At 66.0% G+C, this 112,293-nt stretch carries 105 protein-coding genes, 1 tRNA gene and 1 riboswitch (1 of these 107 only partly in view); of the genes, 62 read left to right on the top strand and 44 right to left on the bottom strand.

Features of this window, described 5'->3' with window-relative positions; genetic code table 11:
• Positions 1-306, top strand: the end of a protein-coding gene (locus tag D4Q52_RS11585) for an FAD-dependent oxidoreductase (protein WP_119856710.1). Its footprint begins 1,395 nt before the window's first position; only the last 306 of its 1,701 coding nucleotides appear in the window; its start codon lies beyond the left edge, outside the window; the stop codon is at positions 304-306.
• Positions 307-630: 324 nt separating this feature from the next.
• Complete coding sequence (locus D4Q52_RS11580; protein ID WP_119856793.1) at positions 631-1,134, top strand: hypothetical protein; 504 nt, start codon at positions 631-633, stop codon at positions 1,132-1,134.
• 58 nt (positions 1,135-1,192) lie between these two features.
• Here the strand turns inward: D4Q52_RS11580 and D4Q52_RS11575 are convergent, their stop codons facing one another.
• Positions 1,193-1,480, bottom strand: coding sequence for a hypothetical protein (locus D4Q52_RS11575; RefSeq protein WP_119856709.1), 288 nt, complete (start codon positions 1,478-1,480; stop codon positions 1,193-1,195).
• 222 nt (positions 1,481-1,702) lie between these two features.
• Here D4Q52_RS11575 and D4Q52_RS11570 point away from each other — a divergent pair, with 222 nt between their 5' ends.
• From D4Q52_RS11570 to D4Q52_RS11500, 15 genes are all read left to right on the top strand, one after another.
• The gene (locus tag D4Q52_RS11570; RefSeq protein ID WP_425328475.1) at positions 1,703-1,996 is read left to right on the top strand and encodes a DUF3551 domain-containing protein; all 294 of its coding nucleotides are present in this window, start codon (positions 1,703-1,705) and stop codon (positions 1,994-1,996) included.
• A gap of 168 nt (positions 1,997-2,164) precedes the next feature.
• Complete coding sequence (murA, locus tag D4Q52_RS11565) at positions 2,165-3,454, top strand: UDP-N-acetylglucosamine 1-carboxyvinyltransferase (protein WP_119856708.1); 1,290 nt, start codon at positions 2,165-2,167, stop codon at positions 3,452-3,454.
• 20 nt (positions 3,455-3,474) lie between these two features.
• Positions 3,475-3,930, top strand: a complete 456-nt coding sequence (locus D4Q52_RS11560) for a DUF2948 family protein (protein WP_119856707.1) — start codon at positions 3,475-3,477, stop codon at positions 3,928-3,930.
• Positions 3,931-4,059: 129 nt separating this feature from the next.
• Entirely contained in the window at positions 4,060-5,355 is a 1,296-nt protein-coding gene (gene hisD, locus D4Q52_RS11555) for a histidinol dehydrogenase (RefSeq protein WP_119856791.1), read from the top strand.
• Positions 5,352-5,843 carry a UPF0262 family protein gene (locus D4Q52_RS11550; protein ID WP_119856706.1) on the top strand — a complete coding sequence of 164 codons (492 nt, stop codon included), beginning with the start codon at positions 5,352-5,354 and terminating at the stop codon, positions 5,841-5,843. The genes hisD and D4Q52_RS11550 overlap by 4 nt, the downstream gene beginning before the upstream one ends.
• A gap of 162 nt (positions 5,844-6,005) precedes the next feature.
• A complete protein-coding gene (locus D4Q52_RS11545) occupies positions 6,006-6,461 on the top strand; it encodes a low molecular weight phosphatase family protein (RefSeq protein WP_119856705.1) in 456 nt (151 codons plus the stop codon).
• Positions 6,462-6,800: 339 nt separating this feature from the next.
• On the top strand, positions 6,801-7,958 hold the full coding sequence (locus tag D4Q52_RS11540; protein ID WP_119856704.1) for an AAA family ATPase: 1,158 nt from the start codon (positions 6,801-6,803) through the stop codon (positions 7,956-7,958).
• 101 nt (positions 7,959-8,059) lie between these two features.
• Positions 8,060-8,683, top strand: a complete 624-nt coding sequence (locus D4Q52_RS11535; protein WP_119856703.1) for a Maf-like protein — start codon at positions 8,060-8,062, stop codon at positions 8,681-8,683.
• Positions 8,673-8,861 carry a DNA gyrase inhibitor YacG gene (gene yacG, locus D4Q52_RS11530; protein WP_119856702.1) on the top strand — a complete coding sequence of 63 codons (189 nt, stop codon included), beginning with the start codon at positions 8,673-8,675 and terminating at the stop codon, positions 8,859-8,861. The genes D4Q52_RS11535 and yacG overlap by 11 nt, the downstream gene beginning before the upstream one ends.
• Positions 8,862-9,004: 143 nt before the next feature.
• Positions 9,005-9,080, top strand: a tRNA-Phe gene (locus D4Q52_RS11525).
• A 200-nt stretch (positions 9,081-9,280) separates the two neighbouring features.
• Complete coding sequence (locus D4Q52_RS11520; RefSeq protein WP_119856701.1) at positions 9,281-9,505, top strand: hypothetical protein; 225 nt, start codon at positions 9,281-9,283, stop codon at positions 9,503-9,505.
• A gap of 123 nt (positions 9,506-9,628) precedes the next feature.
• Entirely contained in the window at positions 9,629-10,138 is a 510-nt protein-coding gene (locus tag D4Q52_RS11515; RefSeq protein ID WP_119856700.1) for an Lrp/AsnC family transcriptional regulator, read from the top strand.
• A 319-nt stretch (positions 10,139-10,457) separates the two neighbouring features.
• Positions 10,458-12,149: a circadian clock protein KaiC gene (kaiC, locus tag D4Q52_RS11510; protein WP_119856699.1), complete on the top strand. Its 1,692-nt coding sequence runs from the start codon at positions 10,458-10,460 to the stop codon at positions 12,147-12,149.
• A gap of 9 nt (positions 12,150-12,158) precedes the next feature.
• Positions 12,159-12,437 carry a circadian clock KaiB family protein gene (locus D4Q52_RS11505; RefSeq protein ID WP_119856698.1) on the top strand — a complete coding sequence of 93 codons (279 nt, stop codon included), beginning with the start codon at positions 12,159-12,161 and terminating at the stop codon, positions 12,435-12,437.
• Between the two features lies 1 nt (position 12,438).
• The gene (locus tag D4Q52_RS11500; RefSeq protein WP_119856697.1) at positions 12,439-13,893 is read left to right on the top strand and encodes a sensor histidine kinase; all 1,455 of its coding nucleotides are present in this window, start codon (positions 12,439-12,441) and stop codon (positions 13,891-13,893) included.
• Here D4Q52_RS11500 and D4Q52_RS26900 read toward each other — a convergent pair.
• The 5 genes from D4Q52_RS26900 to D4Q52_RS11480 all read right to left on the bottom strand — a co-directional run bounded on the left by D4Q52_RS26900 (position 13,890) and on the right by D4Q52_RS11480 (position 19,303).
• Positions 13,890-14,015 (bottom strand): hypothetical protein, encoded by a 126-nt coding sequence (locus tag D4Q52_RS26900; protein ID WP_283805663.1) that lies wholly within the window; start codon positions 14,013-14,015, stop codon positions 13,890-13,892. The genes D4Q52_RS11500 and D4Q52_RS26900 overlap by 4 nt on opposite strands.
• A 26-nt stretch (positions 14,016-14,041) precedes the next feature.
• Positions 14,042-16,303 (bottom strand): aldehyde oxidoreductase molybdenum-binding subunit PaoC, encoded by a 2,262-nt coding sequence (gene paoC, locus D4Q52_RS11495; protein WP_119856696.1) that lies wholly within the window; start codon positions 16,301-16,303, stop codon positions 14,042-14,044.
• 4 nt (positions 16,304-16,307) lie between these two features.
• Positions 16,308-17,258, bottom strand: coding sequence for an FAD binding domain-containing protein (locus D4Q52_RS11490; RefSeq protein WP_119856695.1), 951 nt, complete (start codon positions 17,256-17,258; stop codon positions 16,308-16,310).
• Positions 17,255-17,914 carry an aldehyde dehydrogenase iron-sulfur subunit PaoA gene (gene paoA, locus D4Q52_RS11485; RefSeq protein ID WP_119856694.1) on the bottom strand — a complete coding sequence of 220 codons (660 nt, stop codon included), beginning with the start codon at positions 17,912-17,914 and terminating at the stop codon, positions 17,255-17,257. The genes D4Q52_RS11490 and paoA overlap by 4 nt, the downstream gene beginning before the upstream one ends.
• Positions 17,915-18,076: 162 nt before the next feature.
• A complete protein-coding gene (locus D4Q52_RS11480) occupies positions 18,077-19,303 on the bottom strand; it encodes an ABC transporter substrate-binding protein (protein WP_119856693.1) in 1,227 nt (408 codons plus the stop codon).
• 181 nt (positions 19,304-19,484) lie between these two features.
• Between D4Q52_RS11480 and D4Q52_RS11475 the strand changes: the two genes are divergently transcribed.
• Positions 19,485-20,177, top strand: a complete 693-nt coding sequence (locus D4Q52_RS11475) for a TetR/AcrR family transcriptional regulator (RefSeq protein WP_119856692.1) — start codon at positions 19,485-19,487, stop codon at positions 20,175-20,177.
• Between the two features lie 12 nt (positions 20,178-20,189).
• Here D4Q52_RS11475 and D4Q52_RS11470 read toward each other — a convergent pair whose 3' ends face one another.
• Entirely contained in the window at positions 20,190-20,669 is a 480-nt protein-coding gene (locus D4Q52_RS11470) for an Lrp/AsnC family transcriptional regulator (protein WP_119856691.1), read from the bottom strand.
• A gap of 119 nt (positions 20,670-20,788) precedes the next feature.
• Between D4Q52_RS11470 and hppD the strand changes: the two genes are divergently transcribed.
• Positions 20,789-21,907, top strand: coding sequence for a 4-hydroxyphenylpyruvate dioxygenase (gene hppD, locus D4Q52_RS11465; protein WP_119856690.1), 1,119 nt, complete (start codon positions 20,789-20,791; stop codon positions 21,905-21,907).
• Positions 21,908-21,914: 7 nt separating this feature from the next.
• Here hppD and D4Q52_RS11460 read toward each other — a convergent pair whose 3' ends face one another.
• From D4Q52_RS11460 to rpsT, 8 genes are all read right to left on the bottom strand, one after another.
• Positions 21,915-22,385 carry a hypothetical protein gene (locus D4Q52_RS11460; RefSeq protein ID WP_147407782.1) on the bottom strand — a complete coding sequence of 157 codons (471 nt, stop codon included), beginning with the start codon at positions 22,383-22,385 and terminating at the stop codon, positions 21,915-21,917.
• 9 nt (positions 22,386-22,394) lie between these two features.
• Positions 22,395-22,637 carry a hypothetical protein gene (locus D4Q52_RS11455; protein WP_119856688.1) on the bottom strand — a complete coding sequence of 81 codons (243 nt, stop codon included), beginning with the start codon at positions 22,635-22,637 and terminating at the stop codon, positions 22,395-22,397.
• A gap of 112 nt (positions 22,638-22,749) precedes the next feature.
• A complete protein-coding gene (gyrB, locus tag D4Q52_RS11450; protein WP_119856687.1) occupies positions 22,750-25,191 on the bottom strand; it encodes a DNA topoisomerase (ATP-hydrolyzing) subunit B in 2,442 nt (813 codons plus the stop codon).
• A gap of 226 nt (positions 25,192-25,417) precedes the next feature.
• Entirely contained in the window at positions 25,418-26,557 is a 1,140-nt protein-coding gene (gene recF / locus D4Q52_RS11445) for a DNA replication/repair protein RecF (protein WP_119856790.1), read from the bottom strand.
• A gap of 65 nt (positions 26,558-26,622) precedes the next feature.
• Positions 26,623-26,910, bottom strand: coding sequence for a GIY-YIG nuclease family protein (locus D4Q52_RS11440; RefSeq protein WP_119856686.1), 288 nt, complete (start codon positions 26,908-26,910; stop codon positions 26,623-26,625).
• A gap of 96 nt (positions 26,911-27,006) precedes the next feature.
• Complete coding sequence (gene dnaN / locus D4Q52_RS11435; protein ID WP_119856685.1) at positions 27,007-28,125, bottom strand: DNA polymerase III subunit beta; 1,119 nt, start codon at positions 28,123-28,125, stop codon at positions 27,007-27,009.
• Between the two features lie 255 nt (positions 28,126-28,380).
• On the bottom strand, positions 28,381-29,805 hold the full coding sequence (gene dnaA / locus D4Q52_RS11430) for a chromosomal replication initiator protein DnaA (protein WP_119856684.1): 1,425 nt from the start codon (positions 29,803-29,805) through the stop codon (positions 28,381-28,383).
• Between the two features lie 1,414 nt (positions 29,806-31,219).
• On the bottom strand, positions 31,220-31,486 hold the full coding sequence (gene rpsT / locus D4Q52_RS11425; protein ID WP_119856683.1) for a 30S ribosomal protein S20: 267 nt from the start codon (positions 31,484-31,486) through the stop codon (positions 31,220-31,222).
• Between the two features lie 371 nt (positions 31,487-31,857).
• On the opposite strand from rpsT, the gene D4Q52_RS11420 reads away from it, so the two are divergent.
• The 3 genes from D4Q52_RS11420 to D4Q52_RS11410 all read left to right on the top strand — a co-directional run bounded on the left by D4Q52_RS11420 (position 31,858) and on the right by D4Q52_RS11410 (position 33,814).
• Positions 31,858-32,172 carry a hypothetical protein gene (locus D4Q52_RS11420; RefSeq protein ID WP_119856682.1) on the top strand — a complete coding sequence of 105 codons (315 nt, stop codon included), beginning with the start codon at positions 31,858-31,860 and terminating at the stop codon, positions 32,170-32,172.
• A 143-nt stretch (positions 32,173-32,315) separates the two neighbouring features.
• A complete protein-coding gene (gene msrA / locus D4Q52_RS11415) occupies positions 32,316-32,972 on the top strand; it encodes a peptide-methionine (S)-S-oxide reductase MsrA (RefSeq protein ID WP_119856789.1) in 657 nt (218 codons plus the stop codon).
• Positions 32,973-33,145: 173 nt separating this feature from the next.
• A complete protein-coding gene (locus tag D4Q52_RS11410; RefSeq protein WP_425328474.1) occupies positions 33,146-33,814 on the top strand; it encodes a polysaccharide biosynthesis/export family protein in 669 nt (222 codons plus the stop codon).
• A 173-nt stretch (positions 33,815-33,987) separates the two neighbouring features.
• Here the strand turns inward: D4Q52_RS11410 and D4Q52_RS11405 are convergent, their stop codons facing one another.
• The gene (locus D4Q52_RS11405; protein ID WP_119856788.1) at positions 33,988-34,659 is read right to left on the bottom strand and encodes a dienelactone hydrolase family protein; all 672 of its coding nucleotides are present in this window, start codon (positions 34,657-34,659) and stop codon (positions 33,988-33,990) included.
• A 60-nt stretch (positions 34,660-34,719) separates the two neighbouring features.
• Positions 34,720-35,139 (bottom strand): hypothetical protein, encoded by a 420-nt coding sequence (locus D4Q52_RS11400; RefSeq protein WP_425328473.1) that lies wholly within the window; start codon positions 35,137-35,139, stop codon positions 34,720-34,722.
• A gap of 193 nt (positions 35,140-35,332) precedes the next feature.
• Between D4Q52_RS11400 and D4Q52_RS11395 the strand changes: the two genes are divergently transcribed.
• A complete protein-coding gene (locus tag D4Q52_RS11395; protein ID WP_119856680.1) occupies positions 35,333-36,439 on the top strand; it encodes an HD-GYP domain-containing protein in 1,107 nt (368 codons plus the stop codon).
• 141 nt (positions 36,440-36,580) lie between these two features.
• Here D4Q52_RS11395 and D4Q52_RS11390 read toward each other — a convergent pair whose 3' ends face one another.
• Complete coding sequence (locus tag D4Q52_RS11390) at positions 36,581-38,167, bottom strand: AMP-binding protein (protein WP_119856679.1); 1,587 nt, start codon at positions 38,165-38,167, stop codon at positions 36,581-36,583.
• Between the two features lie 315 nt (positions 38,168-38,482).
• Here D4Q52_RS11390 and D4Q52_RS11385 point away from each other — a divergent pair, with 315 nt between their 5' ends.
• Both D4Q52_RS11385 and D4Q52_RS11380 read left to right on the top strand, forming a co-directional pair.
• Positions 38,483-39,460: a Bug family tripartite tricarboxylate transporter substrate binding protein gene (locus D4Q52_RS11385; RefSeq protein ID WP_119856678.1), complete on the top strand. Its 978-nt coding sequence runs from the start codon at positions 38,483-38,485 to the stop codon at positions 39,458-39,460.
• Positions 39,461-39,617: 157 nt separating this feature from the next.
• On the top strand, positions 39,618-39,908 hold the full coding sequence (locus D4Q52_RS11380; RefSeq protein ID WP_119856677.1) for a DUF3551 domain-containing protein: 291 nt from the start codon (positions 39,618-39,620) through the stop codon (positions 39,906-39,908).
• A gap of 21 nt (positions 39,909-39,929) precedes the next feature.
• On the opposite strand, the gene D4Q52_RS11375 is transcribed toward D4Q52_RS11380, so the two are convergent.
• The 4 genes from D4Q52_RS11375 to D4Q52_RS11360 all read right to left on the bottom strand — a co-directional run bounded on the left by D4Q52_RS11375 (position 39,930) and on the right by D4Q52_RS11360 (position 45,072).
• Positions 39,930-40,157 carry an FmdB family zinc ribbon protein gene (locus tag D4Q52_RS11375; protein ID WP_119856786.1) on the bottom strand — a complete coding sequence of 76 codons (228 nt, stop codon included), beginning with the start codon at positions 40,155-40,157 and terminating at the stop codon, positions 39,930-39,932.
• A gap of 65 nt (positions 40,158-40,222) precedes the next feature.
• Positions 40,223-42,079, bottom strand: a complete 1,857-nt coding sequence (gene recQ / locus D4Q52_RS11370) for a DNA helicase RecQ (RefSeq protein ID WP_119856676.1) — start codon at positions 42,077-42,079, stop codon at positions 40,223-40,225.
• Between the two features lie 140 nt (positions 42,080-42,219).
• Complete coding sequence (locus tag D4Q52_RS11365) at positions 42,220-43,770, bottom strand: AMP-binding protein (protein ID WP_119856675.1); 1,551 nt, start codon at positions 43,768-43,770, stop codon at positions 42,220-42,222.
• A gap of 159 nt (positions 43,771-43,929) precedes the next feature.
• Positions 43,930-45,072 (bottom strand): iron-containing alcohol dehydrogenase, encoded by a 1,143-nt coding sequence (locus tag D4Q52_RS11360; protein WP_119856674.1) that lies wholly within the window; start codon positions 45,070-45,072, stop codon positions 43,930-43,932.
• Positions 45,073-45,285: 213 nt separating this feature from the next.
• On the opposite strand from D4Q52_RS11360, the gene D4Q52_RS11355 reads away from it, so the two are divergent.
• The 9 genes from D4Q52_RS11355 (at position 45,286) to D4Q52_RS11315 (ending at position 55,606) form a co-directional block, all read left to right on the top strand.
• On the top strand, positions 45,286-46,161 hold the full coding sequence (locus D4Q52_RS11355; protein ID WP_119856673.1) for an S-methyl-5'-thioadenosine phosphorylase: 876 nt from the start codon (positions 45,286-45,288) through the stop codon (positions 46,159-46,161).
• A gap of 92 nt (positions 46,162-46,253) precedes the next feature.
• Positions 46,254-47,369, top strand: coding sequence for an S-methyl-5-thioribose-1-phosphate isomerase (mtnA, locus tag D4Q52_RS11350; RefSeq protein WP_119856672.1), 1,116 nt, complete (start codon positions 46,254-46,256; stop codon positions 47,367-47,369).
• Between the two features lie 288 nt (positions 47,370-47,657).
• Positions 47,658-47,963: a hypothetical protein gene (locus tag D4Q52_RS11345; RefSeq protein ID WP_119856785.1), complete on the top strand. Its 306-nt coding sequence runs from the start codon at positions 47,658-47,660 to the stop codon at positions 47,961-47,963.
• Positions 47,964-48,120: 157 nt separating this feature from the next.
• The gene (locus D4Q52_RS11340; RefSeq protein WP_119856784.1) at positions 48,121-48,411 is read left to right on the top strand and encodes a PepSY domain-containing protein; all 291 of its coding nucleotides are present in this window, start codon (positions 48,121-48,123) and stop codon (positions 48,409-48,411) included.
• Positions 48,411-49,076, top strand: a complete 666-nt coding sequence (locus D4Q52_RS11335; RefSeq protein WP_119856671.1) for a response regulator transcription factor — start codon at positions 48,411-48,413, stop codon at positions 49,074-49,076. Before D4Q52_RS11340 ends, D4Q52_RS11335 begins: the two co-directional genes overlap by 1 nt.
• On the top strand, positions 49,073-50,434 hold the full coding sequence (locus tag D4Q52_RS11330) for a sensor histidine kinase (protein ID WP_119856670.1): 1,362 nt from the start codon (positions 49,073-49,075) through the stop codon (positions 50,432-50,434). Before D4Q52_RS11335 ends, D4Q52_RS11330 begins: the two co-directional genes overlap by 4 nt.
• Positions 50,435-50,661: 227 nt before the next feature.
• Entirely contained in the window at positions 50,662-52,545 is a 1,884-nt protein-coding gene (gene htpG / locus D4Q52_RS11325) for a molecular chaperone HtpG (protein WP_119856669.1), read from the top strand.
• 85 nt (positions 52,546-52,630) lie between these two features.
• A complete protein-coding gene (locus D4Q52_RS11320; protein WP_119856668.1) occupies positions 52,631-54,307 on the top strand; it encodes an outer membrane beta-barrel protein in 1,677 nt (558 codons plus the stop codon).
• Between the two features lie 105 nt (positions 54,308-54,412).
• Positions 54,413-55,606, top strand: a complete 1,194-nt coding sequence (locus D4Q52_RS11315; RefSeq protein ID WP_119856667.1) for an ABC transporter substrate-binding protein — start codon at positions 54,413-54,415, stop codon at positions 55,604-55,606.
• Between the two features lie 233 nt (positions 55,607-55,839).
• On the opposite strand, the gene D4Q52_RS11305 is transcribed toward D4Q52_RS11315, so the two are convergent.
• The 4 genes from D4Q52_RS11305 to D4Q52_RS11290 form a co-directional block, all read right to left on the bottom strand.
• Positions 55,840-56,232, bottom strand: a complete 393-nt coding sequence (locus tag D4Q52_RS11305) for an MAPEG family protein (RefSeq protein ID WP_119856666.1) — start codon at positions 56,230-56,232, stop codon at positions 55,840-55,842.
• Between the two features lie 66 nt (positions 56,233-56,298).
• Complete coding sequence (locus D4Q52_RS11300) at positions 56,299-57,384, bottom strand: lipocalin-like domain-containing protein (protein WP_119856665.1); 1,086 nt, start codon at positions 57,382-57,384, stop codon at positions 56,299-56,301.
• The gene (locus D4Q52_RS11295; protein WP_119856664.1) at positions 57,374-59,839 is read right to left on the bottom strand and encodes an ABC transporter permease; all 2,466 of its coding nucleotides are present in this window, start codon (positions 59,837-59,839) and stop codon (positions 57,374-57,376) included. Before D4Q52_RS11295 ends, D4Q52_RS11300 begins: the two co-directional genes overlap by 11 nt.
• Positions 59,836-60,489 carry an ABC transporter ATP-binding protein gene (locus D4Q52_RS11290; RefSeq protein ID WP_119856663.1) on the bottom strand — a complete coding sequence of 218 codons (654 nt, stop codon included), beginning with the start codon at positions 60,487-60,489 and terminating at the stop codon, positions 59,836-59,838. The genes D4Q52_RS11295 and D4Q52_RS11290 overlap by 4 nt, the downstream gene beginning before the upstream one ends.
• A 314-nt stretch (positions 60,490-60,803) precedes the next feature.
• Between D4Q52_RS11290 and D4Q52_RS11285 the strand changes: the two genes are divergently transcribed.
• Positions 60,804-62,030, top strand: a complete 1,227-nt coding sequence (locus tag D4Q52_RS11285; protein ID WP_234831156.1) for an MFS transporter — start codon at positions 60,804-60,806, stop codon at positions 62,028-62,030.
• 236 nt (positions 62,031-62,266) lie between these two features.
• On the opposite strand, the gene D4Q52_RS11280 is transcribed toward D4Q52_RS11285, so the two are convergent.
• The 4 genes from D4Q52_RS11280 to D4Q52_RS11270 form a co-directional block, all read right to left on the bottom strand.
• Entirely contained in the window at positions 62,267-63,487 is a 1,221-nt protein-coding gene (locus D4Q52_RS11280; RefSeq protein ID WP_119856661.1) for an ABC transporter substrate-binding protein, read from the bottom strand.
• Between the two features lie 300 nt (positions 63,488-63,787).
• The gene (locus D4Q52_RS26475) at positions 63,788-63,961 is read right to left on the bottom strand and encodes a hypothetical protein (protein WP_182915294.1); all 174 of its coding nucleotides are present in this window, start codon (positions 63,959-63,961) and stop codon (positions 63,788-63,790) included.
• 178 nt (positions 63,962-64,139) lie between these two features.
• Positions 64,140-64,448, bottom strand: coding sequence for a hypothetical protein (locus tag D4Q52_RS11275; protein ID WP_119856660.1), 309 nt, complete (start codon positions 64,446-64,448; stop codon positions 64,140-64,142).
• A 128-nt stretch (positions 64,449-64,576) separates the two neighbouring features.
• Positions 64,577-66,673: a TonB-dependent receptor gene (locus tag D4Q52_RS11270; protein ID WP_119856659.1), complete on the bottom strand. Its 2,097-nt coding sequence runs from the start codon at positions 66,671-66,673 to the stop codon at positions 64,577-64,579.
• A gap of 108 nt (positions 66,674-66,781) precedes the next feature.
• A riboswitch (cobalamin riboswitch) is annotated at positions 66,782-66,979 on the bottom strand.
• 133 nt (positions 66,980-67,112) lie between these two features.
• Between D4Q52_RS11270 and D4Q52_RS11265 the strand changes: the two genes are divergently transcribed.
• The 3 genes from D4Q52_RS11265 (at position 67,113) to D4Q52_RS11255 (ending at position 70,450) form a co-directional block, all read left to right on the top strand.
• Positions 67,113-67,796 carry a DUF938 domain-containing protein gene (locus D4Q52_RS11265; RefSeq protein ID WP_119856783.1) on the top strand — a complete coding sequence of 228 codons (684 nt, stop codon included), beginning with the start codon at positions 67,113-67,115 and terminating at the stop codon, positions 67,794-67,796.
• Between the two features lie 117 nt (positions 67,797-67,913).
• Positions 67,914-69,155, top strand: a complete 1,242-nt coding sequence (locus tag D4Q52_RS11260) for an MFS transporter (RefSeq protein WP_119856658.1) — start codon at positions 67,914-67,916, stop codon at positions 69,153-69,155.
• Between the two features lie 89 nt (positions 69,156-69,244).
• Positions 69,245-70,450, top strand: a complete 1,206-nt coding sequence (locus D4Q52_RS11255) for an MFS transporter (protein ID WP_119856657.1) — start codon at positions 69,245-69,247, stop codon at positions 70,448-70,450.
• Between the two features lie 228 nt (positions 70,451-70,678).
• Here D4Q52_RS11255 and D4Q52_RS11250 read toward each other — a convergent pair whose 3' ends face one another.
• Together D4Q52_RS11250 and D4Q52_RS11245 are read right to left on the bottom strand one after the other, a co-directional pair.
• On the bottom strand, positions 70,679-71,179 hold the full coding sequence (locus D4Q52_RS11250) for a VOC family protein (RefSeq protein WP_119856656.1): 501 nt from the start codon (positions 71,177-71,179) through the stop codon (positions 70,679-70,681).
• A gap of 119 nt (positions 71,180-71,298) precedes the next feature.
• Positions 71,299-71,844 carry a carboxymuconolactone decarboxylase family protein gene (locus tag D4Q52_RS11245; protein ID WP_119856655.1) on the bottom strand — a complete coding sequence of 182 codons (546 nt, stop codon included), beginning with the start codon at positions 71,842-71,844 and terminating at the stop codon, positions 71,299-71,301.
• Between the two features lie 204 nt (positions 71,845-72,048).
• On the opposite strand from D4Q52_RS11245, the gene D4Q52_RS11240 reads away from it, so the two are divergent.
• Positions 72,049-73,242, top strand: coding sequence for an acyl-CoA dehydrogenase family protein (locus D4Q52_RS11240; RefSeq protein WP_119856782.1), 1,194 nt, complete (start codon positions 72,049-72,051; stop codon positions 73,240-73,242).
• Between the two features lie 165 nt (positions 73,243-73,407).
• Positions 73,408-74,547 (top strand): acyl-CoA dehydrogenase family protein, encoded by a 1,140-nt coding sequence (locus tag D4Q52_RS11235; RefSeq protein ID WP_119856654.1) that lies wholly within the window; start codon positions 73,408-73,410, stop codon positions 74,545-74,547.
• A gap of 332 nt (positions 74,548-74,879) precedes the next feature.
• On the opposite strand, the gene D4Q52_RS11230 is transcribed toward D4Q52_RS11235, so the two are convergent.
• From D4Q52_RS11230 to D4Q52_RS11210, 5 genes are read right to left on the bottom strand one after another with little or no spacing between them, the layout of a single operon-like run.
• Positions 74,880-75,914, bottom strand: coding sequence for an amino acid ABC transporter substrate-binding protein (locus tag D4Q52_RS11230; protein ID WP_119856653.1), 1,035 nt, complete (start codon positions 75,912-75,914; stop codon positions 74,880-74,882).
• Positions 75,915-75,942: 28 nt separating this feature from the next.
• Complete coding sequence (locus tag D4Q52_RS11225) at positions 75,943-76,536, bottom strand: L,D-transpeptidase (protein ID WP_119856652.1); 594 nt, start codon at positions 76,534-76,536, stop codon at positions 75,943-75,945.
• Positions 76,537-76,576: 40 nt separating this feature from the next.
• Positions 76,577-76,705 (bottom strand): DUF2474 domain-containing protein, encoded by a 129-nt coding sequence (locus D4Q52_RS11220; protein ID WP_119856651.1) that lies wholly within the window; start codon positions 76,703-76,705, stop codon positions 76,577-76,579.
• Positions 76,706-76,722: 17 nt separating this feature from the next.
• Positions 76,723-77,733, bottom strand: coding sequence for a cytochrome d ubiquinol oxidase subunit II (gene cydB, locus D4Q52_RS11215; RefSeq protein ID WP_182915291.1), 1,011 nt, complete (start codon positions 77,731-77,733; stop codon positions 76,723-76,725).
• Positions 77,733-79,139: a cytochrome ubiquinol oxidase subunit I gene (locus tag D4Q52_RS11210; protein WP_119856650.1), complete on the bottom strand. Its 1,407-nt coding sequence runs from the start codon at positions 79,137-79,139 to the stop codon at positions 77,733-77,735. Before D4Q52_RS11210 ends, cydB begins: the two co-directional genes overlap by 1 nt.
• A gap of 218 nt (positions 79,140-79,357) precedes the next feature.
• Here D4Q52_RS11210 and D4Q52_RS26470 point away from each other — a divergent pair, with 218 nt between their 5' ends.
• Positions 79,358-79,519: a hypothetical protein gene (locus D4Q52_RS26470; RefSeq protein WP_182915290.1), complete on the top strand. Its 162-nt coding sequence runs from the start codon at positions 79,358-79,360 to the stop codon at positions 79,517-79,519.
• A 151-nt stretch (positions 79,520-79,670) separates the two neighbouring features.
• Here the strand turns inward: D4Q52_RS26470 and D4Q52_RS11205 are convergent, their stop codons facing one another.
• The 4 genes from D4Q52_RS11205 to D4Q52_RS11185 form a co-directional block, all read right to left on the bottom strand.
• Complete coding sequence (locus tag D4Q52_RS11205; protein WP_119856649.1) at positions 79,671-80,282, bottom strand: sigma-70 family RNA polymerase sigma factor; 612 nt, start codon at positions 80,280-80,282, stop codon at positions 79,671-79,673.
• Positions 80,283-80,869: 587 nt separating this feature from the next.
• Positions 80,870-81,610, bottom strand: coding sequence for a response regulator (locus D4Q52_RS11195; RefSeq protein WP_119856647.1), 741 nt, complete (start codon positions 81,608-81,610; stop codon positions 80,870-80,872).
• The gene (locus tag D4Q52_RS11190) at positions 81,607-83,346 is read right to left on the bottom strand and encodes an ATP-binding response regulator (protein WP_119856646.1); all 1,740 of its coding nucleotides are present in this window, start codon (positions 83,344-83,346) and stop codon (positions 81,607-81,609) included. The genes D4Q52_RS11195 and D4Q52_RS11190 overlap by 4 nt, the downstream gene beginning before the upstream one ends.
• A complete protein-coding gene (locus D4Q52_RS11185) occupies positions 83,316-85,346 on the bottom strand; it encodes an ATP-binding protein (protein WP_425328478.1) in 2,031 nt (676 codons plus the stop codon). Before D4Q52_RS11185 ends, D4Q52_RS11190 begins: the two co-directional genes overlap by 31 nt.
• 309 nt (positions 85,347-85,655) lie before the next feature.
• On the opposite strand from D4Q52_RS11185, the gene ugpB reads away from it, so the two are divergent.
• From ugpB to D4Q52_RS11150, 7 genes are all read left to right on the top strand, one after another.
• Positions 85,656-86,939, top strand: coding sequence for a sn-glycerol-3-phosphate ABC transporter substrate-binding protein UgpB (ugpB, locus tag D4Q52_RS11180; protein ID WP_234831150.1), 1,284 nt, complete (start codon positions 85,656-85,658; stop codon positions 86,937-86,939).
• A gap of 83 nt (positions 86,940-87,022) precedes the next feature.
• The gene (locus D4Q52_RS11175) at positions 87,023-87,310 is read left to right on the top strand and encodes a PilZ domain-containing protein (protein WP_234831149.1); all 288 of its coding nucleotides are present in this window, start codon (positions 87,023-87,025) and stop codon (positions 87,308-87,310) included.
• A gap of 293 nt (positions 87,311-87,603) precedes the next feature.
• Positions 87,604-88,812, top strand: coding sequence for an ABC transporter substrate-binding protein (locus tag D4Q52_RS11170; protein WP_119856644.1), 1,209 nt, complete (start codon positions 87,604-87,606; stop codon positions 88,810-88,812).
• A gap of 227 nt (positions 88,813-89,039) precedes the next feature.
• Entirely contained in the window at positions 89,040-89,912 is an 873-nt protein-coding gene (locus tag D4Q52_RS11165; RefSeq protein ID WP_119856643.1) for a branched-chain amino acid ABC transporter permease, read from the top strand.
• Between the two features lie 183 nt (positions 89,913-90,095).
• On the top strand, positions 90,096-91,091 hold the full coding sequence (locus tag D4Q52_RS11160) for a branched-chain amino acid ABC transporter permease (protein WP_234831148.1): 996 nt from the start codon (positions 90,096-90,098) through the stop codon (positions 91,089-91,091).
• Positions 91,084-91,842: an ABC transporter ATP-binding protein gene (locus tag D4Q52_RS11155; RefSeq protein WP_119856641.1), complete on the top strand. Its 759-nt coding sequence runs from the start codon at positions 91,084-91,086 to the stop codon at positions 91,840-91,842. Before D4Q52_RS11160 ends, D4Q52_RS11155 begins: the two co-directional genes overlap by 8 nt.
• Positions 91,839-92,549, top strand: a complete 711-nt coding sequence (locus D4Q52_RS11150; RefSeq protein ID WP_119856640.1) for an ABC transporter ATP-binding protein — start codon at positions 91,839-91,841, stop codon at positions 92,547-92,549. Before D4Q52_RS11155 ends, D4Q52_RS11150 begins: the two co-directional genes overlap by 4 nt.
• 148 nt (positions 92,550-92,697) lie before the next feature.
• Here the strand turns inward: D4Q52_RS11150 and D4Q52_RS11145 are convergent, their stop codons facing one another.
• Positions 92,698-93,633, bottom strand: a complete 936-nt coding sequence (locus D4Q52_RS11145; protein ID WP_119856639.1) for a helix-turn-helix transcriptional regulator — start codon at positions 93,631-93,633, stop codon at positions 92,698-92,700.
• Positions 93,634-93,758: 125 nt separating this feature from the next.
• On the opposite strand from D4Q52_RS11145, the gene D4Q52_RS11140 reads away from it, so the two are divergent.
• The 4 genes from D4Q52_RS11140 (at position 93,759) to boxB (ending at position 99,736) form a co-directional block, all read left to right on the top strand.
• Positions 93,759-95,312 (top strand): benzoate-CoA ligase family protein, encoded by a 1,554-nt coding sequence (locus tag D4Q52_RS11140; RefSeq protein ID WP_182915288.1) that lies wholly within the window; start codon positions 93,759-93,761, stop codon positions 95,310-95,312.
• A gap of 230 nt (positions 95,313-95,542) precedes the next feature.
• A complete protein-coding gene (locus D4Q52_RS11135) occupies positions 95,543-96,364 on the top strand; it encodes an alpha/beta fold hydrolase (RefSeq protein ID WP_119856637.1) in 822 nt (273 codons plus the stop codon).
• Positions 96,365-96,463: 99 nt separating this feature from the next.
• Positions 96,464-98,152 carry a 2,3-epoxybenzoyl-CoA dihydrolase gene (gene boxC / locus D4Q52_RS11130; protein ID WP_119856636.1) on the top strand — a complete coding sequence of 563 codons (1,689 nt, stop codon included), beginning with the start codon at positions 96,464-96,466 and terminating at the stop codon, positions 98,150-98,152.
• Positions 98,153-98,284: 132 nt separating this feature from the next.
• Positions 98,285-99,736, top strand: a complete 1,452-nt coding sequence (gene boxB, locus D4Q52_RS11125) for a benzoyl-CoA 2,3-epoxidase subunit BoxB (RefSeq protein ID WP_119856635.1) — start codon at positions 98,285-98,287, stop codon at positions 99,734-99,736.
• Between the two features lie 254 nt (positions 99,737-99,990).
• On the opposite strand, the gene D4Q52_RS11120 is transcribed toward boxB, so the two are convergent.
• Positions 99,991-100,797 (bottom strand): SDR family oxidoreductase, encoded by an 807-nt coding sequence (locus D4Q52_RS11120; protein WP_119856634.1) that lies wholly within the window; start codon positions 100,795-100,797, stop codon positions 99,991-99,993.
• Between the two features lie 82 nt (positions 100,798-100,879).
• A complete protein-coding gene (locus D4Q52_RS11115; RefSeq protein WP_119856633.1) occupies positions 100,880-101,938 on the bottom strand; it encodes a polysaccharide deacetylase family protein in 1,059 nt (352 codons plus the stop codon).
• A gap of 157 nt (positions 101,939-102,095) precedes the next feature.
• On the opposite strand from D4Q52_RS11115, the gene D4Q52_RS11110 reads away from it, so the two are divergent.
• The 10 genes from D4Q52_RS11110 to phoB all read left to right on the top strand — a co-directional run bounded on the left by D4Q52_RS11110 (position 102,096) and on the right by phoB (position 111,992).
• Positions 102,096-103,490, top strand: coding sequence for an OmpA family protein (locus tag D4Q52_RS11110; RefSeq protein WP_119856632.1), 1,395 nt, complete (start codon positions 102,096-102,098; stop codon positions 103,488-103,490).
• 4 nt (positions 103,491-103,494) lie between these two features.
• The gene (locus D4Q52_RS11105) at positions 103,495-103,791 is read left to right on the top strand and encodes a hypothetical protein (RefSeq protein ID WP_119856631.1); all 297 of its coding nucleotides are present in this window, start codon (positions 103,495-103,497) and stop codon (positions 103,789-103,791) included.
• A 240-nt stretch (positions 103,792-104,031) separates the two neighbouring features.
• Positions 104,032-105,066: a lysylphosphatidylglycerol synthase domain-containing protein gene (locus D4Q52_RS11100; RefSeq protein ID WP_119856630.1), complete on the top strand. Its 1,035-nt coding sequence runs from the start codon at positions 104,032-104,034 to the stop codon at positions 105,064-105,066.
• Positions 105,067-105,068: 2 nt separating this feature from the next.
• Positions 105,069-106,406: an ATP-binding protein gene (locus D4Q52_RS11095; RefSeq protein ID WP_119856629.1), complete on the top strand. Its 1,338-nt coding sequence runs from the start codon at positions 105,069-105,071 to the stop codon at positions 106,404-106,406.
• Positions 106,407-106,560: 154 nt separating this feature from the next.
• Positions 106,561-107,571, top strand: a complete 1,011-nt coding sequence (gene pstS / locus D4Q52_RS11090; RefSeq protein ID WP_119856628.1) for a phosphate ABC transporter substrate-binding protein PstS — start codon at positions 106,561-106,563, stop codon at positions 107,569-107,571.
• Between the two features lie 226 nt (positions 107,572-107,797).
• Positions 107,798-108,799, top strand: a complete 1,002-nt coding sequence (pstC, locus tag D4Q52_RS11085; RefSeq protein WP_119856627.1) for a phosphate ABC transporter permease subunit PstC — start codon at positions 107,798-107,800, stop codon at positions 108,797-108,799.
• 2 nt (positions 108,800-108,801) lie between these two features.
• Positions 108,802-109,665 (top strand): phosphate ABC transporter permease PstA, encoded by an 864-nt coding sequence (gene pstA / locus D4Q52_RS11080; RefSeq protein WP_119856626.1) that lies wholly within the window; start codon positions 108,802-108,804, stop codon positions 109,663-109,665.
• Positions 109,662-110,486, top strand: a complete 825-nt coding sequence (gene pstB / locus D4Q52_RS11075) for a phosphate ABC transporter ATP-binding protein PstB (RefSeq protein WP_119856625.1) — start codon at positions 109,662-109,664, stop codon at positions 110,484-110,486. The genes pstA and pstB overlap by 4 nt, the downstream gene beginning before the upstream one ends.
• A gap of 25 nt (positions 110,487-110,511) precedes the next feature.
• Positions 110,512-111,228, top strand: a complete 717-nt coding sequence (phoU, locus tag D4Q52_RS11070; protein WP_119856624.1) for a phosphate signaling complex protein PhoU — start codon at positions 110,512-110,514, stop codon at positions 111,226-111,228.
• A gap of 53 nt (positions 111,229-111,281) precedes the next feature.
• Positions 111,282-111,992, top strand: coding sequence for a phosphate regulon transcriptional regulator PhoB (gene phoB, locus D4Q52_RS11065; RefSeq protein ID WP_119856623.1), 711 nt, complete (start codon positions 111,282-111,284; stop codon positions 111,990-111,992).
• Positions 111,993-112,293 lie beyond the last annotated feature (301 nt).

Raw genomic sequence — 112,293 nt, 5'->3', positions numbered from 1 at the left:
CTGTCGGGCGAAACCTGGCCAATGGAGGTGCGCAATCTGTTCCTGTTCGTCGGGGCCGATCCTGCGACCGGTTGGCTCGACGGCTGCGGCGTCAATCTCGACCGCGGCGGCTTCGTTGTCACCGGCGTCCCGGGCGACGGCGCCACCAATCAGCGGCCGACCGCACTGCTGGAGACCTCGGTTGCAGGCGTTTTCGCGGTCGGCGACGTGCGCTCCGGCTCGGTCAAGCGCGTCGGCGGCGCGATCGGCGAGGGCGCCCAGGTGGTCGCGGCGCTGCACGGCTACCTGGCGGATTCGCTGAACTGAGTGACTTGCCTCACAGGCTGCTGCCGGAAGTAACACAGCCCCAGAAGATTTCGGCCGCAAGCATTGGGCGCTGTCTCCCCTCCCCCTTGCGGGGGGGCGGGGGTGGGGGCCCCAGGCACTGGGCTCGCGTCGCCTCACACGTGGCACTGTGCCCGCGTCGCCCTCACCCCAGCCCTCTCCCGCAAGCGGGAGAGGGAGCGCGTACGCTGCGGCTGGCGGCTGCGCGATAAGCACGCGGTGCTGATCATTCCGGCGTGACAGGCGCCGGATCCTTCTGCATGATGTCCATCATATGATGGCCATTGACGGATGCAGGAGCGCACGATGGTTCTCGGATTGGATATGACGACTTTCACGCTGATCCATGTGGTGATCAGCCTGATCGGGATCGCGGCGGGACTGATTGCCATGATCGGCCTGCTGAGCTCGAAGCCACTGCCGGGCTGGACGGCGTTGTTTCTCGTCACCACGATTCTGACCAGCGCGACCGGCTTCCTGTTTCCGTTTTTCCAGCTGCTGCCGTCGCATATCGTCGGCATCATCTCGCTGGTGCTGCTCGCCGCCGCAGTGGTGGCGCTGTATGTCGGCCGACTCGCGGGATGGTGGCGGCCGGCCTACGTCGTGACCGCGCTGCTGTCGCTGTATCTCAACGTGTTCGTGCTGGTGGTGCAGCTGTTTCAGAAGGTCACCGTGCTGCGCGACCTCGCGCCGAACCAGAACGAGCCGCCGTTCCTGGCCGCGCAAGGCGTCACGCTGCTGTTCTTCGTGGTGATGATCATCGCAGCGTTGCGGCGCTATCATCCCGCGCCGAGCTACGCGCGCGCATAGCTCGCGCAAAAAAAGGCCTCGGCGGTGCCGAGGCCTTTGTCGCTCCGTCGGCTGATCGTTAGCGCGCCGGACCGGTGCGGGTGCCGTTGTTGTTGCCGCCCGGGCCGACATCGCCCTGAGTGGACGACGGCGTCGGGTGGTTGGCGCCGTTCATGCTGCCGGCCGCGCCTGTCGTGGTGCCGGGGGCCGGCGCCATGGTGCCGCGCTGCATGCTGCCGTTGCCGACATTCTGCGAGCCCATTGCGTTACCGCGGGTGTCGGTTTGGCCCTGCGCCGCAGCGGCGATCGTGGTGGCGAGCAAAGCGGCAGCGGCGGCGCCGGCGATCTTGGTCATTCGGGAGCTCATAGAACCTCCTTATATATCAATTGAAATGCGAGTTCGTCGTCTGCATCGTGCGGTTGCACTGGATGGAAAACGACCACAATGGCGTAGCGTTCCTCGCGATGTCGGGAGCCTGAGGCGACGCATTTGCATCGGAACACAAACGGCGTAGGAAGAGCCTACGTGCTTGTGACAGGAACGACGGCTGCCACAACCGGTTGTTTCGGCATCACGACGGAGACACCCATGAAACAAGTTTTGAGCCATTCGATGTCGCGCCGCATGTTGGCCGCCTTTGCGGCGGTGACCGCCGTTGCCGGGGCGAGCCTGGCTGCCGGCACGCCCGCCCAGGCACGAGACTATCCGTATTGCCTGACCTCGCCGGGGTATGGCTATCCGGGCGACTGCAACTACGCGTCCTACCGGCAATGTCGCGCGTCAGCATCGGGCCGTCTGGCCGATTGCATCCTCAACCCGCGCGCCGCTTTCCGTGAACCGCGCCACCGCGATTATCGGACCTACGGCGACACCCGCTGGTAAAACCCGCGGCGCCGCCGGCACGGTGAGGGGCGGCGCCGAATCACGCGATGCAGTGGCCACTCGCCAGCCTGGGTTCCCATAAACCCATGAAATAGCCGCAAATTCCACGCTTTTGCCACGCACGGCGGTTGTGCCGTATATGATCACGGCTCAACAGCGGGAATCGGCATGGATCGCATTCGAATTATCGGCGGCAACAAGCTGCACGGCACCATCCCGATTTCGGGCGCCAAGAACGCGGCGTTGCCGCTGATGATCGCCGCGCTGCTCACCGATGAGACCCTGATCCTGGACAATGTTCCGCGGCTCGCCGACGTCGCGCTGCTGCAGCGAATCCTCGGCAATCACGGCGTCGACATCATGGCGGCCGGCAAGCGGCCCGGTGACCATGAATACCAGGGCCAGACCCTGCACATCTCGGCCAAGAACATCATCGACACCACCGCGCCCTACGAGCTGGTGTCGAAGATGCGCGCCAGCTTCTGGGTGGTGGCACCGCTGCTCGCCCGGATGCACGAGGCCAAGGTGTCGCTGCCCGGCGGCTGCGCCATCGGCACCCGGCCGGTCGACCTGCTGATCATGGCGCTGGAGAAGCTCGGCGCCGAGATCTCGATCGACGGCGGCTACGTCATCGCCAAGGCGCCCGGCGGATTGAAGGGCGCGACCATCGAGTTTCCGAAAGTCACCGTCAGCGGCACCCATGTGGCGCTGATGGCCGCGACGCTCGCCAAGGGCAGCACGATCATCTCCAATGCCGCCTGCGAGCCGGAGATTACCGACGTTGCCGACTGCCTCAACAAGATGGGCGCCAGGATCACCGGCGCCGGCACCCCGCGGATCCTGATCGAGGGCGTCGACAAGCTGCACGGCGCGCGCCACACCGTGCTGCCGGACCGGATCGAGACCGGCACCTACGCGATGGCGGTTGCCATGACCGGGGGTGAAGTGCAGCTCTCAGGCGCGCGGCCCGAACTGCTGCAGGCGGCTCTCGACGTGCTCAGCCAAGCCGGCGTCTCCATCACGCCGAACAACGACGGCATCAAGGTCGCCCGCAACGGCGCCGGCATCAGCCCGGTGACGGTGACCACCGCGCCGTTCCCGGGCTTCCCGACCGATCTGCAGGCGCAGCTGATGGCGCTGATGACGCGCGCCAAGGGCGCCTCGCATATTACCGAGACGATCTTCGAGAACCGCTTCATGCACGTTCAGGAGCTGGCGCGGTTCGGCGCCAAGATCGCGCTGGATGGCGAGACCGCGACGATCGACGGCGTCGCCAAGCTGCGCGGTGCGCCGGTGATGGCGACCGATCTGCGCGCCTCGGTGTCGCTGGTGATCGCGGCGCTGGCCGCCGAAGGCGAGACCATGGTCAACCGGATCTATCATCTGGATCGTGGCTTCGAGCGGCTCGAAGAAAAGCTGTCGGCCTGCGGCGCCACGATCGAACGGATCAGCGGGTAAGCGCGGCTGAGGGGGTTGCCTTGGGTGAGTTGAAACTGATCGCACTCGACCCCGACGACCTCGCGGTGATCTCCGCCCATGTTCAGGACGCGCGGGTCGAGACCGGCGACATCGTCTGGCGTCAGGCGGAAAAACGGCTCGTGGTAGGACTGCACCGGCTGGACTGGGAGCAGACGCTGTCCGGCGAGCCGGTGCCGGGCCGGCTGATCGCGGCGCTGCGGTTCGACCGCGTGCTCGCCTGCAAGTCGCGCAACATCGATATCGAAGCGCCCGACACGGCGCTGGAACTGATCGGCATCGAATTCTACCCGGCAGAGCCGCCGGGCGGCAGCGTCGTGCTGATGTTCGTACGCGGCGGCATGCTACGGCTCGATGTCGAGTGCCTGGAATGCGCGCTGACCGATCTCGGCCCCGACCATCTCGGCACCGGGGACGCCGACCGCCAGGCACCCGAGGATCTCGGCGGCCTCGGCTGACGCCAGCGCCGCTCGCCCGGTCCGGCTACCGCAGCCAAAGCCGTCCGGCATAAGGGTTGACGGCGGTAAGGCGCCGCGCCATTGAGCATCAGGCCCGCTCGGGCCGAGATGCCTTCGGAAGCCTTTCAAATGCCCATTCGTCTCGATAGCGCCAGCACTGATTTCGCCTCGCAGTTCAAGACCTTCCTCGCCATGAAGCGGGAGGTTGCGGCGGACATCGAAGCCGCCACGCGGGCGATCGTCGACGACGTCGCGGCGCGCGGCGACGCGGCGCTGCTGGAAGCGACCGCCAAGTTCGACCGGCTGACGCTCACCACCGACGGTCTGCGCGTCACCGCCGCCGAGGTCGAAGCGGCCGTGAAGGCCTGCGATCCGGCTACCATCGACGCGCTGAAATTCGCGCGCGACCGCATTGAATTCTTTCATCGCCGGCAACTGCCGAAGGACGACCGCTTCACCGACGCGCTCGGTGTCGAGCTGGGCTGGCGCTGGAGTGCCGTCGAGGCGGTCGGCCTGTATGTGCCGGGCGGCACCGCGGCCTATCCATCCTCGGTGCTGATGAACGCCATCCCCGCCAAGGTTGCGGGCGTCGAACGCGTGGTGATGGTGGTGCCGTCGCCGGACGGCAAGCTCAATCCGCTGGTGCTGGCGGCGGCGTCGCTCGGCGGCGTCACCGAGATCTACCGCGTCGGCGGCGCGCAGGCGGTGGCGGCCCTGGCCTACGGCACCGCGACGATCGCGCCGGTGTCGAAGATCGTCGGCCCCGGCAACGCCTATGTGGCGGCCGCCAAGCGCCTGGTGTTCGGCCGCGTCGGCATCGACATGATCGCCGGCCCCTCCGAAGTCGTGGTGGTGGCCGATCAGACCGGCAACCCGGACTGGATCGCCGCGGATCTCTTGGCGCAGGCTGAGCACGACGCCAACGCGCAGTCGATCCTGATCACCGACGATGCGGAATTGGCCGCGCAGGTCGAGCGCGCCGTCGAGGCGCAGCTCACCACGCTGCCGCGCGAGAAGATTGCGCGCGCGTCGTGGAGCGAGTTCGGCGCGATCATCAAGGTCGGCACGCTCGAGGAAGCGGCACCGCTGGCGGACGCCATCGCCGCCGAGCATCTCGAGATCATCACCGCCGACCCCGAAGCCTTCGCGGCGAAGATCCGCAACGCCGGAGCGATCTTCCTCGGCGCGCATACGCCGGAAGCGATCGGCGACTATGTCGGCGGCTCCAACCACGTGCTGCCGACCGCGCGCTCGGCGCGGTTCTCGTCCGGGCTCGGCGTGCTCGACTTCATGAAGCGCACCTCGATCCTGAAATGCGGGCCGGAGCAGCTCGCGGCGCTGGGGCCCGCGGCGATGACGCTCGGCGACGCCGAGGGGCTGGACGCGCATGCGCGCTCGGTGGGACTGCGTCTGAACCGGCGATGAGTAGTCCCGAACCAGACGATTCCAACAATCGCATCGTCGCGGTGACGCTCGACGAGGAATCGATCGGGCGGTCCGGTCCGGACATCGAGCACGAGCGCGCGATCGCGATCTACGATCTGGTCGAGAAGAATCTGTTCGCGCCGGAGAACGGCACGGAAGGTCCGTTCACGCTGCATATCGGCATCACCGGCAACCGGCTGATGTTCGATATCAGGCGCGAGGACGGCACGCCGGTGATCACCCATCTGCTGTCGCTGTCGCCGTTCAGGCGCATCGTGAAGGACTACTTCATGATCTGCGACAGTTATTATCAGGCGATCCGCACCGCGACGCCCGACAAGATCGAAGCCATCGACATGGGTCGCCGCGGCATTCACGACGAAGGCTCGCGCACCCTGCAGGAACGCCTCGCCGGCAAGGTCCGCATCGACTTCGAAACCGCACGCCGGCTGTTCACGCTGATTTCGGTGCTGCATTGGAAGGGGTGAGGCGAAAGTGCCGACCGTACCCTTCCCTCATTGCGAGCCAACGTGTCGGCGCACAGCGCCGCCCGATGACAGGCTGCGCGAAGCCATCCAGCTCCGTGCATGGCGCTGGATGGCTTCGTCGCATTCCTCTTCGCAATGACGTCGTGATGCGAGCCTGACCGGATGGCAGGACGTATGCCGCAAGCGGTGTTGTTCGCCTGCGGCATGAACAGCGTGCGTTCGCCGATGGCCGAGGGCCTGCTGCGCAGCATCGCGCCGCGCACGATGTACATCCGATCGGTCGGGGTGAAGACCCAGGAGCTCGATCCGTTTGCCGTCGCCGCCATGGCCGACCGCGGCCTCGACATCTCCAAACACAAGCCGACGACGTTCGAAGAGCTCGAGGATTACGAAGGGCTGAACTTCGACCTGATCATCACGCTGTCGCCCGAGGCTCACCACAAGGCGCTGGAGCTGACCCGCACCCATGCCATCGACGTCGAATACTGGCCGACCTACGATCCCACCGGCACCGAAGGCACCCGCGACCAGCGCATCGCCGCCTATCAGGACGTCGCCGACACCCTGATGCAGCGCATCTACAAGCGGTTCGGGCGGCATTCCGGGGGGAATGAATAGGGTGGATTTGCGCTGGGCTGCACGCGGCTAAAGCGCGCGTGGCAGCAGCCCAGTCTCGCTGCGTGAGCGGTTTCAGAATGTTGTATCAACACGTCATCCCCGCGAAGGCGGGGATCCATACTCCGCAGCATCTCCATTGAAGCTGTGCAGCAGCTTCCTAGCTTCATTCGAGAGCTCAGGGGTCATGGGTCCCCGCCTTCGCGGGGACGACCTGTTGTAGGTGCAGAGTGTGTGGCGAGAAGCTCTCCGAGCGTCGGCGGGCCATCTCCAACCATCCCGCGTTTGGCTCGCGGCCCTGATCTGCTATCCCATCCACATCCTCCACGCCCGGGCCAACCCATGATCACCCGCCTCGCCGTTTCCGGCTATCGATCGCTGCGCGACGTGCGGCTGTCGCTCGGGTCGCTCAATGTCGTGACCGGGGCGAATGGGACCGGCAAGTCGAGTCTGTATCGGGCGCTGCGGCTGCTGGCCGAGATTGCGCAGGGGCGGGTGGTGCAGTCGCTCGCCGCCGAAGGCGGGTTGCAGTCGACGCTGTGGGCCGGACCGGAGAATGTATCGCGGGCGATGAAGCGCGGCGCGCAGCCGGTGCAGGGCACGACGCGGAGTACGCGCGTCGGCCTCAAGCTCGGCTTCGCCGGCCCCGATTACGGCTATGCGATCGATCTCGGCCTGCCGCTGCCGGACGCCACCTCGCTGTTCGGCCGCGATCCGGAGATCAAGGTCGAGAGCGTGTGGACCGGCGAACTGCTCGGTCGCGCCAATGCGTTCGCGGAGCGGCGCGGACCGCTGGTCCGGGTGCGCGACGACGGCGGGCAGTGGCGCGAGGTGTATCGCCAGCTCGCCGCCTCCGACAGCATGATGACCCACGGCGCCGATCCGCGCGACGCGCTCGAACTGCTGCTGCTGCGCGACCGGATGCGCAGCTGGCGGTTCTACGATCAGCTGCGCACCGACCGTGACGCGCCGGCGCGGCGGCCGCAGATCGGCACGCACACGCCGGTTCTGGGCGGCGACGGCGCCGATCTCGCGGCTGCGATCCAGACCATTCTGGAGATCGGCGACCCGGATGCGCTGGATGCCACGATCGACGACGCGGTCCCGCGCGCCCGGCTGATCGTCTCCGAACTGGACGGCTATTTCGAACTGGCGATGCAGCAGCACGGTTTGCTGCGGCCGCTGAAGGCGGCCGAGCTGTCGGACGGCACGCTGCGCTATCTGCTGCTCGTCGCGGCTCTGCGCTCGCCGCGGCCGCCCGAGCTGATGATCCTCAACGAACCGGAGGCCAGCCTGCATCCCGATCTGCTACGCCCGCTCGCTCGGCTGATCGCCGCGGCGTCGGCGCATTCGCAGATCGTCGTGGTGTCGCACGCCGAGGGGTTGGTGTCGGCGCTCAGTCGCGAGGCCGATTGCCGCGAGATCGTACTCGAGAAGGAGCTGAGCGAGACGGTGGCGCGCGACAACGAGCTGCCGTCCTGGAACTGGCCGGCGCGCTGAGGCTTCTTGCTCGCGGATCTGTGCCGCAGGCGGTTGTCCCCGCATTCGCCTTCCGATAGGTTCCGGCTCCTTCCCGCCACCCGCCCGAATCGAAGTTCCGCATGCTCGGCCGTCCCAAACTCGTTCTCGCGTCCGCTTCGCCGCGCCGGCTCGCTCTGCTGAATCAGGCCGGCATCGAGCCCGACGCGCTCAGGCCGGCCGATGTCGACGAGACGCCCACCAGGGGCGAGCTGCCGCGCGCCTGTGCCACGCGGCTGGCCCGCGCCAAGGCCGAGGCGGCGCTGAAGTCGGTGCAGCTCGACGACGATCTGCGCGGTGCCTTCGTGCTGACCGCCGATACAGTCGTCGCCGTCGGCCGCCGCATCCTGCCCAAGGCCGAACTGGTCGACGAGGCGTCGCAGTGCCTGCGGCTGCTCAGCGGCCGCAACCACCGGGTCTATTCGGCGATCTGCCTGGTCACGCCGAAGGGCGGTTTCCGGCAGCGGCTGGTCGAGAGCAAGGTGCGGTTCAAGCGGCTGTCCGAGGAGGACATCGACGGCTATGTCGCCTCCGGCGAATGGCGCGGCAAGGCCGGCGGTTATGCGGTGCAGGGCATCGCCGGCAGCTTCGTGGTCAAGATCGTCGGCTCCTACACCAACATCGTCGGGCTGCCGCTGTACGAGACGGTGAACCTGCTCGGCGGCGAAGGCTTCCCGATCCGTCACGGCTGGCTCAATGCCTCCTGAGACCCCCGCGAAGGCCACTCGGCCGGCCAAGGCGAAAAGCTGCCCGATCTGCGGCAAGCCGGCGACGCCGGAATCGCACCCGTTCTGCAGCGAGCGTTGCCGCGACGTCGATCTCAACCGCTGGCTGTCCGGCTCCTATGCCATCCCAGCCGCGCCCGCGGACGACGACGACGATTGAGCCGGCGGATTTCGGTCCGCTGCGCCTTGTCGCGCCACCCAACAATCCCCGATTTTCCTGTCACGCGGATGTTGCGGACGGGTGGACAGCGCCGGATTGGCTGACTATAAACCGGCGCTCCCCCGGCATCGCCCGGGCGGAACGCCCAGGTAGCTCAGTTGGTAGAGCATGCGACTGAAAATCGCAGTGTCGGTGGTTCGATCCCGCCCCTGGGCACCATTCTCTGCGACCTGAGGACCATCGCGTCCCGACGCTTACGGCAGCAGATCGGGGTGAGGGTGCCCCAATGATGGACCTCACCATTCAGGCGCGGAAGTCCCCGCATTCAAACCGTCGCCATTCATTGGACTGACGCAGACGTCGGCTATCAGGCCGGCGATCGCGCTTCGCGAATCGTCAGCTTCGAGTCAGGCGCCGCCATGTCCCAAGCCATCGCGTCTACCGCTTACATCATCGAAATTCATTCGCGCGCCGCCGGCATCGTCGTTCGCGACGGCCGCGGCTTTCGCTTCCACGCTGCGACCGACGATTTCACCGCGCTCGAGGGCCAGGACTTCCGCTCGGCCGGCGACGCTCACAAGGCCGCCCTGCGCCTGTTCGAGGGCCTCCGCCCGGGCCGCAGCCTCAAACTCGGGGTGGCATGAGCAGGCTGAGGGCGTCCAAGGGCGAACGCAGCCGCATGGTCGCTGCGAGCGAACATCTGCTTGCGTGAAAAATTCTTCCACGTATGATGCAATGTGTCATTTAATTTGGAAGAATGTTCTATCATGTCTGATGTTGAAGCTCCCGTTGCCGAGACCAGTCGTCGTCTCGATGCGATTGACCGCAAGATTCTGACCGTCCTGCAGCAGGATGCGTCGCTATCGGTGGCTGAGATCGGCGACCGCGTCGGTCTGTCGTCGACACCGTGCTGGAAGCGGATTCAACGGCTGGAGGCCGATGGGGTGATCACCCGCCGGGTCGCGCTGGTCGATCAGGACAAGATCGGGCTCGGCCTGTCGGTGTTCGTGTCGATCGAAAGCGGCGACCATTCGGAGGCATGGCTGAAGACGTTCGCCGACGCCGTCGCGGCGATGCCCGAAGTCATCGAGTTCTATCGGATGGCTGGCGACGTCGACTACATGCTGCGCGTCGTGGTCGCGGACATGCGGGCGTACGACGTGTTCTACAAGCGGCTGATCAGTACGGTGGCGCTGAAGAACGTCACTTCGCGGTTCGCCATGGAGAAGATCAAATCGGTCACCGCGCTGCCGGTGCCTCCCCTCAATGCCGCTTAGCCGACGGCGGCCAACCGGGTCGAAAACGAAAGCGCCATTGTCGGCTTTTTGTCGCGTAGGAATACCAGGTCGATGCGTCCTGGCGGGGTGGAAGTGAATACTATCTCCATCCAAGCTGCTTATCGAACGACTATTAGATCAATTGATCCAATATTGGTGATTTTACGTGCGGACGAAGCCGTCTTCCTCCGACTGCGTCGGTAAAATTCGACCATTGTTGAAAGTTCCTGGGAGCGTGCATTTCATTTTCACAAGCGCCCCCTAGGCAGCCGGTTCCGGTTCAAATACAAACTCGGAAGAGGCGCAATTCCGAGTTCAAATGACCGAAGGCATCGCCAAGTCCCGTACTGGCATAGAAGGTTTCGACGATCTCACGCTGGGCGGCTTGCCGTCGGGACGGCCGAGTCTGGTCTGCGGCTCTGCCGGCTGCGGCAAGACGCTGTTTGCGTCGACCTTCCTGATCAACGGCGCACGTCACTCCGGCGAGACCGGCGTGTTCGTCACGTTCGAGGAGCGGCCGGTCGACATCATCGACAACGTGCAGTCGCTCGGTTTCGATCTGCAGGGGCTGATCGATCAGGAGCGCATTCTGATCGAGCACATCGCGATCGATCCGACCGAAGTCGCCGAAGTCGGCGACTACGATCTCGAAGCGCTGTTTCTGCGGCTCGAGTTCGCGGTCGATCAGATCGGCGCCAAGCGCATCGTGCTCGACACCATCGAGAGCCTGTTCTCGGCGTTTCAGAATCCGGCCGTGCTGCGCGCCGAAATCCGCCGGCTGTTCGACTGGCTGAAGCAGAAGGGGCTGACCGCCGTCATCACCGGCGAGCGCGGCGACGGCACGCTGACCCGCCAGGGGCTGGAGGAATACGTCTCCGACTGCGTGATCCTGCTCGACCACCGCGTCGACAACCAGATTTCGACCCGCCGGCTGCGCATCGTCAAGTATCGAGGCACCGCACACGGCACCAACGAATACCCGTTCCTGATCGACGAGGACGGCTTCAGCGTGCTGCCGGTGTCGTCGCTCGGCCTCAACCACAAGGTCTACGACGAGCGGATCTCGACCGGCGTCGCCGATCTCGACGACATGATGGCCGGCGGCGGCTTCTACCGCGGCAGCAGCGTGCTGATCACCGGCGTGGCCGGATCGGGCAAGAGCTCGCTGTCCGGCATGATGGCGGACGCCGCCTGCCGCCGCGGCGAAAAGGCGCTGTACCTGTCGTTCGAGGAATCGCAAGCGCAGACCGTGCGCAACATGAAGTCGATCGGCACCGACCTCGGCCGCTGGATCGGCAGCGGACAGCTGCGCTACATCGCCGCGCGCCCGACCTTCTACAGCCTGGAAATGCATCTCGCTGTGATGCTGCGCGAGATCGCGCGGTTTCAGCCGAGCGTGGTCGTGCTCGATCCGATCTCTGCGTTTCTCGGCTCCGGCGAACTCGGCGAAGTGCAGGCGATGCTGCTGCGCATCGTCGACTATCTGAAGTCGCACGGCATCACCGGGGTGTTCACCCATATCGCGCACGCCCAGGACGCCGAGACCGACGCCGGGCTGTCGTCGCTGATGGACGCCTGGATCCTGCTGCTTAATCGCGAGTCGAACGGCGAATTCAATCGCGAACTCTATCTGCTGAAAGCGCGCGGCACGTCGCACTCCAACCAGGTCCGCGAATTCGTGATGTCGAATAACGGCATCCAGCTGCTCGAGCCGTATCTCGGCGACGGCGGCGCCCTGACCGGGTCCGCGCGCCGCGCCGAAGAAGCGCGGGTCCGGCGGGCGGAAGCCGATCGCCGCAGCGAGGTCGCGCGGATGCAGGACCAGATCGTGCACCGCCGCCGCCGCGCGCAGGCGCAGATCGAGGCGTTGCAGGCCGAACTCGCCGCCGACGAATCCGAATTGCAGCGGATGACCGACGCCGAGGACGCCTATCTGAAGCAGAGCGAGATCGACATCGAGGCGATGGCGCTGGCGCGCAGGCTGCGCGGCGCCGAGCCGGACAGGAAGTAGGAAGTTGGGATGGCGGATCCGATCAAGCTCGTTTTGTATGTCGCCGGCGAAACGCCGAAATCGCTGGCTGCGATCCGCAATCTGGAGAAAATCTGCGCCGAGCACCTCGCCGGCAAGTACAAGGTCGAAGTCATCGATCTGAAGAAGAATCCGCAGTTGGCGCGCGAGCACGGCATCGTGGCGATCCCGACCCTGGTGAAGGAATTGCCGGTGCCGATCCGCAAGATCATCGGCGATCTGTCCGACACGCCGAAGGTGCTGGTGCATCTGTCGGTCGAAGGCTCCTGACATGACCGAGTCCGCCGCCGAGCTCAGCCGTGCCGAGCTCGAGGCGCGGCTCGAAGAGGCCGAAGCGACCCTGCGGGCGATCCGCGAGGGCGAGATCGACGCCGTCGTCGTGTCAGGTGGCGACAGCGAGCAGGTGTTCACACTCGAAGGCAGCAGCCAGTCGTATCGCACCTTCATGGAGACGATGGACGTCGGCGCCGCTGCCTTCGACGCGGAGGGCCAGCTGCTCTACGCCAACGCCGCGCTGTGTAAGCTGCTCGGCCAGCCGTCGGATTCGCTCACCGGGCCGGTGCTGATCGATCTGCTCGACTCCGTCAACCAGGCGAAGTTTCGCCGTCTCCTGGCGCAAGCGGTGCAGCGGCGCGAGTCGGCCGAGATCAATTTGCGCGCCGAAGCCGGCGCCCGCAGCCTGCTGCTCACCGGCGCTCCGCTGGATATCGGCGTCGTGCGCGGTACCGCGATCACCTTCACGGATATCAGTGAGCGTGAGGAGGCCGCCGCGGCGCGGGAGTCGGAGCGGCTGGCCCGCGCGATTCTGGCGTCCGCCAACGAGGCGGTGATCGTGTGCGATCGCGGCGGCCGCGTTACCCACCTCAACGGCGCCGCGATGCGGATCTGCGCAGCGTCGCCGATCGGCCGCACCTTCGGCGAGGCGATCGACCTCACCTTCGCGGAAGCCACCGAACTGATGAGCGGCGCCGACATCGTCACCATGGCGATCAGCGGCATGCCGGTGCAAGGCCTCGAAGCCGCCGTGCGCGCGCCGTCGGCGGCGATCACCGACGTGATGATCAGCGCCGCGCCGCTGGTGGTGTCGGGCGAGCGAATGCAGGGCTGCGTCGTCACGCTGGTCGACCTGTCGCATCGCAAGGCCGCCGAGCGCCGCCAGGCGCTGCTGATGGGCGAGCTCGATCATCGCGTCAAGAACACGCTGGCGATGGTGCTGGCGATCTGCGCCCGCACCGCGGCGCACGAGCGCACCATCGAGGATTTTCAGAAATCGTTCTCCGGCCGACTGCAGGCGCTGGCCGCGACGCATACGCTGCTGTCGAACTCGTCCTGGGAGAATCTGCAGATCAAGGATGTCCTCGGGGCCGAGCTCGAGCCGTTCGCGTCGCTGTCGAGCGGGCGGATTATCACCGAAGGCCTCGACATCGCGGTGGACGCCAAAATTGCCGTGTCGCTCGGGTTGGTATTCCATGAGCTGGTCACCAACGCGGTCAAGTACGGTGCGCTGTCGGTGCCCGGCGGCAAGATCTCCGTGCGGCGTCTCGAAGCGAGCGACAACGATGCGCTCAGCATCGAATGGCAGGAGCAGGACGGACCGCTGGTGACACCGCCGACCACGTCCGGCTTCGGCCAGACGCTGATCTCCCGCAGCCTCGGCAGCGGCGGTGCAAAGCTGGAATTCCGTCCGAGCGGAGTAGTGTGCCGGATCTCCGTGCCGCGGGGTTAGCGCTTCTCGCGATCGATTAGTCCCGGACCATTGAGATCGTCATGGCCGGGCTCGTCCCGGCCATCCACGCCTTTCTCGTCACTCGTCAGCAAGGCGTGGATGCCCGCGACAAGCGCGGGCATGACGGCGGTTTGTTATCAGTTGAAGATCACCCCACCGGCGGCATCTTGTCGATCAGCTTGTCGAGTGTCACCGGGTAATCGCGCACGCGGACGCCGGTGGCGTTGTAGACCGCGTTGGCGATGGCCGCAGCGACGCCGCAGATGCCGAGTTCGGCGACGCCCTTGGCTTTCATCGGCGACGACATCGGATCGGTCTCGTCGAGGAACATCATGTCCTGATGCGGGATGTCGGCATGCACTGGGACTTCGTAGCCGGCGAGGTCGTGGTTGACGAAGAAGCCGACCTTCTTGTCGACCACCAACTCCTCCATCAGCGCGGCCCCGACGCCCATGGTCATTGCGCCGATCACCTGGCTGCGCGCCGTCTTCGGGTTGAGGATGCGCCCGGCGGCACACACCGCGAGCATCCGCCGCACACGGATCTCCGCTGTGGCGGCGTCGACGCCGACCTCGACGAAGTGGGCGCCGAAGGTCGACTGCTGGGCCTTTTTTTGCAGATCGCCATACTCGATGCCATCTTCGGCTTCGAGTGCCCCGTCGCGGACGGCATCGGCAAGCGAGACCCGGCGATTGCCGGCGTGCACCTCGCCGTCCTCGAATTCAGCCTCGGCCGAATTGAAGCCGAGCTTGGTGGCGATCGCTTCGCGCAGCTTGACGCAGGCGGCGTAGACGCCTGCGGTGGAGTTATTACCACCCCACTGGCCGCCGGAGCCTGCCGAAACCGGAAAGCGCGAATCACCGAGCCGCACCGACACCTTCTGCAGCGGCACGCCCATCATCTCGGCGGCGGTCTGGCCGATGATGGTGTAGCTGCCGGTGCCGATGTCGGTCATATCGGTCTCAACCACCAGCGTGCCATTCTGCTCGAGCCGGACGCGCGCGGCCGACTTGGTCAGCTGATTGTTGCGGAACGCCGCCGCGACACCCATGCCGACCAGAAAGCGGCCGTCGCGCACCGAGGCCGGCTGCGGATTGCGCTTGTCCCACCCGAATTTCTCGGCGCCGATGCGCATGCATTCGATCAGCTGCCGCTGAGAAAACGGTCGATTCGGTGTGGTGCTCTTGGCGTCGCCCTTGGTGTTCTGCGAATCGGCGGACGCCGCTTCTGCGACGTCGGGAACGGTCTGCGTGTCGTTGCGAATGCGGAATTCGACCGGATCGAGCTTGAGCTTCTCGGCGATCTCGTCCATGGCGATTTCCAGCGCCATCATGCCGGGCGCTTCCCCAGGCGCCCGCATCGCATTGCCCTCCGGCAGGTCGAGCACCGCGAGCCGCGTCGCGGTCATGCGGTTGGCGCCCGCATAGAGCAGCCGGGTCTGGCTGATCGCGCCTTCGGGCTTGCCGTCGGGCAGATCGCCCGACCAGCTCTCGTGGCCGATCGCGGTGATCTTGCCGTCGCGACCGGCGCCGATGCGAATGCGCTGGATCGTGGCGGGGCGATGCGTGGTGTTGTTGAACACCAGCGCGCGCTGCATCGTCAGCTTGACCGGCCGTCCTGCCGCTTTCGAGCCAAGTGCCGCCAATACGGCATCGGCCCGCAAGAAGAGTTTGCCGCCGAAGCCGCCGCCGATGAAGGGCGACACCAGCCGCACGTTCTCCTTCGGGATGCCCAGCGTCTTGGCGAGATCGCCGACGCCCCAGGCGATCATCTGGTTCGACGTCCACACCGTCAGCTTGTCGCCGTCCCACATCGCCGTCGAGGCATGCGGCTCCATCATCGCGTGGGATTCGTCGGCGGTGCTGTAGGTCTCGTCGAGCTTCACCGGCGCGGCCGCGAACGCCGCGTTGAAATCACCGACCGCGGAATCGCCGGGATCCGACATCACCTTGGCGGGCTTGGCATTGCCGCGCTCGGCCGCCAGATCGAACGCGCCGCGCTCGCTCTGATAGTTGACCCGCACCAGTTGCGCCGCGGCGCGCGCCTGTTCGAACGTCTCGGCGACCACCACGGCGACGGCCTGGTGATAATGCTGCACCTCGGGGCCGGCGAGCAGCTTGGCGGTGTTCTTGCCGCCCTTGTCGAGCTTGCCGGCGTTGTCGGCGGTCACGATCGCCAACACGCCCGGCGCTGCCTTGGCGGCGGCCAGATCGATGCTGGCGATGCGGCCCTTGGAGATGCCGGCGCCGACGATGTAACCGTAAGCCGCATTCGGTGCGACGTCGTGGCGCTCATAGGCATAGCGCGCGGTGCCGGTGGTCTTCAGCGGGCCATCGATGCGGTCGACCGGCTGGCCGACCACCTTGAGACGGTCGATCGGGTTGGTCGTTGCGGGAGCGTCGAATTTCATCGGATCAGCCTTTCGCTTCGGCCAGCACGGAGCCGAGCGTTCGCTCGACCAGCGGTAGCTTGAAGGCGTTCTGTTCGGTGGTGCGGGCCTCGGCGAGGAGCTTGCGCGTGACGGCCTGCGCGCCGCGCGGCATCTCGGCCTCGGCGGCCTCATTCCGCCACGGCTTGTGGGCGACACCGCCGAGCGCGACGCGGCCGCTGCCGTCGCGCTGTACGATCGCCGCAACGGAAATCAGCGCGAAGGCGAACGACGCGCGGTCGCGCACCTTGCGATACAGATGCGTGCCGCCGGCCGGCTTCGGCAACGTCACCGCCGTGATCAGTTCGGCGGCGCGCAGCGTGGTGTCGTCCTGCGGCCGGTCGCCGGGCAGGCGATGAAAGTCTGCGATCGGAATGCTGCGAGTCGCGCCGTCGCCGCTCACGGTTTCGACCGTCGCGTCGAGCACGCGCATCGCCACTGCCATGTCGCTCGGATGCGTCGCGATGCAGGCGTCGCTGGCGCCGACGACGGCGAGTTGCCGATTGTAACCCTGCAATGCACCGCAGCCGCTGCCGGGGCTGCGCTTGTTGCACGGCTGGTTGGTGTCGTAGAAATAAGGACAGCGCGTCCGCTGCAGCAGATTGCCGGCGGTGGTGGCCTGGTTGCGCAGCTGGCAGTTGGCGCCGGCGAGCAGCGCCCGCGACAGCACCGCGTAGTCGCGGCGCACGCGCTGATCGGCGGCGAGATCGGTGTTGCGGACCAGCGCGCCGACGCGCAGGCCGCCGTCCGGGGTTTCCTCGATCTTGTCGAGACCGATGTTGTTGACGTCGATCAGGTGCTGCGGCGCTTCGATCTGCAATTTCATCAGGTCGAGCAGATTGGTGCCCCCGGCGACGAATTTGGCGTTGGGCGTCCGCGCCGCGGCTGCGGCGGCTTCGGCCGGCGACTTGGCGCGTTCGTAAGTAAACGGCTTCATGCCGGCCTCCCTGCGACTTCGGTGATCGCTTCGGCGATGTTGGAATAGGCGCCGCAGCGGCAGATGTTGCCGCTCATGCGTTCGCGCAGTTCGGCGTTGGTGAGTTCGGGCTTGGCCATCAGATCGGCGGTGACATGGCTCGGGATGCCGGCCTTGACTTCGTCCAGCACCGCGACCGCCGAGCAGATCTGCCCCGGCGTGCAATAGCCGCACTGATAGCCGTCGTGCTTGACGAAGGCGGCCTGCATCGGATGCAGCTTGTCGGGCGTGCCGAGGCCTTCGATGGTGGTGATCTCATCACCCTCGTGCATCACCGCCAGCGACAGGCACGAGGCGATGCGGCGGCCGCCCACGATCACCGTGCAGGCGCCGCACTGGCCCTGATCGCAGCCTTTCTTCGAACCGGTGAGATGCAGATGCTCGCGCAGCGCGTCGAGCAGCGTGGTGCGGGTATCGAGTTCGAGATCGCGCGCGGCGCCGTTGACGGTGAACGACACCTTGGCGGTCGACGGCGCAGGTTCGGTCGCGGGCGCCACCGCGCGTGCCGACAATGTTTGGGCGGCGGCGGCGCGGGGCTTTACGCCGAGCGCAATGGTCGCGGCAGAACCCAGCAACAGGTTCCGTCGTGAGAGTTCAAAGTCGCTGAGTTCCACCATGACCGGTCCGTTCGTCGGAGACAACGTGCCGGTGCAGAACGCCGTTCAGCGCGGATGTTTCCGAGCGTGGCCGGATCAAACGATGAGCCGCGATCAACTCATCGGGCTTAAGCCTCCGCCTTGGCGTTTGCCTGTGGCGGAGGCCCGACCTTCGCGTGGCAATCAATCCGCCTTGTAGTCGTCGGTCAGGATCTCGCCGAACAGGACCCAGCGCTGACCGTCGAATTTCATCATCTGAAACTGCTTGTTGATGCGCCAGTCATCCGCCGTGGTGGTCACCGACATGCCGGGCAGCGCCAGATCCGGCACGTAGCTGGTGATCGAGGTCGCCTGCTTCATGATATTCGCACGCGTCAATTCGTCGCCGCAGCGCTGCAGAATGTGCACCAGCATCGCAGCGGTTGAATAGCCATAGGTGGCGTAGCCGCTGTTGGCGTCCTCGTTCGGCGCCCATTTGGCCATGAACGCCTTGTAGCGCTTCATGCCTTCGTCATTCGCCCATTGCGGATCGAGCGGATCCTTGCCGTAGTTGACCGAGATGATGTCCTTGGCGTTCTCGGCGCCCGCAGGGATTAGCACCTGGCCGACCGCGGTGGCGTTGACCTCAAGAATGTGCACCGGCTTCCAGCCGAGCTCGGCGGCCTTGCGGATCGACTGCGCGGCGAATTTCGGCGTCGACATGTTGTAGAACAAATCGGCGCCCGAGGCCTTCAGCGTCACCATCTGCGAGTCGACGGTCGGGTCGGAAAGTTCGTAGGACGCCTCCGCCACGATCATGCCGGCCGCCTTGGCGCCGAGCCCTTCCTTCAAGCCCTTGACGTAGTCTTTGCCGAGGTCGTCGTTCTGATACAGGATGGCGATCTTGGCGTTCGGGTGATTGGCCAGGATGTATCTGGCGTAGATGTGCGCTTCGGACTGGTAGCTCGGATTGGCGCTGATCGTCCACGGATAGTTCTTCGGGTCGGTGAAGCGCGTCGCGCCGCTGCCGGCGAGCAGTTGCGGCACCTTTTTGGCGTTGAGATACTTCTGCACCGCGGCGTTCGGCGGCGTGCCGATGATCTGGAAGGTGGTGAGCACCTCGTCGCTTTCGACGAGTTTGCGGACCTGCTCGACGGTCTTGGGCGGCGAATAGGCGTCGTCGTATTGGATCAGGTTGATCTTGCGGCCGTTGACGCCGCCCTGCTCGTTGATCATCCGGATATAGGCGGCCTCGACCTTGGCGATGTTGCCGAAGGCCGACGCAGGGCCGCTCATCGGCATGGTCTGGCCGACCTTGATCTCGGTGTCGGTCGCGCCCGGATCGTATTTCTTTTCGGCGAGCGCGGGCTGCATCAGCGCAGCACCCAGCAGCAGCGCGACGGCGGCAGCCGTCGTTCTCGGCAACGACATGGACGGTCCTCCCTGACCGGTCGGTGGGGACCGGCTGTCTTTGTTTGACCACAGCTTCTCCCGCCGAAAGCCGAGCGTCAAGTTCATTAATTTAGCACTAAATGAAAATTCTTGCGAGATCGCCTTGACCGCAGGCCGGGCCCGACCGCATCGTCGTGGCGACCGCCCTTAGGACCACCAAATGCCCGCAGCGCCGAAGACCGAAGGACGACGCAGCCGCGCCGAGCAGCGCGCCGCGACCCTCAAGACCATCCTCGACACCAGCGAGGCGCTGTTCGCGCAGCTCGGCTATTTCGGCGTGACCATCAAGGACGTCGCTGACCGCATGGGGATCCACCCGGCGCTGATCCATTATTACTTCGACGGCAAGCAGGCGCTGTTCGACGCCGTGTTCGAGCGCCGTATGGCCGGCGCGGTAGCGGCGCGCACCGCGGCGCTCGACGCCTATGAGGCCGAGGTCGGCGAGCATCCGACCATCGAGGGCGTGCTGCGCGCCTATTACGAAGGCGCCTTTCAGGTGCATATCGACGACGAGGCCGGCTGGCGGGCGTTCGGCCGGATCTTCGCCCAGGTCAACAACGCGCCGGGCTACGGCGTCGAGCAGATGGACATCCACCTCGATCCGGTGGTGCTGCGCATGATCGGGCTGCTGCACAAGGCGCTGCCGGACGCCCGGCCGGAGGATTTGTTCTGGAGCTTCCAGTTCACCTCGGGCGCCTACTCGCTGATCATGTCGCGCACCGGCCGGATCGACCGGCTGTCCGGAGGCCTGTGTTCGTCGGACGATTTCGCCGCGGTGCGCGAGCGCTTCGTCACCTTCATGGCGGCGGGGCTCGAGGCGGTGTATCGGCGCGGCAAACAGGCGGTGAAATAGCGCAGCTGCAATTCAGCCCGCGGCGAGCTGCTTCAGCGGTAGCCGCGAGCTTTCCTTGAGCCGGTCGAGCACGATCGAGGAGCGCACATGCGCGACGCTTGGGTGCGGCATCAGCACGTTGTTGACGAGGTCGGACAGCCCCTTGAGGTCGCGTAGCACGGCCTTGATGACGTAGTCGGCATCACCGGTCAGCGAATAGGCCTCCTGCACCTCGTCGATACGGCGGACCAAAGCGCGAAACTTGTCGGCATTGCCGGGCGAATGCGTCGCCAGCGTGATCTGGATGAAAGCCACCACGCCGAAGCCGAGCGCGTCAGCGGCAAGTTCGGCCCGATAGCCGGTGATGACGGCGTCCTGCTCCAGCCGCATCCGCCGCCGCGAGCATTGAGACGGCGACAGCTGCACCCGGTCGGCCAGCTCCTGATTGGTCAGCCGGCCATCGTCCTGCAGCGCGCTGAGGATCTTCAGATCGAAGGCGTCGATGGACATCATGCACAAAATCCCTGTTTGATGCACGGATCGTGCGCAAACTACCGCTGACGGCGGCCATATGCACGCCTCTTGCGCCCACTCCCGATAATAATACCGGCTCAAACATGGAGGAGCGACCGATGGGACCCTTTCCGCACGATGCGCAGCCGGCCACGATCAGCGCCGACAATCCGATGGGCACCGATGGCTTCGAGTTCGTCGAGTTCGCCCATCCCGACCCTGCGCAGCTCCACGCTCTGTTCAAGCTGATGGGCTTCAGCCTGGTCGCCAGGCATCGCAGCAAGACGATCTCGGTCTATCGCCAGGGCGACGTCAACTATCTGGTCAACGAGCAGCCCGGCACGCACGGCACCGACTTTGTGGCGGCGCACGGCCCGTGCGCGCCATCGATGGCGTTTCGTGTCGTCGATGGGCAAAAGGCCTATGAGCGCGCACTCGCGCTCGGCGCCGAGCCGGCCGATAGCACGGCCGCACAGAAGACGCTCGACGTCCCGGCCATCAAGGGCATCGGCGGCAGCCTGTTGTATTTCGTCGATCGTTACGGCGCCAAGGGCTCGGCCTATGACGCCGAGTTCGAGTGGATCGGGGCTCGCGATGTGCGGCCGTCCGGTGCCGGGCTCTATTACATCGATCACTTGACCCACAACGTGCATCGCGGCCGCATGGATGTGTGGACCGGCTTCTACGCCAAACTGTTCAACTTCCGGCAGATCCGGTTCTTCGACATCGAGGGCCGCGCCTCCGGCCTATTCTCGCGCGCGCTGACCAGCCCGGACGGCAAGATCCGGATCCCGATCAACGAGGACGCCGGCGACTCCGGCCAGATCGAAGAATATCTCAATCTGTATCGCGGCGAGGGCATCCAGCACATCGCCTGCGGCTGCCGCGACATCTACAGCACCGTCGAAGGCCTGCGCAGCGCCGGCCTGCCGTTCATGCCGTCGCCGCCCGAGACTTACTTCGAGAAGATCGACGCGCGGCTGCCGAAGCACGGCGAGGACGTCGCCCGGCTGCAGCGTGGCGGAATCCTGATCGACGGCGAGGGCGTGGTCGACGGCGGCCAGACCAAGGTGCTGCTGCAGATCTTCTCGGCCAACGCGATCGGTCCGATCTTCTTCGAATTCATCCAGCGCAAGGGCGACGACGGCTTCGGCGAAGGCAACTTCAAGGCGCTGTTCGAGTCGATCGAAGAAGACCAGATCCGCCGCGGCGTGTTGAAGGCCGGAGAGGCGGCGTAGCGCCTGCTCAGCGCGGCCGGAGCGGGCCGAGCGTGACGATCTGCTCCGGCGCCCGTGCGTTGACGCGGGCGAATTGCTCCACCACGCGTTTGAACAGTCCGGCATCGATCGATGCGATGACGCCGTGATTTGGCGCATCAATGTCCGGGAAGAATGCCTTGTGCAGCGGCAGGTAGGCGCGAACACGCGTGTCGATGAAGAACGCCTTCGCGTTGTTGTTCTGGCGGGCGCGGTCCAAATCAACACGGATGACGCCGATCGGCAGCTGGTCGCCGAACTTCTGGACTTGAGATGATGTGTAGACGGCGACCGCCGCGCCATATGCCGGCAGGTGCCGCCCTGCCAGGCGTGCAGCTTCGTTCGGCGTGAACACGCCCACGATGACGCCCGCATGGCGAACCGCCGCGGGAATGTCAGGCGCTTCGGCGAACGGGAAGTAGCTCCACACCATATCGCCACGACGAAACGGCGAAGCCATCGGAGGAGCTCACTCGAACAGCGAGCGTCTCGCCGCGAACTCCGCATCGCCCTCGTCAGGGTCGCGCACGAGGTCGTAATCGGTCAGCGTTAGCGGCGCCGTCCTGGCAACGTCGTTGAGGGTTTCGACGTAGTCGAGATGCCGTTTGACCGCGGTCTCGACCAATTGCTGGACGCTGACGCTGTCGAGACGAGCGACACGCGCCGCCTTATCAAACAGCTCGTCGTCGAGATGCACCGTGATATCGACCATGCTCGGATCTCCGGACAACCGGGCAAGTGGGCATTATAAGCGATGCCCGACCCGATCGGAAGATGTCGGCTGATTTCGCCCTGTCGGTACTTCGGACGCGTCGGTCGTTCGCCTACACGTCCACCGTCGCGCTCAGCGAGTTTTCCTGGATGAACTCGCGGCGGGGTTCGACGACGTCGCCCATCAGCTTGGTGAAGATGTCGTCGGCTTCGTCGACTTCGCGGACCTTCACCTGCAGCAGCGAGCGGGCGTTGGTGTCGAGCGTGGTTTCCCACAGCTGGCTCGGGTTCATCTCGCCGAGGCCTTTGTAGCGCTGTAGCGCGATGCCCTTGCGGCCGGCGTCGGTGACCGCCTCGAACAGGCTGACCGGGCCGTGGATCGCGGTCTCGCTGTCCTTGCGGCGCAGCACGCCGGGGCGCGGATAGACCTCCTGCAGCACGGCGGCGTATTCGTCGAGCTTGCGGGCGTCGGCCGAGCCGAGCAGCGCGTCGTCGATTATCGCCACGTCTTTGACGCCCCGCACGGTGCGCTCGAAGTGGAAGCCTTCGCCTTCGACGAAGCGGCCGGTCCAGCCGCGCTCGACCTCGTCGGCCAGCACGTCGAGCCGTCGCGCGATATAGGCGGCCGCCTCGGTGGCGGTCGCGACGTCGCTGGTGATCCGCGGGTTCAGCACGCCGGCGATCGCCGCCTGCTCGACCACGCTGCGATTGTAGCGGCTGTGCAGATTATGCAGCGTGCCGCGGATCGCACGCGCATCTTCGACCAGCGCCAGCAGGTCGCGGCCGCCGCGTTCCTCGCCGCTGGCGAGCCGGAACGCGCAATCGTCGAGCCCGGTCGAGATCAGATAGTCCTCGAGCGCGCGCTCGTCCTTGAGATATTGCTCGGACTTGCCGCGCGTCACTTTGTACAGCGGCGGCTGCGCGATGTAGAGGAATCCGCCCTCGATCAGCGCCGGCATCTGCCGGAAGAAGAAGGTCAGCAGCAGCGTCCGGATATGCGCGCCGTCGACGTCGGCGTCGGTCATCAGGATGATCTTGTGATAGCGCAGCTTGGCGATGTCGAAATCGTCGCGGCCGATGCCGGTGCCGAGCGCGGTGATCAGCGTGCCGATCTGCTCCGACGACAGCATCTTGTCGAAGCGCGCGCGCTCGACATTGAGGATCTTGCCGCGCAGCGGCAGTACGGCCTGAAATTCGCGGTTGCGGCCCTGCTTGGCGGAGCCGCCGGCCGAGTCACCCTCGACGATGAACAGTTCGGATTTCGACGGATCGCGTTCCTGGCAGTCGGCCAGCTTGCCGGGCAGCGAGGCGATATCCAGCGCGCCCTTGCGCCGCGTCAGTTCGCGCGCTTTGCGCGCAGCTTCGCGGGCGGCAGCGGCTTCGATCACCTTGCCGACGATCGTCTTGGCCTCAGACGGATGCTCCTCGAACCAGGCGGCGAGCGCCTCGTTGAGCACGTTTTCGACCACCGGCCGCACTTCCGAGGACACCAGCTTGTCCTTGGTCTGCGAGGAGAACTTCGGGTCCGGCACCTTGACCGAAAGGACGGCGGTGAGGCCTTCGCGGCAGTCGTCGCCGGTCAGGGCGACCTTTTCCTTCTTGGCGTTGTTGTCGGCGTAACCGGTGAGCTGCCGCGTCAGCGCGGCGCGGAAGCCGGCCAGATGCGTACCACCGTCGCGCTGCGGGATGTTGTTGGTGAAGCACAACACGTTCTCATGATACGTGTCGTTCCACCACAGCGCCGCCTCGACCGAGATGCCGTTGAGCTCGGCCCCCACCACGATCGGCATCTCGACGATCGGCTTCTTGTTGCGGTCGAGATATTTGACGAATTCGGTGACGCCGCCCTCGTAGCGCATCTCCTCGCGCTTCTCGACCGGATGGCGCAGGTCGGACAACAGGATGTTGACGCCGGAATTGAGGAAGGCGAGCTCGCGCAGCCGGTGCTCCAGCGTGGCGAAGTCATATTCGATGTGAGTGAAGGTCTCCGGCGATGCGAAAAACGTCACCTCGGTGCCGCGTCGCCCATTGGCATCGCCGACCACGCTGAGCGGTGCCACCGCGTCGCCATGGGCGAACTCGATGACGTGCTCCTTGCCATTGCGCCAGACCCGCAGGATCAGTCTGCTCGACAGTGCGTTGACTACCGAGACGCCGACGCCATGGAGGCCGCCGGAGACCTTGTAGGAGTTCTGGTCGAACTTTCCGCCAGCGTGCAGCTGGGTCATGATGACCTCGGCCGCCGAGATGCCTTCGCCCTTGTGGATGTCGACCGGGATGCCGCGGCCGTCGTCGCGCACCGTCACCGAGCCGTCGGCGTTGAGGATGACTTCGACCGCGCTGGCGTGGCCGGCCAGCGCCTCGTCGATGGCGTTGTCGACGACTTCGTACACCATGTGGTGCAGGCCGGAGCCGTCGTCGGTGTCGCCGATATACATGCCGGGCCGCTTGCGCACGGCGTCGAGCCCCTTCAGCACCCGGATCGATTCCGCGCCGTACTCGGCGGGCACGGGCGGCGGGGTTTCGGCGATCGGCTGCCGGGCGGGTTCAGTCATGCAACAACCTTTGAAGGGTGAAATCGAATCGGCGTGCGACGGCGCGATGAGACGTTCTTTGTGCCACGAAAGACGGGGCGCGCCTAGCCCTAAGTCGCGTGTGGCAAGTAATTGAAGATGTAGGATTTTTTCTTCGATTCGCAAGCCGCGAAACGGCCGATTCGGCGGCTGCTGGCGGCAGCCGCCGAAGCTGCGGTTTCGATGTGCGAAACAGCTCCGCTTGGGCTCATTTTTGCGGCGTGATACGGCCGGATTCGACGGTGAAAATCTCCGCGCCGGGGCCAATTTCAGCGAACGCCGCCGGGTCGGCGCCGGTCATCCAGACCTGCGCGCCGAGCCGAGCGAGCTCGGCGAAAAGCGCAGCGCGGCGCGCCGGATCGAGATGCGCCACCACTTCGTCGAGCAGCAGCAGCGGCGTGATGCCCGTCATTTCCGAGACCAGTTGCGCGTGCGCCAGCACCAGCCCGATCAGAAGTGCCTTCTGTTCGCCGGTCGACGCGTCGCGCGCCGGCATCGCCTTCGGCGCATAGACGACCTCGAGATCGGTGAGATGCGGGCCGTCGAGCGTGCGGCCGGCGGCGGCATCGCGTGGCCGGCTGTCGCGCAACACCCCCCGGTAGCGATCTTCCACGGCAGTGGCAGGCTCGGCGATCAGCGCGTTCTCCATCCAGCCGTCGAGCATGATCCTGGCCGACGGGAATGCCGAGGCCGCGCCGCGGGCGTCGAGCATGGCGGCAAGCCGCATCGCGGTCTGGCCGCGCATCGCCGCGACTGCGACGGCGAGTTCAGCGGTCTCGCGCTCGATCGCGTCGAGCCAATGCGAGTCGGCGTTGCGATAGTCCTCAAGCAGGCGGTTGCGTGACCTGAGGCTACGGTCGAGCGCCGAGACGCGGCCGGAATGCTGGCTGTCGATCGCCAGCACCAGCCGATCGAAGAACCGCCGCCGCTCCGACGCCGCTCCCATGAACAGCCCGTCCATCGCCGGCGTCAGCCACACCATGCGCAGATGGTCGCCGAATGCGGTGGCGGAGCCGACCGGCTCGCGGTCGATCCGGCAGCGCCGCGTCATCGGCGCGTCGGGGCGCGGCGGATCGATCCCGGTGCCGAGCGTCGCCAGCCCGAACGCACCCTCGACCTCGGCCGACACCGCCCACGAGCCGTCGCCCTCATTGGCGGCGACATCGTCGAGCGTCGCCCGCCGCAACCCGCGCCCCGGCGACAGAAACGAGATTGCCTCGAGGCAATTGGTCTTGCCGGCGCCATTCGCCCCCACCAACACCACCCGCTCAGCCGCCGTCGTCATCGCCGCCGCCCGATAACTGCGGAAATGCGTCAGCGACAGGCGGGTGATGCGGGAGGCGGTCATCGGCAGGGACGTTCGTGTTCCGAAGCTGTCATTGCCGGGCTTGACCCGGCAATCCATCGTCCGCGTCAGCGGACAATTTCGTCATAGAGATCTCGCCACTCCGGATTGCCGGCGACGATGAGATCGATCTTCCACTCGCGTGACCAGTGCTTGATGTTTTTCTCGCGCTGGAGAGCGACAGCGATCGTGTCGTGTGCTTCGAAGTAGACCAGAGTTTTGATGTGATAGCGCTTGGTGAAGCTTTCCGCGAGCCCCTCGCGATGCTCATAGATGCGTCGCACGAGGTCGTTGGTCACGCCGACATACAGCGTTCCACCTGGGTGACTGGCGAGGATGTATACCCAGTAGGTCATCCGAAGAGGATGGATTGCCGGGTCAAGCCCGGCAATGACGATCTTTGTCGGCGGTCAAGCCGGGCGATGACGATGGTGCTGTTGAAGTGGCTCGTATCACACCCGCATCGGCATCAGCACGTACAGCGCGGTCTTGGCGTCGCGGTCCTGGATCAGCGTTGGCGAGCCGGGGTCGGCGAGGCGCAGGACGGCGACTTCGCCTTCGATCTGGGCGGCGATGTCGAGCAGATAGCGGGAGTTGAAGCCGATATCCAGCGGGTCGGAGGCGTACTCGACTTCGAGCTCTTCGGTCGCACTGCCGGAATCCGGATTGGTCACCGACAGCACCAGGCGACCAGCCGACAGCGCCAGCTTCACGGCACGGCCGCGTTCGCTGGAAATTGTCGAGACGCGATCGACAGCCTGCTCGAAATCCTTCTTGTCGACGATCAGTTCCTTGTCGTTGTTCTGCGGAATGACCCGGCCGTAGTCCGGGAAGGTGCCGTCGATCAGCTTCGAAGTCAGCACGACATTGCCAATGGTGAAGCGGATCTTGCCGGCGGAGAGTTCGAGGCGGATCTCGGCGTCGTTATCTTCGATCAGTCGCTGCACTTCACCGACCGTCTTGCGCGGCACGATCACGCCGGGCATGCCGGCAGCGCCCGCGGGCTGCGCCAGATCGATCTGAGCGAGGCGATGGCCATCGGTCGCGACCGCGCGCAGCTTGGCGTCCTTGTCCGAGCCGGCAGTGTGCAGATAGATGCCGTTCAGGTAGTAGCGGGTTTCCTCGGTCGAGATCGCGAACTGGGTGCGATCGATCAGTCGCTTGACGTCGGAGGCGGGCACCGCAAACGAGTGGCTCATCTCGCCAGCGGCAAGATCCGGGAAGTCGCTCTCCGGCAGGGTCTGCAGCGTGAAGCGCGAACGGCCGGCGCGGATCGCCAGCACCGACCGGTCGCCGTCGGTCTCCAGCACGATCTGCGAACCGTCCGGCAGCTTGCGGACGATGTCGTAGAACATGTGCGCCGGCACGGTGGTCGAGCCCGCGGTGGCGGTTTCGGCCGGCAGCGTCTCGGTGATTTCGAGGTCGAGGTCGGTCGCCTTGAGGGCGAGCTGGTTGCTTTCGGCGCGCACCAGCACGTTGCCGAGAATCGGAATGGTGTTGCGGCGCTCGACCACGCGGTGAACGTGCCCCAGCGACTTCAACAATTGCGCGCGTTCGACCGTGACCTTCATGACACAACCCGCCTGATCCGTACCCGCATCGTCGCGATGGAGTCCCCGGAGGTATGGAGGAGCCGGGCAGCCGGAAACGGCGCCACGGCACGAGAACCCTGCGGGATGTCGCCCGATCCCGCAGGGGGACCGCAAGGTGGCGTGTTAGCCCGGCCGACGCAAGGGTGCGACGGCGGCAGGCGTCGGAATTTTCCCCGATTTTCCGCCTGCGGCGGCCGGCCTGTCGCGGCGGCCCGCAGGGCGGGTTGGTGCTGCCTATTCCTGCAGCTGGCGCTTCAGCGACTCCACCTCGTCGGACAGCGTGGTGTCCTTGGAGACCAGTCCTTCGATCTTGCGCACGGCGTGCAGCACGGTGGTGTGGTCACGGCCACCGAAGCGGCGGCCGATCTCCGGCAGCGAACGCAGCGTCAGCGTCTTGGCCAGATACATCGCGACCTGGCGCGGGCGCACCACATTGGCGGTGCGGCGCGACGACAGCAGGTCGGAGCGGCTGACATTGTACTGCCGCGCGACGACGCGCTGGATGTCCTCGATCTTGATCCGCTTCGGTTCGCACGGGCGAATGAGGTCGCGCACTTCGTGTTCGGCCATCTCCAGCGTCACCGGCTGGGCGTTGAGCTTGGAATGCGCCAGCAGGCGGTTGATGGCGCCTTCCAGATCGCGGCCGTTATGCGTGATGCTGCGCGCCAGATATTCCAGCACCGGCTGCGGCACGTCGAAGCTGGCGTGATGCGCACGCGCCGCGACCACCCGCGACTTCAAGATACCGAGGCGAAGATCTTCGCCGAGCGTCGCCATCTCGACGACGAGGCCGCCGGCGAGCCGCGATCGCACCCGCTCGTCGAGGCTTTCCAGATCCGACGGCGGACGATCGGCTGCGACCACGACCTGACGGCCGGCGTCGATCAGCGCGTTCAGCGTGTGGCAGAACTCCGCCTGCGTGGTCTTGCCCTGCAGGAATTGCAGATCGTCGATCACCAGCACGTCGATGCCGCGCAGCGCTTCCTTGAAGGCCAGCGAGGTCTGCGTCTTCAGTGCGGCGACGAAGCCGTACATGAATTTCTCGGCGGTGAGATACAGCACCTTGCGCTCGGTGCCGGCATTGCCGGCCCAGGTCACGGCCTGCAGCAGATGCGTCTTGCCGAGGCCGACGCCGGAATGGATGTACAGCGGATTGAACATCACCGGATCGCCGCGGCGGCCTTCGGCCACCTGCTTGGCGGCGGCATGCGCCAGCGTGTTGGAGCGGCCGACCACGAAGCTGGAAAACGTCAGGCGCGGATCGAGCGGCGAACCGCCGAGCGCGTCGTGATTGGAGGCGGCCGGCGTGGTTGCCGCGGTCGTGCGTAGTTCAGGCGCAGGACGCTGTTCGTCGCGGCGGTGCTCGGCCGGCGCCGCGTCCTTGACGGCCGGGCTCGCGGCGCGCATCGGCGAGCGCACCGTCACTTCGATGCGGTTCACTTCCGGCACTTCGGCCTGCCAGCAGGTCAGCACCTTGTCGGAGTAGTGCGTCTGGATCCAGCTCTTCAGGAAACGCGTCGGCACCGACAGGTGCACGCTCTCTTGCTGAATGGCCTCGAGGTCCATGCGGGCGAACCAGCTTGAATACACGTCTTCGCCGACGCTCGTGCGCAGGCGGCCTTTGACGCGAGACCAGCGATCATGTTCCATATTCGACATTTCAGCAGCTTTTCAGATTGAGTGATGGTCGACGCGGCGGGCGAAAGCATGACGGCTCACGCCGCGCCGCGGCGTCGCGAAGCAAAGTAGGGACACAGCTCAGCTATTCGGCAACGTGCCGACGTCAGGCCGGATCCGATGAACGAGATTGCTTCAGGTCAGCGCAGACTCGACGGAGACCCCGGAGTTCGAACGCGACAGCGACTGGTGAATGTCGGGATGTTGGTTTGACAATGACAGGCCGAGCCCTCGGCGTAGAGAAATGAACCGGTGAATCCGTTGCTCATGAAACCTCCCCCTTCCTGACGCGCTTGCGCGCGGCAAGATGTCGTCGAGTCAAATCTGCATCCAAGCCGCTGCGCGCTTTCCCTTCGGCGGGGTCGTCGACGTCGCCAGCCATCGTTCATGCAACACGTCCGCAAGCGAACGTCTCGCACGCTGTCAGGCACAGCTTCGCCGGTCTCATATTGCTATGAGTGACAACCCGGCTGTCATTTGAAAAACGCCGCAAACACGCATACCGCCGCCGATGTGCATGCCCGCCCTTGGTTCTCAAATCGCGCTGATCTGAAGAGCCGTGGGCGCCGCGAGCGATCTAAGAAATACACGACCTCCCGAAGGCCGCAACGGAATTGATTCGTCAGTCGTGGCGCGGAAGGCGGCAGGAGCGTCGCGCAAATCCGATGCGACTAACAGGCCGTGCAGCAAGATTTTGAATCTGTGCATAGATTCGACGCCCGGAACGAGCGTGACAAATCGATCTCACGGCCAAAAGAATTTCATGAATCCTTTACCTTTGGCGCTCGGGCCGTGGCGTTTTCAAAGTGCTCCTCTTCGCTTTGCCTTTAAGTCTCTCGCGAGTCGTGCATTTTTGTGAGCGCCGGAGCAGGGTAGCCGACACGCATATTGCGCTGCGTAAAGTTCCGAGGAGCGCCGGCGGCGTGTTGCTTTGCGGTCATGTGTGGTTCAACTTGCCGCTGTGCCGCAGCGGTTTCTGACATTGCTGTAACAGCCCACGGGTTGTGTGACGCGCGCTGTTATCGTGCTGTCAATGACCGCGTGGTGCATTTGCGACGAGCAACCGCAGTGACATCGCGATCGGCGCGATGACGTACGCGCGCGCTGAACAGCGCGGATCGAAATGATTAGTGCGCAGCCTTCACTGCGCCCGACATGTCGGTTGCAGCAGAGGCATTGATGACAGTGCGCGTCTTCTCTCGCCCGGCACGATGCGGGTGACGTCGGCGAGGCCGAGCACAAAAAATCCCGGCTCAACCGGGCATAAAACCAGTGACTACGCCAGACACAGGAGGCGCCTCATGACGGCACAAAAGCCATGGCCGCTTGAAGGTCTTGGCGACATAAAAAATGCCCGGCCAAGCCGGGCATTCGAGTCACGTTTCGAGTAAGGGAATTACTTCCCGAGCTGTGCGATCCGATGCGCGAGGCGCGAGACCTTCCGGCTCGCGGTGTTGCGATGGACGATGTTGCGCTGGGCGGCGCGCATCAGCGCCGGCTCGGCAGTCGCCATCGCCTTCAGCGCGGCCTCGCGGTCGCCGCTGGCGATCGCTTCCTCGACGGTCCGGATGGTGCCGCGCATCTGGGTGCGGCGCGACTTGTTGACCGCGGTGCGCCGGGCAATCTTGCGAGTCGCTTTCTTCGCGGAAGACGTATTGGCCATGTTCTCTCAAATCCTGCAGCGGCCTCCGCTGCGGAGGGCCGGGCTGATGGCGGAGCCGCCGCTGAACGGAGCCTCGCCGTGTGTTCCGGATGTCCTGAAGATTGTCCCCGAAGCCCGTCGACCGAAACGTCGTGCTGCTTCAAAGACGATCGGCGGCCGGGGAGATCCCCACCGCCATTGCGGGCCTTATAAAGCCACCGCCTGCAAGCGTCAACGGTCACGGCTGGCGGTTTTGCGGCTTTGCGTCCGGGGCGGCCGGGCGCGCCGGATTTGACCGCCGGAGGCCTTGTATAAGGCGCTGGCGAGGTTGTGTTTTGCGTGTCCGCCCGGTAGATGCGGCGCGGGGGCGGTGAATTCCATCGGGGTGGACGATGATCCGCGGGTTCTTTCGATTGATCGGGTTGTTGCTGCTGACCGGCGGGTTCGTCTTCCTGGTCTATGATGGCGCGCGCTCGGTCGCCGACAGCACGCTGCAGCTGACCCGGCTCGGCGAGTTCTGGAACGACGTCCACCAGTCCAGCCAGCACGCCTTCCGGCTATGGGTCGAGCAGTCGGCGCCGGCAGCCTGGGATGGTGTACGGCTGCTGCTGGCGCAGCCTACCTTCGCGGTGCTGGGAATTTTCGGCTTGCTGCTGATGCTGCTGTTCCGCCCGCGCAAGCCGCTGATCGGCTATGCCCGCGACTGACGGTCCGAAACCTGACGATCGGCGCCACGATACCTATATTGCTGTCTAGTTGAGAACCGGTCGCCCCCGCGATAGCCAATGGCCGGTGCTCCATTGAGCAATTGGCGTTCGGCGCGATCACTGCGCGGCGCCGGGAGGTGTCCATGTTCTTCATGCGCAAGTCGACCACGATGCCCAGCGCCAGCGAAGCGCTGCCGGGCCGCGCCACGCCGATCCCCACGGCGCGCAGCCATTTCGTCAACGGCCATCCGATCCAGCCGCCCTATCCCGAGGGGCTGCAGCAGGCGGTGTTCGGGCTCGGCTGCTTCTGGGGCGCCGAACGCAAGTTCTGGGAACTCGGCGACGGCGTTTACACCACCGCGGTCGGTTATGCGGGCGGCTTTACGCCGAACCCGACCTATGAGGAGGTCTGTTCCGGCGGGACCGGCCACACCGAGGCTGTGCTGGTGGTGTTCGATCCGGCCAAGATTTCTTACGAAGCGTTGCTGAAGACGTTCTGGGAGAGCCACGATCCGACCCAGGGCATGCGTCAGGGCAACGACGTCGGCTCGCAATATCGCTCGGCGATCTACACCTTCGGCGACGAGCAGGCGCGCGCCGCCAGGGCTTCGCGCGAGGCGTATCAGCAGGCGCTCGGCGCCAAGCGGTTCGGCCCGATCACCACCGAACTGGCGCCGGCCGGCGAATTCTACTTCGCCGAGGACTATCATCAGCAATATCTCGCCAAGAACCCCGGTGGCTATTGCGGCCTCGGCGGCACCGGCGTGTCCTGCCCGGTCGGCGTGGGCGTGCACGCCTGATGGCACTGCTATCCGCTTGCTGACTCATTGCCTGGGGCGCCCTCACCCCATCCCTCTCCCGCACGCGGGAGAGGAGGCGCCCAGCGGCGGGGGAGCCGCCGAAGGTCACGACGAGCTGCCAAGAGTTTGTTAACCCTAACGGGGCATAAACGGAGTCATCTCGTGGAGAGGGAATGGCTCCAGTGCGTGTGGACCGTGCGTTTCGATTGTCGATCATTGCCGTGACGGCCGCGCTCGCGCTCGGCGGCTGTATGCGGCGGCAGGGTCCGGTGGCGGTTCAGCCCGGCAATACGCTCGACAGCCTCGCCTACGGCGCCCCGGTCGCACCGGGGCCGGTCGGCGCCGGGCCGATCGCCTATGCGCCGGGCGGCCCGGGGCCACAGCCGGAATATCGGCTCGACGCCGGCGACCGCTTGCGCGTCGTCGTCTACGGCCAGGAAGGGCTCACCAATACCTACGCGATCGACGCGTCCGGCTCGATCACCATGCCGTTGATCGGCAGCGTACCGGCGCGCGGCCGCACCCCGGCCGGCCTTGCCGCCGCGATCACCGCACGGTTGCGCAACGGATTTATTCGCGAGCCCTCGGTGGCGGTCGAGATTGAGAGCTATCGGCCGTTCTTCATTCTCGGCGAGGTGCTGGCGCCGGGCCAATATCCTTACGTGCCGAACATGACGGTGGAGAGCGCGATCGCGATCGCCGGCGGCTTCACGCCGCGCGCCAAGCGCGACGGCGCGATTCTGACCCATCCGGAAAACGGCGCGCTGGTCCGCGCCCAGGTCCCACTCGCCACACCGCTCAGCCCCGGCGACACCGTGCTGGTCGGCGAACGCTGGTTTTAGGGCCTTCGCTTAGTAACCGCACAGCCCCATCCCCTGTGGCCATCGCCAGGCATGACCCGGCGATCCATCTCAAAACAGAAAGCCGCTGCGCGGTGATGGATGCGCGGGTCAAGCCCGCGCATGACAGCTGATTGTGACGATGCGCTGCCCGGCACGGTCTGTCTTACTACGTGCTACTTCAAATACGTCCCGAAGAAATCCTGGCTGCGCTGCCAGGCGCGGTCGGAGCTTTGCTTGTCGAAGCTGGCGCGCTCGTCGCAACTGAAGCCGTGCTGGGCTTCGAGATAGACGTGGATGTCGACTTCCGGCCGCTTGCTGCGGATGATCTCGACGTCGGTCAGAGGAATGCCGGAATCCTTCTCGCCGAAATGCAGCTGGGTCGGCACCTTCGGCGCCTCGTCGGCGAAACGCACGATCGCGCCGCCGTAATAGCCGATCGCGGCGCTTAGTCCCTCGAGCCGCGCCGCCGCCAGATAGGCGACGCTGCCGCCGAGACAATAGCCGATGATGCCGACCGGGCCTTCGCCTTTCACGGAGTCGATCGCCGCCTTGGTGTCGCGCAGCATCGCGTCCCAATCCGGGTTGGCGACGAACTTGCGAGCCGTTGCGATTTCCTCGGGCGAATAGCCGCTCTGGAAATTGCGCTCGATGCGATCGAAGATCGCCGGCGCGATCGCCCGGTAGCCCTGCGCGGCGAAGCGGTCGCAGACCGCCCGGATGTGCTGATTGACGCCGAAGATCTCCTGGATCACCACCACCGAAGCGGCAGCGGCTCCGGCGGGTTCGGCGCGATAGGCGCCGAGTTGAAATCCGTCGTCAGCCGTCAGCGTGATGTCGTGTCCCACGAGCAACCCCTGTGTTGGTGGTGATAAGATCAGATACGTGAAGGTGAGGGGCGAATGCGGCTACTGCCACATCCAGTTGCGGCCCCAGTCGCCTTTCCAGCCGGTCAGGCGACCATGGCGGAATTGCAGATACAGCCTGTCGCGGCGATCGAAGAATCCACTGCCGCCCGCCGTCCGGATCGCCAGGAAGATCTCGTCTCCCGGACGGCCGCTGATGTAGTTGAGCGGCGTGCCGAGCGCGCGCGTCGCCGTGACCGCGTCCATGCCGAACGCCAGCGGCGTGGTGTTGGACAGTGTCGCGGTGAACGGCGGCGCCACGATCACCGGCGCCAGCTGTTGCGCCAATGCCGGCGTCCCGATGACCCCACTCAGCGCAGCCCCAAATACCAAGCCGGCAGACGCAAGCTTCACCCAAGCGGCCGGTCGCTGCGGTTGCGGCAGGTGATCGCCATCGCGGCCGTTGTGTACGCTATGTGGCATCGCCGTCCCCCTATCTCGGCTAGCATAGACCTTTCGCAGTGCAATGCCGAGAGCAAGCTCGGAGTTTTCTGAAAATCCAGCTCAAACCGGCGCGAAAAATACATTGGTCATTAAGAATGCCCATTAAGCAGTGGGAACCGAATTCCCGCTAGGGCTGTGGGTCTGACGTGCTTACCCTCTCGGCTGGTGATTCATGAATGCTGTAGCCCGGCAAACCGCGCCAAAGATCGAGCCGCGACTGCGGTTGCTGCTCGCCTCCGATCGTCGCGATCTAAGCGCTGATCTGGCACGGATCCTCACCGGCGTTGCCGACGTGCAGATCATTCCCACGGTGCAGCTTCCCGACGCGCCGGCGCAGGATCTGTCCGGCATCGTCATCGATATCAATCTGCGCTCGCCCGAAAGCGTGCAGGCGGTGCGGCGTAAGCTGCTCGGCAGCGGTTACCAGGCGGTTCCGCGGCTGTTCGTCCTCGCCGACGAACTGCATCACGGCTCGATGCAGGCCTGGGCACTCGGCGCGACCGATACCATCGCGCGTCCGTTCGATCCCCGCGACCTGCTGGCGCGGATTCGGGCGGCATTTCCGGATGCGTCGGAGACCACCGCGACCGGACGGTCCGAGGCAATGACCAGGGGCGTCGCTGCCGCGCATGGCGTGCTGGTCAAGATGTTCGAGCGGCTGCCGGCCGGCCGGCCGCTGACTTACGACGACGTGCTGCAGGCCGAGGCGCCGATCCTGAAGGCGATCAAGCGCGGCTCGCTGCGCGAATGGCTGACGGCTGTCGGTCGTCATCACAATGAGAGCTACCGGCTGGCACTGTTCGCGACCGGCTATGCGGTGGCGTTCGCGCAGCATCTCGGCATGCGCGAGGAGGATCAGCGCCGGCTCACCCGCGCCGCGCTGCTATTCGACGTCGGCAAGGCGTTCATCGACGTTACGCTGCTCGACCATGTCGACGACCTCGCCGGCGAGCGGCTGCGCAAATATCGCGAGCATCCGAGGCTCGGCTACGAGGCGCTCGCCGGCGAAGGCACGTTTCCGCGCGAAACGCTCGACGTTGTGCTGCATCATCACGAGCTGCTCGACGGCTCCGGCTATCCGGACGCGCTGCACGGCGATCAGATCAGCGATATCGTCCGCATCACCACCATCGTCGACATCTTCACGTCGCTGGTGGCGCAGCGCAAGAACCACGTCCCGCTGATGCCGCTGCCGGCATTTTCGGCGATGGAATCCATGGGCGACAAGATCGACCAGCGCCTGCTGCAAGCGTTCCGCCCGGTGGCGCTCGGCGGTTAGCTCAAGCGTAGTTCGTAGGCCCGTAGGATGGGTTAGCGCGCAGCGCGTAACCCATCACCGCGAGGCATCGCGCGCGAGATGATGGGTTACGGCGCAAGGGCGCCTAACCCATCCTACGACAGAATAACCGCGACGGCTCGCTCATTCCGCCAGCATCTTGCGCAATTCCGCCTTCGCCACCTTCTCCAGCGTCGAGCGCGGCATGTCGTCGACCAGGCGGACTTCACGCGGACGCTTGAAATCGGCGAGTGAAGCGGCGCAGGCGGCGGCGATGCGGTCGGCGAAATCCGGCGCGGCTGCGGCGACGCCGCCTTGCGGGATCACAAACACGACGGGAACCTCGTCGAGCATCGGGTGCTTCTTGGCCACCACCGCGGCCTCGCGCACGCCCGGCACGGTGATCACCACCTGCTCGATCTCAGACGCCGCGACGTTCTCGCCGCCGACCTTGAGCATGTCCTTGGCGCGGTCGCCGAACTTGATGGCGCCGTGCTCGAGCAGCGTCACGCGATCGCCGGTGATGAAGTAACCGTGCTCGTCGAAGCTGTCGCGGGTCGCCTGCTCGTTGTGGAGATATTCCTTGAACAGCGACAGGCCGGGCACGCCCTTGATCAGCAAATTGCCGGTGTCGCCGACCTGGGTCGGCGCGCCGTCGTCGCCGACGATGCGCAAGCTGTATTCCGGCGCGGCGCGGCCGATCGCCATCGGGGTGTTGGGCTGATCGGCCTCGGCGATGATGCCGTGGGTGATGGTTTCGGTCATGCCCCACCAGCCGATGATCTTGATGCCGAAGCTCTTGAACGGAGGCGGCTCCGCCACCGCCGTGCCCCACAGCCGGAAGCTGTGGTTGTTCGGCGTCTCCTGCTCCATCAGCGCCTTCAGGCAAAACGCGATGTTGGAATTCCAGGTGCAGCGATGCTCGAGCGCGACCTTCCAGAACCGGCTCGACGAGAACCGCGGCTGCACCACGCAGGTGCCCCCGACCCACAGGCTGGCCAGCATCGAATAGGCCAGCGCATTGGTATGGAACAGCGGCAGATAGGCGAGGTGCACGTCATCGCCGCGCAGCGTCTGGTGTGCAGCATTGATCTTGGCGCCCCACAGCGCGTTGGCGTGGGTCCACAGCACCGCCTTGGGTCGCGATGTCGTGCCCGAGGTATATTGCACGCTGCACGGCGCGGAGGGATCGGTGGCACGGCGCGGCCGGTCAGCGCTGTCGCCGAACAGGCTGTCGAACGATTCCGCCTTGGCGACCGGCTGCGCCGGTAGCGGCGAGCCCGGGTCGTGCGAGATCACCGCGATCCAGCGCAGTTTCCTGCAATTGGCCGAAACGAGGTCGGCGTAGGCCGGCTGGGTGATGCAGGCGACGGCGCCGCAATGATCGGCGAAGTACTCGATCTCGGCGGCGGCCGAGCGGGTGTTGGTGGTCACCGCGAGCGCGCCGAGTTCGACACAGGCGAACCAGCTCAGCAGAAATTCCGCGCAGTTATCGAGATGGATCAGCACCGCGTCGCCGGGCTTGACGCCGCGCGCCGCGAGACCGGCGGCGAGCGCGCCGACGCGGTCGTGGAATTCGCCGTAGCTCCAGCTTCGCGCCGGCGCGTCGAACGGCGCCCAGATGATGAACGGATGATCGCGGCGCGTTTGCGCGTGCAGCCGCAGCAGCCAGGGCACGTCGAGGCCGGCGAACGGACCCACCACGCCGGGCGCTTCGATCGGATGCGGCATTGCTTCTCTCCCTTGCTGCGCGCTCGGCGCGTTGGCGCGCTTTCCGGCTCCGGCCATCGGCCCCGCGGCGCGCGCATCTCGTTGGTTGCGGCCACCTTGTGCCATCGCCTGCGGTGGCACGCAATTCGGCCCGCCTCAACGGCCAATGCGCGAGCCGCAACGCTGCGCTCAGGGCCATGGGCGTGGCACGCAGCGCAGCGGCTGCTTGCAACTCTGCCGCACTGCAGCTTGAGCGCGATGGGTAGCTTGCTACACTCGTTTCGCCTCACGGCATACGGCCCGCGCGCCACGACGCGGCCGCACAGGGAGCAAACGATGATCACACGCCGCAGCGCGATCCAGGCGATCGCGATGGCTGCCACGGCGAGCACGCTGCTGCCGCGCCGCAGCCTCGCGCTCGACTATCCGACCCGTCCGGTCCGCTTCGTCGTCGGCTATCCGGCCGGCGGCGCCACCGACATCCTGGCGCGGCTGATCGGCGCTAAACTGTCGGAGCGGCTCGGCCAGCAATTCGTCATCGAGAACAAGCCGGGCGCCGGCAACAATATCGGCACCGAGGCGGTGGTGAACGCGCCGGCGGACGGCTACACGATCCTGCTGGTCAATCCGGCCAACTACATCAACGCCTCGCTCTATGCGAAGCTGAACTTCGACTTCGTCCGCGACATCGCCGGAGTCGCTGCCTTCAACCGTACCGCCAATGTCATGACGGTCAACAGTCAGGTGCCGTCGAAGACCGTCGCCGAGTTCATCGACTACGTCAAAACCAATCCCGGCAAGGTCAATCTCGCCTCATCCGGCAACGGCACCTCGGTGCATCTGTCGGGCGAGATGTTCATGGCGATGACCGGGGTGAAGATGCAGCACGTGCCGTATCGCGGCGCGGCGCCGGCGATCACCGACATGCTCGGCGGTCAGGTGCAGCTGATCTTCGACAACATGCCGTCGATCATCCAGCACATCCGCGGCGGCAATCTGCGCGCGCTGGCGGTGACCACGACAGAGCGCTCGGCGCTGCTGCCAGACGTGCCGACGCTGGCCGAAACCGTGCCGGGCTACGAGGCCAGCGCGCTGTTCGGAATGGGAGCGCCGAAAGCGACGCCGCCGGAGATCGTCGCCAGGCTCAACGGCGAGGTCAACGCGGTACTGGCCGATCCGGCCGTCAAGGCGCGGCTGGTCGAACTCGGCGGCGCGCCGCTGATAGGCCCCCCCGCGGCGTTCGACGCCATGATCGCGGACGAGACCGCGAAATGGAGCAAGGTGGTGAAGTTCGCCGGGCTCAAGGTGGAGTAGCCGGCCGCGCGCGCACCGTCTGTCGCGGGACGATGCGCCGCACCGCCGCGGCGATGAAACCATCGTGAATCCCGCTGCGGAAACCATCCGTCGCACGACGTCGTTGGCTTCGCATGTCGATTGAATGACATGTGCAACGACGAAAGGATGCGACACGATGAAAAACCTGGCCCTTGCAGCCATCGCCGTCGGCGCGCTCGGCGCGGCCCAATTGATGACCGCCCAACCCGCTGCCGCGAGCATCGAATATCCGTACTGCCAGCAGGGCGCGCTGCAGGGTTATCCGGGCGATTGCAGCTACCCGAGCTTTGCGTCTTGCAGCTACAGCGCACGCGGCACCGGCGGAAATTGCATCGCCAATCCCCGCTACTTTGCGCGCGGCGGCGGCTATGACAATCCGTACGATGCCTACGGCTACGCACCGGCCGGAGGCTACGGCGATTACTGAGCTCGGCGAGCGATCCGCGGCTCAGCCGCCGCGCTCCTTGCGGCTGTAATTGGAGAAGTGGCCCTCGCGCGCGGCCCGCGCGCGGGCGGCCTGGACCAGACCTTTGCTTTTGCCGGGCGGGGCCGGGCGCGACAGCAGCCGCTCCATCTTGCGGCCGCCGCAATGCGGGCAGCGCGGCTTGTCGGAAAGCCCGACCAGCAACTCGCTCTCTTTGTCGCAATTCCTACAATGAAATCCGTATAGCGGCATGGTCCGCACCTCCTGCTGCGCGTCGTCGCCAGCCGTGCAGAATCCGGACCATATGCAGGCGTCAATTATGACTGTGCGGCGCCGATCACCGCCAGCAGCGCGCTGCCATAAATCTCCAGCTTCTTGTCGCCGATCCCGGGGATGCCGCGCAGTTCGTCGAGCGTGCGTGGCCGTGTGGCGGCGATGCCGTCCATCGTCGCATCGTGCAGCACCACATAGGCCGGCACGCCGCGGCTCTTCGCCACTTCCGAGCGCCACGCTTTCAGAGCGGCGAACAGCGTGGGATCGCCGCTCGACTCCCGCGGCGCCGCGCCGACCAGGTCGCCGCGGCGCGACTTGGCGCGCGGCGGCCGGCCGGCGGCCTGTTCGCGCAGCATCACCTGCGCGTCGCCCTTCAGCACCGCGCGCGAACTCTCGGTGAATTTCAGCGCGCCGAACGCCTCGCTGTCCGGCGCCAGATGCCCGAGCGATACCAGCTGCCGGATCACCGCGCGCCACTGCTTCTCGTTGAATTCGCCGCCGATGCCGAACACCGACAGCTTGTCGTGTCCGAACTGAGAGACTCGCTCGGTCAGCCGGCCGAGCAGCACGTCGATCAGGTGCTGCGCGCCGAATCGCTGCCCGGTGCGATAGGCGCAGGACAACAGCTTCTGCGCCGGCACCGTGCCGTCGATCACCTTGGGCGGCGTCAGGCAGTTATCGCAATTGCCGCAATTGTCGTGCTGCGCGGTCTCGCCGAAATAGCCGAGCAGCCGCGTGCGGCGGCAGCCGGTGGATTCGCACAGGCCGACCAGTGCGTCGAGCTTGCCCATCGAGACGCGCTTGAACGCGTCGGAGCCGGTCGATTCGTCGATCATGCGGCGCTGCTGCACGATGTCGCTGAGCCCGTAGGCCATCCAGGCTTCGGACGGCTTACCATCACGGCCGGCGCGGCCGGTCTCCTGATAATAGGCCTCGATACTTTTGGGCAGATCGAGATGCGCGACGAACCGCACATCCGGCTTGTCGATGCCCATGCCGAACGCAATGGTGGCGACGATGACGACGCCGTCCTCGCTCAGGAAGCGGTCCTGATTGCGGGCGCGGATCTCGGCCGGCAGGCCGGCGTGATAGGGCAGCGCATTGAGCCCGGATTTGCGCAGCGTCTCCGCCACGTCCTCGACCTTGGCGCGCGACAGGCAATACACCACGCCGGAATGGCCGCGGTGGCGGTCGTCGATGAACGCCTTGAGCTGCGCCGGCGCGTTCTGCTTGTCGACGATTTCATAGCGGATGTTCGGTCGGTCGAAGCTGGAGACGAAGCACGGCGCGTCGGTCAGCGACAGCCGCTCGGCGATCTCGCGGCGGGTCAGCGCGTCGGCGGTCGCGGTCAGCGCGATCCGCGGCACGCTCGGGAATTTCTCGGCGATCGCCGACAGGCCGACATATTCGGGCCGGAAGTCGTGGCCCCATTGCGACACGCAATGCGCCTCGTCGATCGCGAACAGCGCGATTTTCGCGCGGGCGAGCAGCGCCAGACAACGCGGTGTCAGCAGCCGCTCGGGCGCGACGTATAAGAGGTCGAGTTCGCCTTTGAGCAGCTGCTGCTCGATCGCGTTGGCCTCGTCATAAGACAGCGTCGAATTCAGCGCCGCGGCGCGCACCCCGGCTTCGAGCAGCCCGGCGACCTGATCGCGCATCAACGCAATCAGCGGCGACACGACGATGCCGCAGCCGTCCCGCAGCAGCGCCGGCAACTGATAGCACAGCGACTTGCCGCCCCCGGTCGGCATCAGCACCAGCGCATCGCCGCCATCGGCGACATGCCGCACGATCGCCTCCTGCTGGCCGCGGAACCCGGGCAGCCCGAACACATGCTGCAGCGTCGACAGCATGCGGACGTCGAGGTCCTCGTCGGTTTCGCGGGGGGCGGAGCGGATCATGAAAGCGGGCAGGGAGGAGGAGCCATGAGGCTCTATAGCCCATTCCCGCCGATTCTGCCCATGAGGCAGTGCCGCTCCCCAACCGCAGCGCGCTCCCTCTCCCGCAAGCGGGAGAGGGAGCGCGTCGTGCGCGGGGCGCCTTACACAATCCTTGAGCCGCTCTTGCCCCAATATTGATCCCGCAGCAGGCGCTTGTAGAGTTTGCCGGTGGGGAGCCGCGGCAGTTCCTCGAGGAAGTCGATCGAGCGCGGGACCTTCTGGCGCGACAGCGACTGGTTGCAGAACGCGATCAGTTCCTGGGCGAGGTCGGCACCGGGGTCGACGCCCGGCATCGGCTGGATCACCGCCTTGACCTCCTCACCCAAATCCTCGTTCGGCACACCGAATACCGCCGCATCGGCGACCTTGGGGTGGGTGATCAGCAGGTTCTCGCATTCCTGCGGGTAGATGTTCACGCCGCCGGAGATGATCATGAAGGTGGCGCGGTCGGTGAGGTGCAGATAGCCGTCGTCGTCGACATAGCCGACGTCGCCGACCGTGCTCATGCTCCCGTCTTCGGAACGAGTCTCCTTGGTCTTGGCCGGGTCATTGAAATATTCGAACGGCGTCGCGGTCTTGAACCAGATCTGGCCCGGCGTGCCTTTCGGGCAGGGCTGCATCCGGTCGTCGAGGATGTGCAGGTCGCCGATCATCACCTTGCCGACCGTGCCGCGATGCGCCAGCCATTCCTCGCTGTTGCAGGCCGTGAAGCCGAGGCCCTCGGTGGCGCCGTAATATTCATGGATGATCGGCCCCCACCATTTGATCATCTGCTCCTTGACCTGCGGCGGGCACGGCGCGGCGGCGTGGATCGCGACTTCCAGCGACGACAGATCGTATTTGTTCCGCGTCTCCTCCGGCAGCTTCAGCATTCGCGAGAACATCGTCGGCACCAGCTGGCTGTGCGTCACCTTGTACTTCTCGATTAAGGCCAGATACTGCTCCGGATCGAAATGCTCCATGATGATCGCGGTGCCGCCGTCCCGGATGGTGAGGCCAACCGCGGCCTGCGGTGCCGAGTGATACAGCGGCGCCGGCGACAGATAGATCATGCCGTTGCGATACTTCCACAGCGTGTTGAGGAAGTGGAACAGCGGTAGCGGCTGCGACGGCGGCTGCTCCGGCAGTGGCCGCACAATGCCTTTCGGGCGGCCGGTGGTGCCTGACGAGTACAACATCGCGGTGCCGAGATGTTCTTCGGCGATCGGCGTATCGGGCAGATCCTTGGTAGCCTCGGCGAGGCCGACGATGCGCTCGCTCTCGGTGTCGCCATCGACCACGATGCACAGCGTCACTTTCGGGCACTCTTTCAGCGCCTCGCGGGCGACGTCGAGCTTGGCTTTTGAAGTGATCAGCGCGCGCGATTCGCTGTTGGTCAGGATATAGGCGAGCTCGGCCGGCGTCAGATAGGAATTGACGCAGGTGTAGTAATGGCCGCTGCGCTCGCCGGCGCCGCAGGCCTCGAGGTAGCGGTTGTTGTTCTCCATGAAGATCGAATAGTGATCGAGCCGCCGCAGGCCATGGTTGTAGAGGAGGTGCGCCAGCCGATTACTGCGGGCGTCGAGCTCCGCATAGCTCACGGTCTCGCCGGTCGAGGCCATGATGAAGGCGGGATGATCGGGGTGGGTTGTTGCGAATTGGCCGGTGTACATCGTGCTCCTCGCTGATGCGCCTGACTTCTGGTTTTTGTTGGTTCAGGTCTCTCCCCCGTCATTGCGAGGAGCGAAGCGACGAAGCAATCCAGCGCAGTGCACCGAGCTTCTGGATTGCTTCGCTACGCTCGCAATGACGGAGCCGTTGACGCGTCGCCCCTATGCCGCCAACTCCAAAATCTCCCGCACCTGCGCCGGGCCCTCGATCTTGCGCGGGTTGCGTGGGACCCACGGAGTGCCCATGGCCTGCGCGGCAATCTTGTCGAAATGCTCCGGACAAACGCCGACCTCCCGTAGCGAGCGCGGCATGCCGAGCACCCTTATCAGCGCGTCCAGCACGTCGCCGGCGTCCTTGCCCGGATGGCCCATCGCGGCGGCGACCAGCGCCTGGCGGTCGCGGTTGACGGCCTTGTTCCAGCGCATCACCGCCGGCAGCATCACGCAGGAGGTGTGGCCGTGTGGCACGTCGAACGCGGCGCCGAGCACGTAGCCGATGCCGTGGCTGGCGCCCATCGGCACGCCCGACGACAGCGCGCCCATCGACAGCCAGGTGCCGATCTGGCAGTCGAGCCGCGCGTCGAGATCGGCCGGGTCGGCCTTCACCCGCGGCAGCCCCGCCGCCAGCATCGCCAGCCCGTGCAGCGCCTGGGCGTCGCCGTAAGGATGCGCCTCGCCCGAGCAGATCGCCTCGACGCAGTGATCGACCGCGCGGATTCCGGTGGAGAGGAATAGCCATTCCGGGGTGTGCACCGTGATGGCCGGATCGAGGATCGCGGCCCGTGGCATCACCAAGGGATGCGCGAACTTCTCCTTCACCCGCGTCGCCTCGTTGGTGACGCCGGCCATGGCGCTGAACTCGCCGCCCGAGATCGTCGTCGGCACGCTGATCTGCCGCACCGTCGGCGCCACCGGCGCCGGCCGGTTGGCGACGCGGTCCATCTCGGCCACGGTGCGAATGTCGTTGGCGAGGCATATTTGCACCGCCTTGGCGCCGTCGGTGATCGAGCCGCCGCCGATCGTGACGATCAGGTCGGCATCCGCCGCCCGTGCCATCTCGGTCGCGGCGATGATGGCGCTGCGCGGCGAATGCGCCGGCATCGCATCAAATAATGCGGCGCAGCGCCCGCCGAGCGCGTCCCGCACCTTGGCGATTTCATCGGTGGTCCGGTTGAGGGTGCCGGAGACCATCAACAGCGCGCGCTGCGCGCCGATCCGGTCGAGCTGAGCGGCCACTGCCTGCGCCGCCGGCTGTCCGTAGACGACTTCCTCCATGGCGCCGAACACGACGCGTCCCTGCTGCACGTTATGTCACTCCCGCGGTGGCCGCTTTTGCGCGGCCTTGGCGGTGATCCTAGCAGCCGCGCGGCGTTCGGGAACAAGAAAAATCGTCGCGCGTCCGGCAGCGCCTGACATAGCGAGCCGGCAAGATGCGACGTTGGGCGAAGACAGCCGCCAAGGGGGTTGTCGGAGCGGAGGCCGCGTGGGACATGCGTGCAGCGCAGCGGGAGACAGAGCATGACCAAGGCGGTTCTCGGCATCATCGGCGGTTCCGGCATTTATGATCTACCGGGGCTCGAAGACGTCCGCGACGAGCAGATCGCGAGCCCATGGGGCGAGCCGTCGTCCGCGGTGCGGCGCGGCACGATCGCCGGGCTGCCGATCGTGTTCATGCCGCGCCACGACAAGGGCCACCGGCTGTCGCCGTCCGACATCAATTATCGCGCCAATATCGACGTGCTGAAGCGCGCCGGCGTCACCGACCTGATCTCGCTGTCGGCCTGCGGCTCGTTCAAGGAAGAGCTGCCGCCCGGCACCTTCGTGCTGGTCGATCAGTTCGTCGATCGCACCTACAAGCGCGAGAGCTCGTTCTTCGGCAAAGGCTGCGTCGCCCACGTGTCAATGGCGCATCCGGTGTCGCCGCGGCTGCGCATCCATCTGGCGGCGGCCGCCGACGCGGAGGGCATCGCCTGGGCGCGCGGCGGCACGTATCTGTGCATGGAAGGCCCGCAATTTTCCAGCTATGCCGAAAGCGTCACCTACAAGCAGCTCGGCTATTCGGTGATCGGCATGACCAACATGCCGGAGGCCAAGCTCGCCCGCGAGGCCGAGATCTGCTACGCGAGCGTCGCGATGGTGACGGATTTCGACTGCTGGCACCCCGACCACGACGCGGTGACGGTGCAGGACATTATCCGCGTGCTGAGTTCGAACGCCGAAAAGGCCAAGAACCTGGTGGCGCGCCTGGCGAGGGACTTCCCGCGCGAGCACGAACCCTGCCCAATCGGCTCCGACCGCGCCCTCGACACCGCGCTGATTACTCAGCCCGATGCGCGCGATCCGGAACTGCTCAAGAAACTCGATGCGGTGGCGGGGCGGATTTTGAAGGCGTAACCTCGTCATTGCGAGGAGCGTAGCGACGAAGCAATCCACGCCGCGTCGCGTCGCTGCGCTCGCAATGACGGAAACGCTGTGAGCGAGGCACCATGAAAGTCGACGGCATTCACACCCGCTCCATCTGGCTCGAGCCGGATGGCTGGACGGTGGCGGCGATCGATCAGCGGCGGTTGCCGCATGAGTATGTGATCGCCAAGCTGACCAATTGCGACCGGGCGGCGGATGCGATCCGCTCGATGCTGGTGCGCGGCGCGCCGCTGATCGGGGCGACGGCGGCCTACGGCATCGCGCTGGCGATGCGCGAGGACGCCTCCGATGCGGCACTGGGTCTCGCCTACAACAAGCTCATTGCGACTCGCCCGACCGCCATCAATCTGAAATGGGCGCTCGACGAAATGCGCCACGCGCTGCGTCCAATGAAGCCGGCCGAGCGCGTCGCGGCTGCGTATCAGCGCGCCGCCGAGATCGCCGACGAGGACGTCGCGATCAATCAGGCGATCGGCGCCAACGGGCTGAAGCTGATCGAGGCGATCGCTGCCACCAAAAAGCCGGGCGAGCGCGTCAATGTGCTGACGCATTGCAACGCCGGCTGGCTTGCCACCGTCGACTGGGGCACCGCGACGGCGCCGATCTATCAGGCCTTCGACAAGGGCATTGCGATTCACGTCTATGCCGACGAGACAAGGCCGCGCAATCAGGGCGCCTCGCTCACCGCCTGGGAGCTCGGCCATCACGGCGTCGACCACACCGTGATCCCGGACAACACCGGCGGCCACCTGATGCAGCACGGCATGGTCGATCTCTGCATCGTCGGCACCGACCGCGTCACCGCCGACGGCGACGTCTGCAACAAGATCGGGACTTATCTGAAGGCGCTGGCGGCGGCCGACAACAAGGTGCCGTTCTACGTCGCGCTGCCGTCCCCGACGATCGACTTCACCATCCATGACGGCGTGCGCGAAATCCCAATCGAACAACGCGACGCCGCCGAGGTCACCGACATGACCGGCCGAACGGCCGACGGCCGGATCGAAACCGTGCGGATCGTGCCGCCGGGCTCGCAAGTCGCCAATTACGGCTTCGACGTCACCCCGTCCCGCCTCGTCACCGGCCTGATCACCGAACGCGGGGTGCTCAAGCCGGACCGCGCTTCGCTGGCGGCGGCGTTCCCGGAACGGGTGGCGCGGGAGCGGCAGGCGTCGTAGCGACCACCGTGCCACGCCGTCATTGCGAGCGCAGCGAAGCAATCCAGCGATGTGGTGCCCGGCGTTTCTGGATTGCTTCGCTGCGCTCGCAATGACGGGGAGAGGACGGCATATTTGGCCATGAGCCCGCCAAGCGGGCCGCCGCGCCAAAGCCGCAATCGGGTCCTCTCCTTCACCGTCGTCGCCATCCGCGCGGCGGAAGGTCACGCGGGAAACTGCTCGCCTGCGGCGCCGTTGTCGCTATGCTCGGCCCGATGCGCCGGCCCGTTCCCGGCGAAGGATATGACGATGACCGACCAGCCCAGGCGGCCCGAGAAGCCGCGCTTCGAACCCGAGATCATTCCGCCCGGCGAGTCCCACGACCCGAAGGGAACGCGGATCTTCATCGACCAGACCACCAGCGAGCGCATCTTCGTCGGCCGGATCAGCCCGCTGCAGATGTTCATGCTGGCGATGGGCATCGGCGCGGTGATCGCCGTGGTTTTGGTGATCCTGCTCGGCGCGTTCCTGCTGTGGATCCCGATCGTCGGCCTGCTGATCGCCGCCGGCCTCCTGGCCGGGCTGCTGCGCCCATTGTTGTCCCGCCGCCGCTAGCCGTATCTGCTGAAGGCGCGCCTCCGTTTGATCCCGCGAGTGGATTGATCCATGTCAGCGAGCCGTCAGCCGCCGGCGCGGATGGTGCCGGTCAACGGGGGCATGGGAGAACCGGGCTTTGACCAGTGCGAGACGACGCCGGCCGATCATCGCGCTGATGCTGGCGACGCTGGCGCTCGCCGGCCTGCCCGCCGTCGCCCACGACCATAGCGGCCGCCGCGACCATGACGAGGCGCGGCTCGCGGTGCAGCGCGGCGAGATCCGTCCGCTCGCCGAATTGCTGACCATCGTCCGCGACAAGCTGCCCGGCGAGATCACCGGCGTCGAGATCGAGCGCCACCACGGCGAGTGGCTGTACGAATTTATCGTGATCGACAAGGCCGGCCGGCTGTTCGAGGTCTATGTCGATCCGCAGAGCGGCGAGATCCGCAAGACCAGGGAAAAGTGATGCGGGTGCTGGTGGCCGAGGATGATCGCCGGATCGCCGCGGATCTCGCGCGCGGGCTCGGTGCCGCCGGCTATGTGGTCGAATGCGTCGCCGACGGCGAGGATGCCTGGTTTCGCGGCGATACCGAAGACTACGCGGCGATCGTGCTCGACCTCGGCCTGCCGCGGATGGACGGCCTGACGATCCTGAAGCGCTGGCGCGAAGGCGGCCGGCGCACCCCGGTGCTGATTTTGACGGCGCGCGGCAGCTGGGCGGAACGGGTCGACGGTATCGACGCCGGCGCCGATGATTATCTGCCGAAACCGTTTCAGATGGAGGAACTGCTGGCACGGCTGCGTTCGATCGTGCGCCGCTCCGCCGGCCATGCCTCCTCGGTGATCAGCGTCGGCGACGTCTCGCTCGACGAGCGTCAGATGCAGGTCAGCGTGCGCGGCGTCCCGGCGGCGCTGTCGCCGCTGGAATATCGGCTCGCCTCCTATCTGATCCTGCATCGCGGCCGCGTGGTGTCGCAGTTCGAGCTTAGCGAAAACATCTACGGCCAGGACGATGCTCACGATTCCAACGCCATCGAGGTTCTGGTCGGCCGCGTCCGCAAGAAGCTCGGCGCCGAATTGATCGAGACGCGGCGCGGCTTCGGCTACATCGTCCCGGGAGACGGCGCGTGACGCGGCACTCGCTGCGGCTGCGGCTGATCGCCGGCGGCGCCGCGGCCATCCTGATCGCGCTCAGCGTCGCTGGTCTCGCGCTGACGATTCTGTTCGAGCGCCACGTCACCCGAACGATCGCCGACGATCTCGAGGTCTCGCTGAAGCAGATCCTCGCCGGCCTTGAAGTCGAGCCCGACGGCAGGCTGGTGCTGGCGCGCCCGCCCACGGATCCGCGGTTCTCCGAGCCGCTGTCGGGGCTGTACTGGCAGGTCGGCGACGACAGCGAACGGCTGCTGCGCTCGCGCTCATTGTGGGACGACCGGCTCACGGTGCCGATCGATCAGCCAGGACCGGGCGAGGTGCATCACCACGACATTGTCGGGCCCGCCGGCGGGAGGTTGTCGATCGTCGAGCGCCGCGTGGTGGTGACCATCGGCGGTCAGCCGGTGCCGATCCGCGCCATGGTGGCGGTCGATCTCGAACGCGTCAGCGCCGCCGGCCGCGCCTTCGCGCGTGACCTGGTGGTCGCGCTCGGTATTCTCGGCGTGGTGCTGGCGCTCGCCACCTCGGTGCAGGTGATGCTCGGGTTGCGGCCGCTGCGGGCGCTGCGCCAGGGCATCGCCGACATCCGCGCCGGGCGCAGCGATCGGCTGCCGCAGGCGGTGCCGGACGAGGTCCGGCCGCTGGTCGAGGAGGTCAACGCGCTGCTGGAGGCGCAGGCGCGCGAAATCGATCGCTCGCGCGACCGCGCCGCCGATCTGGCCCACGGCCTGAAAACGCCGCTCGCAGCGCTGGCGGCCGATGCGGCCCGGCTGCGTGAACGGGGTGAAGAGGGGCTGGCGCGCGACATCGAGGCGGTCGGCACCGCGATGAGCCGCCATGTCGACCGCGAACTGGCGCGCGCCCGGCTGCGCGGCGACATCCGCCGCGGTGCCGTCGCCCCGGTCGAGCTGGCGCCCTTGCTGCGGTCGCTGGTGACGATCCAGTCGCGCACGCCGGCGGGCGGGCAAATCGATTACCAGCTGGAGGTCCCCGACTACACGGCGGTACGGCTGGAGCGCACCGATCTCGCCGAAGTGCTGGGTAATCTGCTCGACAACGCCACCCGCCATGCCCGCAGCCGGGTCCGGATCAGCAGCAGCTGTGACGCGAGCGGCTTCTGCATTGTCATCGAGGACGACGGCGACGGTCTGGATGCCGACGCCAGCGCCGCAGTCCTCGGCCGCGGCATCCGCCTCGACCAGCGCGGCGAAGGCGCCGGCCTCGGCCTCGCCATCGTCCAGGACGTGCTGGGCGCCTATGGCTGGACCTTGCAGCTGTCCCGGTCCGAGCTGGGCGGGCTCAAGGCGAGCTGCTGCACGGGGTCGGCGGCGTAGTTGGTCTCTCACCCGTGTCCCGGGCGCGATGCGGCATTCTTATGCCGCTTCGCAGACCCGGGACCCCGGTTGCTTGAGCGAGCGGCTGCGAACCGGGGCCCGGATCTGCGCAGCGGCGTTGCACTCCGCAGCGCGTCCGGGGCACGGAGCCCGCCTTGCCATAAGCCCGCCGCGCGCTATATCCGAGCTTTCTCCATTCCCCCCTGTTCAGGATTGAGCGCTCCCTCATGACGACGACTGATACCGCCTCCGAGACGAAGCCGTTCCAGGCCGAAGTGGCTGAGCTTTTGAATCTGATGGTGCACTCGGTCTATTCCGAGACCGATATCTTTCTGCGTGAGCTGATTTCCAACGCCTCCGATGCGCTCGACAAGCTTCGTTACGAGTCGATTTCCAGGCCCGAGCTGATGGCGGAGGGCGGCGAGCCGAAGATCCGGATCATTCCGAAGAAGGCGCCCGACACCCTCACGGTGCGCGACAACGGCATCGGCATGGACCGGCAGGAGCTGATCGACAATCTCGGTACCATCGCCAAGTCCGGCACCAAGTCCTTCCTGTCCAAGCTGACCGAAGCCAAGGACGGCGCCGGACTGATCGGCCAGTTCGGCGTCGGCTTCTACGCCGCCTTCATGGTGGCCGATAAGATTACCGTCACCAGCCGCCGTGCCGGTTCGGCCGAGGTCTGGACATGGACGTCGTCGGGCGGCGCCGGCTTCGAGATCGCGCCGGGCACCGACGAAGATGCCGCGCGGGTCGAGCGCGGCACCGAGATCGTGCTGCATCTGAAGCCCGACGCGTCGAAATATCTCGAGGCGTATCAGATCGAGCGCATCGTCGGCGAGTACTCCGACAACATCCAGTTTCCGATCGAGCTGGTGCCGGAAGAGGGCGAGCCGCGGCAGATCAATTCGGCCAGCGCGCTGTGGCAGCGCTCCAAGTCGGAGCTGACCGACGAGGACTACAAGAAGGCGTATCAGCAGGTCGCGAACGCGTTCGACGATCCGGCGATGACGCTGCACTACCGCGCCGAGGGCCGGCAATCCTACGTGGTGATGCTGTTCGCGCCCTCCACCAAGCCGTTCGACCTGTTCGAGCCGGAGCGCAAGGGCCGCGTCAAGCTCTACGTCCGCCGCGTCTTCATCACCTCGGATGCCGATCTGCTGCCGCCTTATCTGCGCTTCCTGCGCGGCGTGATCGATTCGGAAGACCTGCCGCTCAATCTGTCGCGCGAGATGTTGCAGAACAATCCGCAGCTGGCGCAGATCCGCAAGGCGGTGACCGGCAAGGTCATCACCGAGTTTGAAAGCCTTGCCGAGAAGCAGCCCGAGCAGTTCGCCAAGATCTGGGACGCGTTCGGCCCGGTGCTGAAGGAAGGCATCTACGAGGACTTCGAGCGCCGCGAGAAGCTGCTGTCGCTGGCGCGGTTCACCACTACGGCCGGCGAGAACCGCACGCTGACGCAATATGTCGAGGCGATGAAGGAGAACCAGACCGAGATCTATTATCTGGTCGGCGATTCGATCGAGCGGTTGAAGTCGAATCCAAAATTGGAGTCGGCGACCGCGCGGGGCATCGAAGTGCTGCTGCTCACCGATGCGGTCGACGCGTTCTGGACCTCGGCGCCGCTCGATTTCGGTGGCAAGCCGCTGAAGTCGCTGAGCCAGGGCGACATCAATTTCGACCTGATCCCGAAGCTCGACGGCGACAACACCGACGGCAAGCCGGACGAGACCAAGGCCGACGAGGCGACCGTGATCGCGGTGATCAAGGACGCGCTCGGCGACCGCGTCAGCGACGTCAAGGCGTCGCAGCGGCTGACGGCGAGCGCATCGTGCCTCGTCGCCGGCGGCTTCGGGCCGGATCGCGAACTCGAGAAGATGCTGGCGCGCGCCAACAAGGGCGCCGCCACCAAGCCGATCCTCGAGGTCAATCTCGGCCATCCGCTGGTGACGGCGTTGGCGGATGCCAAGGCCGACAAGGCCGAGGCGACCGATTTGTCGTTCCTGCTGCTGGAGCAGGCGCAGATCCTCGACGGTGAATTGCCCGAAGATCCGGCGGCCTTCGCCGGCCGGCTCAACCGGCTGGTGCTGCGCGGTCTCGCGCATGGTTAGGGACTGACTAACAAACAGGGTTACCGCTTTTTTAATCCCTTAAGTGCACTCTGCTCGGCATCGTTGTGCCGAAGCAGAGTGTCCGATGAGCCGTCTCGTCCTAGCCGCCGCCGTCCTGACGGCGGCGCTGTCTCCCGCCGCCGCTGCCGATCTGCCGCGCTTGCTGCCGCCGGCCCCGCCCGTGCAGTGGAATTGGACAGGCCTGTATTGGGGCGCGCATCTCGGCGGCAGCTACGGCCAATCGTCGTTCACCGGCCCGTTCGGTCCGTCGCTGTACGGTGACCATGTGCGGACGCCGTCGGTGCTGGCCGGCGTGCAGCTCGGCTACAACTATCAGTTCGCGCCGAACTGGCTGGTCGGCGTCGAGGCCGACGTCAGCGCGCTGAATGGCGACGGCACCCAGACCTGCTTTGCGCCCGACGGCTTCATCCTGTCGGCAAATTGCCGCGTCAAGCATAACGCGATGGCGACCGGCACCGGCCGGCTCGGCTTTGTCACCGGCCCGGGCGGTCGCACGCTGTTGTACGGCAAGGCCGGCGTCGCCTGGCTGGCGCAGAGCATCGACATCGCCACCAATCCGATCGGCACGCAGACCAGCTCGAACGAGGGCCGTCTCGGCTGGACAGTCGGCGCCGGCATCGAGCAGGCGCTGGCGCCGGCCTGGTCGGTCAAGTTCGAATACGGCTACGCCGATTTCGGCAGCAAGACGATGGCGACGCCGGGCAGCTTCGCGCAGCTGTTCTATCCGAACTTCTACATTCCGGTGCCCGGCAGCACCACTTCGGTCAGCCAGACGGCCCACACCGTGAAGGTCGGCCTCAACATGAAGTTCGGCGGCGATGCCTATGCGCGGTTCGACGACTACGCGCTGCGCGGCGGGCTACGCGACGAGCCGGTGATCGCCGACGCCGAGATCGGCGCGCGGGTGTGGTACAGCTTCGGCCGTTTCCAGAAGGACCTCGGCGCCGGCGTCACGCAAGGCCGCCAGAACGTGCTGGTGTCGCGGCTGACTTACGACACCACGGCGGCCTCCGGCGAATTGTTCGGCCGGCTCAGCGGGCCGTCCGACCTGTTCATCAAGGGTTTTGCCGGCGGCGGCACGCTGACCAAGGGCGCCATGAACGACGAGGATTGGCTGATCTCGCGCCAAAGCGTGCCGTATTCCAACACGCTGTCGGATCCGGTGAAGGGCAGCATCGCCTATGCGACGTTCGACGCAGGCTATGACTTGATCCGCAATCGCGACGCCCGATTCGGCGGCTTCGTCGGCTACAACTACTACCGCGACAACAAATCCGCCTATGGCTGCATCCAGTTCGCCAATCCCAACGCCGGCTGCATTCCGAGTTTCCCGACATCGACGCTCGGCATCACCGAGAACGACACCTGGCATTCGCTGCGCCTCGGCGTCAACGGCTCGGTCGGTCTTGGCCGCGGCCTGACGCTCACCGCCGACGCGGCTTATCTGCCCTATGTGAAGTTCTTCGGCGAAGACAATCATCTGCAACGCCGCGACGTCAGCAACACCGTCTCGCCGGAGCGCGGCACCGGGCAGGGCGTGCAGCTGGAAGCCATCCTCTCGTATCAGTTCAACAATGCCTTCAGCGTCGGCGCCGGCGCGCGCTATTGGGCGATGTGGGCGACCACTGATGCCTACACCAATGCGTTCGGCTCGGCGTGCCCGTGCCAGACGCTGCCGGTCCGCACCGAGCGCTATGGAACTTTCCTGCAGGCAGCCTACAAATTCGACAGTCTGAAGTAGTTCAGGCTGTCCGCCGGCCGGTTCCGCACAACAAAAAATCCGCTGGTCCGCCGCCGGCTTCTTGAATAGGGTGCCGCCCAACCAAAAGCTGGGAGGCACCCTCGTATGAACTTCAAACTGTTCTCCGCCGCGCTCGCCACCACCGCGCTGATCGCCATTGCGCCGGCGTCCGCGCAAGGCGTCAAAATCGGCATCCTCAACGATCAGTCCGGCGTCTACGCGGATTATGGCGGCAAGGGCTCGGTCGAGGCCGCCAAGATGGCGGTCGAGGATTTCGGCGGTGAGGTGCTTGGCGGCAAGATCGAGATCATCTCGGCCGACCATCAGAACAAGCCCGACACCGCGGTGACGATCGCGCGTAAATGGTTCGACGTCGACGGTGTCGACATGATCACCGAACTGACCACCTCGTCGGTGGCGCTGGCGGTGCAGGACCTCGCCAAGGAAAAGAAGAAGATCGACATCGTGGTCGGCGCCGCGACGTCGCGCATCACCGGCGATGCCTGCCAGCCCTACGGCTTCCACTGGGCGTTCGACACCCGCGCGCTCGCGGTCGGCACCGGCGGCGCGCTGGTCAAGGCTGGCGGCGACACCTGGTTCTTCCTCACCGCCGACTACGCGTTCGGCTACTCGCTAGAGAAGGACACCAGCGAGATCGTCCAGGCCAATGGCGGCAAGGTGCTCGGCTCGGTGCGGCATCCGCTGAATTCGTCGGACTTCTCGTCGTTCCTGCTGCAGGCGCAGAGCTCCAAGGCCAAGGTCATCGGGCTGGCCAATGCCGGCCTCGACACCGCCAACTCGATCAAGCAGGCGGCGGAATTCGGCATCGTCCAGGGCGGCCAGAAGATGGCCGGCCTGTTGATGACGCTGGCCGAAGTGCACGGCCTCGGGCTCAAGGCGGCGCAGGGCCTGGTGCTGACCGAAGCCTATTACTGGGATCGCGACGACACCTCACGGCAGTTCGCCGAGCGCTACTTCAAGCGCACCAACCGGATGCCGAGCATGATCCAGGCCGGCACCTATTCGGCGACGCTGTCCTACCTCAAGGCCGTCAAGGCTGCCGGCACGAAGGACACCGACGCGGTGGCCAAGAAGCTGAAGGAACTGCCGATCGAGGACGCCTTCGCCAAGGGCAAGGTGCTGGAGAACGGCCGCTTCGTCCACGACATGTATCTGTTCGAGGTCAAGAAGCCCGAAGAGTCCAAGAAGCCGTGGGACTACTACAAGCAGCTCGCCGTCGTCCCGGGCGACCAAGCCTTCCCGGCCGCCAAAGACAGCGGCTGCCCGCTGACGAAGTAAGCGACAGCGGTTAGATCGAAACAAGAAAAGGCCGGCGCTTCGCAAGGGCGCCGGCTTTTTGTTTGATCGGGTCGCGCCGAGCACGGCGTAACCTCCCCCGCTTGCGGTGGAGGTCGGATCGCGCAGCGATCCGGGTGAGGGCTCTCCGCTCCGCGAGTCGCTGACTCACTGCGTGCGGCTCCCTCACCCCAGCCCTCTCCCGCAAGCGGGAGAGGGAGCGTGCTGTGCTCGGGTCAGGCGCCCAGCATCCGGTGCACCACGCCGTACACAGCGCCGCCCCACAAGCCCGCGGCGGCGACCATTTGCACGGCGAAGCCGGCGCCGCGTTTGCCGGCGGCTTGCGCGTAGCCGACCAGATACATGATGCGGCCGATGATCCACACCGCGCCGAGCAGCGCAGCGAAGGCGTCGCTGAGATAGTAGGCGAACAGCCACAGCGACGGCAGGAAGATCGGCATCCATTCCAGCGTATTGGCCTGGACGCGGAAGACGCGCTCGAAGTCCGGATTGCCCGTCGTGGCGGGCGCCTTGACGTCGTAAACCCCGCGCGCGCGGGACACCTGCAGCGTGGTGTAGAAATAGAACATGACCGCCAGCAGCGTCGCGATCGTGGTGTAGTGAAACATCCCGGCCTCCCAGTCCTCAGCCTTGTTCAGCGCCGGCTGACCGCCGGTTCTGCCCGCAGCTTGAACTCAATAGCCGGTCATCTCAAGATAGCCGATGCCGCTCTGGCTGCCGGTAAAACTGATCGGGCCTTCCCAATAGGGGAACCTGGTGCCCATCCAGCTCGACGGATTGAGTGGCGTGGTCTCGATCGCCAGTCCGTGGCCCGGCACGCTGACGCGCCAGCGCGTCGGCAGTTTGCGGCCGGCGGCCTCGGTGGTGCCGAGCGGCTGCAGCGCAATCGCATCCGGCGCGAGCTGTTCGGATCGGCCGTCGGTGCCGATCCAATTGCCGGCGAAGTAATGGCCGCCATCGCTCTGCCGCAGCCGGAACAGCATCACCTTGTCGCCGGACGATAGATGCAGCGAGAACCAGTCCCAGCCGGTCTGGTCGGAGGCCAGCGGCTGGCTGGAGAATTCGCGGTCCATCCAGGCGATGCCATCGACGTCGATCGGCTTGCCGTCCAGCGTCAGCGTACCGCGCGCCGTGAAGTAAGGCTGGCTGTAGTAATACGACGCCTGGCCGCGCTCGGATTTGCGCGAATAGCCGGCGTCGCCTTGCAGCACCAGCGGACGCTCGGCGGTGAGCCGCAGCCGGTAGGCGAAGTCGGCGCCTGACGCGGTGACGTCGAGCGGCGACAGCGTCGCGGCGTCGATCGCGTCGCCGCCGTGCAATGCCCAGTCGTCGATGACGGCGCTGAACGGCGAGGCCGTGACGCCGGCCTGGCCGATACCGCCGCGGGAAAACTTCTCGGCGAAGCGATGCGTGTCGGCGCTGGTCAGCGCCGCATGCGCCATCCACACCTGCTGATTGGCCCAGCCCTCGCGCGGCGGCCCGGGCGTCATCGCCTGGCGAAACAGCGTCCATTGCACGCCGTAGGCCTTGCCGGCCGCGTCCTTGAGATTTGCGGTCAGGTACCACCACTCGATGCGGAAATCCGGATGCGCGCCGTGATCCTGGGGGAAGGTCAGCGTACGGCCGGGGACCACCGGCGCGAACTCCCCGGCCTCGCTGCCGAGCCCTGCAAAGCCTTGCGCCCAAGCGCGCGAGCCGCAGAGGCCGACCGCCAGCAGTCCGCCTGCAAAGGAGCGACGTGACAGGAAGCTAGCGCTCATCGGCGAACACCTTCACCAGCCGCGCCGGCTGCATTCGCAGCAGCTTCAGGATCGGCAGCGCCGCGGCGATCAGCGACGCCAGCAGCGCGACGCCGAGCAGCTTCAGCAGCTCCCACGGAAACACCTCGAACGGCAGCCGCCAGCCGAACGCCTTGACGTTGACCACCGCGATCAGACACCACGCCACCAACAGCCCGAGCGGCAGCGCCAGCGCGGCGGTCAGCGCCGCCATCGACAGCGTCTTCATCAGCTCGACGACCGCGAGCTTGCGCCGGCTGATGCCGATCGCCCACAGTGGCGCGACCTGTGGCAGCCGCGAATTGCCGAGCGTCAGCAGGCTGGTCAACAGCGCAACGCCGGCGATGCCGAGCGTGAAGGCGTTGAGCGCCGTGGTCACCGCGAAGGTGCGGTTGAAGATACGTTTGGATTCGGTCTTCAGCGTCGCCTGATCGGCGAGGCTGCGATTGTCGAGCTTGAACGTGGCGCGCAGGTCGTCGACCAGCGCCGGCACGCGGGCGGGATCGACCCGAAGGCCGAACCGCGTCTGCGCCACGTCGGGGAAATGCGCGATCAGCGCCCGATAGTCGACGCCGAGCTGGCCGCGCGGATTGCCGTAGTCGGCGTAAATTGCGGCGACGCGTAGCGGCCAGGCGCCGCCGGCGGTTGGCACCTCGATGCGGTCGCCGAGCCCGAGCTTCATCCGCCGCGACAGCTGCTCGCTGATCATCGCGCCGTCGCCGCGCGCCACCGCATCCCAGACGTCGGAGGTTCGTTCGAGCAGCGGCCAGTTGTCCCGATAGGTCGGATCGTCCGCAAAGCCGATGATCTCCACCGGCCACTCGCCGAGCTTCACCTCGGCGCGCGCACCGGGCAGCAGGGCGGTGACTTCAGGGCGCTGCTTCAGCCACGCCTTGATCTCGGTCGCCTGCTGATCGCTGGCGGCGTTGAGATACACTTCGGCGGCGAGCCGGCCGTCGAGCCAGCGCACGAAGGTGCGGCTGAAGCTCTCCACCATGGTGCCGACGCCGACATTGACGCCGAGCGCCAGCAGCAGCGCCATCAGCGCCAGCGACAGGCCGGAGAGCTGCAGCCGGTTGTCGGCCCAGAACCACTTGGCCAGCGGCCGGTGCGAAGACAGTTCGCCGACCGCCAGCACCAGGCCGAGCACCGCCGGCAACCCGAGGGCCGCGCCGAGCAGGATCGCGGCCAGCACCGCGAACCCTGAGATCAGCGAGTCGCCGAAGATCAGAAAGCCGGCCGCGGCGACAAACACTAGCACGGCGACGCTGCCCTGGATCAGCAGCCAGCGCTGCTGGGCCTGCTGCCACGCGAACGCCTGCGCGGCGGCCAGCACCGGCATCCGCGCCGCCTTGATCAGGCTTGCGGCTGCGGCCGCGAGCGCGCCGAGGATGCTGATGCCGATGCCGGCCAGCCACCATTGCGGCTTCAGCGAAAGTTCTCCCGGGATCTGCGCCCCATACAGACCGCGCAGACTGGCGGCGACATCGGGCAGCAGCGTCGCGGCGATGAAATAACCGCAGACCAGGCCGATTAGTCCGGCGACGAGCGCAATCAGCGTCAGCTCGATCACCATCACGCTGTTCAGAAGCCGCGCCGAGGCGCCGCAGGCGCGCAGCGTCCGCAGCGTCGGCCGGCGCTGCTCGAAGGCGAGCCCGATTGCCGAATTGACGATGAACAGCCCGACCAGAAACGACAGCAGGCCGAACGCGGTGAGATTGAGGTGGAAGCTGTCGGTGAGCCGCTCCAGATCGGTCTCGGTGTCCGGCTCGACCCGCTTGAGCTGATCGCCGACGACGTCGTGCAGCGACATGCGGGCGCTCGTCGCTTTGCTGCCGATCAGCAGCCGCGACACCTGATCCTGCAGGCCAAGCAGGGGCTGCGCGAAGCCGATATCGGTCACCAGCACGCCCGGTGCGATCTCGGGCTGCGGCCGCAGGGGCGGCAGCGTGCCGCCGTTGCTCAGCGTCGGCGTCGCGCCTTCGCCGAGTTGCAACTCGCGCATCGTGTCGGGCGAGATCAGCGTCTGGCCCGGCGGCAGGATGAAGCCCTGCAGATTGGCGGTGCCGATCGTCGGCGCGGCGCTGGCTTCGACCGGCAGCGACAGCGGCTCGATGCCGGTCAGCCGCAGCGTGCGACCGCCCAGCCGGACCTGGCCTTCGACCACCGGCGACACCGGCCAGCCGGCGCGGCGCAGATCGACGAACAGCTGTTGCGGGAAGTGATCAGCATTCGGCGCGACGAGTGTCGCGGTGCGGGCGCCGCCGAGGGTCGCCGCGGCGCGGTCGTAGCTGGTGCGCGCCTGCGCGTTCAGCGCCTGCACGCCGCTCCACAGCGCGGTCGCCGAGATCAGGCCGATCAGCAGCGTGGCGAATTGCAAAGGATGCCGCCGCCAGTGGCTGAGCAGCACGGCGAGGATCCACAGCGCGCGCCTCAACGGATCAGCCCCGCATGCAGATGGACCCGCCGGTCCAGCATGCCGGCCAGCCGCTCACTGTGCGTCACCATCAGGAAGCCGCAGCCGGTGCGGCGCACGAGGTCGGTCGCCAGCGCCAGCACCCCGTCGGCGGTGTCCTCGTCGAGATTGCCGGTCGGCTCGTCCGCGAGCAGCAGCACCGGCTTCACCGCCAGCGCGCGGCCGATCGCGACGCGCTGCTGCTGGCCGCCGGACAGCTGCTCGGGATAGCGCTTCAGCAGCGCGCCGAGCCCGAGCCGTTCGATCAGCTCAGCCTGCCACGCCGCGTCATGCCGGCTGGCGAGCCGGGACTGGAAGGCGAGGTTGTCGGCGACGGTGAGGCTCGGGATCAGGTTGAACTGCTGAAACACCAGCCCGAGCCGGTCGCGCCGAAACGCGGCGCGTTCGGCGTCGGCGAGCAGCGCGATGTCGGCGTCGCCGAATCGGATGCTGCCGCCATCGGGCTGATTGAGGCCTGCGATCAGATGCAGCAGCGTGCTCTTGCCGCTGCCGGATTCGCCGGTCAGCGCGACACTCTCGCCGGCCGCGAGCATCAGGTCGACGCCGCGGAGCACCGCGACGCTGTCCTGCCCGGAGCGGTAGGATTTGGTCAGGCTGGAGACGCTCAGCATTGCGGCGTCATCCGGCCGCTGGCGTTCCTGCCGCGATCGTCAATTTTCAATTCGAGATGTCCCGGTCAGCCATGTTGGGTCGATATGGTGGCCGGCGCAATACGACTCAATAACCTGCGCGGCCTTATTGGTTACAGCGTAGCGCCGGATCCGCGCGACGATGCGGCAACGCAAGATTGCATCGCCCGCGGATCGGTTGCAGCATTGCGCAAACTCGCCGCAACAGCGGCGCAAGAACAATGAGTCGGGAGGCCACCTTGCACAGTCCCACGCCGAAGGGCGCCTGGAGGATCACTTTCCTCCTGTTCCTGTTCATGGTGGTCAACTTTGCCGACAAGATCGTGGTCGGGCTCGCCGGCGTGCCGATCACCCGCGCCCTGAAGCTGACGCCGGAACAGTTCGGCCTGCTGGGCTCCTCGTTCTTCTTCCTGTTCTCGATCTCGGCAGTCGCGGTCGGCTTCCTGGTCAACCGCGTCGCGACGCGCTGGGTGCTGCTGGTGCTGGCGCTGATCTGGGCGGTGGCGCAATTCCCGATGGTCGGGGAAGTCAGCTTCACCACGCTGCTGATCTGTCGCATCATCCTTGGCGCGGGCGAAGGGCCGGCATTCTCGGTCGCCGCCCATGCGATCTACAAATGGTTTCCCGACGACAGGCGGACCTTGCCGACCGCGATCCTGTCGCAGGGCTCGGCGTTTGGAGTGATCCTGGCGGTGCCGGCGCTGAACTGGATCATCGTCAATCATTCATGGCACTACGCGTTCGGTGCGCTCGGCATTGTCGGGCTGATGTGGGCGGCGGCCTGGCTGGCGCTCGGTAAGGAAGGTCCGCTGGTGCCGACCGCCGCGGCCGCTGCCGCCGAACCGCGGATTCCCTATGCGCGGCTGTTGACCTCGCGCACCTTCGTCGGCTGCGTGGTCGCGACCTTCGGGGCGTTCTGGGCGATGTCGCTGGGGCTGACCTGGTTCACCACCTATATCGTCGCCGGGCTCGGCTTCAGCCAGCACGACGCCGGCCTCATCTCGATCCTGCCATGGGTGTTCGGCGCCGCGATCGTGCTGTGCACCGGCGCGGTGTCGCAGGCGCTGACCACGCGCGGCGTGTCGACGCGGCTCGCCCGTGGTGTGCTCGGCTCGCTGCCGCTGATTGCTGGCGGCGTGATCCTGCTGACGTTGCCGCTGATCGATAGCCCAGGGCTGCGCATCGCCGCGCTGGTGGTCGGCTCGGGCCTGTGCGGCTCAATCTATGTGGTGTGCCCGCCGATGATCGCCGAATTCGCTCCGGTGTCGCAACGCGGCGCCGCGATCGCGATCTACGGCGCGCTGTACACCCTCGCCGGCATCGTCGCGCCTCTGGTGATGGGCGCCGTGGTGCAAGGCGCCGCCGCGCCGAACGACGGCTACCTGCTCGGCTACATGATCAACGGCGCCGTGATGATCGGCGCCGGCCTGCTCGGACTGCTGCTGCTGTGGCCGAACACCGAGCGAGCGAGGCTGTTGAACGCCGCCGCGCCCGCTGCGGTCGGCCTACGCACGCCAGCGTGACGAGCTTGCTGTCAGAAATGCAGAAGGCGTGGATCGTGTAGGATGGGTTGAGCGCGGCGAAACCCATCGGCCACGCGCGATACGCTCGATGGGTTTCGCTGCGCTCAACCCATCCTACGGGCCTCACTTCGTTGAACTCTGTGGTCAACCGCACACGCCGGCTTGATAACAACCACGTCATGCCCGGGACGAGCCCGGCCATGACGTGGTGAGGTGGTTGCTGTACTAATTGACCCTTACTGGCTCGCTGCGTCCGTATTGTAGACTTCGCCTTCGGGCACCCAGCTCTTGCCGTCGAATTTGGCGATCTGCATCTGGGTGTAGGGAGCGTAGCGGTCGGGGCGGGTGGAGATCTTGATGCCGGGCAGCAGCAGCGGCGCTGCGGTCGGCTTGATATTTGTGGCCTGCTTCAAGAGGTTGTCGCGGGTGAGGTTGTCGCCGCAGGCTTCCAGCGTCTTCACCGTCATGTAGGCCGAGATGTAGCCGGTGACGGTGGAGCCGTCGGCGATGTCGCCTTTCGGGTACCACTTGGCGAGGAATTCCTTGAACTCCTTGACGTCGGCGTCGTTCTCGAACCGCGGGTCGGTCGGCGTCTTGGCTGCCAGCGCGGTGAGCAGGCCGGTCGAGGCTTCCTTGCCGGCGGGCTCGAGCACGCCCTTGATCGAACTCGACACACTGACCACGAAGTTCAGCGGCTTCCAGTTCAGCTCGTGCACCTTGCGGATTGCCTGCGCGCCGAATTTCGGCGTCGCCATCGTGAACAACGTGTCGGCGCCGGACGCCTTCAACGCGACGACCTGGGAGTCGACCGTCGGGTCGCTGACCTCGTAAGTGACCTCCTTGACGATCATGGTCTTGGCCTTGTCGCCGAGACCATCCTTCAGGCCCTTGACATAGTCCTTGCCGGCGTCGTCGTTCTGCGAGAACACGCCGAGCTTGGCGTCGGGTTTGTTCTTCAGAAGGTACTTCGCGAAGATCATGCCCTCCATCTGGTAGGGCGGGTAGAGCTGCGTGGTCCACGGGAAGTTCTTCGGATCGTCCCACTTCGCCGCGCCGGTCGAGATGAACAGCTGCGGCACCTTCTTGCCGTTGAGATATTTCTGGATCGCCGTGTTGGTTGGCGTGCCGATGGTGCCGATGATCGCCAGTACCTCTTCCTGCTCCACCAGCCGCCGCGTCTGTTCCACCGTCTTGGGCGGCGAATAGGCGTCGTCGAGGCTGATCATCTTGATCTTGCGGCCGTTGACGCCGCCTTTGGCATTGATCATTGCGAAGTACGCGTCTTCGACGTGGCCCTGTACGCCGTAGGCCGAGGCCGGGCCGCTATACGGCATGGTCTGCCCGATCTTGATCTCGCTGTCGGTGACGCCGGGGCCGTATTGCTTTTGGGCGGAGGCCGGCTGGGCCGCTGCGACGGCGAGTAGTCCGGCCGCGAGCAGGGTGAGGCGGGTGGTCATGGCACTTCCTCTCTTTGGTTGAAGCCGCACTCTGCGGTGCGGGCTGTTCGATCGTCCGTGCTCTTGATGGCACGCGCCGATCGGGCCGACGCTGTCACGCGGCCGACGCCAGTTCAATTGATTTGAAGAGGAAATGCACGCCGCAGCGCAGCGCGAAGACTAACAGCACGCCGGAGAATTCATTGCGGCGGAATAAGCGGTCGGCGGAGGGGGAGATACGTCGTTGATGGGACTGCGATCGGCGGTCAGTCGCAGCACTGCTGCCACACAACGTCGCACCGGGTGATCACCGAACCAGGGTCAAAGGTCGCGCTGTTCGTCGTCGCGGTCGCGCTCGGGCGCGCAGATGTCGCCGGTGTCGTAGAGGTCCTCGTCCGGAACGGGGGCAGGCGCCGGCTTCTTGGTCGCGGCATCGTCCGCCGGCGCCTTGTCCTTGCGGATCTTCTTCGACTTGATCTTCTGCCAGCTCATCATCGTGGTGGATCCCCTCGTGGCGGGGCTGAACCGCGCCGTGGCGCGATTCAGGTCCGTCGTCGTGCTGCGTCGGCGAATGCTCGCCGGCAGGTTTAATGTAGTGCAGGATCAGTGCCGCTCAGCCGCGAATTGCACAGGGCAGCTTCGCGCGGCCCGCATTTGCGGGGCCCGGTCGAACTCAGGTGCGGTGGCCGCCCTTCTGCTGCTCGGCCAGCCAGTCCGACAGCGCGCGCGCAGTCGCTTCGGCCTTCTTGCCGGCCGTATTGCGGCTGGCGGTGGTCTTGCCGGCGCCGGCCTTGGCGCGCTTCGCCTTGGTCGGAGCGGCACGTTGCGGTTCGGCGGCTTCGCGTGCCAGACGCAGCGCCCGCAGCCGCGCCATGTTGTCGAGGGTCGCCTTCGCGGCGGCGTCGCGTTCGGCTTTGCCGCCGTCGGTCTCCTGTGAGGCTGCGGAGCGTGCAGCGGGGCGAGAATTTTCGTCGTTCGTCATTCGTCCACGTCGATTGTCTTCGGGGAATTGGGAAGCGCGCGGTGTAGCAAGAAAAACGGCCCCGGGACAGCTTTTGCTGCCGGGGCCTGTCATGCACGATAGTCGATGTGAAGGAACGTGATGTCCGGTCAGAACGTCACGCCGGCCTTGGCCAGATAAGTGCGGCCCGGCAGCGGATAGGCGCCGTAGCGGCCGGGCGTGAAGGTGCTGGCCACCGCGTAATCATAATATTGCGCGTTGAACAGGTTGATCACGCTCAGCGACCAGAAAAAGTGGTCGACTTCGCCGCTCAGCTTGACGTCAACCGTGCCGTTGGCCGGGATCTTGACCTGGCTGTTGGCATTGTCGCTGTCCATGAAGCGGCTGCTCCACACCCGCGCGGTGGCGTCGAACACCACGTATTTCTGCCAGACGTTCCAGGTCACGCCGGCATTCGCCGTATAACGCGACACCAGCGGCACGTCGTTGCCGGAGAAAGGGCCTTCGCGGAACGTCGCGTGGGTGTAGGCGGCCCCGCTGCGCAGCAGCAGATTGTCGCTGATGCGCACGGACGAGCTGGTCTCGGCGCCGGTGCGGCGGGTCGGATCGAGGTTGGTATTGTAGAAGTTCACCGGGTCGTAGCGGATCTCGTTGGTCAGATCCATGTTGTAGACGCTGGTCTGCATCTCGAACGGCCCGGACTTGATGCGGAAGCCGCCCTCGACGTCGACCGAGGTCTGGGTCTTCAGCGCGAACGTGCCTGGAATAGGATTGAAAAACGCGTCATAGGACGGACCCGAAGCGACGCGCTCGTCGACATTCGGGGTGCGGAAGGCCCGCGCGGCGCGGCCGAACACGCTGAACACGTCATTGAAACGATGCTCCAGACCGACATGCAGCGCGTGCTGGGTCTCGGTGCTGTTCAGCGGCAGCGCCTGCGCTTCGCCGAAATAGCCCGGTGCCAGCGGGTTCAGCCGGTCGGCGGCGTCGAGCTTCATGCTCTGCACGCGCCCGCCATAAGAAAAGTCGGTGGTCGGCAGCACCGCGATGCTCTGCTGCCAGTAGCCCGCCAAGGTCTTCTGCGACAGGTTGTAGACGTGCACCGGCGGCGTGCCGCGATACTGGCCGCGATCGGAATCGTAGGTCGCGTCGTAATAGTCGAGGCCGGTCAGGATGTTCGACGACAGCCCGAAGAACGCGTTCTTGATGCTCAGCCGCGGCGTGATCGACCAGGTCTGCAGATGCGCGTCGAACGAGCTGGCGCTGAACGGCGACAGCGGTACATCACCGAAATAGCCGGCCTGCTGCCGCTTGTCGCGCACGCCGCCATCGACGATCAGCTCGGCGCCGTCCCACAGCGATTTGGTGAAACCGGCCGTGAGATTGGCGCCCTGCTTGTCGGCATAATCGAACGGCGTGTTGGTGCCACGGCGGTCGGTCTGCAACTGATTCAGGCCGATCGACGGATCCACGGTGCGCGAGCCGGGCAGGCCGAGATGCTGGTTGTCGCCCGAGATGTTGATGAAGGCGCTCAGGTCGGGCGTCGCATAGCGCACCTCGCCGACCGCATTGTTCTGGTCCAGCGCATTGTTGGCGCGGTACCCGTCAGAGCGGACGCCGTTGGCGAAGACCGAGCTCGACCACGCTCCGGAATTGAACGCCGCCGACACCGCGGCGAGGCGCTGGTTGAACGAGCCGACACCGCCTTCGGCGCGGAACGTCGCCGGCGGGCCGCCGGCGCCGGTCTTGGTGACGATGTTGATGACGCCGCCGACCGCGTTGTCGCCGTACAGCACCGCGCCGCTGCCGCCGCGGGTGATCTCGATGCGCTCGATCGACTGCAGCGGAATGCTCGACAGATCGACGCCCTGCAGGTCGAGATCGTTGAGGCGGCGGCCGTTGATCAGAAACAGCGTGTTCGAGGTCGCGGTGGCGCCGAAGCCGCGCAGATCGACCGACGAGCCGGTGCCGTTGACGCCGCCATACAAGGACGTGGTCTGCACGCCCGGCGTCTGCGCGATGATGTCCTGCACGGTCTGCGCCGGCGAATGCGCGATGTCGTCGGCGGTGATTACCGTGCTCGACGTGCCGACGATGGCGTTGCTGGTGCGGGTCGCGGTGACGTCGATGGTCGGCAGCATGTCCTGCGCCGAAGCCGGCGCGATCGCCGCGATCAGGCTGGAGGCCAGGATGGTGGAACACAGCAGCGCGCGCCTGCGCGGTGCAGCGGAGTGAGATGACGGCATGGACAAACCTCGGCCGGACGTTCAGTGGCACGTCACAGCGAACGAGGCGTCACCACGCTTGCGCGGAAGGTGAAACCAGTGCCTGCAATTCCCGACCGGCACTCTCGCGTGTGACCACGACTGACGGCAGGTCTCCTGGCTCGCGGGTGATATCTTCCGTCGCCTTCCCAGGGCCGAGGTCCCAGTGGCATTCCGACAGAAGTCGTACCGCTTACAGTTGCGGGAACAGCTGCGGCCTGAGAGCGAAGCTCCGCACCGCATTCCCTTTTCATCCCCGTGAGGGGAACCGTCAGGCTCAACTAGAAGTATCGCGCGATGCGGAGTCAATTCGCCGTTAGCGCTCGCCGGTCCGGATCGGGTCTCAGTCTGCGGGATTGTCCCGGGTTGTTGCTTGCGAGTAACAATGCGGCTTGATTCAGCTCAACAAGGCATGGTGGTGATGGCGGAGTATGTGGTCGAGTTCGGCAAGAACGGCCGGCCGGTCGAGGCCGATGGCCGGCTCGATGCCGCCGCGTTTCATCGCAATCAGCAGGCGATCCGTGACGTCCTCGCGCGGCTGCTGCACGGCGTGACCGGCGACGTGCTCGAGGCCGGCAGCGGCACCGGCCAGCACGTCGTCGCCTTCGCGCGTCAACATCCCGAGATCGTCTGGTGGCCGAGCGACATCCATCCGCAGCATCTGAGCAGCATCGCCGCGTGGCGCGCGGACTCCGGCCTCGCCAACATCCGGGAGCCGCGGCGGATCGATCTGTCCGATCCGTCGTGGCCCGCCGAGATGCCGAGCGACGGCGGTCCCGCCTCGCTCGCCGCAATGTTCAGCGCCAATGTCGTCCACATCGCGCCGTGGCCCGTGGCGCAGGGGCTGTTCGCCGGCGCGGCGCGACTGCTGCGGCCGGATGGCCAACTGGTCCTGTATGGGCCGTTCAAGCAGGCCGGTGCGCACACCGCGCCGAGCAATGCGGCGTTCGACGCCAGCCTGCGCGCCGCCAACCCGGCGTGGGGCGTGCGCGATGTCGGCGAACTGGAGCAGCTCGCGAACAGCGTTGGTCTCCGGCTCGTCGAGACCATCGCAATGCCGGCCAACAATCTCATCCTGCGCTTCGCCCGCAGCGGCGAAAGCTGAGGCCCGCGCATAGGTTCGCGGCGCCTGCGGCGGTTGATCGCAGGGCGGCGCCTCCTATGATGCCGGCCGATTCCACGGCCGGGCGATGCACCGGCCGGACAAAGGGCGGAACTCCCGATGGTTGACGCGACCGCGATGGACGGCATCTCTGGCGACGCACGGGCGCGCTCCAACGTCTGGCGCCTGGCCGCCGCGCAGGCGCTGACCGGCGCCAACTCGGCGGTGATCTTCGCCACTGGCGCGATCATCGGGGCCCAGCTGGCGCCGAGCGTGGCGCTCGCCACCGTGCCGATCTCGATGTACGTCGTTGGGCTGGCCGCCGGCACGCTGCCGACCGGCGCGATCGCGCGCCGCTACGGCCGCCGCGTGTCTTTCATGATTGGCGCCGGCTGCGGCGCGATCACCGGGCTGCTCGGTGCGCTGGCGATCCTCTGCGGCTCGTTCGAGCTGTTTTGCGTCGCCACGTTTCTCGGCGGCCTCTATGGCGCGGTGTCGCAATCCTATCGCTTTGCCGCCGCCGATGGCGCCAGCGCTGCGTATCGGCCGAAAGCGGTGTCGTGGGTGATGGCCGGCGGGGTGTTCGCCGGCGTACTCGGTCCGCAGCTGGTGCAGTGGACCATGGATATCTGGCCGCCATATCTGTTTGCCGTCAGCTATCTGGTGCAGGCCGCGGTCGCTTTGATCGCGATGGCGGTGCTGTGGAGCGTCGATGCGCCGAAGCCGCAGCCGGCCGACTTCGCCGGCGGGCGCCCGCTGCTCACGATCGTCCGGCAGCCGCGCTTCATCGCCGCGGCGCTGTGCGGCGTCATCGCCTATCCGATGATGAATCTGGTGATGACCTCGGCGCCGCTGGCGATGCAGATGTGCGGCCTGCCGGTCAGCGATTCCAATTTCGGCCTGCAATGGCACATCGTGGCGATGTATGCGCCGAGCTTTGTCACCGGCTCGCTGATCGCCAAATTCGGCGCCCCGCGCGTGGTCGCGCTCGGCCTGGCGCTGGAAGCGGCGGGCGCCTCGATCGGCATCATGGGAATCACCGCCCCGCATTTCTGGGCGACGCTGTTCGTCCTCGGCATCGGCTGGAATTTCGCCTTCGTCGGCGCCTCTGCGCTGGTGCTGGAGACGCATCAGCCGAGCGAGAAGAACAAGGTGCAGGCGTTCAACGACTTCCTGGTGTTCGGCATGATGGCGCTGGGCTCGTTCTCGTCGGGGCAATTGCTGGCGAATTACGGCTGGACCACCGTCAACCTGACGGTGTTCCCACCGGTGCTGCTCGGCCTCGTCGTGCTGGCGATCAGCGGTTGGTCGAAGCGGCGCGCGGCGATCGCCGCGACCGCCGTGCCGGATCGCGCCCTATAGATACGATCATGAGACGACCGGCCGCCAAGCGCCGGCAACATTGGGGGAAACACCATGCAGTCCTGCTGGACGCCGGCTGATCATCGCTGATGGCTGGCACGCAGCCCGACGAGGCCTCGATCCGTTATGAAGGCTGGCGCATCGTCGCGGTGTGTTTCGCGGTCGCCACTTTCAGCTGGGCGCTGGGGTTCTACGGCCAGTCGGTTTATCTCGCCGAGCTGCAGCGGCTGCACGGCTGGCCTGCGTCGCTGATCTCGACCGCGACGACGTTCTTCTATCTCGGCAGCGCGCTGCTGGTCGCGTTCGTCGGCGATGCGATCCGCGTGGTCGGGCCGCGGACCTGCCTGCTCGGTGGCCTTGCCGCCACCGCGCTCGGCACGGCATTGCTCGGCCGCATCGACGCGCCCTGGCAGCTCTACGGCATCTATGTGCTGCTCGCGATCGGCTGGGCCGGCACCAGCCTCGGTGCCATCACCAGCACGCTCGGGCTGTGGTTCGACAAGCGCCGCGGCATGGCGATCAGCTTGGCGCTGAACGGCGCCAGCTTCGGCGGCATCGCCGGCGTGCCGCTGTTGGTGCTGGCGATCGGCCATCTCGGCTTTGCCGGCGCGACGCTGGCGGTGGCGCTCGCCTCGCTGCTGCTGATCGCGCCGCTGGTGGCGCTCCTGGTTGGCCGCCCGCCGGCGCATCCGGCAAGCGGCGCGGGGGTGGGGGCGGTGCAGGCGCTGTCGTCGGGAGCGGTTCGCCGCCACGCGTTGCGCGACAGGAACTTCCTGATCGTCACCATCGCGTTCGCTCTGGTGCTGTTCTCGCAGGTCGGCTTCATCGTCCACGTCATCGCCTATCTCGATCCGCTGATCGGCCGCGAGCGCGCCGCCGCCGCGGTGTCGCTGCTGACCATGATGGCGGTGGTCGGCCGCGTGCTGATGTCGGCGGTGATCGACCGCATCGATCAGCGGCTCGCCTCCGCGCTCTCCTTCGCCAGCCAGGCTGCGGCGCTGACGCTTCTGTTGATGACGCGTGACCCCGTACTGATGCTGGTGGCCTGCGCGCTGTTCGGGTTTTCGGTCGGCAATCTGATCACGCTGCCGGCGCTGATCATCCAGCGCGAATTCGCGCCCACATCTTTCGGCGTGCTGGTCAGCCTCAACACCGCCATCAACCAGGTCACCTACGCGTTCGGCCCCGGCGTGGTGGGATTGCTGCGCGATGCGTCGGGCAGCTACACGCTGCCGTTCGCGGCCTGCATCGCGCTGGAATTGATCGCGGCGGGGTTGATTTTAGTGCGCAAGTAATCGCCCGTAGGATGGGTTGAGCGCAGCGAAACCCATCACCCGCGGCCGATGGGTTTAGCTCCGCTCAACCCATCCTACGAGCCACATTCCCCGTCATTCCGGGGCGCGCGCCTTCGCGCGCGAACCCGGAATCTCGCAGTTGTGGAAACGTGGGAGTCGCAGAACGCTGCGAGATTCCGGGTTCGCGAGCTGCGCTCGCGCCCCGGAATGACTCGGGGAGGGGCCGAGCTAGGCCTCGCGGGAGCGAAGTAAGTCCTCAAGGTCCAACCTGCGCGTAAACATCGCCAGCTTTCCCTCTGCCGTTCGCGGCCATTCCGCCTCGGGCCTGTCACGATACAGTTCAACGCCGTTCTGGTCGGGGTCGCGCAGATACAGCGCTTCGCTGACGCCGTGGTCGCTGGCGCCGTCGAGCGTGATGCCGGCGGTCAGCACGCGGTGCAGCGCGTCGGCGAGCGCCGCGCGGGTCGGATACAGGATCGCGGTGTGAAACAGCCCGGTGGTGCCCGGCGGCGGCGGGCTGCCGCCTTTGCTTTCCCAGGTGTTCAACCCGATGTGGTGATGATAGCCGCCGGCCGAGATGAACGCCGCCTGATCGCCCATCCGCTGCATCAGCTGAAAGCCGAGAACGTCGCAATAAAACCCGAGCGCACGTTCGAGATCGGCGACCTTGAGATGGACATGGCCGATCCGGGTGCCGGTCGGGATGGGAAATGTGGCGGGTGCTGACATCGAGGCTTTCTCTTTCCGTCATCACCGAGCCGACGCGCAGCGTCGAGACCGGTGATCCATCTCATGTGAGAAGGATGGATGCGCGGGTCAAGCCCGCGCATGACGGCATTGGGCGGCGATTACGTCAGCTCCGGTGTTTCACCGCCCGGCAGCGGAAATTCGTAGGTGTTCAGCGTCATCGACACCATCGTGTAGTAGCCGCACAGACCGATCACCTCGACAAGCCCGCGTTCGCCGAGTGTCTGCATCGCGGCGTCGTACAGCGGCAGCGGCAGGCCCTTCGCTTCGTGCAGCGCGCGGGCGACGTCGTAGATCATCTGCTGTTTCGGATCGCTGATCGCCGGCGTGCGGCGATCTCGGATCGCGTCGATGATGGTCGGGTCGAGCCCGCCGTCCAGCGCCATCTTCTTGTGCGCGTACCATTCGAACTGCGCGGTCCAGTGCCGCGCCGTCACCAGGATGGCGAGTTCGGACTCCGCTGCCGTGAGCGACGTATCGTAGCGCAGGAAGGCGCCGAGCCGCGTGGCGTGCCGCGCCATCTCCGGGCTCGCCAGCCACGCCATCATCGGCGGCGGCGGGGTGCCGCGCTTGCTGGCGATCGACTCCTCATAGATGGCGCGCTGCTCGTCGCTCATCTCGGCCGGTGTGGGCAGTTTCAGGCGCATGGAAACGTCCTTGCTGGGAGGCGCGACGGCGCGCGGGATCGAATTTCGGGACGCGAAACGTGCCGCGTTTGCGGCTGAAACGCCAGAGCGCGCCGTGCATGGCGCTGCGCAACACGGATATTGAATTTCGCCCGCCGGCCGCTAAGGTCCGGCCCAATCAAATGCAACGCGGGCGTCAAACCCGCCCGGTGGATGGGAGCCCCGATGACCGACACCTCCGATCTCGAACGTTTCCGCGCCGAGACCCGCGCCTGGCTCGAGGCCAATTGCCCGCCCGAGATGCGCAAGCCGATGCAGGGCGACGAGGACAATTTCTGGGGCGGCCGCAACGCCAAGTTTGCCTCGGAGCCGCAGCGCGTCTGGTTCGAGCGGATGCGCGACAAGGGCTGGACCGTGCCGGATTGGCCGACCCAATATGGCGGTGGTGGCCTCGACGGCGCACATCACAAAGTGCTGCGCGAGGAGATGGCGGCGATCGGCGCGCGGCCGCCGCTGTCGAGCTTCGGCATCTGGATGCTCGGGCCGGCGCTGCTGAAATACGGCAACGAGGCGCAGAAGGCCGAGCATCTGCCTAAGATCGCGCGCGGCGAGATCCGCTGGTGCCAGGGCTATTCCGAGCCGAATGCCGGCTCCGACCTCGCCTCGCTGCAGACTCGCGCGGTGCCGGACGGCGACGACTTCATCATCAACGGCTCCAAGATCTGGACCTCCTACGCCAACTACGCGGACTGGATCTTCTGCCTGGTGCGCACCGATGCGTCGGCTAAGAAGCACGACGGCATCAGCTTCATCCTGTTCGACATGACCTCGAAGGGCGTCACCACCAAGCCGATCCTGCTGATCTCCGGCAAGTCGCCGTTCTGCGAGACCTTCTTCGACAACGTCCGCGTGCCGCAGTCGCATGTCGTCGGCACCATCAACCGCGGCTGGGACGTGGCGAAATATCTGCTGCAGCACGAGCGCGCGATGATCTCCGGGATGGGCGGTCGCGACGGCGGCCGGCCGCTCGGGCAGGTCGCGGCGGGCTCGCTCGGCATCGATGAGCAGGGCAAGCTCGACGATCCGGTGCTGCGCGGCCAGATCGCGACGTTCGACGTCGACGAGGCGGCGCTCGCCTGCGCGGCCGAGCGCGCGGTCGATCTCGCCAAGGCCGGCCAGCTGCATCCGGCGTTCTCCTCGGCGATGAAGTACTACGGCACGGAGCTCAACAAGCGCCGCCACGAGATCCTGATGTCGGCCGGCGGCATCGACGCGCTGGAATGGGAGAGCGAGCGCTCGCACGACGGCGCCCGCGCCCGCGCCTGGCTGCGCACCAAGGCCAACTCGATCGAAGGCGGCACCAGCGAAGTCATGCTCGGCATCGTCGCCAAGCGCATCCTCGACCTGCCGGGGGCGTAGTTACCCGGTACACCCTCTCCCCGAGTCATTCCGGGGCGCGCGCAGCGCGAGCCCGGAATCCATAACCACCTCTAGGGGATATGGATTCCGGGCCTGCGCCCCAAGGAGCGCATGCCGGAATGACGAACGCAAAGTCATCACTCCGACTTCATTGGATCATCACCCATGGCTCTCGTCCTCACCGAAGAACAAACCATGCTGCGCGACTCGGCGCGCGGGCTGATCGGCGACAAGGCGCCGGTCGCGCATTTCCGCAAGCTGCGCGACGAGCGCGACGCCACCGGCTTTTCGCGTGACCTCTGGAAGAGCTTCGCCGAGATGGGCCTCGCGGGCCTGTTGGTGCCGGAGGAATTCGGCGGCTCCGGGCTCGGCTGCGTCGAGGCCGGCGTGGTGATGGAGGAAATCGGCCGCAACCTGACGCCGTCCCCGTTCTTGTCGACCGCGGTGCTGGCCGCCTCGGCGCTCAAGCGCGGCGGCTCGGACGCGCAGAAGAAGTCTTACTTGCCGAAGATCGCCGATGGCTCGCTGATCGCCGCGCTGGCGGTGGACGAGGGCGCCAAGCATCGCCCGTCGCGCATCGCGCTGACCGCCACACGCGCCGGCAACGGCTTCAAGCTGAAGGGCGACAAGGCGCTGGTGGTCGACGGCCACGTCGCCGATCTGTTGATCGTCGCGGCGCGGAGCTCCGGCGCGGCCGGCGATGCCGACGGCCTCACGCTGTTCCTGGTCGATCCAAAGGCCAAGGGCGTTGCGATCGAGCGCACCGTGATGGTCGATGCCCACAACGCCGCGCGGATCACATTTGACGATGTCGAGGTGAATGCCGACAGCGTGCTCGGTGAAGTCGATCGCGGCGGCGCGTTGCTCGAGGCGGTGCTGAATGTCGGCCGCGCCGCGGCGGCGGCCGAGATGCTCGGCGTCGCCGACGAGGCGTTCGGCCGCACCGTGAGCTATCTCAAGGAGCGCAAGCAGTTCGGCAAGCTGATCGGCGAATTCCAGGCGCTGCAGCACCGCGCCGCGCATCTCTACACCGAGATCGAAATCCTGCGCGCCGCCGTGCTCAAGGCATTGCAGGCGGTCGATGCCGACGCGTCTGAAGCGCGCGTCGCGGTCGCGGTCGCCAAGGCCAAGGCCGGCACGGTGACGACGCTCGCGGTGCAGGAAGGCGTGCAGATGCACGGCGGCATGGGTATGACCGATCAGTTCGACATCGGCCTGTTCATGAAACGCGCCCGCGTGCTGCAGGAACTACTCGGCGACGCGAATTACCACGCCGAAGCGCTGGCGGAGTGGAAGAAGTATTGATCTTTGTAGCCCGCATGCAGCGCCGCGGAATGCGGGGCAGGCGCGTCCTCGGATTACGCTTCGCTGCATCCGGGCTACGGACTAAGCCCTGGCCCCAAGCACGTCATTCCGGGGCGCGAACGTAGTTCGCGAGCCCGGAATCCCGAAGCGTTCTGCGACCGGCTTTTGCTACAACGTCTGGATTCCGGGTTCGCTCGCAAGAGCGAGCGCCCCGGAATGACGGTGATTGTGTTGGGATCCTCGCGGCTGCTTCTCAGTTCGCCCCATCCGCCGTTATTCCAGGGCGCGCGCAGCGCGAACCCGGAATGACGAACGAGAGGTTTTGTGAGCTCCTACCTGATCGGCGGCGCGTACTGGATGCCGCCGTTGCTCCACAGCTGGTTCAGGCCGCGCGGGATGCCGAGTTTGCCGACGTTGCGGTCGTAGACTTCGCCGTAATTGCCGACGTGGCGGATGATGCGGGCAGCCCAATCCTTGGACAGTCCGAGTTCTTCGCCATAGGCGCCCTCGGTGCCGACCAGCCGCATCACGTCGGGCTTCTTCGACTTCAGCGCCTCGTCGATGTTCTGCGAGGTGATGCCGAGTTCTTCGGCGTTGATCATCGCGTACAGCGTCCACTTCACGATCATCATCCAATCGTCGTCGCGCTGGCGGACCACCGGGGCGAGCGGCTCCTTGGAGATCAGGTCGGGCAGGATGGTGTGGTCGGCGGGCTTGCCCATCGTCTGGCGCAGCGCGTAGAGCTGCGAGGCGTCGGCCGTGAAGATATCGCAGCGGCCGTCCTTGTAGGCGGCGACGACCTCGTCGAGCTTGCCGAACTTGACCTCCGTGTACTTCATGTTGTTGGCGCGGAAGTAATCGGCGAGGTTGAGCAGCGTGGTGGTGCCGTCCTGCACGCAGACCTTGCTGCCGTCGAGCTCGACCGCGGTGTCGACCTTGCGCGACGCCGGCACCATGAAGCCCTGGCCGTCGTAATAGGCGACCGCCGGGAAGTACAGCTCGTAGCCGGTTTCGCGCGACATGCTCCAGGTCGAGTTACGCGACAGGATGTCGACCTTGCGGCTCTGCAGCTCCTTGAAGCGCTCATTGGCGTCGAGCGCGAGGAATTTCACCTTGGCGGGATCATTGAAGATCGCCGCCGCCACGGCGCGGCAGAAGTCGACGTCGAAGCCGCTCCAATTGCCCTTGTCGTCCGGCGTCGCGAAGCCCGGCAGCCCCTTGTTGACGCCGCACAGCACGGCGTCACGCCGGATCGTGCGCTTCAGCGTCTTGGTGTCGTAGCGCTCATAGGTGATGGCGGCAGCGGCGATCGCCGCCGCGACCACGAGCCCGAGCGCGAGCCCGGTCTGGAACGTCCGTTTCAACATGCGGGGTCTCGGAACAGAGGGGAGGGCGCTATAGGGCGGGCTTCTGCCGGACCACGACCTTGGTGCCGACCGGCACGCGGTCGTACAGATCGGCGACGTCGGCATTGACGAGGCGGAAGCAGCCGGACGAGATCGCGGTGCCGATCGTGTCCGGCCGGTTGGTGCCGTGGATGCGATACACGGTGGAGCCGAGATACATCGCGCGGGCGCCGAGCGGATTGCCGGGGCCGCCGGCCATGAAGCGCGGCAGATAAGGCTGGCGCTGGATCATCTCCGGCGGCGGCACCCAATCGGGCCATTCCGCCTTGCGCGAAATCTTCAAGAGGCCTTGCCAGGTGAAGCCCTCGCGGCCCACCCCGATGCCGTAGCGCAGCGCGCGGTTGTTGCCCTGGACGAGATACAGATAGCGCTCGGCGGTCTGCACCACGATGGTGCCCGGCGGCTCGCTGGTCCGGTAATACACCATCTGCTTTTGCAGTTCGGGCGGCAGCTCGTAATCGTCATTGGCGATCAGGCCGGGCTCGTCGCCGGGATCGTTTGATTGCGCGTGGCTGGGTGTGATGCCGATCACCAACGCCGCCACTAAGGCCAGCCGTCCGATCCAACTCGACAATCCCAGCATCGACAACCTCCCGAAGCAATTGCGCCGGGAATGTACCATGTCAGTTTGTTCCAATCCACATCCGCAGGATCAGCGACACCAGCGTGACCGCCGCAACACCGCCGAGCCACAGCGCTACGAACCACAGCAGGCGCCGCGCCAGCGGACCGGATTGGTCAGGATTGGACATGCCGGGTCCGTCCGCGCTCAATGATACCCGCCTTCCGGATCGACCTTGCCGCGAAACACCCAGTAGGCCCACGCCGTGTAGATCAGGATGATCGGCACCAGGATGGCGACGCCGACCAGCATGAACAGCTGGCTGTTCTCCGGCGCCGCCGCCTGCCAGATGGTGATGCTGCGTGGAACGACATACGGCCAGATGCTGATGCCGAGTCCCGCGTAAGACAACAGGAACAGGCACAGCGTCAGCAAGAACGGCTGATAGTCGCGCTTCTGTGCCAGCGCCCGCAGCAGCAGTGCGGTGACGACCGCGACGGCGAGCGGGACCTGAGCGGTGGCCAGCACGTTCGGCCAGGCGAACCAGCGCTCTGAATAGTCGTAGCTCAGGAACGGCGTCGCGGCGCTGACCGCGACGATCGAGATCAGCATGGCGGCCAGCAGCCAGCGGCTCAGCCGATAGGCCTGCTCGCGCAGTTCTCCGGTTGTTTTCATCACCAGCCAGGTGGCACCGAGCAACGCGTAGCCGATCACCAGCGCGACGCCGGTGAGCAGGCTGAACGGCGTCAGCCAGTCCCACCAGCCGCCCGCATAGCCGCGGCCTTCCACCGCGACGCCCTGCAGCAGCGCGCCGAGCGCGATGCCCTGCGCTAGCGTGGCGATCAGCGATCCGAGGAAAAACGCGAGGTCCCAGCGGTTGCGCTCGCGCAGCGTGCGCCAGCGGAATTCGAACGCCACGCCGCGAAACACCAGGCCGAGCAGCATGGCGATGATCGGCGTGTACAGCGCCGGCATCAGTACCGCGTAGGCCAGCGGAAACGCCGCGAACAGCCCGCCGCCGCCGAGCACCAGCCAGGTCTCGTTGCCGTCCCACACCGGCGCCACGCTGTTCATCACCACGTCGCGGTCGCGCTTGGTGCGAAACAGCGGAAACAGGATGCCGAGGCCGAGATCGAAGCCGTCCATCACCACATAGACGAACACCGCGAACGCAATGATGAAGGCCCAGATCGTCGCGAGGTCGTATGCGATCGTCATCAGCCGAGCCTCCTTGTGGCGATCGCGGGAGCGGGGGTGATGCCGGCGGCGCGCGCCGGCGTGGCGCCGGGCGGGCCCTCTTCACCATGATGGGGCGGCTGCGCCATCAGCCGCAGGATGTACACGGTGCCGGCGAAGAACACCGCGAAGTACACGATCACGAAAGCGATCAGCGACGACGCCACGGCGGGCGAGGCCAGCGGCGACACCGAATCGGTGGTGCGCAGCAGCCCGAACACGGTGAACGGCTGCCGCCCGGTTTCGGTCGTCACCCAGCCGGCCAGCACCGCGATGAAGCCGGCGGGCCCCATGGTCAGCGCGAACCAGTGCAGCGGCCGCGACTCGTGCAGCCGGCCACGCCAGCGCAGCCACAGGCTGAGCGCGCCGAGCGTCGCCATCAGCACGCCGAGCCCGACCATGATGCGGAACGACCAGAAGGTGATCGGCACCGGCGGCCAGTCCTGCCGCGGCACGGTGTCGAGCCCGGCCAGCGGCGCGTCGAGCGAATGCTTCAGGATCAGCGACGACAGTTTTGGAATTTCCAGCGCGTAACGCACCACCGCGGCGTCCTGATCGGGCAGGCCGAACAGGATGAACGGCGCGCCGTCCGGGTGACTCTGGAAATGGCCTTCCATCGCCATCACCTTGGCGGGTTGATGCTCCAGCGTGTTGAGGCCATGAGCGTCGCCGGCGAAGATCTGGATCGGCGCCACGATGGTCAGCATCCACATCGCCATCGAGAACATCATTCGCGCGCCCGGCTGCCGCGTATTGCGCAGCAGGTGATAGGCGCCGACCGCGCCGACCACGAGCGAGGTGGTGAGATACGCAGCCAGCACCATGTGCACCAGCCGATAGGGGAACGAGGGGTTGAAGATCACCTTGAACCAGTCGACCGCGACGAACTGGCCGGACTCGTTGATCGCGTGACCGGCCGGCGTCTGCATCCAGGAATTCGCCGACAGGATCCAGAACGCCGAGATCAGCGTGCCGATCGCCACCATCAGGGTGGCGAGGAAATGCAGCCGCGGTCCGACCAGCTTGAGGCCGAACAGCATCACGCCGAGGAAGCCGGCCTCGAGAAAGAATGCGGTGAGCACCTCATATGCCATCAGCGGCCCGATCACCGGGCCGGTCTTGTCGGCGAACACCGCCCAGTTGGTACCGAACTGATACGACATCACGATGCCGGACACGACACCCATGCCGAACGCGATGGCGAAGATCTTCAGCCAGTAATTGAACAGGTTGATGAAGACCTCACGGCCGGTCCACAGCCACAGCGCCTCGAGCACGGCGAGATAGCTCGCGAGCCCGATCGAGAACGCCGGGAAGATGATGTGGAACGACATCGTGAAGGCGAACTGCGCGCGCGCCAGGACGACGGGGTCGAGGGCTTCAATCATTCGACAAATCCGCGACGATGACAGGCCGGCAACGCAACGCATTGCGTGACGATCCTATCTTTTGCGACAGGAGGTGCCTAGCTGTTAGCCGATGACCCGGCCGCGGCGCGCTTGGCCATTTTGTCCATGCAAGTCCACTTTGGTCGGGGGCAGGAGCGACGCCGCAAAAAGCAAAACCCGGACGGTGGGCACCCCGTCCGGGTCGCTTGGAGGCTGCGATGGTTATCAAGCCTTGGAAAGAGCTTGTGGCTCCGGTCGCATCCGGTGCCGATATCGTCATCATCGCACCGAATTCTTTCCGGCCGATGTCGTCGATTGTTTCAATTGTGTCGTTGGCGGTCATCTTTGACGGCAACCATGCCAGCGACGCGTCAAGCTAACATCGCCGCACCAACGCGGGAATGCGGCCGCTGCGAGATTCTGTCTAAGGTGTCCGCCGCAGCCGGTCGATCATGCCGGCGTATGCGGCTTCGCGCCGCAGCTCGCTTGCCGCTGCCGCTCCTCACTGGCCATTGTTGACGCCGTTTTGGTTCACGCCGCCATGGTTTCGACCCCGTGGCGCTTCAAGAGTTCGCCGAGTTGCTTGCGGGCGTAGAACATCCGCGTCTTCACCGTGCTCTGCGGAATGCCGACGATGCGGCCGACCTCCTCGACCGATTTCTCGTGATAGTAAACGAGATTGATGATCTCGCGATGCGCCGGCGTCAGCCTGGCAATGCAGGCGCGCAGGATGTCGCTGGTGCGGCTGCGCTCGAGCGCTGCTTCGGGATTGTCGGCGCCGTCCGGAATGTCGAGCACGTCGTCCTGATCGATATCTTCGTGCTGACGTTGACGCAGCGCGGTCAGTGCCTTGAAGCGCGCGATCGACAGCAGCCAGGTCGACACCTGGGCCCGGCCTTCGAACTGCCGCGCCGTGCGCCACACGTCGAGAAACACCTGGCTGACGAGATCCTCGGCGGTCGCTGCGTCGCGCAGCATGCGCAGGATGAAGCGATACACCCGGACATGGTGCCGCGAATACAGCGTATGCATCGCGGTCCGATCGCCCGCCGCAATGCTTGCGAGCAGCATCTCGTCCGTCGTAGCGCGCGCGGCGGCAATGCCCTGACGACCCGCTTCATTGATGGCGATGACATTTTGCATGAACGGCTCCCGTATGCCGCCGCACTCCCCCGCGGCGTTCGTTGGGAGCTTTACTAGTCAGGCACCATTTCAGGACGTCTGCACCGAAAGTCGAAAATGGTTTCATGGATTTGAAAAATATTTCGTCGGAGGGCCGGCGACGAAACATTCCGGCGAAAATCCCAAGAGTTTCAGAGATTTTCTAACCACTGCCCGTCGCCCGTCACCCGGCGGTGCCGCTGCACCGACAATGCGCCCGACCAGCGACCTACGAGCACGCGGTTCCGCAAGGAAGGTAGCATCACCCGCGCCTGCGGGTGATCCAGTATCGCGGTGCATTGGGGCAGATGCACTGCCCCCTCGACAGCGCCCTGGAGTACCGGGTCGCCGGCCTTCGGGGCGATGACGGTGGGGGCGAAGCATTGCTGACTCGTCTGCGCGTCACGCATCCGTCATTGTCGGGCTTGACCCGGCAATCCGTCCTCTTCGCAAAATCTCTCGTGAAATTCGCTTCGCGTGCGAAGGATGCGCGGGTCAAGCCTGAGCATCACCGTCGAATATGGTGACGCGCGCCACGACGATGATCGTCTTCACCGCCGCCGCTCCGTTCATGCCCGCTCCGACGCCGGCGAGAACAGATAGCCGCCGCCGCGGATGGTGCGGATCACGGCCGGCTTGGTCGGGTCGGGCTCGATCTTGCGGCGGATCCGCATGATGCGCAGGTCAACGGCGCGGTCGAAGGCCTCGGCGTCGCGGGCGTTGGCGAGCTCGAGCAGCCGCTCCCGCGACAGCACCCGCTTCGGATTGGCGGCGAACACCTTGAGGAGGCCGAATTCCGAGGCGGTCAGCGGATGCTCGTTGCCGTCGTCGTCGCGCAGCGACTGCGCCTCGAGGTCGAGCCATTTTGTGCCGAAGCGCACCAGCTGTTCGTTGGCGGGTTTGGCCGGGGCGGCGGGAGCGGGGGCCTCGGCCGGCCTCGGCGCGGCGCGGCGCAGCACCGAGCGGATCCGGGCCATCAGCTCGCGCAGCTCGCAGGGCTTGGCCACATAGTCGTCGGCGCCGAGCTCAAGTCCGACGACGCGGTCGATCGGGCTGGCGGTCGCGGTCAGCATGATCACCGGCACGTTGGTCTTGGCCTTGAGGTCGCGGATGATCGACAGCCCGTCTTCCTCCGGCATGTTGAGGTCGAGCACCACCAGGTCCGGCACCTTGACGGCGATCTCGGCCCGCAGGCTCTTGCCGCCGTCGCACAGCGTGACCGCGAAGCCGTGCATCTTCAGATAATCGCCGACCATCTCGCGGGCCGGCGCTTCGTCGTCGACGACGATGATGTGCGGGTTCTGGCTCATGATGCGGGAGACGCTGCCGGCAGGGTGATGGTGAAGGTCGAGCCCTGGCCGGGCCCTTCGCTCTGGGCGCGGACGTTGCCGCCATGCATGTCGATGATCTTCTTGACGATCGACAGGCCGAGCCCGGTCGAGCTTTCGCCCGCGGTCGGCTTCGCCGACAGCCGCTGGAAGCGCCCGAACAGCCGACTGAGATCCTCGGGCGACAATCCGGCGCCCTCGTCGGTCACGCGGATCACCGTGGTGGCGGCGTCGCCGTCGACCTGCAGCGAGATCTTGCCGCCGATCGGGCTGTACTTGATGGCATTGCTGACCAGATTGTCGATCGCCTCACGAACCCGGTCGGAGTCGCACATCGTCACGCGTCCGGTCGGGATCGAGACCGCGATCGCCTGCTGCTTGTTCTGCGCCATCGGCCGGTTGGCCTCGGCGACCTCGGCCACCAGCGCGGCGAGATCGACCGGCTCCCGGCGGATCGAAATGTCGAAGGCGTCGGCCATGGCGTCGGAGATCAGGTGGTCGACCATCGAGGTCAGCCGCCGCGTCGCCTCGCGGATGTGATCGACTTGGGCGATCACAGCGTCCTTGGAGGAGTCGGCGCTGATCAACTCGGTCAGCATTTCGGTCCGGCCGAGAATGACGCCGAGCGGGTTTTTCAGATCATGCGCGACGGTGCCGAGGATCTCGTTCTTGAAGGCATTGGCGCGCTGCAGCCGCATCCATTGCGTCGACAGCCGGCGGTTGGCCTGGGTCAGCGCGCGGGTGCGCTGCGCGACGCGCTCCTCGAGCTGGGTGTTGGCCTCGTGCAGCTGACGATACAGGATTACATTGTCGAACGCGATCGACAGTCGGCTGCCGAAGATCTCCACCAGCGAGCGGTCGGTTTCGGAGAGTTCGCGCTCGGACTGAAGCAGCACCACCACTTCGCGGCCGCTGCCGGTGCGGACATACAGCACGGTACGGTGGTCGGCGAATTCGTGCTTGCGGCGGCGGAATGCCTCCTCGACCATCTGCCGGACGTCTTGGTCGAGCGGCTTGATGCCGGGGCAGCCGATGAAGCGGCTGTAGCAGCCGGAGCCGGCCAGCACCGAGAAATCGTCGCCTGAATCGCGCAGCACCAGGATGCCGGCGCAGTCGACATTGAGCAGCGAGGCAATCTGGGTCAGCACGCCTTCGGCCAGCCGCTGCATCGACTTGAAGTCGTACAGCGTCGAGGCGGCGTCGATGATGATCTCGAGCCCGCGCCGCGTCTGCACCATGCGCTCGAGCTGCTGATAGCTGCGCAGCGCCGCGGTCAGCGAGGTGAACAGCTTGTCGGCGGTGAGCTCGGTCTTGGCCTTGTAGTCGTTGATGTCGTAGTCGACGATCACCCGCCGTTCCGGCGCCTGGCCTGGCTGCCCGGTGCGCAGAATGATCCGGACGGTCTCGTTGCGGATCTCGTTGCGGATATATTCGACCAGTTCGAGGCCGGCCGAGTCCGACTCCATGATGACGTCGAGCAGCACCGCGGCGATGTCCGGATGTGCCCGCATCAGCTCGCGGCCCTCCGCGCCCGAATAGGCGGAGAGGATTTCCAGGCTCTGGCCATTGAGGCTGTAGTCGCTGAGCGCGAAGCGGGTGCCTTCGTGCACCGCCGCGTCGTCGTCGATCACCGCGATTTTCCACCGCTTGGCATTCGACGGTTCGGCGACCGGATCGGCATCTTCGATCAGCTGGAGGATATCGTCCTGGTCGGCCATTGCAGATTTCCGTCGATGGGCGTGTCGGCGTCGGTCGGCCCGCCAGTGGCGGTTCGGGGCATGATAATGCGAAATGTCGTGCCTTGTCCTAGTCTTGATTCCAGCATCATGCGGCCGCCGAGTTGCTGCGTCACCAGATTGTAAACGATATGCAGGCCGAGCCCGGTACCGCCCTCAGTGCGACGGGTGGTGAAGAACGGATCGAACGCCTGTCGCTGCACGTCCGGCGTCATGCCGGCGCCGTTGTCGGCGAATACGATCTCGACGTCGTCGCCGCGCGGCCGGGCGGTGATCGTAATGCTGCCGGCGCGGCCGTTTGCGAAGGCGTGGTTGACGGCGTTGAGGAACAGGTTGGTCAGGATCTGGCCGTAGGAGCCCGGATAGCCGTTGATCACCAGCCCGTCCGGCACATCGATCAGCAGTTCGATCGGCGCCCGCTTCAGCACCGGTTTGAGGCTGGCGACGATCTGCTCGGTGGCCTCGTGCAGATCGAACGGCCGCCGCTCGGCATGGGAACGGTCGACCGCGACCTGCTTGAAGGACTGAATCAGCTCGGCGGCGCGCTGCAGATTGCCGACCAGCTGATGCGCGGCATCGCGCGACGCGCGCACGAATTCCTCGAGTTGAGACCGGCGCAGCGGCGTCTCGCCCTTCAGGTCGGCTTCGAACAGCGTTGCCTTGCGGGCGAAGCTCGACGCCACCGTCAGGCTGATGCCGATCGGGTTGTTGACCTCATGCGCCACGCCAGCCACCAGTCCGCCGAGCGCGGCTAGCCGCTCGGCGTCGATCAAATTCTGCTGCGCGGTATTCAGTTCGAGCAGCGCGCTCTCGGCCTTCTCCTTGGAGGCGCGCAGATCGTCCTCGGCCCGGCGCTTGTCGATGGCGTTCTCCCGGAACACTTCGACGGCCCGCGCCATTGCGCCGACCTCGTCGCGCGCCTCGGTGCCGGCGACACGGCGGTCGTAGTCGCCCGACGTAATGGCGCGCATCGCCGACAGGATCTGGTGCAATGGTTTGCGGATGCTGAACGCGATGATCGTACTGGCGATCAGGATCACGCCGATGAAGATCAACGCGATCCACAGCACCTTGCGGGAGATGCTGGTGAGGGTGCGGGCGAAGGTCTGCTGCGCCTTCTGCTCGCGCTGCCGCATCTGCACCGACAGCGCATCGATCGCCCCGATCGTCGCCGCCTGGCTGGCGTCGATCGAATGCCGCAGAAGGTCGCTGCGGCTGGCGAGCTGTTCGGACAGATCATGCAGGCCATCGCTCAGCGCCGCCGCGCGCTGCTTCAGCTTTTCCAGCGCCATCCGCTGCAGATCGTTGTCGGCGTAGCCGATCATCACCGGCACGGTGCGCTCGATCGTCTCGGTGTTGCGCCGGGCGTCTTCGGCGGCCTGCTTGGACAGCGACAGATAGTAAGAGTTCGCCGCCACCAGCATCGCGGTGAACGCCTCGCGCGAGCGGCCGAGCGCCGGCCAGATCGGCGCGTCGCGCCGGCCGGTGGCCCCCTCGATCACCGAATAGAGCGCAGCGATGTCGCGCGCCGGTCCCTGCACCCGGTTCTCGTAGGTGTCCCTGATCTTGCTCTGCAATGCGCGCAGATCGCCGAAACCGTTCAGGAAGCGTTCGGTCACACGCTCGAGTTCGGCGACCGACCCGGACAGGATCGGATCGTTGGCGGCGCGGTTGCTCAGCGACCCCAGCACCGACTCGCGCAACAGCAGGATCTCGGCGAACAGATCCGGGCTCGGCTGATTGATGTAGCGATGGATCAGGTTCTGCAACCGGCTGGTCTCGCTCTCCAGCAGCGCCAGGATCTGATCGGATTCGCGGACCTGCCGGACGTCGTCCCACGCCGAATTCAGCACCCGGGCGCCGCTCCAGATCAGGCTGGCCAGGATCAGCACCACCAGCGAATTCAGCAGTGCGATCGACAGGATGCGCCAGCGGATCGGCACCGCGCGAACCAGCCGGACGATGCCGGAGCGGCTCGCCAGGCTGACACCCGGGTCGCTGCTGTCGTCCTGGCGCGATGCCGTCGGGTTCAAATCAGTCAGCCCCGCGGAATACGATTGCCGCGTGCCTGGCGGCCGCAGATGATGAAGTGATGACGGAAGTCACACCGGCCCCCGTTGGACCTGCATTCGGCATTGCGGCTCGACTGGACAGCGGCAAGTTCGATCCCATAGACTTGGTATCCGCGACCGGGGCCGGAGAAGTCCCGCCAATGTAGCAGACCGGCATGGGATATGGCTATCGGGAGTAAGCGGCGGCGGGGGCGAGGTTCAATCCTGCTGATAGGCGGCATGCTGCTGGTGCTCGCGGGCGCGAGCCCTGCGCGTGCGGCGACCGATATTGCCTGGTGGCACGCGATGTCGGGCGAACTCGGCCGCCGTCTCGAAAAGCTCGCCGCCGATTTCAACGCCTCGCAATCGGACTACCGGGTCGTGCCCAGCTACAAGGGCAACTACACCGAGACCGTCACGGCTTCGATCTTCGCGTTCCGCTCGTCGAGCCAGCCGGCAATCGTGCAGGTCAACGAGATCGCCACCGCCACCATGATGGCGGCGCGCGGCGCGGTCTATCCGGTGTACGAATTGATGCGCGACGAGAACGAAGCGTTCTCGCCGGCCGACTATCTGCCCGCAGTGGCCGGCTACTACGTCGATCTCGACGGCAATATGTTGTCGTTCCCGTTCAACGCCTCGACGCCGATCCTGTACTACAACAAGACCGTGTTCCGGAAAGCGGGCCTCGATCCCGACAAGCCGCCCGGCAGTTGGCCGGAGCTTGGCGCTGCCGCCGCCAAGCTGGTCGCCGCCGGCATGGCCTGCGGCTTCACCACCTCATGGCCATCCTGGATCAACGTCGAGAATTTCTCCGCCTATCACAATCTGCCGCTCGCCACGCAATCCAACGGTCTCGGCGGGCTGGACGCCGTGCTGGTGTTCAACAATCCGGTGCTGGTGCGCCATGTCGCGCAACTGGCCGAATGGCAGAAGACCAGGGCGTTCGACTATGGCGGCCGCGCCACCGCGGCCGAGCCGCGATTCCAGCAGGGCGACTGCGGCATTTTCATCGGCTCGTCGGCGACGCGTGCCGACATCATCGCCAACTCGAAATTCGACGTCGGCTATGGCCGGCTGCCGTATTGGCCGGATGTCGCCGGCGCGCCGCAGAACACCATCATCGGCGGCGCCACGCTGTGGGTGCTGCGGGGGCGGCCGGCGCAGGAATATAAAGGCGTCGCCAAATTTTTCGCCTATCTGTCCCGGCCGGAGATCCAGGCCGGCTGGCATCAGGCCACCGGCTATCTGCCGGTGACGCGCGCCGCCTACGAACTGACCCGCGCGCAGGGCTTCTACGACCGCAATCCCGGAACCGCGATCTCGATCGAGCAGATCACGCTGAAGCCTCCCACCGAGAATTCGCGCGGGCTGCGGCTGGGATCCTTCACGTTGATCCGCGACGTCATCGACGACGAACTGGAACAAACGTTCAGCGGCCGCAAGCCGGCGCAGGCCGCGATGGACTCCGCGGTCGAGCGCGGCAACAAATTGCTGCGGCAGTTCGAAAGAACCCAGCCCTGAGCGCGCACCGGACGGGATGTGCGGTGATCGGGTAGCGCCGGAATTTTCCCTGATGTCTGGTGTTCGTCCCCTGCCGAGCAACGATGGCCGCCATCGTCGGCATGAATCAACAAATGACGGGCAACAGGGTGGATGACAATCGCAGATCGCCTCGACAGGGCGTCGAGGAGCCGGCTCATGTGTCTTTCAATGGCGTCAGCCTCGGCTGCCTGGTGGTCAACATCTCCGAGGAGGGGGCCGCCCTGGAGGTCGAATTCGCCGCTTACATTCCCCCGCGGTTCCGCCTGGTAACCGCCTCCGGCGTCCGCGACTGCCGTCTGGTCTGGATCAAACAAACCCGCATCGGTGTCGCCTTCGACGATCAACCCTAAACCCCAAGCGCCGCGCGCTCCTCTCCCGCCGGCGGGAGAGGCTGGGGTGAGGCCGACGCAAGCACAGTGCTCGTGGACCCCCCGACCCCTCCCCGCAAGCCGGAGGGGAGATCATGCCGCTCGCCCTACGCTTCAGGCGCCCATATCTCAATCTGCACTATAATTCTTGCCTTCGCGCTGTCCTGAATTATGCTGCCGTCAAAGCTTCGGGACAACGCCGGGCCGGCGCTCACGTTGGCATCGGCTCACGCCAAAAAACACCGAACGACCAGACACCAAGGGGTAGAAACGCCATGTCCGACACTCGACGTTTGCCGCCAATGTCCCGCCGCGCGCTGCTCACCGGCGCGGCGGGGGCCGCCACGCTGGCTACGCTGCCGCGCTTTGCCACGCCGGCGATCGCCCAGGCGGCCCCGCTCAAGGTCGGGCTGATGCTGCCCTACACCGGCACGTTCGCGAAGCTCGGCCAGTTCATCGATGACGGCTTCCGTCTGCGCGTCGAGCAGCTCGGCGGCAAGCTCGGCGGCCGCGAGGTGACCTTCGTGCAGGTCGACGACGAGTCCAAGCCCGAGACCGCGACCGACAACATGAACAGGCTGGTCGGCCGCGACAAGGTCGACGTCGTGATCGGCACGGTGCATTCCGGCGTGGCCATGGCGATGGTCAAGGTCGCGCGCGACTCGGGCACGATGCTCATCATCCCAAATGCCGGCGCCAACGACGCCACCGGACCGGCCTGCGCGCCCAACATCTTCCGCACTTCGTTCTCGAACTGGCAGACCACCTTCCCGATGGGCAAGGTGATGGCCGACGCCGGCATCAAGAACGTCGCCACCATCACCTGGAAGTACACCGCCGGCGCCGAGATGGTCGGCGCCTTCGCGGAGAACTTCACCAAAAACGGCGGCAAGATCGTCGAGGATTTGACGCTGCCGTTCCCGCAGGTCGAATTCCAGGCGCTGATCACCCGCATCGCCCAGCTCAAGCCGGACGCGGTGTTCAGCTTCTTCGCCGGCGGCGGCGCGGTGAAGTTCGTCAAGGACTACGCGGCCGCGGGCCTGGGCAAGTCGATCCCGCTGTACGGCGCCGGCTTTCTCACCGACGGCACGATCGAGGCGCAGGGCGAAGCGGCGAACGGCATCAAGACCACGCTGCACTACGCCGACAATCTCGATAACCCCGCCAACGTCGCGTTCCTCAAAGCCTTCAAGGCCAAGACCCAGAAGGACGGCGACATCTATGCGGTGCAGGGGTTCGACGCCGCCTCGCTGCTCGACATCGGCCTCGGCACCGTCAAGGGCGACGCTGGCGCGCGCGACGCGATGATCAAGGCGATGGCGGCGGCAAAGATCGACAGCCCGCGCGGCCCGCTGTCGTTCAACAAGGCCCACAATCCGATCCAGAACATCTACCTCCGCGAAGTCCGCAACGGCCGCAACGAAATGATCTCGATCGCCCAAAGCGACGTTGACGACCCCGCGCGCGGCTGCCGGATGACGTGACAACGTCGGCCTACCAAGTACTAGCACCGTCATTCCGGGGCGCGCGCCCTTCGCGCGCGAACCCGGAATCCAGAAGTTGGTACCACCTCCGGAATCGCAGAACAGCTCGGGATTCCGGGTTCGCTCGCTGCGCTCGCGCCCCGGAATGACGGGCGTGGGGAGAGCATTTGTGCGGACGAGGATGGGAGAGCACGTGTGGGGAGAGGGCGTAGAGCGCGGATGACACCATGGACCTGATCACCTTCGGCGTTCAGCTGCTCAATGCGGTGCAATACGGCATGGTGCTGTTCCTGGTCGCCAGCGGGCTGACGCTGGTGTTCGGCATCCTCGGCGTGATCAACCTGGCGCACGGCGCGTTCTACATGCTCGGCGCGTATCTGGCTTATTGGATCGCGCTGATGACCGGCAATTTCCTGGTCGCGTTGGTCGGCGGCGTCGCCATCGCCTTCGTGCTCGGGCTGGCGCTGGAAAGCGTGTTCATCCGCTGGCTGTATGGCCGCGATCACCTCGCGCAGGTGCTGCTGTCGTTCGGACTGATCCTGGTGATCGACGAAGTCCGCCAGATCCTGTTCGGCAAGGACGTGCACTCCGTCGCGCCGCCCGACTGGCTATCCGGCTCGATCCAGCTCACCGACAATCTGTCCTATCCGGTGTATCGCCTCGCCATCTGCGTGTTCTGCGTCGCGGTGGCGGCGCTGATCTTCCTGGTCATCACCCGCACCAAGATCGGCATGATCGTCCGCGCCGGCGCCGAGAACCGCGAGATGACCCGCGTGCTCGGCATCGACTACGACAAGGTCAACCGCCTCGTGTTCGCCGTCGGCATCGCGCTCGCTGCTTTGGGCGGCATCGTCACCGCGCCGATCTCGACGGTCTATCCCGGCATGGGCGACGGCATGCTGATCCTGAGCTTCGTGGTCGTGGTGCTCGGCGGCATCGGCTCGGTCGCCGGCGCCGCCATCGGCGCGCTGCTGATCGGCTTCACCGACACGTTCGGCAAGGTGTTCTTCCCCAGCGTATCGGGGATGCTGATCTATCTGCTGATGGCCTTGGTGCTGCTCTGGCGCCCCAACGGCATCATGGGCCGGCGGAAAGTGTGAGATGATTGTACGGCCCCACCCCACAACCACCGTCATGCCCGGGCTTGTCCCGCCTGCGGGTCCGGAGCCCCTTCGGCGCGGCGAAGGCCCGGGCATCCACGCCTTCCAGCGCGCACCGCAAGAAAGGCGTGGATGGCCGGGACAAGCCCGGCCATGACGGGGGAGAGGACGCGTATCATCAGGATGGGTCTCGTGCCTGCGTTGTGCCTCGCCGCCGCGCTGGCGCTGCCGTTCGTCGTGCCGCCATACTACGTGCAGTTCGCCAGCAAGGTGCTGATCCTCGGCGTGCTGGCGATGGCGCTCAATCTGGTGGTTGGGCAGGGCGGGCTGGTGTCGCTGTGCCACGCGGCGTTCTTCGGCCTCGCCGGCTATGTGCTGGCGCTGCTGTCGCCGAAATACGACCCGGCCTCGCTGCTGCTGACGCTGCCCGCCGCGGTGATCGCCGCCGGCGCGGTGGCGCTGGTGATCGGCGCATTGGCGCTGCGCACCCGCGGCGTGTACTTCATCATGGTGACGCTCGCCTTCGGCGAGATGCTGTTCTATCTGTTCCACGACGCCGATTTCGCCGGCGGCTCCGACGGCGCCTTCATCAACGCCAAGCCCGAACTGGTGATTGCCGGGGTCCGCCTGCTCGATCTCGACAAGCCGCTGGTGTTCTACTTCGTGGTGCTGGCCGTCACCGTCGGCGCCATCGCGCTCTTGACCATGCTGGTGCGCTCGCCGTTCGGCCACGCGCTCGCCGCCGCGCGCGACAATGAGCGCCGCGCCCGCGCGCTCGGTTTCCCGATTTTCCGCATCCGCCTGATCGCCTTCACGCTGTCGGGCGCGCTCGCCGGCCTCGCCGGTTACTTCGCGGCGATCCAGTTCGGCTTCGTTGCGCCGCAGATGCTCGGCTGGCACCAATCCGCGGTGGCGCTGGTGATGGTACTGATCGGCGGCCTCAGCACCGTCACCGGCCCGCTGATCGGCGCGCTGGTGCTGCTCGGCCTCGAAGAACTGCTGAAAGCGACGTTCGAGCAGTGGAAGCTGATCGAAGGCGTCATCGTCATCGCCATCGTGCTGCTGCTGCCGAACGGCGTGCGCCAGCTCTGGCCGATGCTGGCCGGCGAGCGGACGCCCGCGCGTGCGGACAAGCCGGCACCGGCACGCGCCGCTGCGCCGGAGACCGGCCATGCTTGAAGCCACGCTGCGCGCCGAGCGGCTCGGCAAACGCTTCGGTGGCCTGCGCGCCGTCGCCGACGTTTCGATCGAGATCAAGCGCGGCGAGATCCACGCGGTGATCGGCCCGAACGGCGCCGGCAAGTCGACGCTGATCAATCTGTTGTCCGGCGAACTGATCGCCAGCAGCGGCGCCATCCAGCTCGGCGATGTTGATATCACCAGCCTGGCGCCCGATCAGCGCGCTCGCGCCGGCATCGGCCGCGCCTTCCAGAAGACCACGATCTTCCCGCGCTTCACCGTGCACGAAAACGTCCGCCTCGCCGCGCAGGCGCGCTCGCGCACGCCGCTCCGCATGTTCGGCGGCGCCTTCGCCGATCCGGAGGTGCAGCGCCGCACGGCCGATGCGATCAGTCGCGCCGGCCTCGCCGGCCGCGAGTCCGTCGTCGCTAATGTGCTCAGCCACGGCGAACAGCGCCAGCTCGAGATCGCCATGGTGCTGGCCACCGATCCGTCGATCGTGCTGCTCGACGAGCCGCTTGCCGGCATGGGCCAGCTTGAAGCGCGTGGCATCATCGCGCTGATCGCCTCGCTGCGCGAACGCCACGCCGTCCTGATCGTCGAGCACGACATGGACGCTGTGTTCGAGCTCGCCGACCGGCTGACGGTGATGCAGGACGGGCAGGTGATTGCCTCCGGTTTGCCCCAAGAGGTGCGGCTCCATCCGGCAGTCCGGGCGGCCTATCTCGGCAACCACGGAGACGCCGCATGACCGCCCTGCTGCAGGCCGAGCGGCTCGAGGCGTTCTATGGCGCCAGCCAGATCCTGCACGGCATCGATCTGACGATCGCCCGCGGCGAACAGATCGCGCTGATCGGCCGCAACGGCATGGGCAAGACGACCTTGCTCCGCACGCTGATGGGCCTCGTGCCGTCGTGCCGCGGTCAACGCTTGCTTCACGGCGATAATATTGCCGGCGCACAGCCGGACGCGATCGCGCGCCGCGGCGTGGCATTGGTGCCGGAGGGGCGCGGCGTGTTCGGTGCGCTCACTGTGGTGGAGAATCTGATCATGGCCGCGCGGCCCGGCCGCGACGGCCGCGCGACCTGGACGCTGCCGCGGATCTTCGAGCTGTTTCCACGCCTCGCCGAACGGCGCGGTCACGGCGGCCATCAGCTCTCCGGCGGCGAACAGCAGATGCTGACGATCGGCCGCGCGCTGATGACCAATCCGGAATTGCTGCTGATCGACGAAGCCACCGAGGGCCTCGCGCCGCTGGTCGCGCAGGAAATCTGGCGCACCCTCGGCGTGATCCGCCACGAGGGCGTCGCCACGCTGGTGGTCGACAAGGACTTTCGCAGCCTCTCCGCAATCGCCGACCGCATGGTGCTGCTCGCCAAAGGCGCGATCGTATTCGATGGCGCACCGGCCAAACTGGCCGAGCAGCCGGAATTGCTGGAGCGGCATCTCGGCGTGTAGCAACGAATCCGTCATTCCGGGGCGCGCAGCGAAGCGGAGCGAACCCGGAATCCCGAGCCGTTCTGCGACTCCGACGTTCCCCCAATTTCGGGATTCCGGGTTCGCGCGCGAAGGGCGCGCGCCCCGGAATGACATTGCCTGGGGCGGACTAAACCGCCTCGTCCTTCAACCCGAACGCGCACGCATCCCGGCACAACACCGGCGACACCATCGCGATCAGTTTTGCGGCGGCCGTATCGACCGTCAGTCCCGCGGTATCGAGCACGCCGGCGGCGCGGGCGTAGAGCGGCTCGCGGCTGTGCAGGATGGTGCGGAGTTCCTGCATGGCGGCGCGGTCGTCGGCCATCGGCCGCAAATCGCCCTGGCGGCGGACGCGCGCCATGTGCTCCTCCGGCTCGGCCTTCAGCCAGATCGTGTAGAACGACGACAGGATTTGATCGAAAGTAATCGCCTCGGAGACGATGCCGCCGCCGGTCGCCAGCACCATCAGCTCCTTGCGCGCGAGGAGCTGCGTCAGCGCCGCCTGCTCCATGCGGCGAAAACCTTCCTGGCCGTACAGCGCGATGATCTCGGCGACCGACAGGCCGTTCTGCGCTTCGATTTCCTTGTTGAGCTCGACGAACGCCCAGCCGATCTTGTCGGCGAGGATCCGCCCGAGTGTCGACTTGCCGGCGCCGCGTAGTCCGATCAGCGCTACGCCGTGAAACGCATTGGCCCGCCGCGCCCCGGCGCCGAGCCGGCCCATGCCGGAGAGCACGTCCTTGGCGTGGGCGATCTGCACCGGCGTCGCACGGCGCACCAGATCGCGGATCACCGGCCAGTCGATCGATGGATCGCCGTTCGGCAGCAGATCCTCGAGCGGTGTCGCCAAGGCGTCCGACACGCGGCGCAGCAGCATGATCGAAACGTTGCCTTTGCCGCTCTCCAGCTGGGCGATGTAACGCTCGGAGATTCCGGAGACTTTCGCCAGCACCTTGCGCGACATGCCCCGCAGCCCGCGCAGCGTGCGGACACGCTGGCCGAGCTCTAGCAGGAAGCCGGCGTCGGATTCATTGGTGTCGGGCGTATCAGAAAGCGCGCTCATGCGGGCTGAATCATAGTGCCGTGCAGGATTGACAGCAACCCGTTCCGGTGGCTTCCTATGCACTATAATTCTAATGAACTATAATTCTAATGGGAGGACGCCATGAACCTTGGCGGGACCGGGCGATGCACGGGATGACCGGGGCTGGGTCGTACAATGCGGTGAGCTGGCTGCTCGACCGCAATGTCGCCGAGGGACGCGGCGACAAGCTCGCCTTCACCGACACGGTGTCCGAACTGAGCTACCGGCAGCTGCAGGCACAAACCTGCCGCGCCGCTAATCTTCTTAGCGGGCTCGGCGTTCGCCGCGAAGAGCGCGTGGCGATGATCATGCTGGATACGATCGACTTCCCGATCGTGTTCCTCGGCGCGATCCGTGCCGGCGTGGTGCCGGTGCCGCTCAACACGCTGCTCACGGCCGAGCAATACGCCTACGTGCTGGCCGACTGCCGCGCCCGCGTGCTGTTCGTCTCCGACGCGCTCTATCCGGTGGTGAAGGACATCATCGCCGGCCTACCGGATCTGGCGCATGTCGTCGTCTCGGGTCGTGACGCGTCCAGCCACCTCAAGCTTGCCGACGAGCTCGCGCGCGAGAGCGATAGTTTTGAGACCGCGCGCACGCATGCCGAGGAGCCGGCGTTCTGGCTTTACTCGTCGGGCTCGACCGGCATGCCGAAGGGCGTGCGGCATCTGCACGCCAACCTCGCCGCCACCGCCGAGACCTATGCCAAGCAGGTGCTGGGCATCCGCGAGAACGACGTCGTGCTGTCGGCGGCGAAACTGTTCTTCGCCTATGGGCTCGGCAATTCGCTGACCTTCCCGCTGTCGGTCGGCGCCACCACGGTGCTCAACGCCGAGCGGCCGACGCCGGCGGTGATCTATAAATTGATGCAGCGCTATCACCCAACGATCTTCTGCGGCGTGCCGACGCTGTTCGCCGCGATGCTCAACGATCCGGCGCTGAAGAGCGAGACCGCCGGCTCCCGCCTGCGGATTTGTACGTCGGCCGGCGAAGCGCTGCCGGAATCGGTCGGGCTCGCCTGGAAGGCGCGGTTCGGCGCCGACATTTTGGACGGCGTCGGCTCGACTGAACTGCTGCACATCTTCCTGTCCAACGCGCCGGGCGACATCCAGTACGGCACCTCGGGCCGTCCCGTGCCGGGCTACAAGGTGCGGCTCGTCAATGAGGCGGGCGCGGACGTCGCCGATGGCGAAGTCGGCGAGCTACTGGTCGATGCGCCGTCGGCCGGCGAGGGCTACTGGAATCAGCGCAGCAAGAGCCGCGCGACCTTCGAGGGCAACTGGACCCGCACGGGCGACAAGTACATTCGCGACGCCTCCGGCCGCTACACCTTCTGTGGCCGCGCCGACGACATGTTCAAGGTGTCGGGCATCTGGGTGTCGCCGTTCGAAGTCGAGAGCGCACTGATCACGCATCCGGCCGTGCTCGAAGCCGCGGTGGTGCCCGACGCCGATTTCGACGGCCTGCTCAAGCCACGCGCTTACGTCGTGCTGCGCGAAGGTTTTGCAGCGGACGGCCTGTACGAGCAGCTCAAGGACCACGTCAAGCAGAAGGTCGGGCCGTGGAAATATCCGCGCTGGATCGAGGTGGTCACGAGCCTGCCGAAGACCGCCACCGGCAAGATCCAGCGCTTCAAACTGCGCGAGGGCGGGCAGTGAGGCCGATGGCGGCTTGGCATCGCCTCTCCGCGAGTCGTCCCCGCGCAGGCGGGGACCCATACGCCGCAGCATCTCGATTGAAGCAAGTCGGCAGACACTTTTCTTCACCCGAGAAGTCAGGGGTTATGGGTCCCCGCCTGCGCGGGGACGACTCGTGGCGGGGGGCTGCGGCTGAACGTTGAGGCAGATGCGATAGCCTTCCCCAGCTGGAAGAATACAGGACAGCGCAAATGACTTCCCTTCCACCCTCCGGCCATCTCGCCATCGGCGATCACCAGCTCGAATATCGCATGATCGGGCCGTCGCCGGCCGAGGCGCCGACGCTGGTGTTGCTGCATGAAGGGCTTGGCAGCGTCGGGCTGTGGGGCGATTTCCCCGACAGGCTCGCTGCGGCGACAGGCGCCGGCGTGTTCGTGTATTCGCGTGCCGGCTATGGCGCCTCCAGCCCGGCGCAACTGCCGCGCAAGGTGGACTACATGCATCGCGAGGCGCTCGACGTGCTGCCGCGGGTGCTCGAGGCCATCGGATTTCGTCGCGGGCTGTTAGTTGGCCATTCCGACGGCGCGTCGATCGCCGCGATTTATGCCGGCGGCGTGCCGGACCATCGCGTTCGCGGCGTCACGCTGATCGCGCCGCATTTTGTGGTCGAGGATATTTCGGTGCAATCGATCGCCGAGATCAAGACCGCCTACGAGACCACCGAGCTGCGCACCAAGCTGGCGAAGTGGCACAAGGATGTCGACAACGCCTTCCGCGGCTGGAACGACGCCTGGCTTGATCCGGCGTTCCGCAACTGGGACATCACCGATCACCTCGCCTACATCCGCGTGCCGGTGCAGATCGTCCAGGGCGCCGATGATCAGTACGGCACGCTGCGGCAGATCGAGATTGCCGAGGCCGAGTGCTACTGCCCGGTCGAGACCGTGATCCTGCCCAGCACCGGCCACGCCCCGCATCGCGAGGCAACCGAGGCGACGGTCAAGGCCGTGGCGGAGTTCGCCAATCGACTGCTGCAAGGCCACGGCGAAGCTGGGCACGGCCAGGCGGCCTGACGGCAAGGTTGCAACAAAATGCATAATCGCGGCGACAAACGCTAGACCCGGGCAGCATCCTGCATTATATTGCATCTAACAAGTCTAGGGAGGAGCCGCATGGCCGCGGAGGATCGTGTTCTCGCCAATGGAGCGAGCCGGATCGATTTTCAGACCGATCCGTCGCGCTATCGGCATTGGAAGCTGGCGGTCGACGGCGAGGTGGCCACCCTCACCATGGACGTCGATGAGAATGGCGGCCTATTCGAAGGCTATCAGCTCAAGCTGAATTCCTACGACCTCGGCGTCGATATCGAGCTCGCCGACGCGATGCAGCGGCTGCGCTTCGAGCATCCGGGCGTGAAGGTGATCGTGCTGCGCTCCGGCAAGAACCGCGTGTTCTGCGCCGGCGCCAACATCCGCATGCTGGCCGGCGCGACGCATGCTCACAAGGTCAATTTCTGCAAATTCACCAACGAGACCCGCAACGGCTTCGAGGACTCCTCGGAGTTCTCCGGCCAGCGCAGCATCGCGGTGATCAATGGCACCGCGGCTGGAGGCGGGTACGAGCTGGCTCTCGCCGCCGATCAGATCATCATGGCCGATGACGGCGCCGCCGCCGTGGCGCTGCCGGAAGTGCCGCTGCTCGCCGTGCTGCCCGGCACCGGCGGCCTGACGCGCGTCGTCGACAAGCGCAAGGTCCGGCGCGACCGCGCCGATTTCTTCTGCACCATCGAGGAAGGCATCAAGGGCAAGCGCGCCGTGCAGTGGCGGCTGGTCGATGAGATCGCGCCGAACTCCAAGCTCGAAGCCAAGCTCGCCGACCGCGTGCAAGCGCTCGCCGCGTCGTCGCCGCGCAACGCCAGCGGCAAGGGCATCGAACTTACGCCGCTGACGCGTAACTTCGACGAGGCCGGCGTGCGCTATCAGTTCGTAAGCGTCGATCTCGACCGCGACGCGCGCATCGCCACCGTCTCGATCTCCGGTCCTGACTCTGCGCCGCCCGCCGATGTCGATGGTCTGATCGCGCAGGGCGCTTCCTATTGGCCGCTGCAGGTCGCGCGCGAGCTTGACGACGCGATCCTGCATCTGCGCATCAACGAACTCGGCATCGCGATGCTGGTGTTCAAATCGCATGGCGACAGCGCACAGGTGCTGGCGCACGACGCCTTCCTCGAGGCCAACAAGGCGCACTGGCTGGTCAACGAAATCCGGCATTATTGGAAGCGCGTGCTGAAGCGCGTCGACGTCACCTCGCGCACGCTGGTGGCGCTGGTCGAGCCCGGCTCCTGTTTCGCCGGCACGCTGGCCGAACTCGTGTTCGCCGCCGACCGCTCCTACATGCTGATCGGCACCCGCGAGGGTGATAACCGTCCGGCGCCGATGCTGACGCTGAGCGCGATGAACTTTGGCCCCTATCCGATGAGCCACGGCCTGACCCGGCTGCAGTCGCGCTTTCAGGCCGATCCGGACGAGCTCACGCAGGCGGAAGCGAAGATCGGCGAACCGCTTGACGCCGAGGCCGCCGATGAACTCGGCCTCGTCACCTTCGCGCTCGACGACATCGACTGGGACGACGAAGTCCGCGTCTTCCTCGAAGAGCGCGCCTCGTTTTCGCCCGACAGCCTCACTGGCATGGAAGCCAATCTGCGCTTCGTCGGCCCCGAGACGATGGAGTCGAAAATTTTCTCGCGCCTCACCGCGTGGCAGAACTGGATCTTCCAGCGCCCCAACGCCGTCGGCGAAGACGGCGCGCTGCGCCGCTACGGCACCGGCCAGAAGGCGCAGTACGACATGACGCGAGTCTGAGCCTCTCCGTCATTGCGAGCGCAGCGAAGCAATCCACACGTCCTGCACTGAGCCCATGGATTGCTTCGTCGCTTCGCTCCTCGCAATGACGCACCACCTTTTTCGAGACGTGCGACCGCACAGGAGCCGCCCATGAACATGAACATCATGAACGTCGATTACTCGACCAAGATTCCCAACAATGTCGACCTCGCTTCCGACCGTCAGGTCCTGAAGGCGCTGGAGGGTTGGCACCCGGGTTACATCGACTGGTGGAACGACATGGGGCCGGAGGGCTTCCAGGAGAAGCTGGTGTATCTTCGCACGGCTTACTCGGTCGATCCGCGTGGCTGGGCCAAGTTCGACTACGTCAAGATGCCGGACTATCGCTGGGGCGTGCTGCTGGCGCCGCAGGAGGAGAACCGCAAGATCCCGTTCGGCGAGCACTACGGCGAGCCCGCCTGGCAGGAAGTCCCCGGCGAATATCGCGCGATGCTGCGCCGGCTGATCGTGATCCAGGGCGACACCGAGCCTGCTTCTGTGGAGCAGCAGCGCCATCTCGGCAAGACTGCGCCGTCGCTGTACGACATGCGCAACCTGTTCCAGGTCAATGTCGAGGAAGGCCGCCATCTGTGGGCGATGGTGTATCTGCTGCAGAAGTACTTCGGCCGCGACGGCCGCGAGGAAGCCGACGATCTCTTGCGCCGCCGCTCCGGTGACGCCGATGCGCCGCGCATGCTCGGCGCCTTCAACGAGGCGACGCCGGACTGGCTGTCGTTCTTCATGTTCACCTATTTCACCGACCGCGACGGCAAGATGCAGCTGCACTCGCTGGCGCAGTCGGGCTTCGATCCGTTGTCGCGTACCTGCCGCTTCATGCTGACCGAAGAAGCCCACCACATGTTCGTCGGCGAAACCGGCATCACCCGCGTGATCCAGCGCACCTGCGATGCGATGCGCGCAGCCGGCATCACCGACCCGACCGATATCGCCAAGGTCCGCGCGCTCGGCGTCATCGACCTGCCGACGATCCAGAAGAAGCTCAACCTGCACTACACGCTGTCGCTCGACCTGTTCGGATCAGAGGTGTCGACCAACGCCGCCAACGCGTTCAATTTTGGCATCAAGGGCCGCTATCACGAGACTCAGATCGACGACGATCACCAGCTCAAGAATTCGACCTATCCGGTGCTGAAATTCGTCGACGGCGAGATCAAGCGGGTCGATGAACCGGCGCTGACCGCGCTCAACATGCGGCTGCGCGACGACTATTCGCAGGACTGCGTCAAGGGCCTGCTGCGCTGGAACAAGGTGATCACCACCGCCGGCTACGACTACAAGCTGACGCTGCCGCACGTCGCCTTCCACCGCGCCATCGGCGAGTTCAAGGACATCCACGCCACGCCCGAAGGCCTGCTGATCGACGGCGCGACCTGGGCGAAGAAGAAGGACGACTGGTTGCCGTCGTCGGCCGATGGCGACTTCATCTCCTCGCTGATGCAACCGGTCAGCGAGCCGGGCGAATACGCCCCCTGGATCTCGCCCCCCAAGGTCGGCATCGACAACAAGCCGGGCGATTTCGAGTACGTGAAGATCGAGACCTGAGGGAAGGGGGGACTCACTGCCCGCGTCACCCTCACCCCAACCCTCCCCCGCAAGCGGGGGAGGGAGCTCGCTGCCGCTTGCGCAACTTCATCGCCTAATATTGACGACTGAAACTAACTGGTCTCGTCGGCCATTTTGAGCGCCACGCCCGCCCCGACCGCCGCCGGCTCCCTCTCCCGCTTGCGGGAGAGGGTTGGGGTGAGGGCGACGCGGGCACGAAGCCTATGTCCAGCCGATCAAACCCCAGCGCTCGCTTACGCCCACCCATCCCCCTTGATGCCGGGGTTGGCGAAGGCGACGCCGCCGTCGACCGTGATGGTCGAGCCGACCACGTAGTCGCCGGCGCGGGAGGCGAGGAACACCGCGGTGCCGGCCATGTCCTCGTCGGTGCCGATGCGGCCCGACGGCACGCGCTTGGCGACCGCGTCAGCTTCGTCACGCGCCGCCTTGTTCATGTCCGAGGCGAACGGGCCCGGCGCGATCGCAGTCACCACGACGTGATCCTTGATCAGCCGCACCGCCAGCCGCCGCGTCAGATGGATCAGGCCGGCCTTCGATGCTGCATACGGATAGGTCTCGAGCGGGTTGACGAAGATGCCGTCGATCGAGGCGATGTTGATGACCTTGCCGGGCTGCTCGGCGGAAGCGGCGGCGCGCAGCAGCGGCGCCAGGGCCTTGGTCAGGAAGAATGGCGTCTTGACGTTGAGGTCCATCACCTTGTCCCAGCCGCTCTCCGGGAATTCGTCGAAGTCGGCGGCCCAGGCGGCGCCGGCATTGTTGACGAGGATGTCGAGCTTGGACTCGCGGCGCTTGATCTCGCTCGCCAGCATGTCGATGCCCGCCATCGTCGAAATGTCGATCGGCAGCGCGATGCATTCGCCCGGATACATCTCGTCGAGTTCGTCGGCGGTCGCCTGACAGGGCGCGGCCTTGCGGGCGGTAATGTAAACGCGGCTCGCCCCGTAGGCGAGGAAGCCCGCCGCGATCATCTTACCGATGCCGCGCGAGCCGCCGGTCACCACAGCGGTACGGCCCTGCAGCGAAAACAGATCCTTGAACATGCGTTTCCCCTTGAGTTTGCCGGGATGGTTTGCGGCCCGCTCCTGAGTGAGTCAAGGAGCGCTGCTGCGGCGGGCAGCGGGGTCAGGCCGCGTCGACGCGGCGAAAACCGTTCCACATCGCGGTGGCGGCACCCGAGGTCAGCACCGGCAGGATGCGGTCGTTCTGATAATTGCCGTTGAGCGACACCCGCGGCAGCGCCGTGAGATGGTCGGCGACGCCGGGAAACAGCATGCCGGGCCGCGTCGTCACCGCGGTCTTGAAGCCGGCGCGACGCGCCAGCGCATATTCACGCGGCCCTGCGGCGGCGCGGTCCCCGTACGGATAGGCCAGATGAGCGATCTCGCGATCAAGATTCGACTCGATGCGGGCACGGCCGACTGACATCTCGTGCAGCACCAGGGATTCGCGCTGATGAGCGAGGATGCCGTGTGTGATCGAGTGCGCGCCGATCGTCACCAGCGGGTGCGCGGCGAACGATCGCAGTTCGCTCCAGGACAGGCACAGCTCCCGGCTGATCGCCGTGTCGTCGGTGCGGTAGCGGGCGCACAGCGTAGCCATGGTCCGCTGCAAATCGTCGCTGCCGGGCAGGCCGCGCATCAGCGCGTGCAGGCGATCGAACGCCGCCTGCTTGTCGTCGGGCGTACGCGTATCGAGGCGGATCTCGGCGTCCCCGATCGGCAGTTCAATGCTGTCGTTCTGTGCGATCAGCCGCTCCAGCGTGATCCACCACAGCCGGCCGGTGCCCTGCGCAAAATCGCTGGCTGCATACACCGTGAACGGCGCCTGGAACTCCTCGAACACCGGCAGAGCGAAGTCGCGATTGTCGCGGTAGCCATCGTCCAGCGTGATGCAGGCGAAGCGGCGGCCGAACTCGCGCGTTGTCAGGCGGCGGTGCAACTCGTCCATAGTTATAATGTCGATGTTCTGTGAGCGTAGATGCCGCAACGTGGCGCGCAGAAATTGCGGCGTCACTTCGAGATGCCGGTTCGGCTGAAACGCATCGGTCCGCGGCGGCTGCACATTGTGCAACATCAGAATCGTCCCGATCCCGGAAAAGATCGGACGCAGCACATGATATGCGCCGGTAAAATAAAGCGCATCAAGCCCGGCGCGAATGATGTTGTGGCGAAACTGCTTCATCGGGCTGCGGGCCAGTTCATTTCTGCACAGTGGTAGCGCCTCACGTTTGAAGAAACGGTTATAGAGAACTTGAGCGATCGGGGCATTTTCCCGGAATTGCGTTTGACAGCCCACCAACGGTTTGATTTCTCTCTGCTTCTGATCCACGGGAAGCGGAATGCGCGGAGTTTTCAGATCGAGCGGCCAGTGGTGGCGCGGTGCCATCGTTCTTTGCGCTCTATGGGCGGTCGCGGCGTGGATGACCACCCCGGTGATTGAAGCCGAAGTCGCCGGCCAAGCCGCCGAGGCGCTCAAGAGCACCGTCCTGGACAAAACCAGGCTGACGCCGGCTGGTCGCGACATCATCTTCTCCGCCGATGCGTTTTCGGAAGAGGGGCGCCGCAGCGCGGTCGCGTCTGTGGAAGCCGTGCCGGGGATCCGGCAGGTTGTCGACCAGACCCGGCTGGTGCCGCAGGCCAGCCCGTTCGTCTGGTCGATCGAGCGCGACGTCGTGCGGGTGACGCTCAGCGGCAGCGCGCCGCTGCCGGCAAGCCGGGCGCGGCTGGCCGATGCGACCCGCGCCGAGGTAGGCGGGGTCGAGGTGTCTGACCGGATGACGCTGGCGCGCGGGGCGCCGAGCCGATTCGACGCCGTCGCACTTCTGCTGGTCGATCAGATCGGCAAGCTGAAAGAGGGCAAGATCACGCTCTCCGACACCAAGATCAGCCTCAGTGGCATGGCGCGCGACCTTGGCGGCCGCGAGGCGATTGCGGCGGCGCTGCGTAATCTGCCGGAGGGCTATTCGGTCGTCGACAATGACATCAAGGCACCGCCTTATGTGTTTCAGGCCAACAAGGATCCGGTCGCCTCGACGGTGACGCTGACCGGCTATGTACCGGACAACGCCGTGCATGCCGCGCTGGCCTCGGCCGCGGGCCAGAAGTTCTTCAACGAGAAGGTCGTCGATAACCTCAAAGCCAGCATCGGCGCTCCGCCGGGCTTCGCCACCGCCGTTGCGCCCGCACTCGGCGCATTGTCGCGGCTGTCGACCGGCACTTTGGTGGTGTCGGACCGCGAGGTCCGGCTGTCCGGGGATGCACTGTTCGAATCCGCGGTCAGTCAGATCCGCGGCGAGCTGAACAAGGACATGCCGCCGGGCTGGAGCGTGAAGGCCGAGCTGTCGGTCAAGCCTGCGCCGTCCCCGGTCGACGCCACGGTATGCCAGCAGCTGTTCAACGAGCTGCTCGGCAAAAGCACGGTGCGGTTCGAGCCGGGCAGCGCCACCATCGACAAGGACTCGGCCGGCCTGCTCGATCGGCTGATCGAGACGGCGATGCGTTGCCCCGGCGCCGGCATCGAGGTGTCGGGGCATACCGACAACGACGGCGATGCCGGCTTCAACAAAACGCTATCGGAGCGGCGCGCCCGGGCGGTGGTGGATTACATGGTGAGGGCCGGTCTGTCCCCAGAGCGGTTTCGGGCGTTCGGCTACGGCAGCACCATTCCGGCGGCCGACAACGATACCGAGGCCGGAAAGGCGAAAAATCGCCGCATCGATTTCGTGATCAGGTGACGGCATGATGGTGCTGGCAAACTTCTACTGGGGCTGGCTGCTCGGGGCGGTGTTGTTAGGATTCGCCGCGGGCTGGATTTCGGTGGTGCAACACGGGCCCGGTCTGTCGAAGAACGCCGCGATGGGGGTCGGCGGCGTCACCGCTGTGCTGATCGGCCTGTCGCTTGCCAGAATCGTCCCCGGTCGGTTCGGTTACTGGCTCGATCTTTTCCTTGTCATGATCGCCACTTATCTGGTGGGTTGTGGGATCGGGGCGTGGTTGCGCTACAGGGTTGTGGCGCGTCAGATGCGGGGAGGGTGATCCCTGCGGGGCGCCGACGCCAGCGAGCTTCCGGCGCACAGCCGGACCAGCCGGCGACCACACGTGATGAAACCGGTCGGCCCGACCGGGAATTGACGCGAAGGAGCGGGATTGGCGCAATCGACCGAATTCCACCCAGTCAGAAGACGAGCGACCAGAGCTTCCTGGCCACGGAGCGGTAACGCCTATCGTGCTACCGGTCTCCCTGTTGCAGGTGGTGGAGAGGGATTCGAGGTTTAGATGGCGGTCGCAATCGGCAGGGTGATCGCATTCCTGCGCGAGAAGCAAATCCTGCACAAACTCGGTGTCGCGATCAGCATCGCGGTCATCGCTGCCGCCTGTTACGTTCTCTATCATCTGCTGCGCGGCATCGATCTCGACAAGGTGCTCGAGGCGATCCGGCAGACCGAGCCGCGCGCCATCGCGCTCGCCGCGCTGTTTGTCGCCGCGGGATACTTCACCCTGACGTTCTATGATCTGTTCGCGCTGCGCACGATCGGCCGCGATCAGGTCCCCTACCGCACCGCGGCGCTCGCCGCCTTCACCAGCTATTCGATCGGCCACAATGTCGGCGCCAGCGTCTTCACCGGCGGGGCGGTGCGCTACCGAATCTACTCGGCCTGGGGTCTCGACGGCATCGATGTCGCCAAAATCTGCTTCCTGGCCGGCCTGACGTTCTGGCTCGGCAACGCCGCCGTGCTCGGCATGGGCATCGCCTATCATCCTGAGGCGGCGTCCTCGATCGATCAACTGCCGCCCTGGCTGAACCGCGTGCTGGCGTTCGTCATCCTGACCGGCCTCGCCGCGTATGTCGTCTGGGTCTCGCTCAAACCCCGTCAGGTCGGCCGCGGCACCTGGAAGGTACAGTTGCCGGGTGGGCCGCTGACGCTGCTGCAGATCGGAATCGGCATCGTCGATCTCGGCTTCTGCGCGCTGGCGATGTACGTGCTGGTGCCGGACGAACCCAATCTCGGCTTCGTGGTGGTGGCGGTGATCTTCGTGTCGGCGACGCTGCTCGGCTTTGCCAGCCACTCGCCCGGCGGGCTCGGCGTCTTCGACGCTGCGATGCTGGTCGGCCTGTGGCAGATGGACAAGGAAGCGCTGCTGGCCGGGATGCTGCTGTTCCGCATCCTGTATTACATCGTACCGTTCGTCCTGTCGGTGGTCATTCTCGCGGTCCGCGAGATCATCCTCGGCGCCAAGATGAAGCGGATGGATCGCATCACGGATGCACTTGATCCGAAGCCGGTCCGGCAGGATCCGACCCCAGGCTGACCATGATCGTTCAGGCGCCCGACGACCAAGCCCGCGCCAACGCCCCGCTGGTGCCGTTGACGGAGCCGCCGCCCGTGCCGGTTGCGACACCGTGGCTCGACCGGCTGCGCCATGCGGCGATTATCCTGCTCGCCGGCGGCATCGCGCTGGCGACCTTAGCGGCGTTCGGTGAGATCACGCCGCGCGCCGCAGGCGTGGTGTTCGCCTGTCTGGTGGCAGCCGCGCTGGTGCCGTGGCGGCTGCATACCATCGCCAATCCCCGCGAGGAAAGCTACGGCATCAGCCCCGTCGAAACCCCGGTGGTGCGGGCGATCGTCGCCGGCATGCCTGATCCGGCGGTGCTGCTCGACCGTGCCGGGCGGGTGCTGCATCTCAACGCCGCGGCTGCGCAGCTGGCGCCGGCGCTGCGGGTGCGCGAACTGGCGCAATTCGCCCTGCGCAATCCGGAAATCGTCACCGCATTGCGCGAGGCGATCGCCACCGCCGAACCGCGCAGCGTCCGCTATCTCGACCATGCGCCGATCGAGCGCTGGATGGAGCTGATCATCGCCCCGGTGCAGGTCCCGACCGCGTTCGGCGGCACCGATCAGTGCATGCTGATGACTTTCCACGACCTGACGCCGCTGCGCCGCGCCGAGGAAATGCGCGCCGATTTCGTCGCCAACGCCAGCCACGAACTACGCACGCCGCTGGCGGCGCTGTCCGGCTTCATCGACACGCTGCTCGGGCCGGCGCGCGACGACGCAAAGGCGCGGGCCCGGTTCCTTGGCATCATGCAGGTGCAGGCGACCCGGATGGCGCGGCTGATCGACGACCTGCTGTCGCTGTCGCGGGTCGAGCTCACCGCGCATGTCCGCCCGGAATCCCAGATCGACCTGATGCCGCTGATCAAGCAGGTCGCCGACGGGCTGGAGCCGCTGGCCGGAGAGCGCCAGGTCAGCATCGAACTCGAGCTGCCGGACAGCCCCGCGATGATCGCCGGCGATCGCGAGGAGCTGTTGCGGGTGTTCGAAAACCTGATCGAGAACGCGTTGAAGTACGGCGCCTCCGGGGGCCGCGTCGTGGTGTCGGTCACGGCGGTGCCAACGTCCGACGGCGGCTCCGAATATCGCGTGGCAGTCCGCGACTTTGGACCCGGCATCGCGCCCGAACATCTGCCCCGGTTGACCGAGCGCTTTTACCGAGTCGATGTCGGCGATAGCCGCTCGCAAGGCGGTACGGGATTAGGATTGTCGCTGGTGAAACATATTGTTAACCGTCATCGGGGCCGGCTGATGATCGAGAGCGTGCTGAAAAAGGGGGCGACTTTCACGGTCTGTTTCCCTCCGGTAAAGTCGTAGTAACATTCTAATTTACTTAGTTAAAACAGTGACTTGTTGTAGTCACATGAGTGTCATCAAACCCTCATAAAAGGTCAATCGACCGCCCCTAAATGGGCGGGAGGTAAGCGCAGTCGGGCGCGATGAGCGCTTCGCTTGCCAACGGAGACCTTCCATGAATTTCATCAAGGCAATCGTCGCGGCCGGTATGGTTGCGGCGTCGACCTCGGCCTTCGCGGCCGACATCACCGGCGCCGGCGCCACCTTCCCGTTCCCGGTCTATTCGAAGTGGGCCGATACCTACAAGAAAGATACCGGCAACGGTCTGAACTACCAGTCGATCGGTTCGGGCGCCGGCATCAAGCAGATCATCGCCAAGACGGTGACGTTCGGCGCCACCGATGCGCCGCTCAAGCCCGAGCAGCTCGAAAAGGAAGGCCTGGTGCAGTGGCCGATGGTGATGGGCGCGATCGTGCCGGTCGTGAACCTCGAGGGCGTCAAGCCGGGTGAGATGGTGCTGGACGGTGACACGCTGGCCAAGATCTATCTCGGCACCATCAACAAGTGGGACGATCCCGCGATCAAGAAGTTGAACCCGAAGGTCGAGCTGCCGAGCACGGCGATCACCGTCGTGCGCCGCTCGGACGGTTCGGGCACCACCTTCAACTTCACCGACTATCTGGCCAAGGTCAGCGCCGACTGGAAGAGCAAGGTCGGTTCGGGCACCGCGGTCGAATGGCCGGTCGGCGTCGGCGCCAAGGGCAACGAAGGCGTTGCCGGCAACGTCAGCCAGACCAAGAACTCGATCGGCTACGTCGAATACGCCTACGCCAAGCAGAACAAGCTGACCCACACCGGCCTGATCAACAGCGCCGGCAAGCCGGTGCAGCCGACCATCGCGGCGTTCCAGGCTGCGGCGTCCAATGCCGACTGGGCCAACGCCAAGGGCTACTACCTGATCCTGACCAACCAGCCGGGCGACGCCTCGTGGCCGATCACGGCCGCGACCTTCATCCTGATGCACAAGGAGCCGGTCGACAAGGCGGCCTCCGCCGAGGCGATCAAGTTCTTCAAGTGGGCGTTCGAGAAGGGCGACAAGATGGCCGAAGAGCTCGACTACATCCCGATGCCGGCGCCGGTGGTCAAGCAGATCGAAAAGACCTGGTCGTCCGATATCAAGAGCTGATCTGAGATCGCGGCGCGATCTGGTCCAGACCGGGTCGCGCCGCACTTTCTTCACTGTTCGACGGATCCCCGGCGCCGGCTGATCACCGGTCGGCTTCGGGAGCGCGCTGAGGGGCGCAGCGCAGGATCAGGCGCGTTCGCGGGGCGACGCGGCGATCGGTTCAACCAGAAATCTCCAGGCTACGCGGCTCGTTTATCGTAACCTGCATCAGCGCAAGGAGACAGGCGTGGCGGACATGGCAGTAGACAGTACGGGGTTGCAAGCGGCGGCCGGACCTTATGATCGGGCCCGGGCCCTGAATGCCTTCAAGTTCAGCGACTCGGCGTTCTACTGGACTACCCGCGCTTGCGCGATCTCGGTCCTGCTGATCCTCGGCGGCATCATCATCTCGCTGATCGTCGGCGCGTGGCCGGCGCTGCGCGAATTCGGGCTGTCGTTCCTGACCACGGCCCGCTGGGCGCCTGCCAACGACCCGCCGGTGCTCGGCGCGCTCGGCCCGATCTACGGCACTCTGGTGACTTCGGTGATCGCCATGGTGATCGCCATTCCGGTCGGCCTCGGCATTGCGATCTTCCTCACCGAGCTGTGCCCGATGTGGCTGCGCCGGCCGATCGGCCTCGCGGTCGAACTGCTCGCCGGCATTCCGTCGATCATCTATGGCATGTGGGGCTTCTTCGTGCTCGGCCCGTTCCTGGCCAATCACTTCCAGCCGGCGATGATCGCGCTGTTCGAGGGTGTGCCGGTGCTCGGCACGATCTTCGCCGGCCCGCCGTCCTATCTCAGCCTGTTCAACGCCTCGCTGATCCTCGCCATCATGGTGCTGCCGTTCATCACCGCGATCTCGGTCGACGTATTCAAGACCGTGCCGCCGGTGCTGAAGGAAGCCGCCTACGGCGTCGGCTGCACCACCTGGGAAGTCGTGCGCAAGGTGGTGATCCCCTACACCCGGGTCGGCGTCATCGGCGGCATCATGCTGGCGCTCGGCCGCGCGCTCGGCGAGACCATGGCGGTGACCTTCATCATCGGCAACTCGTTCCGGATCAACGGCTCGATCTTCTCGCCCGGTACCACGATTTCGGCGGCGATCGCCTCGGAGTTCGCCGAGAGCGACGGCCTGCATCAGTCGGGTCTGATCCTGCTCGGCCTGCTGCTGTTCATCCTTACGTTCATCGTGCTGGCCGCCGCGCGGCTGCTGTTGCTGCGGCTTGAAATGAAGGCGGGCAAGTAATCATGTCGACGACCGAAGCGATCAATCCGATCTACAAGCGCCGCCGTCGCAGCGACATCATCATCAAGGTGCTGTGCTCGGCCGCCGCGGTGTTCGGCGTCACCTGGCTGGCGTTGATCCTGTTCACGCTGTTCTGGAACGGCCTTGCCGGCGTCAACCTGCAGGTCTTCACCCAGAACACGCCGCCGCCCGGCTCGAACGAAGGCGGCCTGCTCAACGCCATCGTCGGTTCGGTGATGATGACCGTGCTTGGCGTCGGCATCGGCGCGCCGCTCGGCCTGTTCGCCGGCACTTATTTGGCCGAATACGGCAAGCACGACAAGCTCACCTCGGTGATCCGCTTCATCAACGACATCCTGCTCAGCGCGCCGTCGATCATCATCGGCCTGTTCATCTACGGCGCCGTGGTGGTGACGATGGGCCGGTTTTCGGCATTGGCCGGCGCGCTGGCACTGGCGGTAATCGTGATCCCGGTCGTGGTCCGCACCACCGAAGACATGCTGCTGCTGGTGCCGGGTGCGCTACGCGAAGCTGCTTCGGCGCTCGGCCTGCCGCGCTCGCTGGTGATCCGGCGGATCGCCTACCGGGCCGCGCGCGCCGGCCTGATCACCGGCATCCTGCTTGCGACCGCCCGCGTTGCAGGCGAAACCGCGCCATTGCTGTTCACCGCGCTGAGCAATCAGTTCTTCAGCCTGGATCTGACCAAGACGATGGCCAACCTGCCGGTGACCATCAACAACTTCGTCCAGAGTCCCTACGACTACTGGAAGCAGCTCGCCTGGACCGGCGCCCTGCTGATCACCCTGACCGTGCTTGCCCTGAACATTGGTGCGCGCATCATCGGCGCCGAGAGGACCACGAAATGAGCGAGATTTCGATTGCCACCAGCGTTCCGAGCGGACCTGGCCCCATGATGGCGGGCCAGCCGGACGGCCCCGCCAAGGTCATCGTGCGCGACCTCAATTTTTACTACGGCCAGAATCACGCGCTGAAGCACATCAATCTCAGCCTCGCCGCCAACCGCGTCACGGCCTTCATCGGCCCGTCGGGGTGCGGCAAGTCGACGTTGCTGCGGATCTTCAACCGGATGTACGACCTCTATCCGGGGCAGCGCGCCGAGGGCCAGGTCATGCTCGACGGTCACAACATTCTCGATCCGAAGCTCGACCTCAATCTGCTCCGCGCCCGGGTCGGCATGGTGTTTCAGAAGCCGACGCCGTTCCCGATGACGATCTACGAGAACATCGCGTTCGGCATTCGGCTGTACGAGAAGATCTCCAAGTCGGAGATGGACGGCCGGGTCGAGAAGGCGCTGCGCGGCGCCGCGCTGTGGAACGAGGTCAAGGACAAGCTGGGTGCCTCCGGCCTCAGCCTGTCTGGCGGCCAGCAGCAGCGCCTGTGCATCGCCCGTACTATCGCGGTGCGGCCGGAAGTGATCCTGTTCGACGAGCCGTGCTCGGCGCTCGATCCGATCTCGACCGCCAAGATCGAGGAACTGATCGACGAATTGAAGGAAGACTACACCATCGCGATCGTCACTCATAACATGCAGCAGGCCGCCCGCGTCTCGGAGTCGACGGCCTTCATGTATCTGGGCGAACTGATCGAGTTCGGACCGACCAACAAGATCTTCACCTCGCCGAACGACCGGCGGACGCAAGACTACATCACTGGCCGGTTCGGCTGACGCGCCAGGCGCGAGGAGAATCAACATGGGCTTCGAGCACACCACCAAAGCGTTCGACGGCGACCTCCAGGAACTGACCCGCTTGGTCGCCGAGATGGGCGGCCTGGCCGAGCGGCAGATCGTCGACGCGGTCGACGCGCTGGTCCGGCGCGACATCGCGCTCGGCAACCGCGTCGTCGCGGCCGACGCCGAGATCGACCAGATGCAGCGCGTGATCGAAGAGCACGCGGTACTCACCATCGCGCGGCGCCAGCCGATGGCCGTAGACCTGCGCGAGATCGTCGGCGCGATGCGGGTCGCCACCGATCTCGAGCGGATCGGCGATCTGTCCAAGAACATCGCCAAGCGCGTCAACGCCATCGACAGCGACTTCCATCCGTTGAAGCTGATCCGCGGCCTCGAGCACATGACCGATCTGGTGCAATCCCAGGTCAAGGCGGTGCTCGACGCCTACACGGCGCACGATCTGCCGGCCGCGATGGTGGTGTGGAACGGCGACGAGGAGGTCGACGCGATCTGCACCTCGCTGTTCCGCGAACTGCTCACCTACATGATGGAAGATCCGCGCAACATCTCGTTCTGTATCCATTTGATGTTCTGCGCCAAGAATATCGAGCGGATCGGCGACCACGCCACCAACATCGCCGAGACCGTGTTCTACATGATCGAAGGCCAGCAGATCCTGGACAAGCGGCCGAAGGGCGACATGACCACCTTCGCCAACGCGACGCCGGGCAACTAACGCATCGCCGGCGAGATCACGGGCGAGCCAAACGACTGAAGACGAGGACCGACATGGGTGCGCGCATTCTGGTAGTTGAAGACGAGGAAGCGCTGACCACGCTGCTGCGCTACAATCTTGAATCCGACGGCTACGACGTCGAAACCGTCGCGCGCGGTGACGATGCCGACACGCGGATGAAGGAGCGCATTCCCGACCTGGTGGTGCTGGACTGGATGCTGCCGGGTCTGTCCGGCATCGAACTGTGCCGCCGGCTGCGGGCGCGGCCGGAGACCAAGCAGCTGCCGATCATCATGCTCACCGCGCGCGGCGAGGAGAGCGAGCGCGTCCGCGGGCTCGCAACCGGGGCGGATGACTACATCGTCAAGCCGTTCTCGGTGCCCGAATTGCTCGCCCGGGTGAAGGGCCTGCTGCGCCGCGCCGCGCCGGAGCGGCTCGCCACCGTGCTGGCCTATGGCGATCTCGAACTCGACCGCGACAAGCGCCGGGTCGCGCGCTCGGGCCGGCCGATCGACCTCGGCCCGACCGAGTACCGGCTGCTCGAGTTCTTCCTCGAGCATCCCGGCCGCGTCTTCAGCCGCGAGCAGCTGCTCGACGGCGTCTGGGGCCGCGACATCTACATCGACGAACGCACCGTCGACGTCCACATCGGCCGGCTGCGCAAGCTGCTCAACCCCGGCCGCGAACAAGACCCGATCCGCACCGTCCGCGGCGCCGGTTACGCGCTGGATGACCGGTTCGCGAAGGTGGAAGGCAGCGCGTAGCGCTTCGACAGCTCATTGGTAGCCCGCATGAGCGGAGCGACATGCGGGCTTGGTGCGGTGCCTCCCGCATATCGCTGCGCTCATGCGGGCTACGGCTTTGACGCCGCGACAGCCGTCATCCTCCGCGACAGCGGAGGATCAAGTCTTGCAGTGTGGTCGTGTGGAGTAACTGGCCCTCTGGAATACTGGATCGCCCCCGGTAGGGGGCGATGCCAGTGTTTTAGCGCGGCGCCCCGCGCCAAACTTATTTATGTTTCGCCGCTTTAAGCCCCCCCACCCCCCGGGGGAGAGGGGCGCCCAA

This window comes from Rhodopseudomonas palustris, from assembly GCF_003591005.1.
GTDB lineage: Bacteria > Pseudomonadota > Alphaproteobacteria > Rhizobiales > Xanthobacteraceae > Rhodopseudomonas > Rhodopseudomonas palustris_K.
This window is presented reverse-complemented; position numbering and strand designations above follow the sequence as displayed.

What these genes read in the sequence shown, in the direction of transcription:
- D4Q52_RS11580 (WP_119856793.1), top strand. Translation starts at nt 631, where the DNA reads ATGGTTCTCGGATTGGATATGACGACTTTCACGCTGATCCATGTGGTG.
- D4Q52_RS11575 (WP_119856709.1), bottom strand. Translation starts at nt 1,480, where the DNA reads ATGAGCTCCCGAATGACCAAGATCGCCGGCGCCGCCGCTGCCGCTTTG.
- D4Q52_RS11570 (WP_425328475.1), top strand. Translation starts at nt 1,703, where the DNA reads ATGAAACAAGTTTTGAGCCATTCGATGTCGCGCCGCATGTTGGCCGCC.
- murA (WP_119856708.1), top strand. Translation starts at nt 2,165, where the DNA reads ATGGATCGCATTCGAATTATCGGCGGCAACAAGCTGCACGGCACCATC.
- hisD (WP_119856791.1), top strand. Translation starts at nt 4,060, where the DNA reads ATGCCCATTCGTCTCGATAGCGCCAGCACTGATTTCGCCTCGCAGTTC.
- D4Q52_RS11550 (WP_119856706.1), top strand. Translation starts at nt 5,352, where the DNA reads ATGAGTAGTCCCGAACCAGACGATTCCAACAATCGCATCGTCGCGGTG.
- D4Q52_RS11545 (WP_119856705.1), top strand. Translation starts at nt 6,006, where the DNA reads ATGGCAGGACGTATGCCGCAAGCGGTGTTGTTCGCCTGCGGCATGAAC.
- D4Q52_RS11540 (WP_119856704.1), top strand. Translation starts at nt 6,801, where the DNA reads ATGATCACCCGCCTCGCCGTTTCCGGCTATCGATCGCTGCGCGACGTG.
- D4Q52_RS11535 (WP_119856703.1), top strand. Translation starts at nt 8,060, where the DNA reads ATGCTCGGCCGTCCCAAACTCGTTCTCGCGTCCGCTTCGCCGCGCCGG.
- yacG (WP_119856702.1), top strand. Translation starts at nt 8,673, where the DNA reads ATGCCTCCTGAGACCCCCGCGAAGGCCACTCGGCCGGCCAAGGCGAAA.
- D4Q52_RS11520 (WP_119856701.1), top strand. Translation starts at nt 9,281, where the DNA reads ATGTCCCAAGCCATCGCGTCTACCGCTTACATCATCGAAATTCATTCG.
- D4Q52_RS11515 (WP_119856700.1), top strand. Translation starts at nt 9,629, where the DNA reads ATGTCTGATGTTGAAGCTCCCGTTGCCGAGACCAGTCGTCGTCTCGAT.
- kaiC (WP_119856699.1), top strand. Translation starts at nt 10,458, where the DNA reads ATGACCGAAGGCATCGCCAAGTCCCGTACTGGCATAGAAGGTTTCGAC.
- D4Q52_RS11505 (WP_119856698.1), top strand. Translation starts at nt 12,159, where the DNA reads ATGGCGGATCCGATCAAGCTCGTTTTGTATGTCGCCGGCGAAACGCCG.
- D4Q52_RS11500 (WP_119856697.1), top strand. Translation starts at nt 12,439, where the DNA reads ATGACCGAGTCCGCCGCCGAGCTCAGCCGTGCCGAGCTCGAGGCGCGG.
- D4Q52_RS26900 (WP_283805663.1), bottom strand. Translation starts at nt 14,015, where the DNA reads ATGCCCGCGCTTGTCGCGGGCATCCACGCCTTGCTGACGAGTGACGAG.
- paoC (WP_119856696.1), bottom strand. Translation starts at nt 16,303, where the DNA reads ATGAAATTCGACGCTCCCGCAACGACCAACCCGATCGACCGTCTCAAG.
- D4Q52_RS11490 (WP_119856695.1), bottom strand. Translation starts at nt 17,258, where the DNA reads ATGAAGCCGTTTACTTACGAACGCGCCAAGTCGCCGGCCGAAGCCGCC.
- paoA (WP_119856694.1), bottom strand. Translation starts at nt 17,914, where the DNA reads ATGGTGGAACTCAGCGACTTTGAACTCTCACGACGGAACCTGTTGCTG.
- D4Q52_RS11480 (WP_119856693.1), bottom strand. Translation starts at nt 19,303, where the DNA reads ATGTCGTTGCCGAGAACGACGGCTGCCGCCGTCGCGCTGCTGCTGGGT.
- D4Q52_RS11475 (WP_119856692.1), top strand. Translation starts at nt 19,485, where the DNA reads ATGCCCGCAGCGCCGAAGACCGAAGGACGACGCAGCCGCGCCGAGCAG.
- D4Q52_RS11470 (WP_119856691.1), bottom strand. Translation starts at nt 20,669, where the DNA reads ATGATGTCCATCGACGCCTTCGATCTGAAGATCCTCAGCGCGCTGCAG.
- hppD (WP_119856690.1), top strand. Translation starts at nt 20,789, where the DNA reads ATGGGACCCTTTCCGCACGATGCGCAGCCGGCCACGATCAGCGCCGAC.
- D4Q52_RS11460 (WP_147407782.1), bottom strand. Translation starts at nt 22,385, where the DNA reads ATGGCTTCGCCGTTTCGTCGTGGCGATATGGTGTGGAGCTACTTCCCG.
- D4Q52_RS11455 (WP_119856688.1), bottom strand. Translation starts at nt 22,637, where the DNA reads ATGGTCGATATCACGGTGCATCTCGACGACGAGCTGTTTGATAAGGCG.
- gyrB (WP_119856687.1), bottom strand. Translation starts at nt 25,191, where the DNA reads ATGACTGAACCCGCCCGGCAGCCGATCGCCGAAACCCCGCCGCCCGTG.
- recF (WP_119856790.1), bottom strand. Translation starts at nt 26,557, where the DNA reads ATGACCGCCTCCCGCATCACCCGCCTGTCGCTGACGCATTTCCGCAGT.
- D4Q52_RS11440 (WP_119856686.1), bottom strand. Translation starts at nt 26,910, where the DNA reads ATGACCTACTGGGTATACATCCTCGCCAGTCACCCAGGTGGAACGCTG.
- dnaN (WP_119856685.1), bottom strand. Translation starts at nt 28,125, where the DNA reads ATGAAGGTCACGGTCGAACGCGCGCAATTGTTGAAGTCGCTGGGGCAC.
- dnaA (WP_119856684.1), bottom strand. Translation starts at nt 29,805, where the DNA reads ATGTCGAATATGGAACATGATCGCTGGTCTCGCGTCAAAGGCCGCCTG.
- rpsT (WP_119856683.1), bottom strand. Translation starts at nt 31,486, where the DNA reads ATGGCCAATACGTCTTCCGCGAAGAAAGCGACTCGCAAGATTGCCCGG.
- D4Q52_RS11420 (WP_119856682.1), top strand. Translation starts at nt 31,858, where the DNA reads ATGATCCGCGGGTTCTTTCGATTGATCGGGTTGTTGCTGCTGACCGGC.
- msrA (WP_119856789.1), top strand. Translation starts at nt 32,316, where the DNA reads ATGTTCTTCATGCGCAAGTCGACCACGATGCCCAGCGCCAGCGAAGCG.
- D4Q52_RS11410 (WP_425328474.1), top strand. Translation starts at nt 33,146, where the DNA reads ATGGCTCCAGTGCGTGTGGACCGTGCGTTTCGATTGTCGATCATTGCC.
- D4Q52_RS11400 (WP_425328473.1), bottom strand. Translation starts at nt 35,139, where the DNA reads ATGCCACATAGCGTACACAACGGCCGCGATGGCGATCACCTGCCGCAA.
- D4Q52_RS11395 (WP_119856680.1), top strand. Translation starts at nt 35,333, where the DNA reads ATGAATGCTGTAGCCCGGCAAACCGCGCCAAAGATCGAGCCGCGACTG.
- D4Q52_RS11390 (WP_119856679.1), bottom strand. Translation starts at nt 38,167, where the DNA reads ATGCCGCATCCGATCGAAGCGCCCGGCGTGGTGGGTCCGTTCGCCGGC.
- D4Q52_RS11385 (WP_119856678.1), top strand. Translation starts at nt 38,483, where the DNA reads ATGATCACACGCCGCAGCGCGATCCAGGCGATCGCGATGGCTGCCACG.
- D4Q52_RS11380 (WP_119856677.1), top strand. Translation starts at nt 39,618, where the DNA reads ATGAAAAACCTGGCCCTTGCAGCCATCGCCGTCGGCGCGCTCGGCGCG.
- D4Q52_RS11375 (WP_119856786.1), bottom strand. Translation starts at nt 40,157, where the DNA reads ATGCCGCTATACGGATTTCATTGTAGGAATTGCGACAAAGAGAGCGAG.
- recQ (WP_119856676.1), bottom strand. Translation starts at nt 42,079, where the DNA reads ATGATCCGCTCCGCCCCCCGCGAAACCGACGAGGACCTCGACGTCCGC.
- D4Q52_RS11365 (WP_119856675.1), bottom strand. Translation starts at nt 43,770, where the DNA reads ATGTACACCGGCCAATTCGCAACAACCCACCCCGATCATCCCGCCTTC.
- D4Q52_RS11355 (WP_119856673.1), top strand. Translation starts at nt 45,286, where the DNA reads ATGACCAAGGCGGTTCTCGGCATCATCGGCGGTTCCGGCATTTATGAT.
- mtnA (WP_119856672.1), top strand. Translation starts at nt 46,254, where the DNA reads ATGAAAGTCGACGGCATTCACACCCGCTCCATCTGGCTCGAGCCGGAT.
- D4Q52_RS11345 (WP_119856785.1), top strand. Translation starts at nt 47,658, where the DNA reads ATGACCGACCAGCCCAGGCGGCCCGAGAAGCCGCGCTTCGAACCCGAG.
- D4Q52_RS11340 (WP_119856784.1), top strand. Translation starts at nt 48,121, where the DNA reads ATGCTGGCGACGCTGGCGCTCGCCGGCCTGCCCGCCGTCGCCCACGAC.
- D4Q52_RS11335 (WP_119856671.1), top strand. Translation starts at nt 48,411, where the DNA reads ATGCGGGTGCTGGTGGCCGAGGATGATCGCCGGATCGCCGCGGATCTC.
- htpG (WP_119856669.1), top strand. Translation starts at nt 50,662, where the DNA reads ATGACGACGACTGATACCGCCTCCGAGACGAAGCCGTTCCAGGCCGAA.
- D4Q52_RS11320 (WP_119856668.1), top strand. Translation starts at nt 52,631, where the DNA reads ATGAGCCGTCTCGTCCTAGCCGCCGCCGTCCTGACGGCGGCGCTGTCT.
- D4Q52_RS11315 (WP_119856667.1), top strand. Translation starts at nt 54,413, where the DNA reads ATGAACTTCAAACTGTTCTCCGCCGCGCTCGCCACCACCGCGCTGATC.
- D4Q52_RS11305 (WP_119856666.1), bottom strand. Translation starts at nt 56,232, where the DNA reads ATGTTTCACTACACCACGATCGCGACGCTGCTGGCGGTCATGTTCTAT.
- D4Q52_RS11300 (WP_119856665.1), bottom strand. Translation starts at nt 57,384, where the DNA reads ATGAGCGCTAGCTTCCTGTCACGTCGCTCCTTTGCAGGCGGACTGCTG.
- D4Q52_RS11290 (WP_119856663.1), bottom strand. Translation starts at nt 60,489, where the DNA reads ATGCTGAGCGTCTCCAGCCTGACCAAATCCTACCGCTCCGGGCAGGAC.
- D4Q52_RS11285 (WP_234831156.1), top strand. Translation starts at nt 60,804, where the DNA reads ATGGTGGTCAACTTTGCCGACAAGATCGTGGTCGGGCTCGCCGGCGTG.
- D4Q52_RS11280 (WP_119856661.1), bottom strand. Translation starts at nt 63,487, where the DNA reads ATGACCACCCGCCTCACCCTGCTCGCGGCCGGACTACTCGCCGTCGCA.
- D4Q52_RS26475 (WP_182915294.1), bottom strand. Translation starts at nt 63,961, where the DNA reads ATGATGAGCTGGCAGAAGATCAAGTCGAAGAAGATCCGCAAGGACAAG.
- D4Q52_RS11275 (WP_119856660.1), bottom strand. Translation starts at nt 64,448, where the DNA reads ATGACGAACGACGAAAATTCTCGCCCCGCTGCACGCTCCGCAGCCTCA.
- D4Q52_RS11270 (WP_119856659.1), bottom strand. Translation starts at nt 66,673, where the DNA reads ATGCCGTCATCTCACTCCGCTGCACCGCGCAGGCGCGCGCTGCTGTGT.
- D4Q52_RS11265 (WP_119856783.1), top strand. Translation starts at nt 67,113, where the DNA reads ATGGCGGAGTATGTGGTCGAGTTCGGCAAGAACGGCCGGCCGGTCGAG.
- D4Q52_RS11260 (WP_119856658.1), top strand. Translation starts at nt 67,914, where the DNA reads ATGGTTGACGCGACCGCGATGGACGGCATCTCTGGCGACGCACGGGCG.
- D4Q52_RS11255 (WP_119856657.1), top strand. Translation starts at nt 69,245, where the DNA reads ATGGCTGGCACGCAGCCCGACGAGGCCTCGATCCGTTATGAAGGCTGG.
- D4Q52_RS11250 (WP_119856656.1), bottom strand. Translation starts at nt 71,179, where the DNA reads ATGTCAGCACCCGCCACATTTCCCATCCCGACCGGCACCCGGATCGGC.
- D4Q52_RS11245 (WP_119856655.1), bottom strand. Translation starts at nt 71,844, where the DNA reads ATGCGCCTGAAACTGCCCACACCGGCCGAGATGAGCGACGAGCAGCGC.
- D4Q52_RS11240 (WP_119856782.1), top strand. Translation starts at nt 72,049, where the DNA reads ATGACCGACACCTCCGATCTCGAACGTTTCCGCGCCGAGACCCGCGCC.
- D4Q52_RS11235 (WP_119856654.1), top strand. Translation starts at nt 73,408, where the DNA reads ATGGCTCTCGTCCTCACCGAAGAACAAACCATGCTGCGCGACTCGGCG.
- D4Q52_RS11230 (WP_119856653.1), bottom strand. Translation starts at nt 75,914, where the DNA reads ATGTTGAAACGGACGTTCCAGACCGGGCTCGCGCTCGGGCTCGTGGTC.
- D4Q52_RS11225 (WP_119856652.1), bottom strand. Translation starts at nt 76,536, where the DNA reads ATGCTGGGATTGTCGAGTTGGATCGGACGGCTGGCCTTAGTGGCGGCG.
- D4Q52_RS11220 (WP_119856651.1), bottom strand. Translation starts at nt 76,705, where the DNA reads ATGTCCAATCCTGACCAATCCGGTCCGCTGGCGCGGCGCCTGCTGTGG.
- cydB (WP_182915291.1), bottom strand. Translation starts at nt 77,733, where the DNA reads ATGACGATCGCATACGACCTCGCGACGATCTGGGCCTTCATCATTGCG.
- D4Q52_RS11210 (WP_119856650.1), bottom strand. Translation starts at nt 79,139, where the DNA reads ATGATTGAAGCCCTCGACCCCGTCGTCCTGGCGCGCGCGCAGTTCGCC.
- D4Q52_RS26470 (WP_182915290.1), top strand. Translation starts at nt 79,358, where the DNA reads ATGGTTATCAAGCCTTGGAAAGAGCTTGTGGCTCCGGTCGCATCCGGT.
- D4Q52_RS11205 (WP_119856649.1), bottom strand. Translation starts at nt 80,282, where the DNA reads ATGCAAAATGTCATCGCCATCAATGAAGCGGGTCGTCAGGGCATTGCC.
- D4Q52_RS11195 (WP_119856647.1), bottom strand. Translation starts at nt 81,610, where the DNA reads ATGAGCCAGAACCCGCACATCATCGTCGTCGACGACGAAGCGCCGGCC.
- D4Q52_RS11190 (WP_119856646.1), bottom strand. Translation starts at nt 83,346, where the DNA reads ATGGCCGACCAGGACGATATCCTCCAGCTGATCGAAGATGCCGATCCG.
- ugpB (WP_234831150.1), top strand. Translation starts at nt 85,656, where the DNA reads ATGCTGCTGGTGCTCGCGGGCGCGAGCCCTGCGCGTGCGGCGACCGAT.
- D4Q52_RS11175 (WP_234831149.1), top strand. Translation starts at nt 87,023, where the DNA reads ATGGCCGCCATCGTCGGCATGAATCAACAAATGACGGGCAACAGGGTG.
- D4Q52_RS11170 (WP_119856644.1), top strand. Translation starts at nt 87,604, where the DNA reads ATGTCCGACACTCGACGTTTGCCGCCAATGTCCCGCCGCGCGCTGCTC.
- D4Q52_RS11165 (WP_119856643.1), top strand. Translation starts at nt 89,040, where the DNA reads ATGGACCTGATCACCTTCGGCGTTCAGCTGCTCAATGCGGTGCAATAC.
- D4Q52_RS11160 (WP_234831148.1), top strand. Translation starts at nt 90,096, where the DNA reads ATGGGTCTCGTGCCTGCGTTGTGCCTCGCCGCCGCGCTGGCGCTGCCG.
- D4Q52_RS11155 (WP_119856641.1), top strand. Translation starts at nt 91,084, where the DNA reads ATGCTTGAAGCCACGCTGCGCGCCGAGCGGCTCGGCAAACGCTTCGGT.
- D4Q52_RS11150 (WP_119856640.1), top strand. Translation starts at nt 91,839, where the DNA reads ATGACCGCCCTGCTGCAGGCCGAGCGGCTCGAGGCGTTCTATGGCGCC.
- D4Q52_RS11145 (WP_119856639.1), bottom strand. Translation starts at nt 93,633, where the DNA reads ATGAGCGCGCTTTCTGATACGCCCGACACCAATGAATCCGACGCCGGC.
- D4Q52_RS11140 (WP_182915288.1), top strand. Translation starts at nt 93,759, where the DNA reads ATGCACGGGATGACCGGGGCTGGGTCGTACAATGCGGTGAGCTGGCTG.
- D4Q52_RS11135 (WP_119856637.1), top strand. Translation starts at nt 95,543, where the DNA reads ATGACTTCCCTTCCACCCTCCGGCCATCTCGCCATCGGCGATCACCAG.
- boxC (WP_119856636.1), top strand. Translation starts at nt 96,464, where the DNA reads ATGGCCGCGGAGGATCGTGTTCTCGCCAATGGAGCGAGCCGGATCGAT.
- boxB (WP_119856635.1), top strand. Translation starts at nt 98,285, where the DNA reads ATGAACATGAACATCATGAACGTCGATTACTCGACCAAGATTCCCAAC.
- D4Q52_RS11120 (WP_119856634.1), bottom strand. Translation starts at nt 100,797, where the DNA reads ATGTTCAAGGATCTGTTTTCGCTGCAGGGCCGTACCGCTGTGGTGACC.
- D4Q52_RS11115 (WP_119856633.1), bottom strand. Translation starts at nt 101,938, where the DNA reads ATGAAGCAGTTTCGCCACAACATCATTCGCGCCGGGCTTGATGCGCTT.
- D4Q52_RS11110 (WP_119856632.1), top strand. Translation starts at nt 102,096, where the DNA reads ATGCGCGGAGTTTTCAGATCGAGCGGCCAGTGGTGGCGCGGTGCCATC.
- D4Q52_RS11105 (WP_119856631.1), top strand. Translation starts at nt 103,495, where the DNA reads ATGATGGTGCTGGCAAACTTCTACTGGGGCTGGCTGCTCGGGGCGGTG.
- D4Q52_RS11100 (WP_119856630.1), top strand. Translation starts at nt 104,032, where the DNA reads ATGGCGGTCGCAATCGGCAGGGTGATCGCATTCCTGCGCGAGAAGCAA.
- D4Q52_RS11095 (WP_119856629.1), top strand. Translation starts at nt 105,069, where the DNA reads ATGATCGTTCAGGCGCCCGACGACCAAGCCCGCGCCAACGCCCCGCTG.
- pstS (WP_119856628.1), top strand. Translation starts at nt 106,561, where the DNA reads ATGAATTTCATCAAGGCAATCGTCGCGGCCGGTATGGTTGCGGCGTCG.
- pstA (WP_119856626.1), top strand. Translation starts at nt 108,802, where the DNA reads ATGTCGACGACCGAAGCGATCAATCCGATCTACAAGCGCCGCCGTCGC.
- pstB (WP_119856625.1), top strand. Translation starts at nt 109,662, where the DNA reads ATGAGCGAGATTTCGATTGCCACCAGCGTTCCGAGCGGACCTGGCCCC.
- phoU (WP_119856624.1), top strand. Translation starts at nt 110,512, where the DNA reads ATGGGCTTCGAGCACACCACCAAAGCGTTCGACGGCGACCTCCAGGAA.
- phoB (WP_119856623.1), top strand. Translation starts at nt 111,282, where the DNA reads ATGGGTGCGCGCATTCTGGTAGTTGAAGACGAGGAAGCGCTGACCACG.